This is a genomic window from Streptomyces sp. NPDC024687 (assembly GCF_055559055.1).
Window position 1 is genome coordinate 858794 of sequence record NZ_JBVHLJ010000001.1, and the last position, 113679, is coordinate 972472.

The window sequence follows — 113679 nt, forward strand, 5'->3', positions numbered from 1 at the left end:
CGCGGCCCTCGTCGCCGCACGGGACGCCGGATTCATCTCCGCGGACGACACCCAGGTCCTCGACGAGGCGTGGGTGCTGGCGACCCGGGTGCGCAACGCGGTGATGCTGGTGCGCGGGCGGGCCGGGGACACGTTCCCGGCCGAGGCGCGGGAACTCGCCGCCGTCGGCCGGTACCTGGGGTACGGGCCGGGGCACGCGGGGGACATGCTGGACGACTACCGGCGTACGGCCCGGCGGGCCCGGGGCGTGGTGGAAGAGCTGTTCTACGGGGCGTGAGGGGGCGTCCCGGCCGACGGCCGCCCAAGCCGCCCGGGCCGCCCAAACCGGCTCGCAGCGCCCCGCGGCCGAGCCGGCACGGCCTTCGGCAACGCGTACGGCAGCGCCCCGTACCAGAGCCGCGCCACCGTGAAGCCGAACAACAGGCACAGGATGCCGCCGACCGCGTCGAGCCAGAAGTGGTTGGCGGTGGCGACGATGACCAGCAGAGTCGCCGCCGGGTAGAGCAGGCCCAGGACACGCACCCAGGGCACCGACGCCAGCGCGAAGACCGTCAGGCCGCACCACAGGGACCAGCCGATGTGCATGGACGGCATCGCCGCGTACTGGTTGGACATCTGCTTCAGGTCGCCGGAGGCCATCGAGCCCCACGTCTGGTGGACCATGACCGTGTCGACGAAGTCGCCGCCGTCCATGAGCCGCGGGGGCGCGAGCGGATACAGGTAGTAACCGACCAGTGCCACACCCGTGGTCGCGAAGAGCACCAGACGGGTCGCCGCATAACGGCCGGGGTGGCTGCGGAAGAGCCAGACCAGGACGCCGAGCGTCACGATGAAGTGCAGTGTCGCGTAGTAGTAGTTCATCCCGACGACGAGCCAAGTCACCGAGTTCACCGCGTGGTTGACGGACTCCTCGACCGCGATGCCCAGGTGGTGCTCCATCCGCCAGATCCAGTCGGCATTGCGCAGTGCCTCCGCCTTCTGCTCCGGCACAGCGTTGCGGATCAGTGAGTACGTCCAGTAACTCACCGCGATCAGCAGGATCTCGAACCACAGACGCGGTCGGCCCGGGGTGCGCGTCCGACGCAGAAGACCGGGCTGGGAACCCGGCCGGTCCGCGGCCGTGAGGGAGTCCGGAGCGGCCGCATTCCCGCGGTCTTCCAGACTGGTCACGGTCGAGTCACCCATAGACGCAAAGTCTGCCAGAGACGGCTTGTCCCACCGATCATCCCGCGGTCGGGTTGGGGCCGCATGTCCTACGACGGGAAGAGTGTCCCGTTCTCCTACCGGCGCAGGGGTGAAAGCCCGGGGTCTCCGCCCTACGGACGAGTGCGATCCCCGGGTGCCGAGGCCGTCGAACCCCGCACCACCAGCTCCGGCATGAACACGAACTCGCTGTGCGGCGCGGGCGTTCCGCCGATCTCCTCCAGCAGGGTCCGCACCGCCGCCTGTCCCATGGCCGGTACCGGCTTGCGGACCGTCGTCAGCGGCGGGTCGGTGAAGGCGATCAGCGGGGAGTCGTCGAAACCCACGACCGACACGTCCCGCGGCACTTCCAGACCGCGCTGCCGGGCCGCCCGTATCGCGCCCAGCGCCATCATGTCGCTCGCGCACACCACCGCCGTGCAGTCACGGTCGATGAGCGCCGACGCCGCCGCCTGGCCACCCTCCAGGGTGTACAGCGAGTGCTGGACGAGGTCCGCCTCGACGGTCGCCGCGGCCAGCCCGAGCAGGTCGTGCATGGTGCGGACGAAGCCCTCGATCTTGCGCTGGACCGGCACGAAGCGCTTGGGGCCGAGCGCGAGCCCGATCCGCGTGTGCCCCAGCGACACCAGGTGCGTCACCGCCAGTGCCATCGCCGCGCGGTCGTCGGGGGAGATGAACGGCGCCTGCACCTTCGGCGAGAACCCGTCCACGAGCACGTACGGCACGCCCTGCGCCCGCAGCTGCTCGTAGCGCTGCATGTCCGCGGAGGTGTCCGCGTGCAGCCCGGAGACGAAGATGATGCCCGCCACGCCCCGGTCGACGAGCATCTCGGTGAGCTCGTCCTCCGTGGAGCCGCCCGGGGTCTGGGTGGCGAGGACGGGGGTGTAGCCCTGTCGGGTCAGCGCCTGGCCGATCACCTGGGCCAGGGCCGGGAAGATCGGGTTCTCCAGCTCCGGGGTGATCAGGCCCACCAGGCCCTCGCTGCGCTGCCGCAGTCGCACCGGGCGTTCGTAGCCCAGCACGTCGAGTGCGGCCAGCACGGTCTGGCGGGTGGTCGCGGCGACGCCCGGCTTCCCGTTGAGGACGCGGCTGACGGTCGCCTCGCTCACCCCGGCCTGAGCAGCGATGTCGGCTAGCCGTGTGGTCACGGCACCGGACTGTACCGGCCGTATCGTCATCGCGGTCCCTCTGTTCTGGTCGGCGCCCCTTGTCCCGCAAGGGGATGATTCCCGCAAGACAGGGGGATGGCAAGAGCTTGCAGAGTCTTGCACACCCGGTAATCGTCCCGCTCAGCCCCGTAAAACAAGGGTCTCGCGACGGTCGACAAGGGGTCACGACGGGGTAACTTCCGCAGCCTCTTGCACTTTTTTGCTGCAAGCTCTTTCGCAAGCCTTGCATCGCTGTTACGTTCCCACTCGCCCGGCGGCCGCAAAGGCGCAGCCGGTGGACGGGGAGGGCAGACGGGGCCTCTCCTCGCAGCACACGGGCTTTCACCCTCAAGGAGAACTCATGCGGCGTGGCATAGCGGCCACAGCGCTGGTGGCGTCTTTCGCTCTCGCGGCGACGGCGTGCGGCGGAAGCGACAGCGGCGACAAGGCCGACGGTCCGGTCACCATCACCTGGTGGGACACCTCCAACGCCACCAACGAGGCGCCGACGTACCAGGCCCTGATCAAGGACTTCGAGGCCGCCAACAAGGGCATCAAGGTCAAGTACGTCAACGTGCCCTTCGACCAGGCGCAGAACAAGTTCGACACCGCGGCCGGCGCGAGCGGCGCCCCCGACGTGCTGCGCTCCGACGTCGGCTGGACCCCCGCCTTCGCCAAGAAGGGCTACTTCCTGCCCCTCGACGGCACCGAGGCCCTCGCCGACCAGGCCAAGTTCAAGCCGAACCTGATCGAGCAGGCGAAGTACGACGGCAAGACCTACGGCGTCCCCTTCGTCACCGACACCCTCGCCCTGGTCTACAACAAGCAGCTCTTCGAGAAGGCCGGTGTCGAGGCCCCCAAGACCTGGGACGACCTGAAGGCCGCCGCCGCCACGATCAAGTCGAAGACCGGCGTCGACGGTTACTGGGGCTCCACCGCGGCCTATTACGCCCAGACCTTCCTCTACGGCGAGGGCACCGACACCGTCGACGCCGCCGCCAAGAAGATCACGGTGAACTCGGACGCCGCCAAGAAGGGCTACGGCACCTGGCTGAGCCTCTTCTCCGGCAAGGGCCTGCACAAGGCCGACACCACCGCAGACGCCTACGCCCACATCCAGGACGCGTTCGTCAACGGCAAGGTCGCCGCGATCATCCAGGGCCCGTGGGAGATCACCAACTTCTACAAGGGCTCGGCCTTCAAGGACAAGAACAACCTCGGCATCGCCACCGTCCCGGCCGGCTCCAGCGGCAAGGCGGGCGCCCCGACCGGCGGCCACAACCTGTCGGTCTACGCCGGCTCGGACTCCGCCCACCAGAAGGCGGCCGAGAAGTTCGTGGGCTTCATGACCTCCGCGAAGTCGCAGACGCAGATCGCGCTGAAGAACTCCACGCTGCCCACCCGCGACGACGCCTACACCGCCGAGGTCAAGGCCGACCCGGGCATCGCCGGATACCAGTCGGTCCTCTCCTCCGCCCAGCCGCGCCTGGCCCTGCCGGAGTACAGCTCCCTGCTGACCCCGCTGGACACCGAGCTGCTGAAGATCGCCGGCGGCAAGGAGTCCCTGGACAAGGGTCTGAGCAACGCCGAGGTCGCGATCGCCAAGCTGGTGCCGGACTTCAGCAAGTGAGCCCGGGTGGCCGCCGGATCTCCCGGTCATGGGGGAGAGATCCGGCGGCCACCGGCCTGCGCCCAGCCGTGCCCGGCGGGCCGCGTCGCCCAGCCACTTCTCAGAGCCGCAGAACTTTCAGAAGGTGTCGAACATGACAGTCGCCATCGACCGCGCCACCGGCAAGCGCCGCGGTGACCGCGCGCCGCGGCCCGGGCGGGGCCAACGCCTGAAGCTCAGCTACCAGAAGCACTGGTACGCCTACGCGATGATCGCCCCGGTGGCGGTCGTCCTCGGCGTCCTCGTGCTCTACCCCCTGGTCTACGGCGTCTACCTGACGCTCACCGACGCCAACAGCCTCAACACGGCCCGCACGATCGGCGTCAACCACATCGACGCCACCTACAAGTTCATCGGCCTGGACAACTACGCCGACATCCTGTGGGGCGACACGGCCTACGACCGCTTCTGGTCGCACTTCATCTGGACCGTCGTCTGGACGGCCCTGTGCGTGGCCCTGCACTACTGCATCGGGCTCGGCCTGGCCCTGCTGCTCAACCAGCAGCTGCGGGGCCGCACCCTGTACCGGCTGATCCTGGTGCTGCCCTGGGCCGTGCCGACCTTCGTCACCGTCTTCGGCTGGCGGTTCATGCTCGCCGACGGCGGCATCATCAACACCGCGCTGGACGCACTCCACCTGCCGTCACCGGCCTGGCTGGAGGACACCTTCTGGCAGCGGTTCGCCGCGATCATGGTCAACACCTGGTGCGGAGTGCCGTTCATGATGGTCTCGCTGCTCGGCGGACTCCAGTCCATCGACGGCTCGCTGTACGAGGCCGCCGAGATGGACGGCGCGAGCGCCTGGCAGCGGTTCCGGTACGTCACCCTCCCGGGCCTGCGCTCGGTCAGCTCCACCGTCGTCCTGCTCGGCATCATCTGGACGTTCAACCAGTTCGCCGTGATCTTCCTGCTGTTCGGCAACACCGCGCCGGACGCGCAGATCCTGGTCACCTGGGCCTACTACCTGGGCTTCGGACAGCAGCCGCGTGACTTCGCACAGTCGGCCGCGTACGGCATCCTGCTGCTGGCCATCCTGATCGTCTTCACCTCCTTCTACCGCCGCTGGCTGAACCGCAATGACCAGCAGCTCGCGATCTGAGGCAGGAGCTCCCATGAGTACGACCACAGTCGAGACCTCCGCCGCGGTGTCCGAGGCCGGCCCCGCACCGGCACCCGGCCGGATCCGCCGCCGCGGTGAGCAGAGCCTCGCCGGCTCCCTCGTCTCGCACGGCATCCTCGTCGTCGCGAGCCTCGTCGCACTGTTCCCGATCGCCTGGCTGGTGTTCCTGTCACTCGGCCCGGACAAGGACGACTACCTCCACCCGGGCGGCATCTGGAAGAAGATGACGTTCGACAACTACTCGTTCGTTCTTCAGCACACCGAGTTCTTCAGCTGGCTCAAGAGCTCGCTGATCGTCTCGCTCGGCACCACGGTGATCGGCGTGCTGATCGCCGCGACCACCGGGTACGCCGTGTCCCGGATGCGCTTTCCGGGCTACCGGAAGTTCATGTGGGTGCTCCTGGTCACCCAGATGTTCCCGGTGGCCGTCCTCATGGTGCCGATGTACCAGATGCTCTCGGACCTCCAGCTCATCGACAGCTACCTTGGACTCGTCCTCGTGTACTGCTCGACAGCGGTGCCGTACTGCGCCTGGCTGCTGAAGGGCTATTTCGACACCATCCCGTTCGAGATCGACGAGGCCGGACGCGTCGACGGGCTGACCCCCTTCGGCACGTTCGCGCGGCTGATCCTGCCGCTCGCCAAGCCGGGGCTCGCGGTCGCCGCGTTCTACAGCTTCCTCACCGCGTTCGGTGAGGTCGCGTTCGCCTCGACGTTCATGCTGTCCGACACGAAGTACACCTTCGCGGTGGGACTGCAGAGCTTCGTGAGCGAGCACGACGCCCAGCGGAACCTGATGGCCGCGACGGCGGTGCTGATCGCGATACCGGTGTCCGTGTTCTTCTACCTGGTGCAGAAGAACCTGGTGACCGGCCTCACCGCGGGCGGCACGAAGGGCTGAGGCCCACTCCGAGACCCGAGGCGGCCGCAGTGTCCATCCGACCCCGCTGTCACCGCGGCCGCCTCGCCACTTGACGACCCCATGACCCCCTTACGTTTCAAGGACGCCATGAGCCAGCAGCACTACGCCACCGCCCCGGCATCGACCCCCGCCAAAGCCCAGCGCAGCGACTGGTGGCGGGACGCGGTGATCTACCAGGTCTATCCGCGCAGCTTCGCCGACAGCAACGGTGACGGCATGGGCGACCTGGAAGGCGTCCGCACCCGACTGCCGTACCTGCGCGACCTCGGTGTGGACGCCGTGTGGCTCAGCCCCTTCTACGCCTCGCCGCAGGCCGACGCCGGCTACGACGTCGCCGACTACCGGGCCGTGGACCCGATGTTCGGCAACCTCCTGGACGCCGACGCGCTGATCCGCGACGCCCGCGCACTGGGACTCAGGACCATCGTCGACCTGGTGCCCAACCACTCCTCCGACCAGCACGAGTGGTTCAAGCGGGCCGTCGCCGAGGGCCCGGGATCGCCGCTGCGGGACCGCTACCACTTCCGGCCCGGCAAGGGCGTGAACGGCGAGCTCCCGCCCAACGACTGGGAGTCCATCTTCGGCGGCCCCGCCTGGACGCGTGTCGCGGACGGCGAGTGGTACCTCCACCTCTTCGCGCCCGAGCAGCCCGACTTCAACTGGGACCACCCGGCCGTCGGCGACGAGTTCCGCTCGATCCTGCGCTTCTGGCTCGACATGGGCGTGGACGGCTTCCGCATCGACGTGGCACACGGCCTGGTGAAGGCGGAGGGGCTGCCCGACCTGGGATCCCACGACCAGGTGAAGCTCCTGGGCAACGATGTCATGCCGTTCTTCGACCAGGACGGCGTCCACGAGATCTACCGCCAGTGGCGGCTCATCCTCGACGAGTACTCCGGGGAGCGGATCTTCGTCGCCGAGGCCTGGACCCCGACCATCGAGCGCACCGCCAACTACGTGCGGCCCGACGAGCTGCACCAGGCCTTCAACTTCCAGTACCTGAGCACTGCTTGGGACGCCGAGGAGCTGCGCGAGGTCATCGACCGCACGCTGGAGGCGATGCGTCCGGTCGGCGCCCCGGCCACCTGGGTGCTGTCCAACCACGACGTCACCCGCCACGCCACCCGCTTCGCCAACCCGCCCGGCCTCGGCACCCAGATCCGCACCGCGGGCGACAGGGAGCTGGGCCTGCGCCGCGCCCGCGCCGCCACGCTGCTCATGCTGGCGCTGCCCGGATCGGCGTACATCTACCAGGGCGAGGAGCTCGGCCTGCCGGACGTCGTCGACCTCGCCGACGAGGTCCGCCAGGACCCGGCGTACTTCCGCGGCGCCGGTCAGGACGGCTTCCGCGACGGCTGCCGGGTGCCGATCCCGTGGACGCGCGAGGGATCGTCGTACGGCTTCGGCGCGGGCGGCAGCTGGCTGCCCCAGCCGGCGGAGTGGGCGGAGCTGAGCGTCGAGGCGCAGACCGGCGACCCCGACTCCACCCTGGAGCTGTACCGCACGGCCCTCGCCGTCCGCCGCGCCCAGCCCGATCTCGGCGCCGGGGACGCGGTCGAGTGGCTCCGGGCACCCGAGGGCGTCCTCGCCTTCCGCCGCGGCGAGTTCGTCTGTGTCGCCAACACCGGTCGTGAGTCGGTGACGACTCCGGCGTACGGCCGCCTGCTGCTCGCCAGCGGGCAGGTCGCCGAGGTCGACGGGGACGCGAAGGTGCCGGCCGACACGACCGTGTGGTGGACGACGGCCTGAGCAGACGCGGGAATCACCGGGCCCTCACGGGGGCCCGGTGATTTTTCTGCCCGGCGTGTCGATCGGCGGGAGGTGCGTTCGACGCTTGGGGGAGAGGGCGAACCGCGCCCCGCGTCCGAGGAGAGACCATGCAGATCCGCGCCCGCCTGGGTATCAGTGCCGACGGCTATGTGACCACCCCGAACGGCTGGCCCGCGCAGACCGCCGACCCCGCCTTCGCCTCCGGCGAGAGCCACGGCATCCGGGAGTTCCTGGCCGACTGCGAGGCCGCGCTCATGGGCCGTACGACCTTCGAGCCGGCGCTCACCAACAGCCGCTGGCCCTGGCCGAACCTGGACGTGTTCGTCCTCGGCTCGCACCGCCCCGAGGGCACCCCGGACCACGTCACCACCGACAGCGACCCGGTACGCCTCCTGGAGAAGATCCGCGCCGCCAACCGGGGAGGCGACGTCCACCTCGTCGGCGGCCCCCGCACGATCGGCATCTTCCACGCCCTCGGCGCGCTCGGCCGCCTCGAACTGGTCGTCGTGCCCATGCTGTTCGGCGGCGGAATGCGGCTGACCCCCGCCCTCAGCCCCGATGCCGGCCTGACCTTCCTCAGCCAGCGGGCGCTGCCCGGCGGGTCGGTGGAGATCGTGTACTCCTGCACCGGGAGCCGCGAGGACCTTCCGGACAAGCCGGCCAGCCAGCGCTGAGCGGCCCCCTCACGAGAGCGCGTGAAACTTCTTGCCGTTGCTTTCACGGCCCTTGCTGTAAACATTTCAACAGCGGTACGTTCTCGCCGGCGCCAGGCAAAGACGCCTGGCCGTCGGGCAAGGAGAACCCCCACGTGATATCGAGATGGTCCACCGGCGCGACCGCCGCCGCCCTCGCCGCCACCGTCGCCGCCCTCACCCCCACCGCCGCCCAGGCCTCCCCGCCGGGCGGCAAGGACGTCACCGCGGTCCTCTTCGAGTGGAACTTCGCCTCCGTCGCCAAGGAGTGCACCAACACCCTCGGCCCCGCCGGATACGGCTACGTCCAGGTCTCCCCGCCCGCCGAGCACATCCAGGGCTCGCAGTGGTGGACCTCGTACCAGCCGGTCAGCTACCGGATCGCGGGGCGCCTCGGTGACGCCACCGCCTTCAAGAACATGGTGAACACCTGCCACGCGGCCGGAGTGAAGGTCGTCGTCGACACCGTCGTCAACCACATGTCCGCGGGCAGCGGCACCGGTACCGGCGGCTCGTCGTACACGAAGTACACCTACCCGGGCCTGTACTCCTCGTACGACATGGACGACTGCACCTCCACCATCACCGACTACACGAACCGCGCCAACGTCCAGAACTGCGAACTCGTCGGCCTAGCCGACCTGGACACCGGCGAGGAGTACGTCCGCGCCACCATCGCCGGCTATATGAACTCCCTGCTCGGCTACGGCGTCGACGGCTTCCGCGTCGACGCGGCCAAGCACATCCCGGCCACCGACCTCGCCAACATCAAGTCCCGGCTGAGCAACCCGTCGGTGTACTGGAAGCAGGAGGTCATCTACGGCAGCGGAGAGGCCGTCCAGCCCACCGAGTACACCGGCAACGGGGACGTCCAGGAGTTCCGTTACGCCTACGACCTCAAGCGCGTCTTCAACAACGAGAACCTCGCCTATCTGAAGAACTACGGCGAGGGCTGGGGCTACCTGAACAGCTCGGTGGCCGGTGTCTTCGTCGACAACCACGACACCGAGCGCAACGGCAGCACCTTGAACTACAAGGACGGCGCGAACTACACGCTGGCCAACGTGTTCATGCTCGCGTACCCGTACGGCGCCCCGGACATCAACTCCGGCTACGAGTGGTCCGACACGGACGCCGGGCCGCCCAACAACGGTTCCGTGAGCGCGTGTTGGCAGAACGGCTGGAAGTGCCAGCACGCCTGGCCGGAGATCCTGCGCATGGTCGCCTTCCGCAACGCGACCCGCGGTGAGCCGGTCACCAACTGGTGGGACAACGGCGGCGACTGGATCGCCTTCGGGCGGGGCGCCAAGGGCTATGTCGCCATCAACCACGAGTCGGGCAGCCTGAGTCGGACCTACCAGACCTCGCTGCCCGCCGGGACGTACTGCAACGTGCAGAACAACACGAGCGTGACGGTCGGCTCCAACGGCCAGTTCACCGCCACCCTCGGCGCCAACACGGCACTGGCGATCTACGCGGGCAAGTCCACCTGCTGAGCCACTCATGGGGAACGTGGGACTGACGCTCAAGGAGTGTCGTCCTACGTTCCCTGCTGTCTATGGGAGCGCTCCCATCCCTTTCCCGAAGGAGTGCGTCATGCAGCGCGGACTCAGCACGTGGGCCATGACCACGGCGGCGGCCCTGCTCGCCGTCGCCGGCGTCACGGCCGCCGACCTGCCCCACAAGGTCACCGCCACCACCGCCACCGTCAACGGCTCCACCACCTACCAGCCCATCGACGGCTTCGGCTTCTCCGAGCACTTCGGCCGGGCCGCCGTCATGAACGGCTCGCAGGGCCTGTCGGCCCAGCACCAGCGGGAGTTGCTCGATCTGCTGCTGAGTCGCACCACCGGCGCCGGCCTCAGCATCCTGCGCCTCGGCATCGACTCCGGCATCCAGCCCACCGACCCCGGCGGCCCGGACGCCGCCCCCCGGTACACCTGGGACGGCTACGACAAGGGCCAGGTGTGGCTCGCCAAGGAGGCCAAGGCGTACGGCGTGAACCGCTTCTACGCCGACGCCTGGACCGCGCCCGGCTACATGAAGACCAACGGCACGGACGCCGACGGCGGCACGCTGTGCGGGCTGAGCGGAGCCACCTGCGCGAGCGGGGACTGGCGCAAGGCGTACGCCGACTTCCTTGTGCAATGGGCGAAGTTCTACGGCCGGGAGGGCATCGGCATCACCGACATCGGCTTCACCAACGAACCCGACTGGACGGCGACGTACGACTCGATGCGGCTCACGCCCGCCCAGGCGACCGAGTACGTGAAGTTCTTCGGTCCGGTCGCGAAGGCGGCCGGATACAAGGTCGCCTGCTGCGACTCCTTCGGCTGGACCCAGCAGAAGGCCTACACGAGCGCGATCGAGGCCGACGCCACCGCCCGCGGTTACGTGACCACCCACACCGGCCACAACTACGCCAGCGCGGTCGACAGCCCGCTGCCCACCTCCAGGCGCACCTGGATGTCGGAGTGGTCGCCCAACGGCACCACCTGGAACGAGAACTGGGACGACGGCAGCGGCTACGACGGCTTCACGGTCGCCTCCGCGATCCACGACGCCCTCACCAAGGGGAACGTCAGCGGCTACGTCTACTGGTACGGCGCCTCCCTGGGCGCGACCCGGGGTCTGATCCAGCTGGACGGCGACAGCTACCACGTCTCCAAGCGGCTGTGGGCGATGGCCAACTACAGCCGCTTCATCCGCCCCGGCGCCACCCGCCTCGGTGCCACGACCCCCGACAGCGCTTTGAAGCTCTCGGCGTTCCGCAACACGGACGGCACGGTCACCGTCGTGGCGCTGAACACGGCCACCGAGGCGAACCAGGTCCGCTTCAGCCTGCGGAACACCGGAATCACCAGCGGGAGTGCGACGCCGTACCTCACCAACGGCTCGAACAGCACCTCCCGCCAGGCGTCGGTCCCCGTGACCGGAGGCTCTCTCACGGCCACCGTCCCGGCCCGCTCGCTCGTCACCTACACCATCCGGCGCTGAAAGTTCTTTCCATCTGTTTCAGGACTCTTGCTGTAATCCTTACGGCGGCGATACGGTCACGCGGGGTCGGACCCGCAGAGCCGTACATCGCAAGGAGTTCACGTCTGTGATACCGAGATGGCCGGTGCCGTCCAGGCGCCGCACCACGCATGCCGGACGGGTCGCCGCGGTCACCGTGACCGCGCTGGCCGCAGCGCTCGTCCAGCCGCTGTCCGCCCGGGCGGACACCCCGCCGCCACCGCCCTCCGACGCGAAGCTCGCCGCGCAGCCGGCCCGGCACGACGACACCCGCGAGCAGTTCTACTTCGTCCTGCCGGACCGTTTCGCCAACGGCGACACCTCCAACGACCGGGGCGGGCTCACCGGTTCACGGCTGAGCACCGGCTACGACCCCACCGACAAGGGCTTCTACCAGGGCGGCGACCTCAAGGGGCTGACCCGGAAGCTCGACTACATCAAGGGCCTGGGCACCACCTCCATCTGGATGGCCCCGATCTTCAAGAACCGGCCCGTGCAGGGGACGGGGGCCGACGCCTCCGCCGGTTACCACGGTTACTGGATCACCGACTTCACCCAGGTCGACCCGCACTTCGGCACCAACAAGGACCTGGAAACCCTCATCTCCAAGGCCCACGCCAAGGGCATGAAGGTCTTCTTCGACGTCATCACCAACCACACGGCCGACGTCGTCGACTACGAGGAGAAGTCCTACGACTACCTCTCCAAGGGCGCCTTCCCCTATCTGACGAAGGACGGGGAGCCCTTCGACGACGCGGACTACGCGTCCGGCGGCAAGAGGTTCCCCGCCGTGGACGCCGACTCCTTCCCGCGCACCCCGACGGTCACCGACACGGGCGCCAAGGTCCCCTCCTGGCTCAACGACCCGACGATGTACCACAATCGCGGCGACTCGACCTACGCCGGTGAGTCCACGACCTACGGCGACTTCTCCGGCCTCGACGACCTGTGGACCGAGCGTCCCGAGGTCGTCTCCGGCATGGAGCGGATCTACCGGCGCTGGGTCAGGGACTTCGACATCGACGGCTTCCGGATCGACACCGTGAAGCACGTGAACATGGAGTTCTGGACCCAGTGGGCCACCGCCCTGGACGCCTACGCGGCCGAGCAGGGCCGCAAGGACTTCTTCATGTTCGGCGAGGTCTACTCCGCCGACACGTCGATCACCTCGCCGTACGTCACCCAGGGCCGCCTCGACGCCACCCTCGACTTCCCCTTCCAGGAGGCCGCCCGCCAGTACGTCTCCCAGGGCGGCAGCGCGCAAAAGCTCGCGAGCGTCTTCGGCGACGACTACAAGTACACGACCGACAAGGCCAACGCCTACGAGCAGGTCACCTTCCTCGGCAACCACGACATGGGCCGCCTCGGGTACTTCCTGAACCAGGACAACCCGAAGGCCACCGACGCCGAACTCCTCGCCAAGGACCGGCTCGCCAACGAGCTGATGTTCCTCAGCCGCGGCAACCCCGTCGTCTACTACGGCGACGAACAGGGCTTCACCGGCGCCGGCGGCGACAAGGACGCCCGCCAGACGATGTTCGCGTCCAGGACGGCCGACTACCTGGACGACGACGAGATCGGCACCGACCGCACCCACGCGAGCGACGCGTACGACACGAGCGCACCGCTCTACCGGCAGATCGCCCGACTCGCCAAGCTCCGCAAGGCCGAACCGGCGCTGGCGGACGGCGTCCAGGAGGAGCGGTACGCGGCCGACGGGGCCGGGGTCTACGCCTTCTCCCGCACCGACGCCACGACCGGCACCGAGTACGTCGTCGCCTTCAACAACGTGAGCGAGGCCAAGTCGGCGACCTTCGCGACCGGTTCGGCGAACATGGCGTTCAAGGGAATCTACGGTGGTGCCGCCGGCGTCACCTCCGACGCGGACAAGAAGGTCACCGTCACCGTCCCCGCCGGCTCCGCGATCGTCCTCAAGGCGGCCGACTCGCTCGCCAAGCCCGCCACCAGGCCGACGATCACCCTCAAGGCCCCCGCCCCCGGCGCCACCGGCACCGTCGAGCTCACCGCCGACGTGGCCGGCGGACAGCTCAACCGGGTCGTCTTCGCCGCACAGGTCGGCGGCGGCGAGTGGCGGACCCTCGGCTCCGCCGACCACGCGCCGTACAAGGTCACGCAGGTCGTCGGCAAGGCCGTACCGGCCGGAACAGCCTTGCGTTACAAGGCCGTTGTCGTCGACGCGAGGGGACGCACCGCTTCGGCGACGGCGGAGTCCGTCACCGGCACCCCGCCCGCAGCCGAGACCCCCACCGCCTCCTCCCGCGACTACGCGGTCGTCCACTACAAGCGCGCCGACGGCGACTACGCCGACTGGGGCCTGTACGCCTGGGGCGACCTCGCCGACGGCGAGTCCACCACCTGGCCCGACAGCCACCCCTTCGTCGGCCGGGACGCGTACGGCGCCTTCGCCTACGTCAAGCTGAAGCCCGGCGCCTCGAACGTGGGCTTCCTCGTCATCGACAAGGACGGGAACAAGGACGTCTCCACCGACCGCACGATCGACGTCACCAGGACCGGTGAGATCTGGATCGAGCAGGGCAAGGACGCCGTACAGACACAGCGCCCCGACTACCCGGCGCAGGACAGGACCAAGGCGGTCGTCCACTACCACCGCGCGGACGGGAACTACGACGGCTGGGGTCTGCACGTCTGGACCGGCGCCGCGCACCCCACCGACTGGTCGAAGCCGCTGGAGCCGGTGCGGACCGACGCCTTCGGCGCGGTCTACGAGGTACCTCTCAACGACGGTGCCACCAGCCTGAGTTACATCATCCACAAGGGCGACGAGAAGGACCTGCCCACCGACCAGTCCCTCGACCTCACGGCGAACGGCCACGAGGTGTGGCTGCTGAACGGCCAGGAGAAGTACCTGCTCCCGCAGCCCGCCGGGTCGGCCGCCGCGCTCGACCTGACCACCTCCAAGGCGGTCTGGATCGACCGGAACACCCTCGCCTGGAACGGCTCCGAGGCCGCCGCCTCCACCCAGCTCCTGTACTCCCACGACGGCTCGATCACCGTCGACGGGGGAGCCCTGACCAGCGACGACGAGCGGTGGCTGCGGCTGGCCAGGACCACTCTCACCGACGCGCAGAAGACGAAGTTCCCGCACCTGAAGGACTACACGGCCTGGTCGGTCGACCCGCGTGACCGGGACCGCGTGCAGGAAGCCCTCGGCGGACAGCTCGTCGCCTCCCAACGTGCCGCCAACGGGGCCGTGTTGACGGCGACCGGCGTGCAGATCGCGGGCGTGCTCGACGACCTGTACCCGAAGGCGACGAAGGCCGACCTCGGGCCGACGTTCAGCAAGGGACGCCCGAGGCTCGCCGTCTGGGCGCCGACCGCGCAGTCGGTGCAGCTCGAACTGGACGGCTCCACGGTCGCCATGCGACGCGACGCCACTACCGGCGTCTGGTCCGTCACCGGCCCCGCGTCCTGGAAGGGCAAGCCCTACCGGTACGTCGTGAAGGTCTGGGCGCCCGGTGTCCGCAAGGTCGTCACCAACAAGGTCACCGACCCCTACTCGGTCGCCCTCACCACCGACTCCGAGCGCAGCCTCGTCGTCGACCTGGAGGACAGGTCCCTGGCCCCGCCCGGCTGGTCGACGTACACCAAGCCGAAGGCGGTGCCCCTCAGGGACGCCGAGATCCAGGAGCTGCACATCCGGGACTTCTCGGTGGCGGACAAGACCGTGCCGGCCGAGGACCGGGGCACCTACCTCGCCTTCGCCGACAGGAACAGCGACGGCTCCGAGCACCTGCGCCGGCTGGCGAAGTCGGGCACCTCGTACGTCCACCTCCTGCCCGCCTTCGACATCGCGACCATCCCCGAGAAGACGTCCGATCAGGCAACTCCCGACTGCGACCTCGCCTCCTACCCGGCCGACTCCGACCGACAGCAGGAGTGCGTGGCGAAGTCGGCCGCGAAGGACGCCTACAACTGGGGCTACGACCCGTACCACTACACGGTCCCCGAGGGCTCGTACGCGACCGACCCCGACGGCACCCGCCGCACGGTGGAGTTCCGGAGGATGGTCAAGTCCCTCAACGACGACGGCCTGAGGGTCGTCATGGACGTCGTCTACAACCACACCGCGGCGAGCGGACAGGCTCCCACGAGCGTCCTCGACCGGATCGTGCCCGGCTACTACCAGCGGCTCCTCGCCGACGGTTCGGTGGCCAACAGCACCTGCTGCGCGAACACGGCCACCGAGAACGCCATGATGGGCAAGCTGGTCGTCGACTCGATCGTCACCTGGGCCAGGGAGTACAAGGTCGACGGGTTCCGCTTCGACCTCATGGGCCACCACCCCAAGGCCAACATCCTGGCCGTGCGCAAGGCCCTCGACGCGCTGACCCTCAAGAAGGACGGCGTCGACGGCAAGAAGATCATCCTCTACGGCGAGGGCTGGAACTTCGGCGAGGTCGCCGACGACGCCCGCTTCGTGCAGGCCACCCAGAAGAACATGGCCGGCACCGGGATCGCCACCTTCTCCGACCGCGCCCGAGACGCCGTACGCGGCGGCGGACCCTTCGACGAGGACCCCGGCGTCCAGGGCTTCGCCTCCGGGCTGTACACCGACCCCAACGGATCGACGGCGAACGGGACGCCGGCGCAGCAGAAGGCCCGCCTGCTCCACTACCAGGACCTCATCAAGGTGGGCCTGTCCGGCAACCTCGCGACGTACCGCTTCACCGACAGCGACGGCAAGGAGGTCACCGGCGCCCAGGTCGATTACAACGGGCAGCCCGCCGGATACGCGGACGCGCCCGGTGACGCCCTCGCCTACGCCGACGCGCACGACAACGAGTCACTGTTCGACGCGCTGACGTACAAGCTGCCCGCGGGCACCAGCGCCTCCGAGCGGGCCCGGATGCAGGTCCTCGCCCTGGCCACGGCCGCCCTCTCCCAGGGCCCGGCGCTCTCCCAGGCGGGCACCGACCTGCTGCGCTCCAAGTCCCTGGACCGCAACTCCTTCGACAGCGGCGACTGGTTCAACGCGATCCACTGGGACTGCCGGGACGGCAACGGCTTCGGCCGCGGACTGCCCATGGCGGCCGACAACGCCTCCAAGTGGCCGTACGCCAAGCCGCTGTTGGGCTCGGTGAAGGTCGGCTGCGCGCAGATCGAGGGGGCGTCGGCCGCGTACCGGGACCTGCTGCGGATCCGTACGACGGAGCGGGCGTTCTCGCTCGGCACGGCGGACCAGGTGCAGTCGCGGCTGTCCTTCCCGCTGTCCGGCACTCAGGAGACGCCCGGGGTGATCACGATGGAACTCGGTGACCTGGTCGTCGTCTTCAACGCGACGCCGAAGGCCCAGAGCCAGCGGGTCGGCACCCTTGCCGGAAGCACCTACCGGCTGCACCCCGTGCAGGTGGCGGGGGCGGACTCTACCGTCAAGGAGGCGTCCTACGAGAAGGAATCCGGTACGTTCGCCGTTCCGGCGAGAACCGTGGCCGTTTTCCTCCGCCATCCTTAGTTGAACGCATTACCTTGGTGGAGCAGGCCCCGAACCGCGGTCTGCTCCACCGGTGTTGCCCGAGGGGTGACAGATGGACGTAAAAAGCAAGCTGACAGGCACGACCGTGCTGGTCGTGGACGACGTGGAGGCCAGCCGGTACGCCGTGGGCACCGTGCTGAGCCGCGCCGGGCACCGGGTCGTACCGGTCGCCACCGGCGGCGAGGCCCTCGCCGAACTCGACGCACGGCTGCTCAAAGGCACCCTGCCGGACGTGGCGCTCGTCGACGTCGGGCTGCCCGACATGAGCGGCTTCGACCTCTGCCGGCTGTTCAAGGAGCGCCCGCACACGGCCGGGATGCCCGTCGTGCACTTCTCCGCAGCGGCCTCGCCCCCCGCCGACTTCTGCCAGGGCCTGGACGCGGGCGTCGAGGCCTACCTGCGGGTGCCCGCCGAGCCCCTGGAGATCGAGGCGGTGGTCCGGGCCGCCGTACGCAACGCGCAACTGCGGGCCGGTGACCAGGCGCTCGTACGACGGCTCACCCTGCTCTCCGAGACGATCGTCACCATCCAGTCGGCACGCACCCTGCAGGAACTGTCCGACGCGGCCGCCGAGGGTGTCTCGCGGCTCACCGGCACCCCCGCCGCGGTCTTCGTCCTCGACCAGGACGACCAGCTCTACCGCGGTCTGTCCCGCGACCGCATCCGCGTCGCGTTGCCCGACGAGGCCGCCGACCAGGCCGTCGCCGGCCTGCTGCGCCGGCTCACCCGCGGGCAGGCCGGAGTACAGCTGACCACCGTGCCCGCGCCGCTGTGGCCCAGCGGGTTCTTCCGGCCCGGTGTCGAGCAGGACGCCCGCCTCGCGCTCGTCGTCACCCAGGACGGCCGGGCCCCGGTGTGCCTGGCCGCGCCCGCGCGCGGGATGCGCAGGGTGGGACTGGAGGGCGAGGCCCTGCTGGCCCAGCTGGCCCAGGCCACCGCGCTGGCCGCCGAGCCGCTGCTCATGTACAAGGTCGAGCGGCATGTCGCCCTCACCCTCCAGCACAGCTTCCTGCCCCAGCCGCACCGGCTGCCCGAGCTGCCGGGCATCGACGTCGTGGTCCGGTACGTCCCCGCCTCCCGGCAGACCGAGATCGGCGGCGACTTCTACGCCGCGCTCCGCGTGGACGAGGGCGTGCTGACCGCGGTCGGCGATGTCGTCGGGCACTCGCTGGACGCGGCGACCGTCATGGTCGAACTCCGGCACGCGCTGCGCGCCTACGCCGTCGACGAGAGCGATCCGGCCGTGCTCGCCGAGCGCCTCGACCGGACACTGCGGCGCTACCACCCCGACACCACGGCCACCGTCTGCCTGGCCCTGATCGACCCGGCCACCGGACGCACCCGGATCGCCAACGCCGGTCACATCCCGCCGCTGATCGTCCGCGACAACGGCACCGCCGACTACGCCGAGGCGGCCGGCCCACTGCTCGGGGTCGGACTGCCCCATCCGCCGGCCACCGAGCTGTTCCTCGAACCCACCGACCGGCTCCTCATGGTCACCGACGGCCTCATCGAGACCCGGGGCACCGACCTCACGGCCTCCCTGGAACACCTGCGCGCGGCCTCCTCCGGCGCCCTGCCGGGACTGGACGCTCTGTGCGACACCCTCCTGGAGACCTTCGGCCACGACCGGGAGGACGACATCGCCATGCTGGCGCTGCGGCTAGGGTGACCTGTGCCGTCGTAGAACAGGAGTCCTCATGCCGCAGATCACCGTCGAACACTCCCCGTATCTCGACCATGTCGACTGGGAGGAGTTCGCCCTGGCGCTGCACCCGGTCGTCGTCGAGACGGCGGCCGCGAAGCTCGAGGCGTGCAAGACCCGGGTACTGCGCACCGAGGACGAGGCGGTCGGCGGCGAGATCAGGAACCACGCGATCGTGAATGTCACGCTCGCCCTGCTCGCAGGACGGTCCGAGGAGACCAAGGCGAAGCTCACCGAGGCCGTCGTGGAACTGCTGCGCAAGCACGTCGGCCCCGCCGAGGGCCTCACCGTGCACCTCTCCGCCGAGGTGCGCGACCTGGACGCCTCCTACACCAAGGCCGTGCTCTAGGCCGACAGGGCTTAGGAGGCCAGCGCGATCAGCCGGGCGGCGAGGTCGGTGAAGGGGCCGTCGTTCGGCTCGTCCTTGAGCATGCGGCGCAGCAGCGCGGTCATCTCCTCGTCGTAGGCCGCGCTCACCGCGGCCAGCGCGGCGAAGTCGTGGACGAGCTGCCGCTCCAGTTCGGCGCGCGGGATGCGGCGGCCGTCCAGCCAGATCAGGGCCGTCGACTCGACGAGCGAGATCCAGGCGCGGATGAGCAGTTCCAGGCGTGCGGGCGGGTCCGTCACCCGCAGATGCGACAGGATCTGCTCGTAGGCGACCTGCCGTACGGAGTCGATGAGCGCGTTCGTCGCCGAGACGTGGCTCATTGAATGGGCTCCGCCCACGGACACGGCGGGCCCGCCCCGCATCAACGCCGAGAAACCCGGCCCGTGTTCGTCCACGAAGTCGAAGAAGCGGCGCATCACCCGCAGCAGCCGGCCGCCCAGCGACCCCGTGTGCGGTTCCTCGAACCGGCTCGCCAGATCCTGTGCCGCCCGCTTCAACGCGGCCTCGTACAGGCTGAGTTTGCCGGGGAAGTAGTGGTAGACCAGTGGCCGGGAGATTCCGGCCGCCGACGCTATCTCGTCGATGGAGACCTCGTCGGGCGAGCGGCGGGCGAACAGCTCGAGGGCGACGCCGATCAACTGCTGACGCCGTTCCTCGACTCCCATTCTTCGACGGACCCCGGTTGTCATACGAACACCTTACCGATCGAATCCGGCCTGGAACGGGCCGATCCGGTCGGTGGTGTCAGCGGAGCCCGCTGACCGCCCGCCCGTCGTCCAGGGTCCCCTTCAGCTCGGCCTGAGCCCCCTGATTCGCCTTGACGGCCAGCAGATTGCCCGGGGCGGACCCCTGCACCCCGCCCGTCGCGCTGATCGACGACGTCCTCCGGCTCCCCGCCGCCAGCAGGTACCAGGAGCCGGACCCCGACTTCCACAGCACCCCGGCCAGCACCTGCGGATCCTTCGCCCCGCACGCCGGCACGTTCTCGGCCTTCGCCGCGACCGCCCCATACGTCGAGCCCGGCGTGTGGAACTGGGCCAGCACCCGCTCCCCGCCGCCCTGCCAGGTCTCGGCCCGGGTGCACACCCAGTCGGCCGAACCGCCCGCCTCGGGCAGCGGCTGCGACGCGTACGTCCAGGCGTTCACCGCGCGCACGCCCGAGGAGCGCATCGCACCCAGCGAGCAGGCGTACGGCGCCCAGGCGCGCAGCGCCCCCGCTCCCGACGCGTCCTTCACGGAACCGGGGCGGCCGGTGGTGAGACGGGCCGGGACCAGCTCGCCGAGGTCGGTCAGCAGCCGGGTGCCGGAGGCGTCCGTCAGCTGGAGCACGTTCCAGGAGGTGCAGGCGCCGCTCTGCGCGGGTCCCGCCATCGGCGCGGTGGTGCCGCCGGTCAGCGTGAGCTCCATGGCACCGGCGCCCGGCTTCAGCAGGTCCCGCTCGGCGGCCCCCGTCACCCAAGGGGCCGTCAGATAGCGGATGTTGCCGTCGGCCCGGCCCAGCACGACCGCGCTCGCCCCGGCCCGGTCCGCGCCGTCGACCCGGGCGAAGTCGAGGGCGGCGCCCTGGGTGCCGTCGCGCGGCTCGGCGTAACGGACGATGCGCAGACCGTCGTGGAGGAGCACCACGTGCGCGTTGTCGACGGTCCCGGCGTACAGGAGCTGCGGCGGGCCGGCGGGGCCGCCCGAGGGGGTGCCGGGGGTCGCGGAGACCTGGACGCTCTCGCCGGGGCGGGCCCAGACGGCGAGGGCGCGGCGCAGCAGGGCCTTGTCGCCGGTGAGGTCGCCGCGCGCGGGCCACACGGAGAAGTCGGTGCGTGCCGAGGACTCCCATGCGGCGGCCGGGACCTTGAGCAGCAGGGCCGGGTTCAGGGCGGCCTGGGCGGCGGGGTTTCGCGCGTAAGGGGGCGCGGCGGCGCCGTCGGGACCCCAGCCGTCGCCGGGCATGCCGAGCAGCGCCCCGCACACAGCGACGGCCGCGGCGGCGGCGAGCGCGGCCTTCATGTGCTGCCTGCGCCGCATCAGGTCGGTGGGGCGGGCCTGGAGCGAACAGGGGTCGAACTCGGGGGAGTCGAGGAGGGCGTACGCACCCTCGGTACCGGCGGCCTCGTCGAGCGCCGCATCCGCGTCGGTCACGCCCGCCGCCGTCAGCAGCTCGCGTACGTCGCCGTCGGGGAGCTTCTCCAGGCCGCGCAGCACATAGGCGGCACGGGCCGGCCCTGACATGGCCGACAGGCGCTGGTCCAGGGCGAGTTCGTCGGCGCCGCCGGAGCGCGGGAAGAGCCTGAGCCCCCACACCTGGGGGAGCAGCGGCGGGAGCTGGGAGCGCTTGGGCCACGCCCTGCGCCTGAGCGGCAGGCCCGCCTCCAGGGCTGTACGCACCACCTGGAGGCGGACGAAGGCGTAGCCGCAGTCGCCCTCGCGGCCGGCCGACTGGGCCGGGATCACCGGCATCGCCTTCCGGCCCCGCGGCAGGGCACGCTGGGTGAGGGCGTGCGCGGTCAGGACCCGGCGGCCCCGGCCCAGGCCCGGCGGCAGTACCAGATAGGCGAGCCGGACCAGCCGGGGGTAGTGCTCGACGAGCGCGGCCTCGGCCTGCGCCACATCGACGACGGGGTCGGCGGTGGAGCCGGAAGCGGGTGCGGGGCGCGGGGCGACATCCTGTGACTGCACGTTCAGCAGAACGAGCGAATCGGCGGTTGGTCACCGGGTGGGACGCGGAGCATTCACGGGAACCCCGCGTGACCTGCGTGGCGACGGTCTCCGCGGCTCTGCGGCCACATCGCGGCACGAGATCATCGCCGCTCGGGCTAATTCAGTCGGCCGGGTCGACCAGGGCGCGCGCGTAGTTGGCCATCGACCGCTGGTAGCGCGGCAGATGGGGGGCGAGCGCGCCCAGGACCAGCGAGAGCCCCTCGCGGTCGCGGCCGAGGCTGGACAGGCACAGCGCGAGCGTGGCGCGGACGGCGTCGTCCAACTCGTCGGAGGAGGCGTCCAGTTCGGGGGTGAGCAGCTCGACGCCCTCCGCCGCCTGTCCGATGTTCCTGAGCGAACTGGACAGCTGGATCTTGGCGCGGCGGCCCTTGTAGCCGCTCTCCTCGCTGAGCCCCTTCGCGAGTGCCTCCCGGTACAGCGGGGCCGCCGTGTCGGAGTGCCCCGTGGAGTCCCAGGCACAGGCCCGCTCGAAGAGACCGAGCGCACTGCCGTCCGGCAGCTCGGCCACGAGCGCGTCGATCACGGCCCGGAACTCGGCCGCCCGCTCCTGCGGATACTCGTCGAAGGTCGCCCAGGCGGCGTCGACCCGCTTCTCCCAGTCGTCGTTCACCGGCACACTTTCGCACAGCCGTACCCCTGATGACACCAGGATTTGAGCGTCCCGCGCTCCACAGCCGTATGGGAGGAGACGGACCCCCGCCGGGGCCCGTCCGACGTGACCCCGTGACCGGAGGAACAGATGAGGTTGACCCGACCGATGCTCGCGCTGACCGGCGCGGCCGCGGTGCTGGCGCTGGCGGGCTGCGGATCCGGCGGTGACGCGAAGGCCGCTGCGGTGCCCTCCGCGGCCACCGGCAGCCTGGAGCACCTGGCCGCCGAGGTGAAGTGCACGCCCAACATCCAGATCGACGCCGACGAACTGCGCCAGGCGGTGTGCAAGAAGTCCAAGGACGCCGACGGCAAGTTCATCCTCGCCACCTTCGCCACCGACCGCGGCCAGCGCGAGTGGATCAACGGGGCCAAGGACTACGGCGGTCACTTCCTGGTCGGCCGCAAATGGGTCGCCGTCGGCGACACCACCAAGACGGTGACGGGGCTGCGCAAGACGCTCGGCGGGGACATCGAGGAGGGCACGGACCACTCGAAGATGGGTGCCACGCACTCGGCGCACTGAGGGCGGCGCACTGAGACAGCGCCCTGGGGGACCCGGACACGCGAAAGCCGGCGGTGAGAGATTCTCACCGCCGGCTTTCTCAGTGCGTCACTGGCAGTTCTTGCCGGTGTTGATGCAGTTGACCATCTTGTTCATCGTGTTCTGCGAGAAGAAGTTGATGAAGTCGTTGTGGTCGGTGATCGGCTTGTGCAGGTTCTCCGGGAAGGTGTCCACCGCGTAGGGGTTGACGACCGTGCCGTTCTGCAGCTTCGGGGCCGGGACGTTGTAGACGAGCCGGACCTGGAGCTGCGGGATCGCCTTGAAGCCGTTGGCGCAGGCGCCGTTCGCCTGGGCGAACGCCACGTGGGTGCGGTGGTTGGCGCTGTCGATGTTCTGACCGTCCCAGCAGCTCTGGAAGTTGGTCGTGCGCACCACCTGGCTGCCCTGCGGGCAGATCGGGTACTTGTCGTGCAGCTGCACCTTGTTCTCGAAGCCGGTGCAGCTCCAGTTCACGTTGGCGTTGCCGTTGCCGTTGACGAAGGCCTTCGCGTCACCGGTGATGATGCGCAGGGCGGTCGGCATCGCGACGACGTTGCCGGTCTTGTTGCCGACGAACTTCAGCTGGGCCTGGGCCGGCTGGAGGATCTTGCCGACGTTGCCCTCCTTGCCGCCGCCGTCGTTGTTCTGGTCGAAGTCCTTGGAACCGTCCTGGAGGCGCAGCACCGGCCAGAAGTACGACGACTTGTCGCCCTGGTTCTGGCAGGTGGTGGTGGCCCCGGCCAGCTCCTGGTCGCTCGCGAACGCGTCGTTGTTCTGGTTGCCGACGTAGTCGTGCAGGTGGTGCGCGCCGTTGGCGACGCCGGGGGCGACGATCACGTTGTCCGTGTTGTGGTTGTCGTTCCCGTTGGTGCCGCACTTCGTGGTGAAGGTGCCCTTGGAGCCCGAGTTGCCGTTGGCGGGGAGGCCGTTCTGGCCGACACCGAGCTGGGCGTTGCCCTGGACCTTGGTGATGTCCACGAAGTCGGCCGCGACCGGGCCGTTGCCGCCCTGTCCGCCGTTGCCCTGCTGCTGGCCGCCCTGCTGCTGGCCGCCTTGCTGCTGGCCACCCTGCTGCTGACCGCCATTCTGCTGCTGGCCGCCATTCTGCTGCTGGCCGCCGGCGTTGGTCTGCGGGGCCGCGTTCTGCGTCGTGCAGGCGGCCAACTGGCTGAGCGAAGTGTTGAACTGACCCCCGACCCGCTGGATGTCGATGCGGATCCGGTCGATCGTGGCCGCCCGCTTCTCCTTCAGGGGACCGACGATGGCGTTCTGGACGAAGCCCGAGTCACCTGCCTGGGCCTGTCGCGTCGAGGCGAGCCTGGCGTAGGCCTCGGTGATCTGCTTGTCCAGGTTGGCCAGCTCCGTGGCCACCCCCTGACGCGCGTTCTGAGGCACATTCGTCAGCTTCTGACCGACGTCGGGGCACGAGATGGTCGCGACCTGCGCGGCGGCGGCCTTGGTCTGGTTCTGCGACCATCCGTTGTTGTTCGACTCGTGCGCCGAAGCGTAGAAGTTCGCCCAGATCAGCCCGCCCCCACCGAGCGTTAGGGCCGCCGACGCGGCTATGACCTTCGTGGTCATCGACGAGCGGCGTTTACGTGCATTGCGTCCCATGGAACTCCTCTGACTTCCTTTTTCGGGGCTATCGAGGCGCCCGACAGGAGTGAAGCGGCGCCCTCCCATACGCATGGCGTCCCAAGGGTGTTCACCAGTCCCACAAACAAATCAGAGGTTTGCCGGGCCTCGGGGGGACAACAGGCCCCTGAGCAGCAGGAGTTACAGAGAATGAAGGTCTGCTCACCGGCCGCGGTCCAGATACGCGAGCACCGCCAGAACGCGGCGATTGTCGTCGTCCGACACCTCAAGGCCCAGTTTGGTGAAGATGTTGGCGGTGTGCTTGGCGATCGCCCGTTCCGTGACGACGAGCTTGCCGGCGATCGCCGCGTTCGACCGCCCCTGCGCCATCAGCTCGAGCACCTCCCGCTCCCGGGGCGTGATCCGGGCGAGCGGCTGGTCGTCGGCGGCCCGCCGGGTCAGCAGCTGCTGGATCACCTGCGGGTCCATCGCCGTACCGCCCGCCGCGACCCGCCGTACGGCGTCCACGAACTGCTCCGCGTCGAACACCCGGTCCTTGAGCAGATAGCCCACCCCGCCGGTGCCGTCGGCGAGCAGCTCGCGCGCGTACAGCTGCTCCACGTGCTGGGACAGCACCAGCACCGGCAGCCCGGGGCGGTCCCGCCGGGCGTTCAGCGCGCACTGCAGGCCCTCGTCGGTGTGCGTCGGCGGCAGCCGTACGTCCACCACGGCGACGTCCGGTTCCAGCTCCGCCAGCGCGCGGGCCAGCTCGGGCCCGCTCTCGACAGCCGCGGCGATCTCGAAGCCGTGCGCCTCCAGGAGCCGTACGAGGCCGTCGCGCAGCAGGAACAGGTCTTCGGCCAGGACTAAGCGCAAGGGATCTCCATGGTCACCATGGTGGGACCGCCCGCGGGTGAGCTGACGGCCAGGACGCCGTCGAATGTACCGAGCCGCCGCTCGACCCCGGCCAGGCCCGAACCGGCCGTGATGAGCGCGCCGCCCCGGCCGTTGTCGGTGACGCTGATCCGCAGCATCCCCGCCCCCTCCTTCAGGTGATGCAGGTCGATCCAGATCCGGTCGGCGCCCGAGTGCTTGACCGCGTTCGTGAGGACCTCGCTGACCGCGAAGTAGGCGGCCGACTCCACGGGCGCGTCCGGCCGGCCTTCGAGCTCCACGGTCACCTCCGTCGGGACCGGCAGCCGCAGCGCCAACGCCCGTACGGCGTCGCCCAGTCCGCGCTCCGCCAGCACCGGCGGATGGATCCCGCGCACCAGGTCGCGCAGTTCGGTGAGCGCGTCCGCCGAGGACTGGCGGGCCTGCGCGAGGAGCCGTTTCGCCTGTGCGGGGTCCTTGTCGAGGAGCATCTCGATGGTGCCGAGATCCATGCCCATGGCGACCAGGCGGGCCTGCGCCCCGTCGTGCAGGTCCCGCTCGATGCGCCGCAGTTCGGCCGCGGAGGTGTCCACGGCGTCCCGCCGGGTCTCGGTCAGGACCCGGACGCGTTCGGCCAACTCGCCGTGCCCGGCGCCGAGTACGGACCGGGTGAGCCGGAAGTGGACGGTCAGCAGACGCGGGGCAAGCGGGGCGAGGGACAGCAGGGCGACACCCAGGGCGCCGGCGGCGAACGCGGAGACCTGGTCGGTGACATGCACGAAGCCGTACCAGTAGCCGCCGCCCAGCTCCGCGAGCGGCCGCCACAGCCCGGCCGCGACCGCGAGCCCCTCCAGCGGGTAGAAGACGAGCACCGCGGGCAGCAGCGCGGTCACGAACCCCGCCGTCATGTCCACCAGCAGCCACCGCAGGTCCCGCCGGACCGCCGGGTCGAGCAGCATCCCGTAGGTGCGGGTCCAGGGCTTGGCGTCCTTCGGTGCCGGCCGGTACGCCGACGGGATCCGCACCCCGCTCCACTCGGCGGCCAGGACCCGCCGCCAGTCCGCGAAGGCCCGTACCCCCGTGAGCACCCAGGGGGTCGTGAACAGGCCGATCCCGACCGGCACCAGCGCGATCGACACCAGGGCGAGCGTGAAACCGAGCAGCGCTCCCGGCAGCGTCACCAGCGCCAGCGCGAACCCCCGTGCGGCCGCGAGACCGATGGCCCGCACCCTCATACCCCAGCTGCCGTTCCCCGTCTGCATGGTCATACGGTCAGTCTCGCCGAGGGGGCGACGCGGGTCACTGGGCCTGGCCGCCCCGTCCGGGAGTGGTGCCAGATACACCTCTGCCGCGCTCACACCGTGAATCGCGCCACAGCACCACCCGGTAACACGGGGTTCACATTCGAGCAATGACCGGGAAATCGCCTGTTGACAGGCTCGCGGGCACCAAGTGGCGGCGTTTCAGTGCCGCAGCGCCGCAGCACCCGCAGTGCGTAGACACATCCCCCGAAGGAAGTGGCCCGTGACCTTCAAGGCTGAGTACATCTGGATCGACGGCACCCAGCCGACGGCGAAGCTCCGCTCCAAGACCAAGATCCTCTCGGACGACGCCAAGGGCGCCGAGCTGGGGATCTGGGGCTTCGACGGGTCCTCCACGAACCAGGCCGAGGGCCACTCCTCGGACCGTGTCCTCAAGCCGGTCTTCTCCTGCCCCGACCCGATCCGCGGCGGCGACGACATCCTCGTCCTGTGCGAGGTCCTCAACATCGACATGACGCCGCACGAGTCCAACACCCGTGCCGCGCTCACCGAGGTCGCCGAGAAGTTCGCCGCCCAGGAGCCGATCTTCGGCATCGAGCAGGAGTACACGTTCTTCAAGGACGGCTACCCCCTCGGCTTCCCCAAGGGCGGCTTCCCGGCCCCGCAGGGCGGCTACTACTGCGGTGTCGGCGCCGACGAGATCTTCGGCCGTGACATCGTCGAGGCGCACCTCGACAACTGCCTCAAGGCCGGTCTCGCCATCTCCGGCATCAACGCCGAGGTCATGCCCGGCCAGTGGGAGTTCCAGGTCGGCCCGGTCTCCCCGCTGGAGGTCTCCGACCACCTGTGGGTGGCCCGCTGGCTGCTCTACCGCACCGCCGAGGACTTCGGCGTCGCCGCGACCCTGGACCCGAAGCCGGTCAAGGGCGACTGGAACGGCGCCGGCGCGCACACCAACTTCTCCACCAAGGCGATGCGCGAGACCTACGAGGCGATCATCACCGCCGCCGAGTCGCTGGGCGAGGGCTCCAAGCCGCTCGACCACGTCAAGAACTACGGCGCCGGCATCGACGACCGCCTGACCGGCCTGCACGAGACCGCCCCGTGGAACGAGTACTCCTACGGCGTCTCCAACCGCGGTGCCTCGGTCCGTATCCCGTGGCAGGTCGAGAAGGACGGCAAGGGTTACATCGAGGACCGCCGTCCGAACGCCAACGTCGACCCGTACGTCGTGACGCGGCTGATCGTCGACACCTGCTGCTCCGCGCTGGAGAAGGCCGGCCAGGTCTGACCCCCGCTGTTCCCCGAGGGGCGTCCACCGGCCACGGTGGGCGCCCCTCGCCGTGTCGCGCCGTACAGGTGCCACACCAATTTCACGCCAAGGAATTGTCCGAGCAGTGAGAGGAGGCTCCTGTTGTCGGCCGACGTCTGCTTCAATGAGCTCATGGCCAGCCACCGGAAGTGCAGCGCGACGGGTCGCCATGACCTCGAGCCCTTCTGGCCTTCCCGTCAGCACCATGACTTCGACCGGGTGTGTTGCCGCGCGATGAACGCGCCGGCCCTCTAAAGCCGTACCCCGGCCTTCGGCCAGCGCGCAAGCGTACGTCCCTCGACGACCCTCTCGCGCGAAAGAGCTGACCTCATGGCGACCACTCGTTCTCTCTCCACCGCCACCCTCCCCGCCCCTTCCGAGAACGGCGCACGGCATCGACTGCGAGCCGTCGGCCCGGACGAGGTCCTGAACGTGGCGGAGTTCCTCCCCCCGGGCGCGACCTGGCTGCCCGCTCCCCAGCACACCCTGCCCACCCTGCCGGGCCAGCCCCCGATGATCGGCTACCTGGTGCTCGTCCCGGCCGACCAGCACCCGCCCTTCCCGCAGGAACCGGCGATCACGGACGCTGCCGCCGACGCCGAGGCCCCCCTCGTGCGGATCGACACCGTGCAGCGCACCGCCGAGGTGAACGGCAGGGAACTCGACCTCACCTACCTGGAGTTCGAGCTCCTCGCCCACCTCGTCCAGCACCCCCACCGGGTGCACACCCGTGACCAGCTGGTCACCACGGTCTGGGGCTACGGCCACGTGGGCGACGGCCGTACCGTCGACGTCCACATCGCCCGGCTGCGCCGCAAGCTGGGCGCGGACTTCCGGGGCGCGATCCAGACCGTGCGGCGGGTCGGCTACAAGTACACCCCGCCGACCGGCGGCTGACCCTCTGCCCGCGGCTTCTGCCCACGGCTTCTGCCCACGGCAGACCTGGGTTCCCCCGCGCCGCCCCGGCGGGCACAGTCACCGGCATGAGACTTCTTCTGCTGGGCGGTACGCAGTTCGTCGGCCGGGCCCTCGCCGAGGGGGCCTTGGCGCACGGCTGGGACGTGACCGTCTTCCACCGGGGACGGCACGCACCCGTGGCCGGGGTGCGGTCGCTGCACGGCGACCGCACCGCGCCCGGCGGTCTCGCGGCCCTCGCCGAAGGGGGCCCCTGGGACCTGGTCGTGGACACCTGGTCGGCGGCGCCCCGCGCGGTCCGGGACACGGCACGGCTGCTGCGGGACCGCGCCGACCGTTACGCGTATGTGTCGAGCCGTTCGGTGTACGCCTGGCCGCAGCCGGCCGGATTCACCGAGGAGGCCCCGGTGGTCGAGGGCGCCTTCGCCGACGCGGACCATACGGACTACGCCCGGGACAAGCGGGGCGGTGAACTGGCCGCCGTCGAGGCCTTCGGCGCGGACCGTTCCCTTCTCGTACGGGCCGGCCTGATCCTCGGCCCGTACGAGAACATCGGCCGGCTCCCGTGGTGGCTGGGCCGGATCGCCCGCGGCGGCCCGGTCCTCGCGCCCGGGCCCCGTGACCTCCCCCTCCAGTACGTCGACGTCCGCGACCTGGCGCGGTGGGTGCTGGAGGCGTCCGCGGCGGGGCGGCACGGACCGTACAACCTGGTGAGTCCACCGGGCCACACCACGACGGGCGAACTCCTCGACGCCTGCGTGGCGGTGACCGGCGGCGACGCCGAACTGCGCTGGACCGCCCCGGACATCCTCCTGGACGCGGGCATCGCCCCCTGGACCGGCCTGCCGGTCTGGGTCCCGCCGGACACCGACCTGCACACCACCCTCCACGGCGCGGACACCTCCCGGGCCGCCGCCGCGGGCCTGCGCTGCCGTCCGGTCACCGAGACGGTGGCCGACACCTGGAAGTGGCTGCTGGAGATCGGCGGGGTGGCGCCGCAGCGCCCGGACCGGCCGGTGGTGGGTATCGACGAGGAGACGGAGGCGAAGGCACTCGCGGCCGGGGAACGCGACTGAGAAGAGCGCTCGGCCGCGCCTGCCGAGGCGCGCAGGTGCGCGACGCCGGGCGCGTCGGGCGAGGTCAGGCCCCCTCGGCTGCCGTGTCCCGCACTCTCGGTCGAGGTCAGGTCTCCTCGGCTGCCGTGTCCCGCGTCCTTCGGTCGAGGTCAGGTCCCGTCGGCCGCCGCGTCGCGCACCCCCGCCAAGAACCCCCGGATCGCCGCCCGTTCCCCCTCGTCGTACCCCCGGAGCAGCTCCACCGCCCGCCCGATCAGCGGCCCGAAGAACGCCTGCCCCAGCTCCACGGCCCGTTCGTCCACCTCCACGACCACCTTGCGCCGGTCCTCGCGGCCCCGCACCCGCCGCACATGACCGGCCCGCTCCAGCCGGTCGAGCAGTGAGGTCGTCCCGGCCGAGTTGAGCCCGAGTTCCGCGCCGAGCCGCCCCGCCGTCATCTCCTCGCCCGCGCGGGAGGCGTCCATGAGGGCGATCAGGGCGCGTACGTCCGTCGGGTGCATGGCGTTGCGCTGCGCGAACCGGGCGCTGTGCAGGCCGAGTTCGACGGTCACCGCACGCAGCAGATGGACGATCTCCATCTCGGGTCCCTCGGACGGCATGGGCACTCTCCCGCTATTATCTCGCTCATCGAGTATCTCGCTGAACGAGATAATAGGGGAGGGGTCGATGGGCCGATACGACGGTGCCGCGTTCGAGGCCGCATACGAAAAGGTGTGGGACAAGTGGCCCGCCGACCGGGAGGCGCTCCGGGTGCCCACCCCGTTCGGCACGACGTACGTGAACGCCTGCGGCCCGGCCGACGCACCCCCGCTCGTCCTGCTGCCGGGCGGCGGGGGAGCGACCTCCACGTCCTGGTACGCCCAGGCCGCCCACCTCGCCCGCACCCGCCGGGTCCTCGCCGTCGACCTGATCGGTGCCCCGGGTCGCAGCGAACCGGCCGCCGACCGTCACCCCCGCACGGTCGCCGACCTCGCCGCCTGGCTGGACGCCGTCCTCGACGGACTCGGCGTCGAGCGGGCGGACTTCGGCGGGCACTCCTACGGCGCCTGGACCGCCCTGCACTACGCCCTGCGCGCCCCCGACCGGATGCGCCGCCTGTTCCTCCTGGACCCGACCCAGTGCTTCGCCGGGTTCAAGGCGGCGTATCTGCTGCACGCCCTGCCGATGCTGCTGCGTCCGACGCCGGCCCGTGTCCGCGCCTTCCTGGAGTGGGAGACCGGGGGAGCCGTGCTGGACCCCGACTGGCTCCGCCTCCAGGAGGCCGCCGCCGGTTTCCCCGCCGCCCGGCCTGTCACCGGCCCCCGACCCGCCCCGGACGCACTGCGCGCCCTGAAGGCGCCGGTCCTGCTGCTCGTGGCCGCGAACAGCAGGACCCATGACACGTACCAGGTGACGAGCCAGGCCGGCGAACTGCTGCCGCGGGCGGAGATCGACGTCGTCCCCGGCGTCTCCCACCACGCGCTGCCGCAGTCCGCACCTCCCGAACTGGCCCGCCGCCTCAGCGAGTTCCTAGGTGCACGCCCCGAATAGCCTCACCCCACCTTCTCGATCAGGGCCCGGCGGATGAGGAACTTGCCGGGCTCCCGTACCTGTTCGAAAGCCGCGTTGTTGAGCAGCGCACAGCTGCCGGAGACCGAAGTGACCTCCACCGTCGTGGACTTGTTGTTGTCCAGGTTGGTGACCTTCAACTTCGTACCGGTCGGGAACTGGTTGCTGGACGCGGCGGGCGCGCCGGCCTCGCCGGACAGGGTGACGGTCGAGCCGTTGCACACCTGCTGCCCGGAGGCGGCGTTCCCGGTGGAGGGGGCCTGGGAAGCGGCGGGCGCCGACGGGGACGCGGCCTGCGAGGGCTGCGAGGGCTGCCCCGCGGTGGCCTGGGAGCCCTGAGCCGACTCCCCGACCACGCAACCGGACGCCTCCTGCTGCACCTTGATCTGCGCGATCACCGCTTCCCGGTTGGCGATCCGGGCCGCCGACTGTGCGTCGGGAGCGGCCTGTTGATCCGCGATGAACCGCTGGTTGTTGCCGAGCGCGGTGGCGAGCCCCTGGCAGACCGTCGACTCTGCGGCCGTCTGGGGACTCGCGGCGTTCGAGGTGCTGGCCATCACGAAGGCCCCACCACCCGCCGCCACCGCCGCGCTCACCAGCAGCGCGACCTTCTTCTTCGTACCGAGCGTTCTCCTGCGCGACATCCGCGACTCCTGAGAGCTAGGGGAGCGTACGCGGCTATGTACGAGATACCGAACGAGGTTGCTCAGCGCTCGCGGGAGACATCCGACGTAACGTGCGTCACATCCGGTTACTTCCTGGCCATGGCATCCCGTACGGCGTCCTCGGTGCGGCCGACCACCGCCGAGCCGTCGTCCGCCGTGATGAGGGGCCGCTGGATGAGCTTGGGGTGCTCGGCGAGCGCGGTGATCCAGCGGTCGCGCGAACTGTCGTCCCGGGCCCACTCCTTGAGGCCGAGCTCCTTGGCGGCGGCCTCCTGGGTACGGGTGATGTCCCACGGTTCGAGGCCCAGCCGGTCGAGCACCTCGCGGATCTCGTCCTCGCTCGGGACGTCCTCCAGATAGCGGCGGACGGTGTACTCGGCCCCCTCCGCGTCGAGCAGGCTGATCGCGCTGCGGCACTTCGAACAGGCCGGATTGATCCAGATCTCCATGGCCCCACGGTACTGCGAAAACCCGTTGTCCACCTGCGTCACAGCACCCCCGAAAGCCCTTGTGGCCAGGGGCTTTTGTCAGTGGCGGGCGGTAGAATAAAACCAGTGTTCGAGGGCGTCGCCGGGGTCCCGGTGGCCGTCCTTACCGCGACAGGAGGATGCCTGTGCCCGCTGCCGCACTGAAGCAGAAGCCGTTCCCGACCCAGTCCACCGCGAAGCATCCCGTGCTGCTCGATCTGCCGTACACCCCCGTGGAGAAGCGCCCGTTGCCGCCGGGCCGTCCTCGCGAGTGGTATGTCACCCACAACCGCCGCCTCAAGGCGATGCGGCTCGCGATCGCCCTGCTCGACTCGGGCGTCTACGTACCGAACCAGGCCCGCAACGAGACGATCCGGGAGGCGGCGGAGATGATCGGCGTCCACCCGCCGTCGGACACGACGTGTCACATGGTGCGGGCGCTGATGCGGTACGCCCGGTAGGCCGCGACGCCGGGTGCCCCTGATCCCTCGGGGTGCCCGGCGTTCGTCCGGATCGGCGACGGCTACCAGAACCCTCGGCGACCGGCTCACCCTCCATGCCGGGATCAGGAGGGCCCCCTTCCTGGTCGACCCGGCCAGTGACCTGGCCGCCGAGCACCCGGCGTTCCGGTCAGCCCGCGGGTTCGGCCAGTTCCTTCTCCAGCGGCGTCCGGAACCGCGGCCGCACTCGAGCCACCCCCACCCAGTCCCGCAAGCGGGCGGCCTCCATCGCGACGGCCGCCTCCGCCTCGCGTCCCACCCCGCCCGTGTCCAGCAACCGCCAGACGATCTCGCCGTCCGGCCGCTGGCCCCACCCGCCGATCACCCGCCCGTTCCACCACACCGTCGGCCCCACGTTGCCGCTCCGGTCGAACAGCGCGGGCCGCAGGGACGGCGCCAGATACCAGTCCCGCTGCTGCCAGCCCATCGCCGTCGGATCGAGGCCGGGCAGCAGCGCGGCCCAGGGCTCCACGGGCTCGACGACCGGGCCGGCGTCGCCTTCGACGACGTACGCGGGGCCCTCGTCCACGGTCACCCGCACCGCGCGGATCGCCGTGAGGGCGCGGCGCACGTCGGTCACCTTCCAGCCCGTCCACCACTTCAGGTCGGCCTCGGTGGCGGGACCGCACACGGCGAGCCAGCGCCGCAGCAACTCCGCCTGGGCCCCGGCGACTTCGAGTTCGGGGTGCGGCGGCGCCACCGCCCAGCGGAACTGCGAGGACATCCAGGTGCCGAGCGGCCGCCCGCGGACCACCTTGCCCTCCACACCGAGCACCCTCAGCAGGCGGCTCACGACGGTGTGGACGCCCTCGTAGCTCTTCCCGGCCGCGTACACGAACTGCTCCCGCAGCCGCGGCTCGTCCTCGCAGAGCTCCGTCGCCGTCGCCTCTCCGCGCCGGGCGAGCGCGGCCAGCGCCGACTCCTCGACCTCCTTCAGCCAGGCCGCGTCCGGGGCACCCGCCTTCGCCATGTCCTTGAGGAGCGCGGCCCGTTCCCGCGCGGCGACCGTGAGACCGGTCGAGGCGTGCACGACCGCGGTGAGCTCGGCCGGGAACGCGAACACGGTGTGCCGCATCCCGTGCATCCGCACCAGGGACCGGTCCTCGTACAACGCCCGCTCGGTCTCGGCGACGGTCCCGGCGGGATCCGTGAGCCGCGCGCCGACGGCCAGATACACGGTCGCGGGATCGGACCCGTGCAGCGCGACCAGAGCACCGGCCACCTCCTCGGGACTCCCCACCCGAGCCCGCACGGCCAACTGTTGCCGCAACCCGAGCCGAGCCCGCCGCTCGCCCACCCCGATGTACCGCTCCCCGCCATCCGTAGCCATACGGACCATCTTGGCGCAGGCCACTGACAACACGCGCGCCACAGGGGCTCGGTGCTGTATCCGGGTGTGGCCACGCGGCGAAAGAGCTTCGCACAGGGCAGGCATCACCCCGCCGCTCCGGGGCTAGTCTTCTACACCACACCCACGCACACGGAGGCCCGTCATGGGCACCATCATCCTTTCCGGGACCGTCGTCCTGGTCATCCTGGGCTTCGGGAACCACGCCTGGTGGCTCGTCGCCGTCGCCCTGCTCTTCGTGTACATGCAGTACGGCCGGGGCGGGGCCTCGGCGTCCTCGTCGGGCGGTTCGTCCGGCGGCGGCTCGGGGGCCGTGCCCGGCGACTACCGGGCGTACCGCGACCGCCGGGACAAGCAGGCCAAGTGGGACCGCCGTTACCGCCGCGAGCGTCCCCTGGAGTCCCGTCGGCAGGCGCGTGAGAGAAAGAGCCCGTGAGGGAAGGGCCAGGGCTCAGAGGCCGGGGGCTCCCCACAGGGGGAACCAGCGGTTCAGGTCCTGCTCGATCCGCAGATCGTCCGTGAGTGCGGCCTTCACCCGCAGTTCCAGCGGGTTGTCGCGGCGCTGTCCCTCACCGGGCAGCGGCGCGAAGGGATAGAAGGTGCCGCGCTTGTAGAGGTAGACCAGCGCGAGGGAACGGCCCTCGGTGTCCAGGAACCCGGTCAGCGAGCACAGCAGTTGCGGCCCGAAGCCGTTGACCTCCATCGAACTGTTCACCGCGTGCAGGTCGTTCACCAGCTGCGGCAACTGGTCCGGGGTGCGCTCGGAGACCAGCCAGGAGTAGCCGAACTCGTCCCGCCGCAGTTCCACCGGCGGGCCGTCGCGGTCGGCGTCCGCGTCCAGCAGGGCCTGGACCTCCCGGTGTGTCTGCTCGAAGGCCGCGCCCTCCACCGTGGCGAAGCACACCGCCCCGCGTCCGGTCGGCGTGAAGGAGGCGGCCGCCTCCAGCGTGACGGCCGCCGACGGCAGCGCGAAGAGCCGGTCGAGATCGGGCGCGACGGGCTTCGTACGCCCGAGCAGGATGTCCAGCAGCCCCATACTCAGTCCGCCCTGCCGTTCCCGGGCGTCGCCGCCTCACCCAACTCCGCCGAGATCCGCCCCAGTTGCTCCAGCCGCTGCTCCAGGGACGGATGGGTCGAGAAGATCCGCTCGATGCCGGGCTCCTTGCCGGTGGCGGGAGTGAAGTAGAAGGCGTTGAAGGCCTGGGCGGTACGCAGATCCTTGGTGGGGATACGGGCGAGCTCCCCGGAGACCTTGGTGAGCGCGGACGCCAGGGCCGAGGGCCGGCCGGTGAGGTGGGCCGCGGCCCGGTCCGCCGCCAGCTCCCGGTACCGGGACAGCGCCCTGATCAGCAGGAAGCTCAGTGCGTACACGGCCGCCGAGACACCCATCACGGCAGCGAAGATCACGGCGGTGTTCTGGTCCTTCCGCCCGCCGAACAGCTGGCTGTAGAAGGCGAACCGCACGATCAGACCGGCGATCACACCCAGGAACGAGGCGATGGTGATCACGGCGACGTCCTTGTGCGCCACGTGCGACAGCTCGTGCGCGAGCACACCCTCCAGTTCGGCGGGATCCAGCCGCCGCAGCAGTCCGGTGGTCACACACACCACGGCGTTGTCCGGGTTCCGCCCGGTGGCGAACGCGTTGGGCATGTCCATCGTGGACACCGCGATCACGGGCTTGGGCATGTCCGCGATCGCACACAGCCGGTCGACCACGGCATGCAGTTCGGGATACTCCTCCCGCCCCACGACCCGCCCGCGCATCGCGAACATCGCGATCCTGTCGGAGAACCAGAACTGCGCCACGAACATCACGGCGATCAGGGCCACGACCAGCAGCCACGACTTCAGCAACACGATCAACGCGGCGAAGAACGCCACGTACAGCAGTCCGAGCAGGAACATCGTGACCGTCATCCGCACGGTCAGCCGCCGGTCGCTCCGGAAACGACTCCGCATCTGCACCACCCCGCAGTCAGGCACTCGTCCCACCCTTCAGTGTGCACCTGGCCCGGCCCATGAAGCGGTCGCGATCAGCCCTGGGGCAAGCAAAGGCTCAGCCCCTGAGCCCGGCCTCCCACCTGAGCCGGTGCAACGTGTGCGCGTCGAACAGCCGCGCCCGGTCCAGCAGCTCACCCACCTCCGCCGACCCGGGCGGCACATCCGCCGTCGGACGCCAGCGCCGCACGCACTGCCGGGCCCAGAGCCGCAGCTTGTCGTCCGGATCGTCGAGCAGTTCGACGGCGGCCCGCAGCCGTACGAGCCCGCCGTGCGCGTTGAGCAGCCGGAACGCGGAGACCCGCGTCTCCCGGCCCCGCTCCACCGCCAGCCGCTCCGACAGCCACCCGGCGTCCAGCAGCCGCGCGGACGGCACCAGCGCCAGGGTCGCCTCCCGCACCACACCGGGCGCGGGATCGTCGAGCAGCGCTCGCAGCCGCCGTACGTCCAGCACGTCCAGCAGCCGCAACCCGCCCACCGCGCGCGCCCTGACCACCGGATCCGGATGCCCGGTCAACGCCCACAGCGTCTCGGCGTCACTCCGGTTCCCGCACTCCGCGAGCCCGCTCACCACCCCCGCCGACAGCGCGGGGTCACCGGCGTCGGCACACCGCCGCCGGTACCACTCCACCGGATCGCCCCCCGACTGCCGTACGACATACCGGGCGCAGGCCCGCACCACCCCGGCCCGGTCGCCGAGAAACCCGACAGCCCGCTCCCCGCGCCCGGCCCGCCGCAACGCGGTCACCCCGGCCGACCGCGCCCGCGGATTGCGGGCGACGAGCAGCGGTTCGAGCACGTCGTCGTCCGCGTCGCCCTCCACCACGGCGGCCAGGGCGGCCTCCGCACAGAGGCTCTGGACGACCGTGTCCTCGTCCCGGGCGGCGGCGCGAGCCAGCTCGACGGGGGAGAGGAAGCCCTGCTCCACGGCGAGCCGGTGGGTGAAGCGGCGCACGGTGCGGTCGGCGTGGGTGAGGAGCGGAAGCAGCGCCTCGCGGTCCGCCGAACGCAGCACCGCGTCGATCAGGCCGACGGCGAAGTCACCCCGGTGCCGGACGCCGATTCGCAGGGCGAGCGGGGCCAGCGCGACCGCCGTCTCCACGGTGAGCGCCTCGGCCCACCGCGTCCGGGCCTGGTCCCGCACCGGTCCGGCCCAGTCCGCGCACCGGATCACGACCAAGGGCAACAACTCCGGCCGCCCCGCGACCTTCCCCAGCGCCCGCTCGCGGATCCTCCCGTCCCGGTGGCACAGGGCGAGCGCGAGCTCCGCGTCGGTCGGCGTCTGCCAGGTCGGCAGCCAGGTGCCGTCGGCCGAGGACCCGACGCTGTGCCGCACCGCGTCGTCAAGCGCGATCCAGACAGCCGGGTCGGCCACGTCGAACATGACCTCTCGCAGTACGGCCCCCTTCGCGAGGCGTACCGCCGCCTGCGTCCCGTTCCAGATACTGCTGCGCACGTGCGCCCCTTACTCGCTCTGCGCGCTAGAACGGACGGAAGTCCGCATACCCCAGCACCAGGATGATCACTGCCACGGTCCCGAGGACGATGGCCGTCGACCTCCAGGACGAGCGGCTCGGTGCCCTCGGCTCCGGGTCGGCGCGGAACGGCTGGGGCTTCGGCGGGTTCTCCTTCCAGCGGGCGGCGAGCATCCGGGCCCGCGCGGAGGGCTCCTTGAGCTCGGCCCCGTCGGCCCACTTGATGTCGAACTCCCGCTCCGTGTCGTCCTGTTCGGACATCCCAACCCCCGTACGTCTTCTCGAACAGCCGTGCCAGAAACCATACGACGGCGCCCCCGTCCCGAGAAACCGGGACGGGGGCGCCGTGAAGCCGCCGTAGGACTGGCCTACGAGCCGATCACACGTCGAAGTACAGCTCGAACTCGTGCGGGTGCGGACGCAGCTGCAGCGGGGCGATCTCGTTCGTGCGCTTGAAGTCGATCCACGTCTCGATCAGGTCCGGCGTGAAGACGTCGCCCTGGAGGAGGAACTCGTGGTCGGCCTCGAGGGAGTTGAGGACCGCCGGGAGGGAGGTCGGGACCTGGGCGACGTTCGCGTGCTCCTCGGGAGCCAGCTCGTACAGGTCCTTGTCGATCGGCTCGGCCGGCTCGATCTTGTTCTTGATGCCGTCCAGGCCCGCGAGCAGCAGCGCGGAGAAGGCCAGGTACGGGTTGCCGGAGGAGTCGGGCGCGCGGAACTCGACGCGCTTGGCCTTCGGGTTGGAGCCCGTGATCGGGATACGCATGGCCGCGGAGCGGTTGCGCTGCGAGTACACCAGGTTGATCGGCGCCTCGAAGCCCGGCACCAGACGGTGGTAGGAGTTCACCGTCGGGTTGGTGAAGGCCAGCAGCGACGGGGCGTGCTTGAGGATGCCGCCGATGTAGAAGCGGGCGGTGTCCGACAGGCCCGCGTAACCGGCCTCGTCGTAGAAGAGCGGGGAGCCGCCCTGCCACAGCGACGAGTGGATGTGCATGCCCGAGCCGTTGTCACCGAAGATCGGCTTCGGCATGAAGGTCGCCGTCTTGCCGTTGCGCCAGGCGACGTTCTTCACGATGTACTTGAAGAGCTGGAGGTCGTCGGCCGCGGCGAGCAGCGTGTTGAACTTGTAGTTGATCTCCGCCTGGCCGGCGGTGCCCACCTCGTGGTGCTGGCGCTCGACCTGGAGGCCGGACTTGGCCAGCTCCAGGGAGATCTCGGCACGCAGGTCGGCGAAGTGGTCGACCGGCGGGGTCGGGAAGTAACCGCCCTTGTAACGGACCTTGTAGCCGCGGTTGTTGTCGACCGCACCGGTGTTCCAGGCGCCGGCCTCGGAGTCGATGTGGTAGAAGGACTCGTTCGACGAGGTGGCGAAGCGCACGCTGTCGAACACGTAGAACTCGGCCTCGGGGCCGAAGTACGCGGTGTCGGCGATACCGGTGGAGGCGAGGTAGGCCTCGGCCTTCTTCGCCACGTTGCGCGGGTCACGGCTGTACTGCTCGCCGGTGATCGGGTCGTGGATGAAGAAGTTGATGTTCAGCGTCTTGTCGCGGCGGAAGGAGTCGACCCGGGCGGTCGACAGGTCCGCGCGCAGCGCCATGTCGGACTCGTGGATGGCCTGGAAGCCACGGATCGACGAACCGTCGAACGCGAGCTCCTCGTCCGGGTCGAACGCCTCGACGGGCAGCGTGAAGTGCTGCATCACGCCCGGCAGGTCGCAGAACCGGACGTCGACGAACTTGACGTCCTCGTCCGCGATGAACTTCTTGGCCTCGTCGGCGTTCTGGAACATCCAGCTCCTCCTACTCCCGACCGTTCCTGGACCGGGGTGGTAGTTCGTTCGTGCGGCCAGTGCGGTGGCACACGCTGTCCTCGACCCTAGGGACGGGTGGTTTCTCGGGCGTGACCCATTTGTTTCGCACAAGTTAACCGGACATCGTCGGCCCGGCCCCACCTGTCCGTATCCCGAAACGGTCGCAGTACCGTGGACCCGTGGACAAGAGGGAAGCAATCGGATCATGGCTCTCCGGGCCCCGCGCGGCCGCCGAGGACGCCGGTGTCGACTTCGGATACCGCGGACAGCAGCTCGGCCTGCCGGAGGAGGGGCCCGGATCCATCGCCCGCCCCGGGCGACGGCTCGGCGCACTCGCCGTGGACTGGGCGATGAGCGTCCTGATTGCATCCCGGTTGATCACTCAGAGCTACGGCGACCCGTCGACCTCGAACTGGTCGCTGCTGGTCTTCTTCGTGATGGGCGTCCTCACGGTCGGCACCATCGGCTTCACCCCGGGCAAGCGCCTCTTCGGCCTGCGTGTGGTCGCTCTCGACACCGGACGCGTGCACCCGGCGCGCGCCCTCCTGCGCACGGTCCTGCTCTGCCTCGCCCTCCCGGCCCTGATCTGGGACCGCGACGGCCGGGGCCTGCACGACCGGCTCGCGAAGACCGTGGAAGTGCGGATCTGAGGAGGTCCGTCGCCCTCGTCGTGTCGCGGATCTGAGGAAATCCCTCGTCCTCGTTGTGTCGCGGATCCGAAGAGGTCCCCCGTCCTCGTCGTGTCCCGACGGCTTTGTCGTGTCCTGACAGCCGCCGCCGCGAACTCGCGCGGCGGCTGACTATGGGTCAACCGGTCCGGCTCCTAGCGTCGAGCACCCAAGCAACCTCCCCCCGTTGCGAAGGGACACGCCGGACCGATGAAGAGATCCGCCCTGGTCACCGCCCTCACCACCGCCGCCCTGCTGGGCGGCGCCCTCGTATCCCAGGCGGCCGTCGACGCCCCCGCCGCCGCTGACGGCACCGAGGCCGCCGCCTGCACGGCCGCCGACGCCGAGGTCTACACACCCCCCGCCTCCGTCCCCGCTACCCCGGGCACCGTGCTGGCCTGCCGCTCGGTCACGCTGAGTCAGGTGCCGGGCACCATCGCCATGTCCGCGTGGAAGGTCCTCTACAGCTCCACCGACAACCAGGACCGGCCCGTCGCCGTCTCCGGCACCCTCGCCGTCCCCACGGCGCCCTGGACCGGCCCCGGCGCCCGTCCCGTCGTCGCCTTCCACCCCGGTACCCTCGGTCTCGGCCCCCAGTGCGCGTTCTCCAAGCAGCTCGCCGGTGCCTACCAGGACGAGTACGAGGGCGACAACATCGCGGCCCTGCTCAGGGCCGGGTACGCCGTCGCCGCGACCGACGGTCCCGGCTACCTCGACGGGCAGACGCACCGCTATGTCGCCGGCACCGACTCCGGCCACGCCCTGCTCGACATCGCCCGCGCCGCCCCCGCCGTACCGGGCAGCGGTCTGTCCCGGCAGACCCGTATCGGCCTGTGGGGCTACTCCGAGGGCGGGCCAGCCTGTGGGCGGCCCAGCTGGCGGCGGGCTACGCACCCGAGCTCAACGTGGTCGGGGATGCCTCCGGAGGCGTCCCCGGTGATCTGAAGGAGGTGGCGGCCGGGCTGGACGGCAGCGCCTTCTCCGGCTTCCTCGCCGACGCGGCCATCGGCATCCAGGCCGCTTATCCCACGCTGCCCCTCGACGCGCTCCTCAACGACCAGGGCCGGGAGGCGGTGAAGACCGCCAAGTCCGTCTGCGTGGCCGGCACGGTCACGGCGCTCGCGGGCAAGAGCATCAAGGACTTCACCACGGCCGGGCTCACCCTCGACCAGCTCTACCGGCAGCGCGGCAGCGACGGCCGCACCTGGGGCCAGGTCCTGGACGCCCAGAAACTCGGCGTGAACCTGGGGACCTACAAGATCGCCTTCCCCGTCCTCCAGTACCGCGGCGCCCTCGACGAGGTCATCCCCACCGCCACGGAGGACGCGGTCCGTGCCGCCTACTGCGCCGCGGGCGTGAAGACCGGCTGGAAGATCTATCCCGGCGACCATCTCCTCACCGACAACCAGGCCGTCGGCGACGTCGTCTCCTGGCTCGGCGACCGCTTCGCGGGCAGATCCGCCCGCAACGACTGCTGATCCGCTACGACGATGGGGGCGCCCGGTGTCACACCGGGCGCCCCCATCGTCGTACGAGAGGATTCAGCGGGTCTTGCCGCCGCCCTTCGGCAGCTTCATGCCCTTCGGCATCGGGCCCTTGGGGAGCGGCATGTTGCTCATCAGGTCGCCCAGCGCCCGCAGTCGGTCGTTGGTGGCGGTCACCTGGGGGCCGGTCAGCACGCGCGGCAGCTTGAGCATCGTGGTCCGCACCTTCTTGAGCGGGACCTGGCCCTCGCCCGTGCCGACGAGGATGTCGTGGACCGGCACGTCCGCGACGATACGGTTCATCTTCCGCTTCTCGGCGGCCAGCAGGCCCTTGACCCGGTTCGGGTTGCCCTCGGCGACCAGGACGATGCCGGCCTTGCCGACGGCCCGGTGCACCACGTCCTGGCTGCGGTTCATCGCCACGGCGGGGGTGGTCGTCCAGCCCCGGCCGATGTTGTCCAGTACGGCCGCGGCGGCACCCGGCTGGCCTTCCATCTGCCCGAACGCGGCCCGCTCGGCCCGGCGCCCGAACACGATCGCCGTCCCGAGGAAGGCGAGCAGGACGCCCAGGATGCCGAGGTAGACCGGGTGGCCGATCAGGAAGCCGATGGCGAGAAAGACGCCGAGGATGAGGAGGAAGACACCCGCGAGTACCAGGCCGATCTTCTTGTCGGCCTTGCGGGTCATCTTGTACGTCAGGGCGATCTGCTTCAGTCGCCCGCTGTTCGCGGCATCCGCCGCACTGTCACTTCTCGCCATGCCCCGAAGTCTACGTGGCCCCGCAGACGCCGACGACGGCAGTGTCCGCCCCTCGGAAGGGGAGACTCAGGAGCTGACGGTGAAGGTCTGGTCCAGCACGCGCTGCACCTCGACCCGGTCCTTGGCGCGACGGCGGTCCTCCAGGACGGAGGTCCAGGCGTTGCGGCGGGCGGTGCGCTGACCGCTGCTCAGGAGCAGCGACTCGACGGCACGCAGTGCAGTGGTGAACGACGGGATGGCGGTGGCGCGAACCGGCGCGGCCTGCATTGAGGTCCCCCCTCGGGATGGCGGCTCGGGTGAGTGATGCACGGGGTGTACAACGAGCGTCACTGATTGGTGTTACCAGGGCGTGACCGGCCGGTCAAACGCCCATGAAACCTTGATGCTCCGCCCGAAAACGCGGACGCGGCCCCGATGACCCCCCTATCTGCGGGGATGTCCGGGACCGCGTCAATCGGCCACTACCGGGTGGTAGTTGCTTGTGCTTGGATTCACACGTTTGGAGTGGCACTCCGTGCCATCCGAGGGTGCTCAGATCATGCTCAGGCGGGTGCTCAGACGGCCTGCGAAGCGACGTACGAACCGCGCTTCTCGACCGCCATCTGGTAGAGCCGGCCCGCCCGGTAGGAGGACCGGACGAGGGGTCCGGACATCACACCGGAGAAGCCGATCTGCTCGGCCTCCTCCTTCAGCTCCACGAACTCCTGCGGCTTGACCCAGCGCTCCACGGGGTGGTGACGCACCGACGGGCGCAGGTACTGCGTGATGGTGATCAGCTCACAGCCCGCCTCGTGCAGCTGCCGGAGCGCCTCGCTGACCTCCTCGCGGGTCTCGCCCATGCCGAGGATCAGGTTGGACTTGGTCACCAGGCCGAAGTCGCGGGCGTCGGTGATGACCTTCAGGGAGCGCTCGTAGCGGAAGCCGGGGCGGATGCGCTTGAAGATCCGGGGGACCGTCTCGACGTTGTGCGCGAAGACCTCGGGGCGGGACTCGAAGACCTGCTGGAGCAGCTCCGGCACGGCGTTGAAGTCGGGGGCGAGCAGCTCGACCTTGGTGCGGCCGGCCTCACGGCCCGCGGTCTGCTCGTGGATCTGCCGGACCGTCTCGGCGTACAGCCAGGCGCCGCCGTCCTCCAGGTCGTCGCGGGCGACGCCGGTGATGGTGGCGTAGTTCAGGTCCATGGTGACCACGGACTCGCCGACGCGGCGCGGCTCGTCACGGTCCAGGGCCTCGGGCTTGCCGGTGTCGATCTGGCAGAAGTCGCAACGCCGGGTGCACTGGTCGCCGCCGATGAGGAAGGTCGCCTCGCGGTCCTCCCAGCACTCGTAGATGTTGGGACAGCCGGCTTCCTGGCAGACCGTGTGCAGGCCCTCGCTTTTCACGAGCTTCTGCATGGCGGTGTACTCGGGACCCATTTTCGCCCGGGTCTTGATCCACTCGGGCTTGCGCTCGATGGGGGTCTGGGCGTTACGGACCTCCAGGCGCAGCATCTTGCGTCCGTCGGGGGCGACTGCGGACACGACCGGCTCCCTAGCGATTGATTCTTCGGCGTGCTCAAGGGTACGCCCGTGGATTTGAAAGCCTGCGGCCTGTCTCAGGCCGCAGGTGTCTTCTCGATCACCCTCGGCTTCAGCTCCGCGTTCTCCAGTACGTCCCTCAGGTGCCGCTCGACGACCGGCAGGACCTCGTCGATGGTCACGTCCCGGCCGAGCTCGCTCGCGAGGGAGGCGACGCCCGCGTCCCGGATGCCGCACGGGATGATCCGGTCGAACCACTTGTTGTCCGGGTTCACGTTCAGCGAGAAGCCGTGCATGGTGACGCCCTTGGCGACGCGGATGCCGATCGCCGCGATCTTGCGGTCCTCCCGGCGCTGGCCGGCGTTGGAGGGGGCGTACTCCGGGCCGTTCAGGCGGGGGTCGAACTCCTCGTCCGTGAGCCGGGGGTCGAAGTCCAGGGAGAGCCCACCGAGCGCCGGCCGCTGCTCGACCGGGTCGCCGAGCACCCATACGCCGCTGCGGCCCTCGACCCGGGTGGTCTCGAGGCCGAACTCCGCGCAGGTGCGGATCAGGGCCTCCTCCAGGCGCCGTACGTGCGCCACCACGTCCACCGGACGCGGGAGCTTCTGGATCGGGTAGCCCACCAGCTGGCCCGGACCGTGCCAGGTGATCTTGCCACCGCGGTCGACGTCGATGACCGGGGTGCCGTCCAGGGGGCGCTCGTTGTCCGCGGTGCGCCGGCCCGCCGTATACACAGGGGGGTGTTCGAGCAGGAGGACCGTGTCGGGGATCTCGTCCTCGAAGCGCGCCGCGTGCACCCGGCGCTGCTCGTCCCACGCCTCCTGGTACTCGACCGCGTCCGCACCGAAGCCCATACGGACGAACCGCAACCCACTCACGGCAAGCGCCTCCCTAGAAGGTCGTAAGGCACGAAGGGTGCCCACGCCACTGTACGTCCGGCCCGCGGGCGTCAGCCCCGGGGGCAATCCTCACACGATCGGATGAACGAACGTCGAAGTGTGCGACCGTCTGCTCACTCTCCGCTACATTCGCCGTTCGCGCAGGCCATAAGGGCTGCTCACAGGCAATCCGGGCACCACGTGACCACGTGACGGCCCGAAAGGCAGGAGACCGCACCGCAGATGACGGAACGACCCGCGCAGCGCACTCCCAACCGACAGCTCGCCGCGCTCATCGCAGAAGCGGGGTTCTCCAACGCGGGTCTCGCCCGACGCGTGGACCAGCTCGGTCTCGAACACGGGCTGGATCTCAGATACGACAAGACCTCCGTGACCCGCTGGCTGCGCGGACAGCAGCCCCGGGGCACCACACCCGCCCTCATCGCCGAGGTCTTCACCCGCCGGCTCGGACGCCGGCTCTCCGCGCAGGACCTCGGCCTCGACGCCTGCGCACCCGTCTACGCCGGGCTGGAGTTCGCCGCCGGACCCGAAGAGGCCGTCGACATCGTCAGCGGGCTGTGGCGCAAGGACTCCGGCAGCCACGCCGAACTCCGCAAGATCGCCTTCACGCCGGCCGGCCTGGTCGTCCCCAGCCGCGACTGGCTGATCGGCCGCCCCGACGACCGGGTCGCCCGCGGCGAGCCTCCCATCCGGGTCCCTCCCCAGGGGCGCCCGGTGGTGCCCCGGCAGCGCGGCCAGGCCGAACGCGGACCCGGCCAGAAGGTCACCGGGGGCGACATCGCGGCGCTCACCTCGGTCGGCGACCTCTTCCGCACCCTCGACGACCAGTACGGCGGCGGCCACGCCCGGCAGGCCCTGGTCCGTTACCTGGAGCACGAGTGCGAGCCGATGCTGCGCGGCACCTACGGCGAGACCACCGGGCGCAGGCTGTTCGCCGCGGCGGCGGACCTGACCCGGCTCGCGGGCTGGACCTCGTACGACATCGCCGCGCACGGACTCGCGCAGCGGTACTTCGTGCAGGCACTGCGGCTCGCGCAGGCCGCGGGGGACCGGGCGTACGGGGCGTATGTGCTGGTCACGATGAGCCGGCAGGCCGTGTACCTGGGGCACGGCCGGGAGGCGATCCAGCTGGCGCGGGTGGCCCAGCAGGGCGTCGGTACGGCGGCTCCGCCGGTCGTGCAGGCACTGCTGCACTCGGCCGAGGCGCGCGGGCACGGGGTGCTGGGGGAGGTGCGGGCGTGCACGGCCTCGCTGGTCCGCGCGGAACGGGCCCTGGAGGCGGCGCGGCCCGGCGACGAGGTCCCGCACTGGGCGCGGTTCTTCGACGAGGCGCAATTGGCGGACGAGTTCGGGCACTGCCACCGGGACCTGCAGCAGTTCCGGGCGGCGGCGCAACACGCCGAGCGCTCCCTGCAGTTGCGTGCGCCGGCGTATGCGCGGAGTCGGCTGTTCTGCCGGGTGGTGCTGGCCTCTGCGAGGCTGGGGCTGGGGGAGTTGGACCAGGCCTGTTCGCTGGCCGCGGAGGCCGCCGGGCAGGCGGCGGAGATGCGGTCGGTGCGGGCGGTGGAGTATGTGCGGGACTTCGAGCGGCGGTTGGAGCCGTACAAGGATGCGGCGCCGGTTAGGAGTTATCGGGACAAGGTCGCTGCGCTGGGGTAGGAACCGCCTCGCCGTAACTTCGTGCCGATGTATGACGAGTTCCGGTGCGTTGTGGCTGGTCGCGCAGTTCCCCGCGCCCCTAAAAGGGGCGCGGGTGAACCGTCACGCTGCCTGAGCCGTGGGAGCCGGATCCGCTCGGTGCATCGAACCCGCCGTGCCCAGGTCCTTCAGGATTGCCGTCGTTGCTCGGTGGGCTGAATGCAGCGCCCCCTGGACCGTGCTGGTGTCGCGGTGGTCGCCGCAGACGTACAGGCCGGCCAGGAGGCGGACCGGGCGGCGCAGGTCGTGGGGGGCGGGCATGGCCGGGACCGCGTCCCGGGTGTGGTGCACCGCGAGGGTCTCCCAGCGGTGGGTGGGGGTGCCGTACAGACGGGCCAGATGGGTGCGGACGGCCGTTTCCAGATCCGCCGGAGGGGTGCCCAGGACCGTCGAGGAGATCAGGGCCCGGCCCGAAGGGGCCCGGCTCGGGTCGACCTCGCTGATCACCGCCGTGTGGGCCACCGGACCGCCCCGGTCGGCGTCGAGGAGCAGCGCGGAACCCGTGCGGGGCGGGTCGTCCGTCGTGTGGTGGACGACCGTCACCGGGTGGAAGTCCGGCACCCGCAACCCCGGCAACAGCTCCGCCGCGGTGCGCGCGTCTGTCGCCAGCAGCACCGCCCGGCACCGGATCTCACCGTGCTCGGCCGTGGTCACCGAGGTCGTCGCGACGGACGTGACCCGCACGCCCGTGTGCACGGTCCCCGCCGGCAGGGTCTGCGCGAGCAGCTCCGGAAGCGTCTCCGCGCCCCCTTCCGGCACACACAGCCGCCCGCCCGCGAAGGCCCGCAGCGCCAGGTCGGCGCACCGGCTGGACGTCGTCAGCGCGGGGTCGCACAGCAGCGCGGCGAGCAGCGGACGCAGGAACCCGTCGATGGTGCGCGCGGGCAGTCCCCGGGCCGCGAGCGCCTGCCCGGCGGGCAGTTCGGGACGGGCCAGGAGACGTTCGACCGGCACGTTGGCGAACCGGGTGAGGGCGGCACCGAGCCGGGCCTGATCGACGGCACCGCCGAGCGGCGCGACTCCTCGGGCGACCCGGGACACCGTCCCCTGACCGGCACCCGGCAGCACCCGGAACGCGGCCCGCCGGGACACGGCCACCAGTCCCAGTCCCGGCACCCCGCGAGGGGCGCTCGCCAGGGCGCGCACCGCACGCAGTGCGCCCCTCGCGCTCCGGGCGCCCGCCGGAGCGTCCACCCGGTGGTGGCGCCCGTCTCCGTGCAGCAGGACCCCCGGCGCGAACGGGCGCAGGACCAGCCCGTCGAGCCCGGGGGTCAGACGTAGTTCGGGATACGCCGTGGACAGCAACTGTCCGATCCTGTCGAGCCGGAAGCCGTCGACCTTCTCGGTCGACATGCGGCCGCCCACGCAAGGGGCGGCCTCCACCACCGCGACGGTCACTCCTTGGCTGGTCAGCCGATGCGCCGCGGAGAGTCCGGCGACCCCGGCTCCCACGATCACGACGTCCGCCTGGTACGCGGGCTCAAGCACGTGCCCCTCCTCGAGGTTGCGCGGCCGGTGGGGACGTCATGCCCCCAACAGGCTCCGGGGATACCCGAGTTCGGGTCGAGGGTAGGGCTGTTACCGGTCAGGAACAGTCGCGCATCAACAGGGCACGGTCGCACACCGGTCGCATGTCGTCACGGACGGTCGTCGAGGATGTCGTACGCCCGCACGGGAGCCCGGCGCGTTCCTCAGGCCGCCCGGATCGCGCCCTCGATGTCCGGGAACGCGAACGTGAACCCCGACTCCAGCAGTCGCCTCGGCCGCACCCGTGCGCTGCCCAGCACGTCCCCGGCCATCTCGCCGAGCGCGGCCCGCAGGACCGGCGCGGGGACGGTGAAGAGCGCCGGCCGGTGCAGCACGCGGCCCATGGCCTCGGTGATCTCACGGTTCGTCAGGGGCTCCGGGGCGGTGAGGTTGAAGGGACCGGACAGCCCGTCGGTCTCCAGGAGGTGGCGGATCGCGGCGACCTCGTCGTGCAGCGCGATGAACGACCAGTACTGACCGCCGTCGCCCATCCGCCCGCCGAGCCCCGCCTTGAACAGCGGGAACAGCCTGCCCCAGGCCCCGCCGCCGCGGCCCACCACCAGGCCGGTGCGGGTGAACGCAGTCCGTACGCCCGCCTGTTGCGCGGGTGCGGCGGCCGCCTCCCACTCCACGCACAGCTCGGGCAGGAAACCCCGGCCGGCCGGTGAGTCCTCGTCGACGATCCGGTCGCCGGTCTCGCCGTAGTACCCCATCGCGCTGCCGTTCACGAAGACCCGCGGCGGCTCGTCCAGGGCGGCGACAGCCCGGGCGAGGGCGGTCGTGCCGTTCACCCGGCTGTCGCGGATCCGCTTCTTGTACTCCTCGGTCCAGCGCCGCGAACCGACCCCCGCCCCGGCGAGGTTGACCACGGCGTCACACCCGGCGAGCCCGGCCGTGTCGACCCGCCCGGCCTCGGGGTCCCAGCGGACCTCGCTGCCGTCCCGGGGCTCCCGGCGCACCAGCCGCACTACCTCGTGCCCGTCCGTGGTGAGGGAACCCACCAGGGCCGAGCCGATCAGTCCGGACGCCCCGGCCACCGCGATTCTTGAATGTTCCATGATCTCATCCTGCCTGGTGGGTGCGTAAAGCGATGTCTGGTTCCGGTTGTCCCGCCGTAGTGTGGCGGTCATGCCCCAGCTGTCCATACGCCGCGCCCTCCCCGACGACGAAGAGGAACTGGCCCGTCTCGACCGTGCGGCCTGGTCGTCCCTGCACGCGGTCTCGCCGCAGCAGCGGCCTCCCTACCGGCCGTTCTTCGGGGAGCACCACGGCCCCGACGACTGCCTGGTCGCCGAGGCCGACCGCCGCATCCTGGGATACGTCCTTCTCGGTTTCCCGACGCCGGTCGAAGCGAACGCCCACGTACGCCAGATCCAGGGCCTGGCCGTCAGCGAGGAGGCCCGGGGCCGGGGCGTCGGCCGCGCCCTGATCCGCGCGGTCACGGACGAGGCCCGCCGCCGGGGCGCCCGCCGCCTCACCCTGCGCGTCCTCGGCCACAACACCCCGGCCCGCAGGCTCTACGAGTCCGAGGGCTTCACGGTCGAGGGCGTGCTGCCCGAGGAGTTCCTGCTGGCGGGGGAGTACGTCGACGACGTACTCATGGGGCGCCGACTCTGAGGACCTGGTCGGCCGGCGCGGTCGTAGGAGATCGGGAAGATCGGGAAGAGGACGGGCACGGGTGCCTCCGGAGTGCCGTGCGGGACCGTGGTCCCATCATCCGGGAGCCGACCGCGCTACGACGTGACCAGATCGCCCGTGTCCACCGGTGACGTGGCGTCCGCCGCCTTCTGGGCGTCGCCCGCGACCTCGTCGGCCGTCAGGACGTAGCCCGTCTCGTTGTCGGAGGTGGAGCGGGCGAACACCACGCCGTAGACCTTGCCGGTGGTGGTCAGCAGGGGGCCGCCGGAGTTGCCGGGGCGGACGGTCGAGCGGATCGAGTAGATCTCGCGGGTCACGGTGGCGTCGCTGTAGATGTTCTGCCCGGTCGCCTTCACCCGGTTGGCGACCGTGGCCGCCTGCAGGTTCAGGTCGCCGTCCTGCGGATAGCCCGCGACCACCGCGGAGTCGCCCCGCGCGGCGCCCTGGTGGAAGCGCAGCACCGGTGCGCGCAGATCCGGGACGTACAGCACGGCCACGTCCCGGTCCGGGTCGAACAGCACCACCCGTGCCTCGTACACCTGTCCGACCCCGCCGATCCGGACGCTGGGGGCGTCGATGCCGGCCACCACGTGGGCGTTGGTCATCACGTGCTGCGGCGCGTACACGAAGCCGCTGCCCTCGCGGCCCTGGGTGCCGGAGGCGCCCTCGATCTTGACGGTGCTGAGCTTGGCGGCGTTGGTGGCGGCCGCCGTGACGCTGTCGCCGGTGGGCCTCGCGACCTCGGCCGTCGACTCGTTCTCGAACGGGTTGAAGACCTGCGGGAAGCCCGCCTCGGTGAGAGCGGAGGTGGCCCGGGAGAACCAGTTCGGCGTGGTCTCCGGCATGGAGTCCTGGACGGCGCCGAGCAGGGCGGAGTCCCGGATGGCCGTGGTGACCAGCGGGGACGAGGACGCGCCCAGGACGCTCGCGGCGACCCAGGCGACGATGAGCACGGCCACGGAGTTGGCGGCGGCCCCGCCGACGCCGTCGGCGATTCTCAGCGGGCCCTGGTCCAGCTCCCGGCGCAGCCTGAGCGCCAGGCGTCCGGCCAGTTCGTGCCCCACGGCGGCCGGGACCAGCACGGTCGCCACCGCGGTCACCGTCGCGGCCGTGCTCCCCGGTGTCACCAGGTCCATCATCCACGGCAGCACCCACACGCCCACGACCGCGCCGCCCACGAAACCGGCGAACGACACACAGCCGGCCACCAGGCCGCGGCGGTAGCCGGAGGCCGCATAGGCGGCGATCACCAGCAACAGCAGGATGTCCAGCACGTCCACGGAGCCGCCCTTCTCTCTCGGAACCTTCAGTACGCAGGCGAGGCGTCCAGTGATCAGCTACACGCACGCGTGGCCGGTTCCCGGCGGTACGCGTGCGTGCACCTGGAAAAACGTCGCGGACCCGGACGATGGTTCCACCGCGTGGCACAGCACACATCGCGGGCGGGGCGAATACGTCCGACAGTGGGAGCATGCGTGTCCGAAGATCGCGGGGACCGCGAAGACGGCGGGCGCCCCGAATACGCCACGCGAGCCGAATAGGTCTCGCGATCCGAAAAGCCCTGCCCACCGGCCGCGCCCCGGCCGCGCCCTCCTCCGTGACTCCCACGCCTGTGGCCCGTTCCGCGACGCCGACTGCCGGCCCCGCCGAGCAGCCGGCCCCGCCCTCGGACGCACCCCGCCCGGCGAGCCCATGGCCTGGCTCCCAGCCGACGGCCTCCGATCGACATACGGCCCCGCCGACCCGGCCCCCGTCGCCTGCCGGCCCCGCGGAGCGGGCGGCCGCGCAGGGGCCTGCGTCCTCGGGCGCCCCGCCCTTCACGGGCTCCGGGGCCGGCCCCCAGCCGACGGCCTTCGGCCGACGCACGGCGGCCCCGCCGGTCCGGCCGCTCCCGGGTGAGCCGGTCCGGCCCTCGTCGCCTGCCGGTCCTGCGGAGCGGGCGGCCTCCTCGGGCGCCCCACTCTCCACGGGCCCCGGGGCCGGCACCCAGACGCCGGGATCCGGCCGACGTACGGCCCCGCCGGTCCGGCCGCTCCCGGGCGGGCCGGTCCGGCCCTCGTCGCCTGCCGGTCCTGCGGAGCGGGCGGCCTCCTCGGGCGCCCCACCCTCCGCGGGCCCCAGGTCCGGCACCAAGGCGGCGGGATCCGGCCGACGTACGGTCCCGCCGGCCCTCCCGCCCTCGGAGGGATCACCCTCCGTACAGCCCGCGAACCCCGACTCCGTCGACCGGCCCTCTCCCTCCGCTGCGCCCTTCCCCCACCCCCTCCTCGCCTGTCTTCCCGGCCTCGCCGTCGTCCTCGTTCTGGTGCTGTGTGTCACCGGTATCGAGGACGCGGTCTCCGTCCGGTCCGCGCGGAGTGGGGCGGTGGCCCGGCAGAAGACCGTGCCGCACGCCGCGAGCAGACCGCACATCGTGCCGAGGTCGGTGTGGGCCGTCGACGGGGAGGCGAACACCGCCGCCCGTACCCCGCCGCCCCCGGACTACGACGACAAGGTGCTCGCGGTCTTCGTGCACCACACCGACTCGCCCAACGACTACGACTGCGCCGACGCGCCCCGCATCATCCGCTACCTGGCCGCCGGCCAGACCGGCGCCCGGGACTGGGACGACATCGGCTACAACTTCCTCGTCGACCGCTGCGGCACCATCTACGAGGGCCGTGCCGGCGGCGTCGACCGCCCCGTCACCGGCGCCCACACCCTCGGCTTCAACCACCGCACGGCCGGCATCGCCGCCCTCGGGACCTTCACCGCGGGCGTCACCGTCCCGCGGGCGATGACCGACGCGATCGCCGCCCTGGTCGCCTGGAAGCTCGGCCTCGCCGGCATCGACCCGCGCAGCACCGTCCGTCTCACCTCCAGCAACAGCGCCAGCCGCTACACCGCCGGCACCACCGCGGCGCTGCCCGCCCTCGCGGGCCACGGCGCCGCCTACATGACGACGTGTCCCGGCGCCGCGCTGAGAGCCCTGCTGCCCGAGATCAGACAGCGGGCGGCCCGTCTCCAGGGCAGGACATGACCCGTCGGGTCGGCGAGCTCTCACAGGGTTCTCGTAGGCCACTCAAGGATCACGCCGAAACAGCCGCCCTATGGTCATGCACACGCACTGACGGAGGTGGGGAAGAAATGAACAGCAGTCACATGAGCACCCTGAGCAACAGGACCCGCGGCCCCTGGGCGGTCGTCTGCGCCGTCGTCGCCGTGGTCCTCGGCCCGGCCGCCGTCACCGCGTCCGCGCTCGACCAGGCCAACGCGGCCCCGCTGCACCACGCGGTGAAGGCCGACCAGACGCAGGCGTACATCCCGACGGACACGACCCGGCGCAGGGCCGGCACGGCGGCCTGAACGCACCGCGAGCGGCGTGACGGGGACTCAGCCCCTGAACCGCTCCCAGAGCTTGGGATACCGCTCCGCCAGCACCCGGTCGCTCTCCAGGTCGATCGGCGCGCCGATCGGCTCGGAGGCCGCGGGCGGGATGCCGAGGTCGGGAGCGACGGTACCGGTGAGCTGCTCATAGGCCTCGTCGGCCGCGTAGCCCAGTTCCTCGCCGTCGCCGTCGATCTCCTCGTCGAAGTCGGCCAGCAGGTCGGCGAGCGCGTCGGGGTCGTGCACCGCGCCCTCGTACACCTCACGGCCCTGGCCGATCAGCCAGCACCGGAAGAAGTCGAAGGCGTCGTCGCTCGCCCCGTCCAGCAGGATCCAGGCGGCGCCCCACAGGTCCCAGGTGTACGCGCGGTTGAAGCGGGCCTCGAAGTGACGGGCGAAGTCGAGGACCATGTCCGGGTCCAGCGCCAGCAGCCGCTCCACGAGCAGGTCGGCCTGTTCCTCGGGGTCGCCCTCGGCGGCCTCGCGGGTGGCGTCCACCAGCTCCCAGAACTCCGTCTCGTCCATCACGGGTCCAGCATCGGGCCTGGAAGGGTGCGGCGCACGTGGAGTGCGGCGGATTGTTATGTCCCGAACAGGGTCTTCACGTCCTGTACAGCCTCCCCAGACGTACGGCGTCCCCCGCGAACCGCGCCCGCAGGCTCTCCGGGGCCAGCACCTCCACCTCCGGCCCCAGCGACGCGAGCTGCGCGTGGGCGACCTCCTCGGATTCCACCGGGAGGGTCACCGTCACCCATCCGTCGCCGTCCGGCGGCCCGGCAGCCGCCAGCACCTCCCGGGCCGTGGCGGGATCGACGGCGTACGGCAGTCCGCGCGCCCCCGCCCCGGACAGCCGTACGACGACCTCGGCCCGCAGGATCGAGCGCGCGAACTGTTCGGCGCGCTCCGCCCAGAAGCCGGGCAGGTCGAACTCCCCGTCGCGCTCGAAGCGGGCCTCGCCGGCCGTCACCGCCGTGAAACGGTCGATCCGGTACACCCGGAAGGAACCGCCGTCCGGGATCCGTGCGCACAGGTACCAGACGCCCGCCTTGAGCACGAGCCCGTACGGCTCGAGGTCCCGCTCCACCTCGCCCTCCCGGCCGCGGTAGCGCGCGCCGACCTGTCTGTCGTCCCACACCGCGTCGGCGACGGCGGGCAGCAGCTCGGGGGGCTTCGGCTCGGTGAACCAGTTGGGCGCGTCGAGGTGGAAGCGCTGAGCGGCCGTACGGGAGGCGTCGCTGAGGGAGGGGAGCAGTGCGGCGGAGACCTTCAGCCGGGCGGCGGAGGCGGCGTCCTCCAGGCCCATCTCGCGCAGCGCGCCCGGCAAGCCGGACAGGAACAGCGCCTCGGCCTCGCTGCGCGCCAGGCCGGTCAGCCGGGTCCGGTACCCGCCGATCAGCCGGTACCCGCCAGCCCGCCCCCGGTCGGCGTAGACCGGAACCCCGGCCTCCGACAACGCCTGCGCGTCCCGCGTCACCGTCCGCTCCGACACCTCCAGCTCGCGCGCCAGCTCGGCGGCGGTCATGGAGGACCGGGACTGGAGCAACAGCACCATCTTGATGAGCCGGGCAGCACGCATACGGCCATGATGCCGGGGCCCACTGACAGCGAAGGGGCACGGCGGCAGCCGTACCCCTTCACCGGAAGCATCGAAGCGAAAGCATCGAAGCCCAGGCGCTTACAGCCCGTACTTCTCCCGCGCTTCCTTCACCGCCGTCGCCTTGACCTCGCCGCGCCGGGCCAGCTGGGCCAGGGCCGCGACGACGACCGACTCGGCGTCGACGCCGAAGTGGCGGCGGGCGCCCTCGCGGGTGTCGGAGAGGCCGAAGCCGTCCGCGCCCAGCGAGGACCAGTCCTGCTCGACCCACTGCGCGATCTGGTCCGGGACCTGGCGCATGTAGTCGGAGACCGCGAGCACCGGACCCTCGGCACCGTGCAGCACCTGACGGACGTACGGGATCCGCTCCTCGCCGCGCAGCAGGCCGGCGTCGGCCTCCAGCGCGTCGCGGCGCAGCTCCGTCCAGGAGGTCGCGGACCACACGTCGGCCGCCACGCCCCACTCCTCCGCCAGCATTCGCTGCGCCTTGAGGACCCAGTGGATCGCAGTGCCGGAGCCGAGCAGCTGGATGCGGGGGGCGTTCGCGGCCGGGGAAACCCCTGCGGACTCCGCCGTGTTGAAGCGGTACAGGCCCTTGACGATGCCCTCGTCGATACCGAGGCCGGACGGCTTGGCGGGCTGCGGGAGCGGCTCGTTGTAGACCGTCAGGTAGTAGAAGACGTTCGGGTCCTCGCCGGGAGCCGCCTCGCCGTACATGCGGCGGATGCCGTCACGCACGATCGTGGCGACCTCGTAGGCGAACGCCGGGTCGTACGTCAGCGCCGCCGGGTTCGTCGCCGCGATCACCGGCGAGTGCCCGTCCGCGTGCTGCAGTCCCTCGCCCGTCAGCGTCGTACGGCCCGCCGTGGCGCCGACGAGGAAGCCGCGGCCGAGCTGGTCGCCGAGCTGCCACATCTGGTCGGCCGTGCGCTGCCAGCCGAACATCGAGTAGAAGATGTAGAACGGGATCATCGCCTCGCCGTGCGTCGCGTACGACGTCGAAGCGGCGATGAAGTCGGCCATCGAACCGGCCTCGGTGATCCCCTCGTTGAGGATCTGGCCGTTGGTGGCCTCCTTGTAGTACATCAACTGGTCGCGGTCGACCGGCTCGTACGTCTGGCCCTTGGGGGAGTAGATCCCGAGCGACGGGAACAGCGACTCCATGCCGAAGGTGCGCGCCTCGTCGGGGACGATCGGCACCCATCGCTTGCCGGTCTCCTTGTCGCGGACCAGGTCCTTGATGAGCCGTACGAAGGCCATCGTCGTCGCGACGTTCTGCGTCCCCGAGCCCTTGTCGAAGGAGGCGAACGTCTTCTCCGCCGGGGCCGGCAGCGGGGCCACGGGGTGCACTCGGCGGGCCGGGGCGGGACCACCGAGAGCGGCCCGGCGCTCCTGGAGGTAGCGCACCTCGGGGGAGTCGGCGCCCGGGTGGCCGTAGGGCACCACGCCGTCGACGAAGTCGCTGTCCTTGATGGGCAGTTCGAGCAGGTCGCGCATGGTCTTGAACTCGTCCACCGTCAGCTTCTTCATCTGGTGGTTGGCGTTCTTCGACGCGAAGCCCTCGCCGAGGGTGTGGCCCTTGACCGTCTGGGCCAGGATCACGGTCGGCGCGCCCTTGAACTCGACGGCGGCCTTGTAGGCGGCGTAGACCTTGCTTGCCTCGTGGCCACCGCGGGAGAGGTGGAAGCACTCGAGGATCTTGTCGTCGGACAGCAGCTTCGCCATCTCGACGAGCGCCGGGTCCTTGCCGAAGAAGTCCTGGCGGATGTAGGCGGCGTCGCGCGTCTGGTACGTCTGCACCTGGGCGTCGGGTACCTCGCGGAGCCGTCGTACGAGCGCGCCCGTGGTGTCGAGTTGGAAGAGCTCGTCCCAGGCGTTGCCCCACAGCGACTTGACGACGTTCCAGCCGGCGCCGCGGAACTGGGCCTCCAGCTCCTGCACGATCTTGAAGTTCGCGCGGACCGGGCCGTCGAGACGCTGCAGGTTGCAGTTGATGACGAAGGTGAGGTTGTCGAGGCCCTCACGGGAGGCCAGTGCGAGTGCCGCCGTGGACTCGGGCTCGTCCATCTCGCCGTCGCCGAGGAAGGCCCAGACGTGGGACTGCGAGACGTCCTTGATGCCGCGGGCGGTGAGGTAGCGGTTGAAGCGCGCCTGGTAGATCGCGGAGAGCGGGCCGAGGCCCATCGACACCGTCGGGAACTCCCACAGCCAGGGCAGGCGGCGGGGGTGCGGGTACGACGGGAGGCCGTCGCCGCCCGACTCGCGGCGGAAGTTGTCGAGGTGGTGCTCGGTCAGCCGGCCGTCGAGGAAGGCGCGGGCGTAGATGCCGGGGGAGGCGTGGCCCTGGATGTAGAGCTGGTCGCCGGACCCGTCGGCCTCCTTGCCCTTGAAGAAGTGGTTGAAGCCGGTCTCGTAGAGCCAGGCCGCGGAGGCGAAGGTGGCGATGTGGCCGCCGACGCCGTATTTGGAGCCGCGGGTGACCATCGCGGCCGCGTTCCAGCGGTTCCACGCGGTGATGCGGGCCTCCATCGCCGGGTCACCGGGCTGGCCCGGCTCGGCGGCGGTGGGGATGGTGTTGACGTAGTCGGTCTCGAGGAGCTTCGGCAGCGCGATGCCGTTGCCCTCCGCCCTCTCCAGCGTGCGGCGCATCAGGTACGCGGCACGGTGCGGGCCGGCCGCCTTGGCGACCGCGTCCAGGGAGGCCTGCCATTCGGCGGTCTCCTCGGGGTCCCGGTCGGGGAGCTGGTCGAGCTCGCTGGCCTGGATGGCGTTGGGGTCGGTCATGTCGCCGCCTTCCTCAGTCGAAGGGGGTTCCCTCATCGGTAAGGGTTCGGGGGTGCCCTTTGTCTTTGGCAGGACAGGGCGGAGGGCCCCGGTAAGGGCCCGTCGGCGACTCTAACTCGCTGATCGATGATCGATCAAAGGGTTGAGGGGCAAAACTTCTCGATGACGAGAAAGTAGGCACGGGGTGCCTCCGGCGGTGGCACCGGGTGACTGAGGAGCCCCGGGTTTTTGCAGGTCGGAGGCCGTTTGAGCGGAGGCGCGCTCGGGTGCGGCAACGTCTTGGGGCAGGGGTCCTGTGTTCTCGGGCGCGGTGGTGCGGGGTGTTCGGTTTGGTGGTGCTTGGAAGTGTTCGGCCTGGTGGTGCTGGGGCGGGGCGGTGGTCGGCCGGGACGGTGCTCGGGGCTGGTGGTGCTCGGGTCCGGCGGTTTGGCCGCGACGGTGCTTGGCTTGGCGGTGCTGGGGCCGGTGGTGCTTGGCTTGGCGGTGCTGGGGCCGGTGGTGCTCGCGGTGACCATGCTTGGGCCTGGGCGGTGTTCGCCAGGGTGGTGCTCGGGTCTGGTGGTGCTTGGCGCGGCGGTGCTGGGCGGCCGGGTGGTGCTCGCCGTGACCATGTTTGGGGCTGGGCGGTGTTCGTCATGGTGGTGCTTGGCCGGGATGGCGCTCGGGGCTGGTGGTGTTCGGCGGGGGTGGTGCTTGGCGTGGCGGTGCTGGGGCCGATTGGGCTCGCCGTGACGCTGCTTGGGCCGGGTGGTGCTCCGGCCCGGCGGTGTTCACCACGGTGGTGCTTGGCCAGGATGGTGCTCGGGGCTGGTGGTGCTCGGCGGGGGCGGTGCTTGGCGCGGCGGTGCTGGGGCCGATTGGGCTCGCCGTGACGCTGCTTGGGCCGGGTGGTGCTCGGCCGTGACCGTGCTCGGGTGCGGCGGTGTTCGGCCAGGGTGGTCTTCACTCGCGACGGTGCTCGGGCCGGGCGGTGTTCGCCACTGTGGTGCTTGGCCGGGACGGTGCTCGGCGGCGTGGTGCTTGGCTGGGCGGTGCTGGGGCCGATTGGGCTCGCCGTGACGCTGCTTGGGGCGGGCGGTGTTCACCACGGTGGTGCTTGGCCAGGATGGTGCTCGGCGGGGGTGGTGCTTGGCGCGGCGGTGCTGGGGCCGATTGGGCTCGCCGGGACGCTGCTCGGGCCAGGTGGTGTTCGCTGCGGTGGTGTTCGGCCGTGAGCGTGGTCGGGTCCATCGTGTTCGGCCACCCTGGTGTTCAGTCGCGACGGTGCTCGCCCCGGCTGTCGTGCTCAGTTGCGGCGGTGCAGGCGCCGCAGCGCGTGTTCGGTGGTGCCGAACCGGCCGTCAGGCCCTTGGGGCGCAGCCCAGGACGTGGGACTTCACGATGTCGGCGATCCGAGGGTCCCGCCTCCGGAACGCGGCCACCAGCTCCTCGTGCTCCTCCGCGTACGACTGCTGGACCGTTCCCAGCCAGCGGATCGACAGGGCGGTGAACACCTCGATGCCCAGGCCTTCCCAGGTGTGCAGCAGCACCGAGTTGCCGGCCGCCCGCACCAGCTCCCGGTGGAAACCCACCGTGTGCCGCACCTGGCCGGTGCCGTCGGAGTCCCGGTCCGCCTCGTACAGCGCGGCGACATGCGGCTCCAGGGCCGAGCAGTCCCGCGCCAGCCGCTCCGCCGCCAGCTCCGCCGCGATCGCCTCCAGACCGGCCCGGACCGGGTAGCTCTCCTCCAGGTCGGCCGCCGAAAGGTTCCGCACCCGTACGCCCTTGTTCGGCGCGGACTCGATCAGTCGCAGCGACTCCAGCTCGCGCAGCGCCTCCCGCACCGGCGTCTGGCTGACCTCCAGTTCGGTGGCGATACGGCGCTCCACGATCCGCTCGCCCGGCTGCCAGCGCCCGCTGACGATCCCCTCCACGATGTGCTCGCGGATCTGTTCGCGCAGCGAGTGGACGACGGGCGCGGTCATGAGAGCTCCTTAAGGGCGTTTGACGTTAAGACAATAAGGCCGAGGGCTCGTCCGGGAGGGGCGCACGGGGGCGCTTTCATGCAGGTGAGACGAGGCTTACACGCTCCCAGTCGCACGGCTTCTGTCAAGCACGGACCCCCACGGCACCGAGAAGTGTCGCGTCCGTCAGGGCGCCGCCTGCGTCTTCGTCAAGCCGGACGGGGCACTGACACCCCGGTGATCAAACACCGGTGCCCCCGACCGGAAACCGGACGGGGGCACCGTAGGAGCGAAGAGGCTTACAGGCCGAGCTCGACCTCGAACTCGCCCGCCTCCAGGATCGCCTTGACCGCGGTCAGGTAACGGGCCGCGTCGGCGCCGTCCACCAGACGGTGGTCGTAGGAGAGGGTCAGGTAGGTCATGTCGCGGATGCCGATGACCGTGCCCTCCTCGGTCTCGATGACCGCCGGGCGCTTGACCGTGGCACCGATGCCGAGGATCGCGACCTGGCCCGGCGGCACGATGATCGTGTCGAAGAGCGCACCGCGCGAACCGGTGTTGGAGATGGTGAAGGTCGCGCCGGACAGCTCGTCGGGCGTGATCTTGTTCGCGCGGACCTTGCCCGCGAGCTCCGCCGTGGCCTTGGCGATGCCGGCGAGGTTGAGGTCGCCCGCGTGCTTGATGACCGGGGTCATCAGGCCCTTCTCGGAGTCCACCGCGATACCGATGTTCTCGGTGTCGAAGTAGGTGATCGTGCCTTCGCCCTCGTTGATCTTGGCGTTGACCGGTGCGTGCGCCTTCAGCGCCTGGGCCGCGGCCTTGACGAAGAACGGCATCGGGGAGAGCTTGACGCCCTCACGGGCCGCGAACGCGTCCTTGGCACGGGCGCGCAGCTTCATCAGGCGGGTGACGTCGACCTCGACGACCGAGGACAACTGCGCCTGCTCGTGCAGCGCCTTGACCATGTTGTCGCCGATGACCTTGCGGATGCGCGGCATCTTGACGGTCTGGCCACGGAGGGGAGAGGCATCCAGGGACGGCGCCTTCTTGGCGGCGGCCGGGGCGGCGGCAGCGGCCGGAGCCGGAGCGGCGGCGGCCTTGGCGGCCTCGGCGGCGGCGACGACGTCCTGCTTGCGGATACGGCCACCGACGCCGGTGCCCTTGACGGACGCCAGGTCGACACCGTGCTCGGCGGCGAGCTTGCGCACCAGCGGGGTCACGTAGGCGCCGTCGTCACCGGAGGTCGCGGCGGGCGCCGGGGCCGGGGTGACCGGGGCGGGAGCCGGAGCCGGAGCGGCGGGTGCCGGGTCGGGCGCCGGAGCCGCCTGCTGCTGCGGGGCCGGGGCCGGGGCCGGGGCCGGAGCCGGGGCGGGCGCCGCGGGGACGGGAGCCGGAGCCGGGGCGGGGGCCTCGGCAGCCGGGGCCGGGGCGGGAGCGGCGGGGGCCGGGGCAGCGGCCGGAGCCGCACCCGGGGCGCCGATGACGGCGAGCTTGGCGCCGACCTCGGCGGTCTCGTCCTCGCCGACCACGATCTCCAGCAGCACACCGGAGGTGGGCGCCGGGATCTCGGTGTCGACCTTGTCCGTGGAGACCTCGAGCAGCGGCTCGTCGGCCTCGACGGAGTCGCCGACCTCCTTCAGCCACCGGGTGACGGTGCCCTCGGTGACGGACTCGCCGAGCGCGGGCAGGACGACGTCCGTGCCCTCGGCGGAGCCGCCGCCGGAAGCGGCCTCGGCGGTGGGAGCGGGCGCCGGGGCGGCCTGCTCGGTGGAGGGAGCGGCCTGGGCCGGCTCGGGGGCGGGCTCGGCCACCGGCTCGGCGGCCGGGGCCGGCTCGGCGGCCGGGGCGGGCTCGGCGGCGGGGGCGCCGGTGCCGTCGTCGATCACGGCCAGCTCGGCGCCGACCTCGACCGTCTCGTCCTCGGCGACCTTGATGGAGGCCAGGACACCGGCGGCGGGGGAGGGGATCTCGGTGTCGACCTTGTCGGTCGACACCTCGAGCAGCGGCTCGTCGGCCTCTACACGCTCACCCTCGGCCTTCAGCCAGCGGGTGACGGTGCCCTCGGTGACGCTCTCGCCGAGCGCCGGAAGGGTTACGGAAACCGCCATGGTTTCGGTTGCTCCTTACGAATTGCGGAAGTCTGTGTCGTCGCGGAGTCGCGGAGTCGCGTTCGTGGACCGAGGGATCAGTCGTGCGAATGCAGCGGCTTGCCCGCCAGGGCCAGGTGGGCCTCGCCGAGCGCCTCGCTCTGCGTCGGGTGGGCGTGGATGAGCTGGGCGACCTCGGCCGGCAGCGCCTCCCAGTTGTAGATCAGCTGGGCCTCGCCGACCTGCTCGCCCATGCGGTCGCCGACCATGTGGACGCCGACCACGGCACCGTCCTTCACCTGGACGAGCTTGATCTCGCCGGAGGTGTTCAGGATCTTGCTCTTGCCGTTGCCCGCCAGGTTGTACTTCAGAGCGACGACCTTGTCCGCACCGTAGATCTCCTTGGCCTTGGCCTCGGTGATGCCCACGGAGGCGACCTCGGGGTGGCAGTACGTCACCCGCGGGACACCGTCGTAGTCGATCGGAACGGTCTTCAGACCGGCCAGACGCTCCGCCACCAGGATGCCCTCGGCGAAGCCGACGTGCGCGAGCTGGAGCGTGGGGACCAGGTCACCGACGGCGGAGATGGTCGGGACGTTGGTGCGCATGTACTCGTCGACCAGGACGTAGCCGCGGTCCATCGCGACGCCCTGCTCCTCGTAGCCGAGACCGGCGGAGACGGGCCCGCGGCCGACGGCCACCAGCAGCACCTCGGCCTCGAACTCCTTGCCGTCGGCGAGGGTGACCTTGACGCCGTCCTGGGTGTACTCGGCCTTCTGGAAGAAGGTGCCCAGGTTGAACTTGATGCCGCGCTTGCGGAACGCGCGCTCAAGAAGCTTGGAGGAGTTCTCGTCCTCGAGAGGAGCGAGGTGCTTGAGACCCTCGATGATCGTGATGTCCGAGCCGAAGGACTTCCACGCGGAGGCGAACTCCACGCCGATGACACCGCCGCCCAGGATGATCGCGGACTTCGGCACGCGGTCCAGGACGAGGGCGTGGTCCGAGGAGATGATCCGGTCGCCGTCGATCTCCAGGCCCGGCAGCGACTTCGGCACGGAGCCGGTCGCGAGCAGCACGTGGCGGCCCTGGACGCGCTGACCGTTGACATCGACGGAGGTGGGCGACGACAGCCGGCCCTCACCCTCGATGTACGTCACCTTGCGGGAGGCGACGAGCCCCTGCAGGCCCTTGTACAGACCGGCGATCACGCCGTCCTTGTACTTGTGCACCCCGGCGATGTCGATGCCCTCGAAGGTGGCCTTCACACCGAACTGCTCGCTCTCGCGGGCCTGGTCGGCGATCTCGCCCGCGTGCAGCAGGGCCTTGGTGGGGATGCATCCCCGGTGCAGGCAGGTACCGCCGACCTTGTCCTTCTCGATCAGGGCGACGTCAAGCCCCAGCTGCGCCCCGCGCAGGGCCGCGGCGTAACCGCCACTACCACCGCCGAGGATCACTAGGTCGAAAACGGTGCTGGCGTCGTTCGCCACGTCACGTCCTCCATGCATGTGCGCCGTACGCCGGTCTCCAGTGACCGGGCGGCGGCTGGTGTCCGGCCGCTCTTTCTTCGGCCCTGTGTGGGGGCCCTGTCCTGCCGAGCCCCATCTTCGCACTTGTCAGCACTGAACGAGACGCCGGGCCGGGGTGTGAGACACCACACGCTCACATGAGAAGAAGGGTTCAGGTGAGACACGCAAGGGGCGCGGGGCTGTAGCCATATGCGGCTCCGCCGCGTGGGCGCGACCAGCCCCACGCCCCTTTAGACGCCGTACAACCGATGGCACCGAGCTCTTAGGCGACCATCACCCCAGGTCACCCGAGCCGACAAGCTCCGCCAGCCGCACCAACGTACGCACCGCGGATCCCGTCCCGCCCTTCGGCGTGTACCCGAAGGGCCCACCGTCGTTGAACGCCGGCCCCGCGATGTCGAGGTGCGCCCACGGGATGCCCTCGCCCACGAACTCCCGCAGGAAGAGTCCGGCGACCAGGCCACCGCCCATCCGCTCGCCCATGTTCGCGATGTCGGCGGTGGGGGAGTCCATCCCCTTGCGCAGGTGCTCCGGCAGCGGCATGGGCCACGCCGGCTCCCCGACCTCCTCCGCGGCCTCGTGCACCGCCGTACGGAAGGAGTCGTCGTTGGCCATGATCCCGAACGTCCGGCTGCCCAGCGCGAGCATCATCGCCCCGGTCAGCGTCGCCACGTCCACGATCGCGTCCGGCTTCTCCGCCGACGCCGCCCACAGGGCGTCCGCGAGCACCAGCCGGCCCTCGGCGTCGGTGTTGAGCACCTCCACCGTCTTGCCGCTGTACATGCGCAGCACGTCACCGGGGCGCGTCGCGGACCCCGACGGCATGTTCTCGGCGAGCGCCAGCCATCCGGTCACGTTGACCTCGAGGCCCAGCCGCGCGGCCGAGACCACGGCCGCGAACACCGCCGCCGCCCCGCTCATGTCGCACTTCATCGTCTCGTTGTGGCCCGCCGGCTTCAGCGAGATGCCGCCCGAGTCGTAGGTGATCCCCTTGCCGACCAGCGCGAGGTGCTTCTTCGCCTTGGACGAGGTGTACGACAGCTTCACCAGCCGCGGCCCCGACGCCGAGCCCGCGCCGACGCCGAGGATGCCGCCGTAGCCGCCCTTCTCCAGGGCCTTCTCGTCGAGCACCTGCACCTTGAGGCCGTGCTCCTTGCCCGCGGCCTGCACGATCGCGGCGAAGGCGGCGGGGTCCAGGTCGTTCGGCGGCATGTTGATCAAATCGCGCGCGCGGTTGAGCTCCTCGGAGACCGCGACGGCCCGGGCGAGCGCGGCCTTGTACGCGGCGTCGCGCGGCTTGCCGCCCAGCAGCGCGGCCTCGGCCAGCGGCGCCTTGCCGTTCCTGGCCTTGGGGTCCTTGGCGTTCTCCTTGTAGGCGTCGAAGGTGTACGCCCCGAGCAGCACGCCCTCGGCGACCGCGCCGAGGTCGGCGGCGTCAGCGAGCGGCAGCGCGAACGCGGCCTTCTTCGCGCCGGTCAGCGTGCGGGCGGCGACACCGGCGGCCTTGCGCAGCGTCTCCGCGGCGAACGAGGAGTCCTTCTCGGGCTCGGCGCCCAGGCCGACCGCCACCACGAGAGGGGCCTTGAGGCCGGCGGGAGAGGGCAGCTTCGTCACCTCGCCCTCGGCGCCGGAGGCACCGAGGGTCTCCAGGACACCGGCGAGCCTGCCGTCGTAGGCCTTGTCCACGGATTCGGCGCCCGGCGCCACGACCGGGCCCTTCACGCCCTTGGCGACACCGATCACGATCGCGTCGGCCCGCAGGCCGGGCGCCGCGGAGGTGCTGAGAGTCAGAGCAGTCACGGTGGTGAATTCTCGCTTCCGATGTGAGGTTGTCTGGGTCGAGCGGGTGGGTCGACCGGGCCCGACGGCCGACCCTATTTCGTGTCCGAACACGGATCCCGATCGGGGCCTTCACCCCTGTCGGCGACCACCCGGGAAGAGCCTACGCTCGGGTCGGCCGCCGATCGTTCGCCGCACGCCCTGGAGCCCCCCTCTTGATACGCCGCCTCCTGCTCGTGACCCTGCTCCTCCTGGCGACGGGATGCTCGACCACCCCTCGCTCCACCCCTCACTCCACCCCCGACTCCGGGTCAGGGGACTCCCGTTGGCGGCCCCGCCCCGGCATCGCCTGGCAGTGGCAGCTGACCGGCCGCGTCGACACCTCCGTGCTCGTGCCGGTGTACGACATCGACGGCTTCGACCAGTCGAAGGCGGTGGTCTCGTCGCTCCACCGTGAAGGCCGCAAGGTCATCTGCTACCTCTCCACGGGCGCGTGGGAGGACTGGCGCCCCGACGCCGGTGACTTCCCCAAGTCGGTGATCGGGCGCGGCAACGGCTGGAAAGGGGAGCGCTGGCTCGACATCCGCGCCACGGACGTCCTGGAACCGCTGATGGCGGACCGCCTCGACATGTGCCGCGAGAAGGGCTTCGACGCGGTGGAGCCGGACAACATGGACGGCTACCGGAACCGCACGGGCTTCCCGCTGACGGCGGCGGACCAGCTCCGCTACAACCGCCTGATCGCCGAACTGGCCCACGAGCGCGGCATGTCGGTCGGCCTGAAGAACGACCTCGACCAGATCCCGGCGCTGGTGGGGGACTTCGACTTCGCGGTCAACGAGCAGTGCGCGCAGTACGGCGAGTGCGGGGACATGGAGCCGTTCATCAAGGCCGGCAAGGCCGTCTTCCACGTCGAGTACGAACTCCCCACCAGCCGCTTCTGCGCCGAGTCCCGGCGGCTGAAGCTGAGTTCGATGCTGAAGAAGTACGAGCTCGGGGTGTGGCGGAAGGCCTGTTAGAACGTCATCGACAGGACTACCAGCGCCGTCGTGGCCGCCGTCTCGGCCAGCCCGCCGAACACGTCCCCGGTCACTCCGCCGAAGCGGCGCGTGCAGTGCCGCAGCACGAGCTCGGCGACTCCTACGGAGGCGGCCACCGCGAGAACCGCGCGGACGACGTCGTACAACCCGAAGAGCGCCCCCGCCGCGGCTGCCCCCAGGGTCACCGCGGCGGCCGTGAGCACCGCCCCCCGCACCGGGACGACCCCCGCCACCGCGGCCCCCAGCCCCTCCGGCCGGGCCGGCGGGACTCCGGCGCGCGCCGCGAGGGTCAGGGCCAGACGCGCGGCCGTCGCCGAGACCACCGCGGCTGTCGCACCCCGCGCCCAGGAATCGCCGTACATCTGTGAGAGCGCGGCCACCTGGGCGAGGAGCACGAGGACGAGGGCGATCACCCCGAACGGGCCGATGTCCGACTGCTTCATGATCCGCAGGGCGTCCTCGGCGGGCTTGCCGCTGCCCAGGCCGTCGGCGGTGTCCGCGAGGCCGTCGAGGTGCAGGCCCCGGGTGAGGACGGCGGGTACGGCCACCGTGGCGACCGCGGCGAGCGGCGCGGAGACACCGAGCAACAGGAGCACGAGCCCCACCGCGGCCGACCCGCAGCCCAGCACCAGCCCCACCAGGGGCGCGCACAGCATTCCGGCGCGCGCCGCCTCCCGGTCCCAGCGGGTCACCTTCACGGGGAGCACGCTGAGCGTGCCGAAGGCGAAGCGGAGGCCGTCGAGCGGGGGCAGGGTCATGGACACGTCGGCAGAGTAGCCCGGACGCCCCGGTCGCCGGGCGGCCCGCCCCCGCCGACCGGAGACTGGTTCCATGGGCCACTGGCTGCACCGCAACATCGTGGAACCCGGCAAGCTGCCGCTGCTCCTCGCCCTGACCGCGTTCGTGCTGACCTTCCTGATCACACGGGTCATCACCCGGCTCATCCGGGCGGGCAAGGGTCCCTTCGGCAACGTCAGCACCGGAGGGATGCACATCCACCACGTGGTGCCCGGAGTCGTCCTCACCATCGTCGGCGGCTTCGGCGCGGTCACGAGCGGGCGGCACGGTTTCGTGGCGGGGCTGTGCGCGGTCGTCTTCGGAATGGGCGCGGGTCTGGTGCTGGACGAGTTCGCGCTGATCCTGCACCTCGACGACGTGTACTGGAGCGAGGAGGGCCGCAAGAGCGTCGAGGTCGTCGTCCTCACCGCGGCGCTGGTCGGCCTGATGCTCGCGGGATTCTCGCCGTTCGGTGTCAACGACGTGACGCAGGAGGAGGCCCAGGACCGCGGCGGTGTCATCACCAGCGTGGTGGTCAACTTCCTCTTCGCGATACTCGTCCTGTTCAAGGGCAAGACCCGGATGGCGATCTTCAGCGTGATCGTCCCGCTCGTCGGCCTGATCGGCGTCCTCCGCCTGGCCCGCCCCGGCTCACCCTGGGCCCGCCGCTTCTACCGCCGCCGCCCGCGCGCCCGCGCCCGGGCCACCCTGCGCGCCTACCGCCGGGACAGACGCTGGTCGGGCCCCCGCCGGAAGTTCCAGGACCTGATCGGCGGCAAACCGGACCCGACCCCGTCACTGGAACGCCGCTGACGCACCGCGAGGGCTGTGTGAAACGGCTGCCTTCGGCAGTCCCGACCGTCCCCTCACGGTCCTGACGGCGGCAGGTCCCCCCGGACCCTTTCCCGCGCCCGCCGCCGACGCTCCGCCGGGATCGCGCACAGCACCAGCATCGCCGCGATCGCCGCCATGTGTTCCTTGCCGGCGAGGTTCTCCTTCACCAGTACCTCGACCACCATCGCCGCGATCACGGCACCCGCGGTGACCCGGGCGCCGTAGCGCAGGCCGAGGAAGACGGCGAGGCCCACCACGGCCGCCGACGGCCCGGTGTCGACGACGTGGGCGTCCGAGGCGGGCAGGCCGAGCGGGATGTCGGGGCCCAGCCAGATGCCCACGCGCGCGTACAGCGTCCCGGCGAGCGTGGCCGCGTAGGCCAGAGCGAGAGTCCGCCACCGGCCCAGACAGATCTCGGCGATCCCGAACACGAACAGGAGCTGCGCCAGCGCACCCCACACCGGCAGGTCCAGGGCCGGCACGAACAGGGAGAGCGGAGTGCGGAGCAGGGCGAGCCAGAGGGGATCCGCGGCGCGTACCGCACCGACGTCCTGGACGAAGCCGTAGCCCCACGACTGGTTGTGCACGAAGTGCAGGGCCGCCGTCAGACACACGGCCGCCAGGGCCAGGGGGACCGCCCGCCACCCCCGCCGGAGCAACGGCCCGCGCACGGTGACGTACAACGGCCCCCACTCCGCGCGGGCCCAGCGGGCGACCCTCTTCATCCCATGGTCCTCATCTGTGCGTACTGAGGTGCTCCCGGCGCCGCAGCCACCCCGGCAGCCCCGGCACCTCCAGGAACCCCTCGGCGCGGGCCGAGGCGATGCCGATGCGCGGCAGGTCCGCGCTCTTCTCGAAGAGCAGGAACCGCGGCTCCCAGATCGGCCGGTACTTGGCGTTGGCCCGGTACAGGGACTCGATCTGCCACCAGCGGGAGAAGAAGCTGAGCAGCGACCGCCACAGCCGCAGCACCGGCCCGGCGCCAAGACGTGCACCACGTTCGAAGACCGAACGGAACATCGCGAAGTTGAGCGAGACCTGGGTGATCTGGATCTCCTGGGCCCGGTTCAGCAGCTCGATGACCATGAACTCCATGAGGCCGTTCTCCGCGTCGCGGTCCCGGCGCATGAGGTCGAGGGACAGCCCGCGCGGCCCCCATGGCACGAAGGAGAGCACCGCCTTCAGCTCACCCTCGGCATCGCTGCACTCCAGCGCCACGCACCGGCCGTCCTCGGGATCCCCGAGCCGCCCCAGCGCCATGCTGAACCCGCGCTCGGTGGCCCCGTCCCGCCAGTCGTCCGCCCGCTGGACGAGGGCCGCCATCTCCTCGGCGGGGATGTCCTCGTGACGCCGGATCCGTACCGTGTACCCGGCCCGTCCGACCCGGTTGTAGGCCTGCCGGACGGTCCGCATCGCCCGCCCCTCCAGCGTGAACTCGGCGACCTCGACGATCGCCTCGTCACCCAGCTCCAGCGCGTTCAGGCCGTGCCGCGCGTACACGGTCCCCGCGTCCTCGCCGGCCCCCATCACCGCCGGCAGCCACCCGTGCGCCCGTGCCTCGGCGAGCCACGGCTCGATCGCCCCCGGCCAGGCCTCCGGGTCGCCGATCGGATCGCCGGAGGCCAGCGAGACCCCGCTGACGACCCGGTAGGTCACGGCCGCCTTCCCGGTCGGCGACCAGACGACGCTCTTCTCCCTGCGCAGCGCGAAGTACCCGAGCGAGTCCCGCTCGCCGTGCCGCTTCAGTAGTTCCCGCAGGCGCCGCTCGTCGTCCTCGGTGAGCGGGTCGACCGCGCGCCGGGAGCGGAAGGCGGCGTAGAGGACGGCCAGGACGAGGACCGTGCTGAGCACGTTGATGGCGACGTTGACCCAGTTCGGCGTCAGGATCCCGTCGAAGCGGGAGTCGTCGGCGGCCACCGAGACCAGCCGCAGCGTGCCGTACCACCACCGTTCCCCGAAGGACGAGGACCTGGACGCCTTGTTGGTGGCGGTCACCAGCAGCGCGGCCAGCAGCGAGGACACGAGCAGCCCGCCCACGGCCACGGCGGCGGCGAGCCGCGGATTGGACCGGTCGCCCTTGGCGTAGAACTCCCGCCGGCCGACGAGCAGGGCCACCACGAAGGCGGCCGTGAGGACCAGCGAGATCCAGTTCTGCGCGTACCGCCGGATCTCCGGGAACGCCATCGCGAGGACGAACAGCGCGAGGAACGCCCCCGACAGCACCAGGTTCAGGATCCACGCCGCCCGCTTGCGCCGGCGCATGGTGATCGCGAGGAAGGCCGTGAACACCCCGGAGGCGAAGCCCGCCGTCAGCAGATACGGCGTGAAGAAGTCCTCCTGGTTGTGCCGCCGCACGTCCTGCCCCAGCGAGACCCACACCGCGCTGAGGAAGTTGACGAACGCGACGACCCGCAGGTACCAGACGGCGAACCCGGCGGCCCGCCGCGAGGCACCGGTGGACCGGCGGACATTCCGAACAGGTGCAACCCGGACATCTCCCATGAAGGGCGATCATGCCCCTTGTGCGGGCCATTCCGCCGCAAGGGCACTCACCTGTCCGCGGCTGCTCCTTCGCGGCTACTCCTCCTCGGACACCTTCTCCGGTTCCGCCTGCTCCGGCTCCTCCTCGGAAACCGCGGGCTTCTCCGGCAGCTCGGCCGCCAGCGCCGCCGCGGCCTGCACCAGCGGCAGCGCCAGCAGTCCGCCCGCACCCTCCCCGACCGTCACGCCATGGTCGAGCAGCGGTTCCAGAGCCATCCGGTCCAACGCCTTCGTCTGCCCCGGCTCCCCGCTGTTCTGCCCGGCCAGCCACCAGTCCGGCGCCCGGAACGCGATCCGCTGGCCCACCAGGGCACAGGCGGCCACGACCACCCCGTCCAGCACGACGGGCAGCTTGCGCACCGCGCTCTGGAGCAGGAACCCGGTGATCGCCGCGAGGTCGGCTCCGCCCACCGTCGCCAGCAACTGCAACTGGTCCCCGAGCACCGGCCGCGCCCGCCGCAGCGCGTCCCGGATCGCCGCGCACTTGCGCATCCACGCCAGATCGTCGATCCCGGTCCCGCCCCGCCCGGTCACCACCGACGCGTCGGTCCCGCACAGCGCGGCGACCAGCACTCCGGCCGCCGTGGTCCCGCCCACGCTCACATCACCGAGCACCACGAGATCGGTACCGGAGTCGGCCTCCTCGTCGGCCACCGCGATCCCGGCCCGGAAGGCGGCCTCCGCCTCCTCCAGGGTCAACGCGTCCTCGACATCGATACGACCGCTCCCGCGCCGCACCCGATGACGTACGACCGCCTCCGGCAGCTCCTCCGGATCGCAGTCCAGCGCCATGTCGACGATCCGCACCGGCACGCCGAAGCGCCGTGCGAGGACCGACACCGGACGGCCGCCCTCCAGGACCTCCCGCACCAACTCCGACGCGCTGCCCGCGGCCCGCCCCGAGACACCCAGTTCGGCGATCCCGTGGTCACCGGCGAACAGCACGACCCGCGGCCGTTCGACCGGCCGTACTGGTACGGCCGACTGCGCCGCGGCCAGCCACTCACCCAGGTCGTCGAGGCGGCCCAGCGCCCCGGGCGGCACGACCTGACGCTCCCGGCGCGCCTCGGCGTCGCGACGCATCCCGCCGTCGGGGCGCTCGATCAGATCGGTGAAGTCGTCGAGATTAAGCGAGCTCATTCGCCGAACAGTACCGGCCCTGATCGAACACGGGGGCGCCACGTGGCCATGACGTCATTGCACCCGGGAACGGGATCCCATACGTTCCGCTTTGTACGAATTGCCGTGCACCCCCGGGAGGCCCCATGCCCGCACCGACCGCCCCTTCCGTACGGCGACTTCGCTCCACCGCCCGCGCGATACTGCCGTTCCCCGAACCCGAGAGCTGGCTGGACGTGGACACCGGGGACGCGGACTTCCCGGAGGCGGCGCGAACGTACTTCCCCTACACGGCCTTCGACGGCCTGGACCCCACCCCCCGCGTCCTGCACGCCCAGGCGGTCGAGCGTCTGGAGGAGGGCTACCTGGGCCGTCTGACGGACCCGCCGATCACCGCCCACCTGCGGGCCCGCTACGACGTGGTGAGCCTGCTGAACCCACACGCGGACCCCGGGGAACTCGCGGCGGCCCTCGCCGTGCTGCGCCCCGGCGGCCACCTCCTGGTGGAATCCCGGCACGACCCCCGCGCCGAATTGGAGGCCCGGGGCTGCGCCATCGTCGCCACGGCCCGCAGATCCGCGCACATCCCGGGCCGCGTGACGACCCGCCTGCCGCCGAGGGCGACCGGACCGACGGCCTTTGCCGCGAGAGCACTGGACCACGCCCTGGCCCTCCTCCTCGCCGGCACCCGCTTCGCCAGGACCTACCGGGTCATCGCCCGCAAGGAGCCGTCAGCCCCGTAGGACCATCGCCTGCCCCGCCACCACCAGCAGCACCTGCTCGCACTCAGCCGCGAACGCCGCGTTCAGCCGCCCCAGTTCGTCCCGGTAGCGGCGGCCCGACGCGGTGGCCGGCACGATTCCCGACCCCACCTCGTTCGACACGGCCACCACCGTCCGCCGCGTGTCTCGCACCGCGTCCGTCAACTCCCTTACCCGCGCCCGCAGTTCCCGCTCCCCGCCGCCGGCCCACTCCGCGTCGTCCCACGCCCCCACGGCGTCCATCGCGTCCGTCAGCCACAGCGACAGACAGTCGATCAGCAGCGGCGCCCCGTCGTCCTTCAGCAGCGGCACCAGGTCGCAGGTCTCCGCCGTACGCCACGACCCCGGCCGCCGCTCCCGATGGGCGAAGACCCGGGAAGCCCACTCGGTGTCCCCGTTCCGCGAGCCGCCGGTCGCCACGTACAGCACGTCGGGGAACGCCTCCAGCCGCCGCTCGGCCTCCACCGACTTCCCGGACCGCGCCCCGCCCAGCACCAGCGTCCGCCGCGGCACATCGGGTACGTCCTCGTAGACCCCGACGACCAGAGTCGTCCCGTCGGGCACGACTCGCACCCCGGCGGCGGCCAGCCTCCGCCGTACCTCCGTGCCGGGCGGCACGTCGTGATCGACATGCACGGCGACCACGTCGGTCGTGGGCCCCACGGCCCCCACGGCCCGCAGCCGGGCGAGCGCGTCCGGCCGCCGTACGACATCGGCGAGCACCATGTCGTACGACTCCACGGGGCCCTTCTCCAGCCCGGCGGGCGCACCCCCCGGCGGCAGATACAGCACCCGCTGCCCCGCGGGCCCGGTGACGGCGTACCCGGTCCCCGGCGCGTCCAGCGCCACGGCCCGCACCCGATGCCCCGTCAGCAACGCCAACTCCCGCCCGTCCGGCACCCGCCCCGGCTGTGGAAGCCCGGCGGGCACCTCGACGGGGGGCCCGTCATGGGGGTGCGACAGCAGCACCTGCCGTACGCCGGCCAGCGAGTGCCCGGCCCGGGCGGCGGCGAAGGCGGCACCGGGGGTGAGATCGAGCAGCAGCGTCTCGTCGATGAGTACGGAGGTGGCGGCCCGGGCGTCCTCATCGAGCGCGACGGCACAGGCGGCACAGGAGCAGGAGGGGCGGGGGAGGCCGGCGGGAGCGCCGGTGCCGAGCAATGTCAGTTCCACGGGACGATTCTCGCCGGTGCCCGGTGATCCAGCGCGCGCAGCGGCGCATTCAAGGGGCGCGGGGCCGTGTCGATACGCGGCCGCGTCGCAGGGGGTGCGCCCCCACCGGCCCGCAGCCCACGACGCACCGCTTAGGGTGCTCTTCGTAACGGATCAAACACGGGAGGCTCACATGGCGACATGGACCTGGCGATTCGAGAAGGCCGACGGCGCGGAGACCCAGCCCGCCGTAGAGCCGGAGGAGTTCACCACCCAGGGCGACGCCGAGTCCTGGCTCGGCGAGTACTGGAAGCCCCTGCTCGCCGGCGGCGCCGAACAGGTGCGGCTGTTCGAGGACGCCACGGAGATCTACGGCCCGATGAGCCTGAAGGCGGCAGAGGAAGCGTGACGGGGCTGGGCGAGGGACACAGCGGCACCACCCTCGCCCAGCACCGCGCTACTGCTCACGCAGCGTCACCGAACGCTCAGCCCCGCACCCCGCACAGGTGCAGCAGTGCGGCGACCCCGCGATAGGGGTCCGTGCGACCGGCCCGTTCCTCGCAGGCCAGTAGCGTCTCCACGTCGGCCGGTGCCTCGGTGTCGTCCGCTGCCGTGTCGGTGAAGACCCGCACCCCGTACCAGGCCTGGAGCGGCGCCCCGATGCCGGCGAGGGTGGCGGTCAGCGTGCTCAGCCGGTCGGCCCGCACGTCGAGCCCCAGCCGGTTGCGGTAGGCGGTGGAGTCGAAGGCACCCAGGGCGTCGGCCCAGTCCCCGGCCAGCCCCGGCCGCATCGCCAGCGCGTCGGCGTTGCGCACGAGCAGCGACAGCAGCCCGCCCGGTGCCAGCATCCGCGCCAGCCCGGCGAGCAGCGGGTCCGGCTCCTCGACGTACATGAGCACGCCGTGGCACAGCACCACGTCGAAGCTGCCCGGCAGGAAGTGCACCCCGGTGTCCCGGCCGTCGCCCTCGATGATCCGCATCCGCTCCCGGATGCCCTCGGGCTCGGCGGACAGGGCCTCCCGGGCCGCCGCGACCATCGTGGAGTCCCGCTCGAGGCCGGTCACCTGATGCCCGGCCCGGGCCAGCCGCAGCGACTGCGTGCCCTGGCCCATCCCCACGTCGAGCACCCGCAGCCGCTGTCCGACCGGGTACCGCCCCACTATCTGCTCATCGAGCTGCCGGGCCACCAGCTCCTGTCGTACGACATTTCGCAGCCCGCCCAGCTTGTCCAGCCAGGCATCGGCCGCGCCCCCGGAGAAAGATGTCGTACTCAGGGCCGCTCTCCGCGCTTGACCTGCGGCTTCGGCAGCCGGAGGCGACGCATCTGGAGGGAGCGCATCAGGGCGTAGGCGACCGCGCCCTTGCGGTTGTGGTCCGGGAAGCGCTCGGCGAGCCGCTTCTTCAGACGGAAAGCGGTGAGGACCGAGTCCAGCAGGATGAGCACGATCACGACGAGCCACAGCATCAGCGCGATGCTCTGCAGCGCGCCCACCCGCACCACGCTCAGCACCAGGATGACCACGGCCATCGGCAGGAAGAACTCCGCCACGTTGAACCGCGCGTCGATGGTGTCGCGGGCGAACTTGCGCACCGGGCCCTTGTCCCGCGCGGGCAGATACCGCTCGTCACCGCCGGCCAGCGCCTGGCGCTGCCTCTCCAGCGCGCTGCGGCGCTCCTCGCGCTGGCGCTTGGCGGCGTCCTTGCGGGTGAGCGACGTGTTGGCGACGCTGCGGCGCTGGGACTGGGCCTCACTGCGCTTGGGCGTGGGCCGGCCCTTGGGGGCCTGCGGGTCGCGGGGCTGCTTGGAGTCGGTCAGCTGCGCCTTGTCGGCGACGGCGGCCTTCTCTTCCTTGGTGGCACGGCTACGGAACACAAAACCCAAGGGTAAGGGGTGTCCGGGGTTGGACCCCAGCCCGGTGGGGAACGATCCGGCAACACCGGTCGTCATGCAGGGGGACAGAGGGGACGTCCGGTGCCGGGTTGCTCACCCTGAAGGTCACCTACTCCTTACGCCGGAGCAGGGGATCGGTCAGTCGTCCTTGGGGATGAGCGCATCCGTCCCGGAACAGTGCGTCAATGGATGCAGGGCCCGTACTGTGGGTCTTGTCGCAGAGCTGAGCTGGAAGTCCGTCAGAAGGGGGCGCGCGAAGCCCATGAGCGGTGTCATGAAGCGTATGGGGATGATCTTCCGCGCGAAGGCGAACAAGGCCCTTGACCGGGCCGAGGACCCGCGCGAAACCCTCGATTACTCGTACCAGAAACAGCTGGAGCTGCTCCAGAAGGTGCGCCGGGGCGTGGCCGACGTGGCCACCTCCCGCAAGCGCCTGGAACTCCAGCTGAACCAGCTGCAGTCGCAGTCCTCCAAGTTGGAGGACCAGGGCCGCAAGGCGCTCGCGCTCGGCCGTGAGGACCTCGCCCGTGAGGCGCTGTCCCGCCGTGCCGCGCTCCAGCAGCAGGTGACCGACCTGGAGACCCAGCACTCGACGCTCCAGGGCGAGGAGGAGAAGCTCACCCTTGCGGCCCAGCGCCTCCAGGCCAAGGTGGACGCCTTCCGCACGAAGAAGGAGACCATCAAGGCGACGTACACCGCGGCCCAGGCACAGACCCGGATCGGCGAGGCCTTCTCCGGCATCTCCGAGGAGATGGGCGACGTCGGCCTGGCGATTCAGCGCGCCGAGGACAAGACGGCACAGCTCCAGGCCCGGGCGGGTGCCATCGACGAACTCCTCGCCTCGGGTGTCCTGGACGACCAGTCCGGCATGCACAAGGACGACATCCAGGCCGAGCTGGACCGGCTCTCCGGTGGTACGGATGTAGAGCTGGAACTGCAGCGCATGAAGGCGGAGCTGGCGGGAGGCTCGTCGTCGCAGCAGGCCATCGAGGGCGGCACCGGCCAGTCGCAGTCCCAGCAGCCGCAGGACACTCCACGCTTCGACAAGCAGTAGGTCCCACGCCGAGGAGGGCGACATGATCGTACGGATCATGGGGGAGGGGCAGGTGAGGCTGGCCGAGAGCCACCTCGCCGACCTGAACAAGCTGGACGACGAGCTGTTGGCCGAGATGGAGAACGGCGACGGCCCGGGCTTCCGCCGCACTCTCCAAGCCCTCCTCACCAGGGTCCGGGACCTGGGCGATCCGCTCCCCGACGACTCCCTGGAACCCTCGGATCTGATCCTCCCGTCCCCGGACGCGACCCTGGAGGAAGTCCGGGACCTGCTCAGCGACGACGGCCTGATCCCGGGCTGAGACCACCCCGCCGAACACCGGCCAGTACGACCGACTCCGCCCCGTGCAGCCCCGCGCCGACCGCTTCCTCACGAAGCGCGAGGCGTGACGCCCCGAGGCTCGACGCCTCGAGCCGCCGGCGAGACGTGTCTACTCGATACGGGCCGGGCCCCTTCAGCCGCCGCACTTCACACGTCGACGTGCCCCAGCCACCGAGCCACCGACGTCCGCTCGTGCCTTCGCCCCTGCCGCACCCCTGGCTCTACCGGCGTCAAGGACGCCCCGGCCGTGCCCAGGTACCCCCGCTTCAGCCCGGCGTCTGGTGACCGGCGCTCCGAGGACGGTCACCGCACGCCGCGCCCGCGGTGCCGAAAAGGCACTGGTGCCCCCCGGTTTCGCCCCCGGCACGGCCGCTTGCACGTTCGCCCGTGCCCGCACCACTGGCTCTTCCGGCGTCAAGGGCGCCCCCGCCGCGCCCCAGGCACCCCCCGCTCCAGCCCTGCGTCTGGCTGACCAGCACACCGCCCGCCCGCGGAGCCGGAAACGCACTGCTAGCCCCCGTTCCGCCCCCGGCAGGGTCCCCGTACTGTTCAGGAGTGAGCCGCACCGTCGATCGCGCCCGGCACCACCTCAAGGCGCACCCCCTGGCCCTGGACGCCGTCCTCGCGGCGGGCGTCCTCGCCTGCATGGTGGCCGGTTCCTTCGTCGAGCCCCATGACAGGGACGCCGTCAGCTGGAGCATCCGCGCCCCCGAGCCGCTCAGCCTCGTCCTCATGGCTCTCGGTGCCCTCGCTCTGGTCTTCCGCCGCCGCGCCCCCCTCACCGTCCTCGCCCTCACCGGCAGCGCCTCCATCATCGAGTGCGTCACCGGCGACCCCCGCGCCCCCGTCGCCATGGCCGCCGTCATCGCCCTGTTCACGGTCGCCTCCACCACCGACCGCCCCACCACCTTGCGGGCCGGCCTGCTCACCATGACCGTGCTCACCGGCGCCGCGATGCTCGCCGGACCCCTGCCCTGGTACGCCCAGGAGAACCTCGGCATCTTCGCCTGGACCGGCATCGGAGCCACCGCCGGCGACGCCGTCCGCAGCCGCCGTGCCTTCGTCCAGGCCATCAGGGAGCGCGCCGAGAAGGCCGAACGCACCCGTGAGGAAGAGGCCCGCCGAAGGGTCGCCGAGGAGCGCCTGCGCATCGCCCGCGACCTGCACGACGTCGTCGCCCACCACATCGCCCTGGTCAACGTCCAGGCCGGAGTCGCCGCGCATGTCATGGACAAGCGCCCCGACCAGGCGAAGGAAGCCCTCGCCCACGTCCGCGAGGCCAGCCGCTCCGCCCTCAACGAACTCCGCGCCACCGTCGGCCTGCTGAGGCAGTCCGGCGACCCCGAGGCCCCCACCGAACCCGCCCCCGGCCTCGCCCGCCTCGACGAACTCGTCGGCACCTTCCGCAGCGCCGGCCTCCACGTCGAGGTCGCCCGCGCCGACCACGGCACCACCCTCCCCGCCGCCGTCGACCTGGCCGCCTACCGGGTCATCCAGGAAGCCCTCACCAACGTCCAGAAGCACGCCGGCACACAGGCCAAGGCCGAGGTCAGCGTCGTACGCGTCGGACCCAACGTGGAGATCACCGTCCTCGACAACGGCGCCGGCGAGGACGACGATCCCGACAACGGCGGCGGCCACGGCCTGCTGGGCATGCGCGAGCGCGTCACCGCCCTGCGCGGCACCCTCACCACCGGTCCCCGCTACGGAGGCGGCTTCCGCGTCCATGCGATCCTGCCGGTCAGGACCCGCGCCGCGGCGAGGGACGAACCAGGGGAGCCCGTATGACGATCCGTGTCCTGCTCGCCGACGACCAGGCACTGCTGCGCAGCGCGTTCCGTGTGCTCGTCGACTCGGAGCCGGACATGGAGGTGGTCGGCGAGGCGTCCGACGGCGCCGAGGCGGTCCGGCTGACCCGGCAGGAGCGCGCCGACGTCGTCCTCATGGACATCCGGATGCCCGGCACGGACGGCCTCGCCGCCACCCGCATGATCAGCGAGGATCCCTCCCTCGCCCACGTCCGCGTGGTCATCCTGACCACCTTCGAGGTCGACGACTACGTCGTGCAGTCCCTGCGCGCGGGTGCCTCCGGCTTCCTCGGCAAGGGCAGCGAACCCGAGGAACTCCTCAGCGCCATCCGGGTCGCCGCCGGCGGCGAGGCCCTGCTGTCCCCGGCCGCCACCAAGGGCCTGATCGCCCGCTTCCTCGCCCAGGGCGACGCGGACGACGACGACCCGGTGCGCTCCGAACGCCTCGCCGCCCTCACCGTCCGCGAGCGCGAGGTCCTCGTCCAGGTCGCCGGCGGCCACTCCAACGACGAGATCGCCGAGCGCCTGGAGGTCAGCCCGCTCACCGTCAAGACCCACGTCAACCGGGCCATGGCCAAACTGGGCGCTCGGGACCGGGCCCAGCTCGTGGTGATCGCCTACGAGTCGGGACTGGTACGGCCGAGGGTGGAATAGCCTCGGTCCACTCACCTGAACACGGGGGCCGGAAAAAGAATTCTCGCGGGGATGTCGAGAACCCGCGCCCCGCTCCGTCCCCGTGATGAGAGCGACCAGAATGGGTCGCATCGGGACCGAGGAGAGACACCATGGCCAAGTACCTGCTGCTGAAGCACTACCGTGGCGCTCCGGCTCCGGCCAACGACGTGCCCATGGAGCAGTGGACGCCCGAGGAGATCTCGGCGCACGTGCAGTACATGCGGGACTTCGCGGACGGGCTGGTCAAGACCGGGGAGTACGTCGACGGGCAGGCGCTCGCTCCCGAGGGGACCTGGGTGCGGTACGACGGCGAGGGGCGCCCGCCCGTCACCGACGGGCCGTTCGCCGAGACCAAGGACCTCATCGCCGGCTGGATGGTGATCGACGTCGACAGCTACGAGCGGGCCCTCGAACTGGCCGGGGAACTGTCGGCCGCCCCCGGCGCCGGCGGGAAGCCGATCCACGAGTGGCTGGAGCTGCGCCCGTTCTACGCGGCATCACCCACCGACCCGGAGTGCCACCCCGGTGGATGAGGCGCTGCTCAGAAGCCTCACACCGAGCGTGCTCACCGTCCTCGTCCGCCGCGGAGCCGACTTCGCGGCGGCCGAGGATGCCGTCCAGGACGCGCTGGTCGAGGCCGTCCGGGTCTGGCCGGCCGATCCGCCCAGGGACGCGAAGGGCTGGCTGGTCACCGTGGCCTGGCGCAAGTTCCTCGACGCGACCCGCTCGGACACCGCTCGTCGCCGGCGTGAGGACCGTATCGAGGAGGAACCGGCGCCCGGACCGGCGCCCGCCGTGGACGACACGCTCCAGCTGTACTTCCTGTGCGCCCACCCCTCGCTCACCCCGTCCTCCGCCGCCGCCCTCACCCTGCGGGCCGTCGGCGGACTCACCACCCGTCAGATCGCCCAGGCCTATCTCGTGCCCGAGGAGACCATGGCGCAGCGCATCAGCCGGGCCAAGCGGACCGTGTCCGGGGTGCGCTTCGACCAGCCCGGCGACGTCGCCACCGTGCTGCGCGTCCTCTACCTGGTCTTCAACGAGGGCTACTCCGGCGATGTCGACCTCGCCGCCGAAGCCATCCGGCTCACCCGGCAGCTCGCCGCCGCCATCGACCACCCCGAGGTCGCGGGGCTGCTCGCCCTCATGCTGCTCCACCACGCCCGCCGCGCCTCCCGCACCGCCCCCGACGGCAGCCTGGTGCCGCTCGCCGAGCAGGACCGCGCCCGCTGGGACACGGCGGCGATCACCGAGGGCGTCCGGATCCTCCAGACCGCCCTCGCCCGCGACCGCCTCGGCGAGTTCCAGGCCCAGGCCGCCATCGCCGCCCTGCACGCCGACGCGCCCACCGCCGAGGAGACCGACTGGGTGCAGATCGTCGAGTGGTACGACGAGCTCGCCCGCCTCACCGACAGCCCCGTCGTCCGCCTCAACCGGGCGGTCGCCGTGGGCGAGGCGGACGGCCCCCGCGCGGGCCTGGCCGCCCTGGCGGCGGTCGAGGACTCACTGCCCCGCCACACCGCGGCCGCGGCCTATCTCCACGAACGCGCCGGCGACCTGCCGACCGCGGCCCGCCTGTACGCAGAGGCCGCCCACAAGGCTCCCAACCTCGCCGAACGCGACTACCTGACCCGCCGGGCGGCCCGGCTCAACTCCCATACGCGCAACTGACGGGGAAAGCAGCCGCGTCGCTGAAGGCTGACCTCCACACCGGGGCGAACAGAGGGCTCCGTGACACTGGCGCACAGCCCGCCGCAGACCTGGACGGGCCTGGATCATCTACCCGCCCTGTTCCTCGCCACCGCTACCGCAAAAAATCAGCAGCGGGTATCCGTCCACCCCTTGTACTTGGAACCATTCCATTGCAGTTCGCCATAGGCCTGGGTGCAGACATCCAGGGTGTTAGCCCCGTCCGACCAAACCTCGTTCCCCGTCGATGCCCTCAAACCCAGCAGCTGCGACGACGTCTGGATAGCGGCGCCTATCCGCCATGAACTGTGGGTGTCGCGGAAGCTCTGCCAGACGTAGACATACGCCCAGTTCTTGCCACAGCCCTTGAACTGCTTCACCGAGAGGGCAGTCTGTCCGTCAGCATTGACGTACTCCGTGTCCCCGATCTGCGCAACAGTGCCGCAGCCCGGGGCGGACTCGGCTGCAGCGGGGCTTGAAGTGCTGATGACCAGGCCGCCGGCAAGCGCAACGGTGGCAAGGGTTGTGGAAAGAAGTCGTCTCATGGATCCCCCGTATGAGGCGCAGCTGTAAGGATGAAGATCGCATATTGCTGTGCGTAAATTAGCGGACACAAGATCCACGGACAAGGCGTTATCCCCGCAGCCTCGACCCCGCCCACCCCGAGCGGACCTCCGCATCGGGGTGAGCGCTTCTGGCGACGGTGCTACGGCAGCGCCAGCATCCGCTCCAGGGCCAGCTTCGCGAACGCCTCGGTCTCCTTGTCGACCTCGATCCGGTTGACGAGCTTGCCCTCGGCCAGGGACTCCAGGGTCCAGACGAGGTGGGGCAGGTCGATGCGGTTCATGGTCGAGCAGAAGCAGACCGTCTTGTCGAGGAAGACGATCTCCTTGCCCTCGGGGGCGAAACGGTTCGCGAGGCGTCGTACGAGATTGAGCTCCGTGCCGATGGCCCACTTCGAGCCGGCCGGGGCCGCCTCCAGCGCCTTGATGATGTACTCCGTCGAGCCGACGTAGTCCGCCGCGGCCACGACCTCGTGCCTGCACTCGGGGTGGACGAGGACGTTCACCCCGGGGATGCGGGCGCGGACGTCCTTCACGGACTCCAGCGAGAAGCGGCCGTGGACCGAGCAGTGGCCGCGCCACAGGATCATCTTCGCGTCCCGCAGCTGCTCGGCGGTCAGGCCGCCGTTCGGCTTGTGCGGGTTGTAGAGGACGCAGTCCTCCAGGGTCATCCCCATGTCCCGCACGGCGGTGTTGCGGCCGAGGTGCTGGTCGGGCAGGAACAGCACCTTCTCGCCCTGCTCGAAGGCCCACTCGAGAGCCTTCTTGGCGTTGGACGAGGTGCAGATGGTGCCGCCGTGCTTGCCCGTGAACGCCTTGATGTCCGCGGAGGAGTTCATGTACGACACCGGCACGACCTGCTCGGCTATGCCGGCGTCGGTGAGGACGTCCCAGCACTCGGCGACCTGCTCGGCCGTCGCCATGTCGGCCATGGAGCAGCCGGCGGCGAGGTCGGGCAGGACCACCTTCTGGTCGTCGGACGTGAGGATGTCCGCGGACTCGGCCATGAAGTGCACACCGCAGAACACGATGTACTCGGCCTCCGGGCGGGCGGCCGCGTCGCGGGCCAGCTTGAAGGAGTCGCCCGTGACGTCGGCGAACTGGATGACCTCGTCACGCTGGTAGTGGTGGCCGAGCACGAACACCTTGTCGCCGAGCTTCTCCTTGGCCGCGCGGGCGCGCTCGACCAGGTCGGGATCGGAGGGCGAGGGCAGATCGCCGGGACACTCGACGCCCCGCTCGCTCCTCGGGTCGGCCTCGCGGCCGAGCAGCAACAGGGCGAGCGGAGTCGGCTGTACGTCGAGCTCCGTGGTCTGGGCGGTGGTCACGACACGCACCCTTTCTACTTTTCGTCGAACTGACGTTATCTATCATAACCCGGTTCACGTCACTTTGACGACGGTCATTGCGTCGATGTGACGTGAATCCCGAAGAGACGTTTTCCGCCCGGCACGGCATGTGCGAGCATGAAGGAGGCGCCGGAAAAACCGGCGTCCGGCCCGGAATGAATCCGCGGCCTTGCCGGTTGCACCAGTCGGCAAGCAGTCTCCGTACAACCCGGGAGAGATGTAGATGTCCGTATCGGACGAGACCGGCACCGTCACCGACGGCATCATCCTGTCCGACGCCGCCGCGGCGAAGGTCAAGGCCCTGCTCGACCAGGAAGGCCGTGACGACCTGGCCCTGCGCGTCGCCGTTCAGCCCGGCGGCTGCTCCGGCCTGCGTTACCAGCTCTTCTTCGACGAGCGTTCGCTCGACGGCGATGTCGTCAAGGACTTCGGCGGCGTCAAGGTCGTCACCGACCGCATGAGCGCCCCGTACCTGGGCGGCGCGTCCATCGACTTCGTGGACACCATCGAGAAGCAGGGCTTCACGATCGACAACCCGAACGCAACCGGCTCCTGCGCCTGCGGCGACTCCTTCAGCTGACCCGCGGTTCGCACCGGCCCAGAGCGACAGAAGGCGGCGACCCCCTCCGACGGGGCCGCCGCCTTCGCGCATCCGCGCCACCGGCGTCCCGTCGACCCCGAGCAACTCGTCTGCCTCCGGGCCCGCTCGACGCCCCGAACGCGACCGGCTCCTGCGCCTGCGGAGGCAAGGCGTGGCGGCCCCCTCCGCGGGGCGGCCGCCGCCTTCGTGCATCGGCGCCCCCCGCGTCCCGTCGACCCCGAGCGGCCTCGGCGGGCCGCGCCACGTCGTCCTCGGCGATCCGCCCTGGTCCCGATCGACAACCGGACGCGACCGGCTCCTGCGCCTGCGGCGACAGAAGGCGGCGGCCCCCTCCGACGGGGCCGCCGCCTTCGCGCATCCGCAGGTCTACCGGGCCGCCCCGGAGGTCTCCGGCAGTCGTGCGCCCGCCTTCTTCAGCGGGATCTCCTTGCCGTCCGAGCCCACGACCTTGCGGGCACCGAGCGGCTCGTCGAGCGGCACGGTCTTCTGGATCTCCTTGGCGATCATGATGCAGACCTTGTCCGGCCACGGCGTGTAGGTCACCGTGACCTTCGCCTCGTCCGCGCTCTCGCTCGCCGACGCCGTGTAGTCCCCGCACACCCCGCCCGTGAAGCTCACGGTCAGCTCATTGCCCTCGGCGGTGTAGCCGTCCACCTGGACGTCCCGCGTCTTCGGCGAGGAGGTGGGCCGGTCGGAGGGACCGGTGGGAGAGGCGGGCGTGGTCGGCGTGGCCGTCGCCGGGGCGGTGATGTGCGCCGGGTCGACCGCCGGATACGTCACCGTGAAGGCGTCCTTCGCCCCCGGCGCCCGCACCTCGAACAGCCAGGACGGCACCAGCGCCTGCCGGCCGCCCACGAAGTGCGACGCCAGCCCGAACACCGCCTTCTCGACGCTGAGCGAGCTGTTCGCGGGGCTTGCCGTCGGCTCCCCGCAGGGCGCCTCCTGCCGGTCCTTGAGCGGTACGGGACTGGCGCAGCCGCCGATGCCCATGCGGTGGCCGGACACGGGCACCTTGTTCAGCAGCCCCAGCGTCTTCTCGGCGCTCAGCACGGGGTACGTGTCGCTCTTGACCGGCGCCTTCAACTGGCCGGTGCCGCCGACCACTTCACCCTGCCCGTTCACGGTGACGCCGGTCGCCCAGCCGTACGTGGGCAGCCCGCCGACGACCGGGTCGGCGTTCACGGTCCGCTGGGCGCCCATCACCTGGCTCGCGTCCAGCTTCGCGGTGCCCTGGCCCACCGCCTTCAGCACCGGCGCGGCGGCCTTCTCCGCGACCGCCTCGCTCACCGGACGGCCGGTGGGCGCCCCGCACACGGTGGCGCTCCGGCAGTCGTCGATGACGGGGGAGTAGCGCTGGAAGGTCCACGCGCCCGGCGCCTGCCGGTTCACCTGGAGACTCGGCCCCGAACCGTCCTTGACCCCGATCCGCCAGACCTGCCCCTGCGCCACCGGCGTCCCGTCGACCCCGAGCGCCTCGGCGAGCCGGGTCACGTCGTCCTCGGTGACCTGCCCCTGGACCCGGTAGACGGGCGCCGAGCCGGGCCCCTGAGGGAGGCTGCCGTCGACGCGATAGGTCACGCCGTACGGATTCGGCTCCCCGGGAGCGATCCCGCTCCCCGTCCCACCGCCCGCGCTGTAGCCGTCGAGCGCGAGAGGCGGCGGAGTGCCGTCACCGGCCGCACCGGAGGCCGCGCCACCGCCGGACCCCCCAGAGGTACCGGCGGCGAGGTACGCCCCACCGCCCCCGACCAGCAACACCGCAGCGGCTACGGCGGCAATGGCGACGGGCGACCGATGCCGGGCCACCCGAGGCACCCCGGCATCCCCGTCCCGGGGGATCTCGGAGTCGGGGAGAGCGGCGGGGGAGGCAGCGCCGGTGACGTCGGAATCGGCGCCGGTGCCGAGGGAGGAGCGGGCACCTACGGAGCCCTCCGGCTCGGTGGCAGCGGCAGCGGCAGCGGTGGCTTCGGCGTCGGAGCCCGGGGAGTCGTCCGTGTCGGCGTCGGCGACATCCTCGGCGTCCTCGTCCTCCGGCGTGTCCGCGGCGGCGCCTCCGGCGTTCTCCGTGCCTTCGCTCCCACCACCGCGACCGGCCTCGGGGCCGCTCGTCCCCTCGTCACCGGGAGCCTCGGAACCCCGCTCCTCCGCAGCGCCGCTCGTCTCGCCGCCGCCCTGCGCTTCGGTGTCGGAGCCCGGGGGGTCGTCCGTGTCGGCGTCGGCGACGCCCTCGGCGTGCTCGTCCTCCGGCGTGTCCGCGGCGGCACCTCCGGCGTTCTCCGTGCCCTCGGTTTCACCACTGTGACCGGCCTCGGAGCCGCTCGTCCCCTCATCACCGGGAGCCTTGGAACCCCGCTCCTCCGCAGCGCCACTCGCCTCGCCGCCGCCCTGCGCTTCGGTACCGCTCGCCCCACCGGCACCCCGCGCTTCCGCAGCGCTCTCGTCCCCGGCGTCGGAGGTCTCGCCGGGGTCGTTGTTGTCGGGTCGCTCGGTGTTCACCGCATCGCTCCTTCTGCTGCGCAACTGTCCCTCGACCCTGACCCGGCCCTGTCAAAAAGGTCGGCAAACGGGTCGTATCCCGCATCCCCTTTCCGGGGGACAGCGATGGGACGCAGCGGGGGAGCGCGCGGTTCCCTCGAACGCGCCGACGCACGCCCTGCCTCGGCGCCGTGACTCAGTCGCGGTACTCCGACATGGCCTCCAGCACCCGGGCGGACCCCTCGGGAACCGTCACACCGTGGATGAGCGAGGGAGAGACCGGAAGCGCCACGATCCGGTCGGGAGCCGCCCAGTGCGGAGCCATCCGGGCGCAGTCACCGCGCAGCGAGGCGAGGTCACCGTCCAGGTCGGCCGGGGCGGAGGTGTACAGCTCAAGGTTCGTCATGTGGGAACCGTAGGCACGCCGGAGCTCGCGAAGAAAGATCTACTATCGGGTAGTTTTACCTGCTTCACCGCGCCGTCGGCCTGCTCGCAGTACTCCATACGGACCCGATAGCGTGAAGTGTCAATACACCCTTCTTCTGGAGAGCCTCGCCGTGCGTATCGCAGTCACCGGCTCCATCGCCACCGACCACCTCATGACGTTCCCCGGCCGCTTCGCCGACCAGCTCGTCGCGGACCAGCTGCACACGGTCTCGCTCTCCTTCCTGGTCGACAACCTCGACGTACGCCGGGGAGGTGTCGGCGCGAACATCGCCTTCGGCATGGGCCAGCTCGGCACGAAGCCGATCCTCGTCGGCGCCGCGGGCTTCGACTTCGACGAGTACCGCGCCTGGCTGGACCGCCACGGCGTCGACACCGCGTCCGTCCGGATCTCCGAGACGCTGCACACCGCCCGCTTCGTGTGCACCACGGACTCCGACCACAACCAGATCGGCTCCTTCTACACGGGCGCGATGAGCGAGGCCCGCCAGATCGAGCTCAAGACGGTCGCCGACCGCGTGGACGGCCTCGACCTCGTCCTCATCGGCGCCGACGACCCCGAGGCGATGCTCCGCCACACCGAGGAGTGCCGCTCCCGCGGCATCCCGTTCGCCGCGGACTTCTCCCAGCAGATCGCCCGGATGAACGGCGACGAGATCCGGATCCTGCTGGAAGGCGCCACGTACCTCTTCTCCAACGAGTACGAGAAGGGGCTCATCGAGTCCAAGACGGGCTGGTCCGACGAGGAGATCCTCGCGAAGGTCGGCCACCGGGTCACGACGCTCGGCGCGCAGGGGGTGCGGATCGACCGGGCCGGCGCGGAGCCGATCGTCGTCGGCTGCGCGGAGGAGGAGCGCAAGGCCGACCCGACGGGCGTCGGCGACGCGTTCCGCGCCGGATTCCTGTCGGGGCTCGCCTGGGGCGTCTCCCTGGAGCGCGCGGCCCAGGTGGGCTGCATGCTGGCCACGCTCGTCATCGAGACGGTGGGCACGCAGGAGTACCGCCTGCGACGGGGCAACTTCATGGAGCGCTTCACCAAGGCGTACGGCGACGAGGCGGCCGACGAGGTCCGCACCCACCTCGGCTGACCCACCTCGGATGACCGGCTAGGAGATCCGGCGGACCACGTACACCGAACCCTGGTCCGCCGGTTCTTCCCCCACGTACGCCTGCTCCCGCATCTCGCACCACGCCGGGATGTCCAGCCGGGCCGCCTCGTCGTCCGACAGGACCCGGACCGTCCCGCCCGCCGGCACGTCCCCGATTACCTTCGCCAGTTCGATGACCGGGATGGGGCACCGCTTGCCCAGGGCGTCCACGACCAGGGCGTCCGCACGGACGACAGCCGAAGGCGTCGGCGCCCCCAGCTTCTCCCGGACCGCGGTCACCGCCCCCGGCAACACCTCCAGAAAGCGGTCGACCTCCTCGGACGTCGTCCCCGGCGGCAACGAAACCCGCACGTTTCCCTCACTCAGCACCCCCATCGCCTTCAGCACATGGCTGGGCGTCAGCGTGCTGCTGGTGCAGGACGATCCGGAGGAAACGGAGAAACCCGCCCGGTCCAGCTCGTGCAGCAGGGTCTCTCCATCGACATAGAGACAGGAGAAGGTGACGATCCCGGGCAGCCGCCGCTCGGCATCCCCCACCACGTCCACATCCGGCACCAGCAGCGGCACCCGCGAACGGATCCGCGCCGTCAACTCCCGCAGCCGCACGGCCTCCTGGGCCGCCTCGGCCCGCACCGCCCGCAGCGAGGCCGCCGCCGCGACGATCGCCGGCAGGTTCTCGAACCCGGGCGCCCGCCCCGACTCCCGCTCGTCGGCCGGTCCCCGGGGCGAGAACCGGACACCTTTCCGTACGGCGAGGAGGCCCACCCCCGACGGGCCGCCCCACTTGTGCGCGCTGGCCGTCAACAGGGACCAGGAACCTTCCACCGGTTCCCACCCGAGTGACTGCGCCGCGTCCACCAGCAACGGCACCCCGGCCCCCCGGCACACGTCGGCCACCTCGGCCACCGGCTGAATGGTCCCCACCTCGTGGTTGGCCGACTGAAGGCAGGCCAGCGCGGTGTCCGGGCGCAGGGCATCGGCGTACGACCGCGGACTCACGGCTCCCGTGCGGTCCACCGGCACCTCGGTCACGTCGAACGGCTCCGCCGAATGGAGCACCGAGGAGTGTTCGACAGCTGACACGATCAGGTGACGTCCGATCCGCCGCCGCCCGGCCAGCGCCCCCGCGATCCCGTCGTGCACGGCCCGCGTCCCCGAAGAGGTGAACGTCAGCTCATCGGGCCGACACCCCACAGCCTCGGCAGCGGCCTCCCGAGCAGCATCCAGCAACAACCGAGCCCGCCGCCCTTCCCGATAGAGCCGGGACGGATCGGCCCACCCTTCATCCAGAGAGGCCAACAGGGCCTGACGGGCAACGGGGTGAAGGGGCGCACTGGATGCAGCGTCGAAATATGACACACAGCCACGCTAACCCCCCAGGGGCGCGGGGAACTGCGCGATCAGCCACAAACAACCCGCAGCCGCCAATCCAGCGAACCAACCCACCCACTAGGCACCCCTCCCGCTGAACCCCCGGAGGGCGTCGGCTAGGGTTTGGTCCGCATAAACATCCAAACCCCTGCCCGACGCAGGCCGGCGACCGACCACCGAGTAAGGCCAGGCCGCAGCCACTCCGCGCGGGCGAGACTCTCGGGAAGGCGCTACGTGAGTCCCAACGGCTCCGACCGCTCGCCGCGGCGCCCGATGCGGCGGAAGCTGCTGCAGGCAATGACCGCGGGCCTGGTCCTGGCGACCGCCACCGGTTGCACATACAAGGACTTCCCCCGCCTTGGTATGCCCACCCCGACCACGGAAGAGGCTCCGCGGATCCTCTCCCTGTGGCAGGGCTCCTGGGCTGCCGCGCTCGCCGTTGGCGTGCTGGTGTGGGGTCTGATCATCTGGAGCGCCATCTTCCACCGGCGCAGCCGCACCAAGGTCGAGGTTCCTCCGCAGACCCGGTACAACATGCCCATCGAGGCGCTGTACACCGTGGTTCCGCTGGTGATCGTCTCGGTCCTCTTCTACTTCACGGCCCGTGACGAGTCGAAGCTCCTCAGCCTCAAGAAGGAGCCCGACGTCACCATCAACGTCGTCGGCTACCAGTGGAGCTGGGCCTTCAACTACGTCACGCCCGTCGCGGGCTCCACGGGCGACGCGAAGACGGACAAGAACCTGGACGCGATTCCGACCCGGTTCAAGGACGACTTCCCGGCGAACGCCGGTGGTGTCTACGACTTCGGGACGCCCGCCACGCGGAACCCGCAGACCGGCAACCCGGGCCCGACCCTCTGGCTCCCCAAGGGCAAGACGGTCCGCTTCGTCCTCACCTCGCGTGACGTCATCCACTCCTTCTGGGTGGTGCCGTTCCTGATGAAGCAGGACGTCATCCCGGGTCACACCAACGCCTTCGAGGTGACTCCGAACAAGGAGGGCACCTTCATGGGCAAGTGCGCCGAGCTCTGCGGCGTCGACCACTCCCGGATGCTGTTCAACGTGAAGGTCGTTTCCCCGGAGCGCTACGAGCAGCACCTCAAGGACCTCGCGAAGAAGGGGCAGACCGGTTACGTTCCCGCGGGCATCGAGCAGACCGCCCACGAGAAGGACCGGGAGACGACGAACCTGTGAGCATCCTCAACGAACCCCAGGGTGCCGCGGCGGCAGGGTCCCACTACACGGACGAGCTGCCGGTCCGGCGCCAGAACCGCGGCAGCGTGGTCATCAAGTGGCTCACCACCACTGACCACAAGACGATCGGCACGCTGTACCTGGTCACGTCGTTCGCGTTCTTCCTCATCGGCGGCGTGATGGCGCTCTTCATGCGCGCCGAGCTGGCCCGGCCGGGTCTGCAGATCATGTCGAACGAGCAGTTCAACCAGGCGTTCACGATGCACGGCACGATCATGCTGCTGATGTTCGCGACGCCGCTGTTCGCCGGCTTCACCAACTGGATCATGCCGCTGCAGATCGGCGCGCCCGACGTGGCGTTCCCGCGGCTGAACATGTTCGCCTACTGGCTCTACCTGTTCGGCTCGACGATCGCGGTGGGCGGCTTCCTGACCCCGCAGGGCGCGGCCGACTTCGGCTGGTTCGCCTACTCCCCGCTGTCGGACGCGGTCCGCTCGCCGGGCATCGGCGCCGACCTGTGGATCATGGGTCTGGCCTTCTCCGGCTTCGGCACGATCCTCGGCGCGGTCAACTTCATCACCACGATCATCTGCATGCGCGCGCCCGGCATGACCATGTTCCGCATGCCGATCTTCGTGTGGAACGTGCTGCTGACCGCGGTGCTGGTCCTGCTCGCCTTCCCCGTTCTCGCCGCCGCGCTGTTCGCGCTGGAGGCGGATCGGAAATTCGGGGCACACGTCTTCGACGCCGCGAACGGCGGAGCGTTGCTCTGGCAGCACCTCTTCTGGTTCTTCGGCCATCCAGAGGTGTACATCATCGCCCTGCCGTTCTTCGGCATCATCTCCGAGGTCATCCCGGTCTTCTCCCGCAAGCCGATGTTCGGCTACATGGGTCTGATCGCGGCGACCATCGCGATCGCGGGTCTGTCCGTGACGGTGTGGGCCCACCACATGTACGTCACCGGCGGTGTGCTCCTGCCGTTCTTCTCCTTCATGACGTTCCTCATCGCCGTACCGACCGGCGTGAAGTTCTTCAACTGGATCGGAACGATGTGGAAGGGGTCCCTGAGTTTCGAGACCCCGATGCTCTGGGCCACCGGCTTCCTGATCACCTTCACCTTCGGTGGTCTGACGGGTGTCATCCTGGCCTCGCCCCCGATGGACTTCCACGTCTCGGACTCGTACTTCGTGGTGGCGCACTTCCACTACGTCGTCTTCGGCACCGTCGTCTTCGCGATGTTCTCCGGCTTCCACTTCTGGTGGCCGAAGTTCACCGGCAAGATGCTCGACGAGCGCCTCGGCAAGATCACGTTCTGGACGCTGTTCATCGGCTTCCACGGCACCTTCCTGGTCCAGCACTGGCTGGGGGCCGAGGGCATGCCCCGCCGGTACGCCGACTACCTGGCGGCCGACGGCTTCACCGCCCTGAACACGATCTCGACGATCAGCTCCTTCGTGCTCGGCCTGTCGATCCTGCCGTTCCTCTACAACGTGTGGAAGACGGCCAAGTACGGCAAGCCGGTCGGCGTCGACGACCCGTGGGGCTACGGCCGCTCGCTCGAGTGGGCGACCTCCTGCCCGCCGCCGCGCCACAACTTCCTCACCCTGCCGAGGATCCGCAGCGAATCCCCGGCGTTCGACCTGCACCACCCGGAGATCGCCGCTCTCGACCAGCTCGAGAACGCCGGTCACGGTGAGAAGGCTCTGGCCGGCAACGGCGGCAAGGAGGCCGGCAAGTGAAGATCCAGGGACGGATGTTCTTCTGGCTGAGCATCTTCATCCTCGCCATGGCGATCGTCTATGGCGTGTGGTCGAAGGAGCCGGCCGGTACCACCGCGCTCTTCCTGGCCTTCGGCCTGTCCATCATGATCGGCTTCTACCTGGGCTTCACGGCCAAGCGGGTGGACGCCGGCGCGCAGGACAACAAGGAGGCCGACGTCGCGGACGACGCCGGCGAGGTCGGGTTCTTCAGCCCGCACAGCTGGCAGCCGCTCGCCCTCGGCTTCGGCGGCGCCCTCGCCTTCCTGTCGGTCGCGATCGGCTGGTGGCTGCTGTACTTCTCGGTGCCGGTCATCATGATCGGTCTGTACGGCTGGGTCTTCGAGTACTACCGCGGTGAGAACCGCACGCAGTAGCACGAGCTGAGCTCGACAGAGCCCGGACACTCCGCGAGGAGCGTCCGGGCTCCTGCTTTTGCCGCAATCCGTATCCCTCGTACGAGTCACCCGGCGTGCCGTTCTTGACGGGGCTTCCTAGCGTGAAGTCATGAACCACGCACCGCGTACCCGCACCGTCGTGAGCTGCACGCTGCTGGTGATCGCCCTCGGCGTGAGCGCCGCCGCCTGTGGGTCCGACGGGAACCCGCTGGCGGCCACGCCCTACGACGCGGCGGACCAGATCGCCTTCAACGCGCCCACGGGCGACGGCAAGAAGGCCGACCCGGACAAGCCGCTCGAGGTGACCGCCGAGGACGATGACGGCCGCATCACCGACGTCACGGCCACGGACGCCACAGGCCGCTATCTGGCGGGCGAACTCTCCGCCGACGGCACCCGCTGGCGCAGCACCTCCCCACTGGCCGCAAACGCCCATTACGTGGTCCGGGTGAGCACCGAGGACGACGACGGGGCACCCGGCCGCAAGGTCCTCGACTTCGACACCAGCAAGCCCGTGGGCAAGAAGCGCCTGAACGTCACCTTCGGCCCCAAGTCGGGCACGTACGGCGTCGGCCAGCCCGTCACCGCCAAGCTGGACAAGCCGGTCAAGGACAAGGCCCAGCGGGCCGTCGTCGAGCGCGCCCTCAGGGTCGACTCCGCACCCGCCGTACCGGGCGCCTGGCACTGGGTGGACGACAAGGAACTCCACTACCGGCCCAAGGAGTACTGGCCCGCCCACGCCACGATCCAGGTCCGCAGCGACCTGGAGGGCATCAAGATCGGCGACCGGCTCTGGGGCGGCAAGGGCAAGGCCCTCAAGCTGACCACCGGCGACCGCGTCATCGCTGTGACGGACGCCTCGTCACACTCGATGAAGGTCTACAAGAACGAGGAGGTCATCAAGGAGCTCCCGGTCACCACGGGCAAGCCCGGCTTCGAGACCCGCAACGGCGTCAAGGTCGTACTCGGCAAGGAGTACTTCGTACGTATGCGCGGCACCAGCATCGGCATCGCCGAGGGCTCCTCGGAGTCGTACGACCTACCGGTCTACTACGCCACCCGCCTCACCTGGAGCGGCGAGTACGTCCACGCCGCCCCCTGGTCGGTCGGCTCCCAGGGCTACGCCAACGTCAGCCACGGCTGCACCGGCATGAGCACGTCCAACGCCGAGTGGTTCTTCGACACGGTCCACGAGGGCGACGTGGTGCAGGTCGTCAACTCGGACGGCAACACCATGGAGCCCTTCGGCAACGGCTTCGGCGACTGGAACGTGGACTGGAAGAAGTGGCGCGACGGCAGCGCCCTGGTGGCGGGAACCCCGGACGCCCCGAGCGCGGAGCAGGTGGCGAGGCTGAGGCCACAGAGCGTCTAGACAGGGGCCCGCTGGACCTACCAGGGGAGCGGCGAACTGCGCGACCAGCCACAGACGGCCCGCAGTCGCCCGACCATGGAAGCCCCCCGTGCTCCTAGGCGCTCAGGGCTTTCCGATCCCGCAACAGAGAAGCCAGCGCGGAAGCGAACTCCACCGGGTCCACCGGATGCGTCACCGCACCCTCCGCCCGGCTCCATGTCGCCAGCCACGCGTCCTGCGGCCGCCCGATCAGCAACAGCACCGGCGGGCAGTTGAACACCTCGTCCTTGATCTGCCGGCACAGGCCCATGCCGCCCATCGGCACGGCCTCCCCGTCCAGCACACAGACGTCGATCCCGCCCTTGTCCAGCTCCTTGACCACCGCCGCGGGCGTGGCGCACTCCACGAACTCCACCAACGGGACGTCCGGAGCCGGTCGCCGGCCGGAGGCGAGCCGCACCTGCTCGCGGGTGTTGGAATCGTCGCTGTAGACCAGCACCGTGGCGGTCGGCTGCATTGTTCCTCCGTGACGTCAGCGTCGTAAGGACAGGCCCGTTGGGCCGGATGCTACTCCCTTGAACACCACGTCAACACCGGTATGAAGGAGCAAGACACTCCGAACGGCACCCCCCGGGGTGAGGGCGGGATAAGCGACCGACATAATGTCGGTCGTGGCGACAGCAACGACAGAGACAACCGGGCACGCGCACCCATCGGTCAACCGGCCGAACCTCACCAGCGTCGGAACCATCATCTGGCTGAGTTCCGAGCTGATGTTCTTCGCGGCCCTCTTCGCGATGTACTTCACCCTGCGATCGGTGACGGGTCCCGACCACTGGAAGGAAATGGCGTCCAGCCTGAACTTCCCGTTCTCGGCGACGAACACCACGATCCTGGTGCTCTCCTCCCTCACCTGCCAGCTCGGCGTCTTCGCAGCCGAGCGCGGTGATGTGAAGAAGCTCCGGGGCTGGTTCATCATCACCTTCATCATGGGCGCGATCTTCATCGGCGGTCAGATCTACGAGTACACGGAGCTGGTGAAGAAGGACGGGCTCTCGCTCTCCTCCGATCCGTACGGCTCGGTGTTCTACCTGACCACCGGCTTCCACGGCATGCACGTGACGGGCGGCCTCATCGCGTTCCTGTTCGTTCTCGGGCGTACCTACGCGGCCAAGAGGTTCACCCACGAGCAGGCGACCGCGGCCATCGTCGTGTCCTACTACTGGCACTTCGTCGACGTCGTCTGGATCGGCCTCTTCGCCACGATCTACATGATCAAGTAGCCGGGCCCGCTCCCGACATCGCAAGCATCGACGCAGAAGATCCTGACACCGGGGTAATCCGTGAAAAAGCTCTCCGCACGACGACGCCACCCGCTGGCGGCGCTCGTCGTCCTACTCCTCGCGCTGGCATGCACCGGGGGGCTGTACGCCGTGTTCGCCCCCGCGGGCCAGGCGAAGGCAGATGAAACCGCCCAGTCCCTGGCCATCGACGAGGGCAAGAAGCTCTTCGCCGTAGGCTGCGCCAGCTGCCACGGCACCGGCGGTCAGGGGTCCTCCGACGGTCCGAGCCTGGTGGGCGTGGGCGCCGCGGCCGTCGACTTCCAGGTCGGCACCGGCCGTATGCCGGCCCAGCAGCCGGGCGCGCAGGTTCCGCGCAAGAAGGTCATCTACACGCAGGCCGAGATCGACCAGCTGGCCGCGTACGTCGCCTCGCTGGGTTCGGGTCCGTCCGTCCCGACGAAGGCGGACTACGGCCCGGACGGAGCCGACATCGCCAAGGGCGGCGAGCTGTTCCGCACCAACTGCGCGCAGTGCCACAACTTCACCGGCAAGGGTGGCGCGCTGACGCACGGCAAGTTCGCACCGGACCTCGAGGGTGTCTCCCCGAAGCACATCTACGAGGCCATGCAGACCGGCCCGCAGAACATGCCGTCGTTCCCCGACACCACGCTGTCGGAGCAGAACAAGAAGGACATCATCGCGTACCTGAACGCGGTCAACGGCGACGACACCGTGAGCCCCGGCGGCCTTGAGCTGGGCGGTCTCGGCCCGGTCTCCGAAGGCCTGTTCGCCTGGATCTTCGGCCTCGGCGCGCTGATCGCGGTCGCCGTCTGGGTCGCCGCTCGGACCGCAAAGGCCAAGAAGTCATGAGTAGCCAAGACATTCCAGAAGAGAACCTGCCCGCAGAGCAGGACGCGCACGGCGCGGTAGGCGTCGCGGACGAGAAGCACCCCTTCGCGGACCCCGGCCTCCCGCCCCACGAGCACCGGGTGCAGGACATCGACGAGCGGGCCGCCAGGCGGTCCGAGCGCGTGGTGGCCATGCTGTTCACGGTGTCGATGCTGGCCACCGTCGGGTTCATCGCCTCGTACGTGGGCATCCCCCACGACGAGTCGATCTACGTCTTCCCGATCGGGCACATCAACGCGCTGAACTTCGCGTTGGGCCTGACCCTCGGTCTCGCCCTCTTCTCGATCGGCGCGGGCGCGGTCCACTGGGCCCGCACCCTGATGTCCGACGAGGAGATCGCCGACGAGCGTCACGCGATCGAGGCGCCCCCCGAGGTCCGCGCGAAGGTCCACGCGGACTTCAAGCAGGGCGCCAAGGAGTCGGCGCTCGGCCGTCGCAAGCTGATCCGCAACACGATGTTCGGTGCGCTGGCCCTGTTCCCGCTGTCCGGCGTCATGCTGCTGCGCGACCTCGGTCCGCTGCCCGGCACCAAGCTCCGCCACACCATGTGGCGCAAGGGTCTCCAGCTCGTCAACATGAACACCAACGAGCCGCTGCGCCCCTCCGACGTCGCGGTCGGCTCGCTGACCTTTGCCAAGCCCGAGGGCCTGGAGGAGCACGACGAGGAGTTCCAGACCGAGATCGCCAAGGCCGCCCTGATGATCGTCCGCATCCAGCCGGACAACATCAAGGACAAGCGCGAGCTCGAGTGGTCGTACGAGGGAATCGTCGCGTACTCGAAGATCTGCACCCACGTCGGTTGCCCGATCTCCCTGTACGAGCAGCAGACGCACCACGTGCTCTGCCCCTGCCACCAGTCCACCTTCGACCTCTCCGACGGTGCCCGGGTGATCTTCGGCCCCGCCGGTCACGCCCTGCCGCAGCTGCGCATCGGCGTGAACGACCAGGGTTACCTCGAAGCGCTCGGCGACTTCGAGGAGCCCGTCGGTCCTGCTTTCTGGGAGCGCGGATGAGTACTACAGAGTCCTCCGAGGCCCGCGCACGCGGGAAGGCACCGGCCGGCGAGCGCGTCGCCGACTGGGCCGACGGCCGGCTGGGGATCTACTCCCTGGCCAAGGCCAACATGCGCAAGATCTTCCCCGACCACTGGTCGTTCATGCTGGGCGAGGTCTGCCTCTACAGCTTCATCATCATCATCCTCACGGGTGTGTATCTGACGCTGTTCTTCCACCCGTCGATGAACGAGGTGGAGTACCACGGCAGCTACGTCCCGCTGCAGGGCCAGCTGATGTCCGAGGCGTTCAACTCGACCATGCACATCTCCTTCGATGTGCGCGGTGGTCTGCTGATCCGGCAGATCCACCACTGGGCGGCGCTGATCTTCCTCGCCGGCATGTTCGTGCACATGATGCGCGTGTTCTTCACGGGCGCGTTCCGCAAGCCGCGTGAGGTCAACTGGCTGTTCGGCTTCCTGCTGTTCGTCCTGGGCATGTTCACCGGCTTCACCGGTTACTCGCTCCCGGACGACCTGCTCTCCGGCACCGGTGTCCGCTTCATGGAGGGCGCGATCCTGTCCGTGCCGATCGTCGGCACGTACCTGTCGTTCTTCCTGTTCGGCGGCGAGTTCCCGGGCGGCGACTTCGTGGCCCGCTTCTACTCGATCCACGTGCTGCTGCTGCCGGGCATCATGCTCGGCCTGGTCGTCGGCCACCTGATCCTGGTCTTCTACCACAAGCACACGCAGTTCGCGGGCCCCGGAAAGACCAACAACAACGTCGTCGGCATGCCGCTGCTGCCGGTCTACATGGCCAAGGCCGGAGGCTTCTTCTTCCTGGTCTTCGGTGCCATCGCGGCCATCGCGGCGATCGCCTCGATCAACCCGATCTGGGCGATGGGTCCCTACCGTCCCGACCAGGTGTCCACGGGCGCCCAGCCGGACTGGTACATGGGCTTCTCCGAGGGCCTGATCCGTGTCATGCCGGGCTGGGAGATCAACTTCTGGGGTCACACGCTCGTCCTGGGCGTGTTCATCCCGCTGATCATCTTCCCGCTGGTCCTGGTCGCCATCGCGGTCTACCCGTTCATCGAGTCCTGGGTCACCGGCGACAAGCGCGAGCACCACATCCTGGACCGCCCGCGCAACGCGCCGACGCGTACCGCGTTCGGTGTCGCGTGGATCACCTGGTACATGGTGCTGCTGATCGGTGGTGGCAACGACCTGTTCGCCACGCACTTCCACCTGTCGATCAACTCGATCACCTGGTTCGTGCGGGTCGCGTTCTTCGTCGCCCCGGTCGTGGCGTTCATCATCACCAAGCGGATCTGCCTCGGCCTGCAGCGCCGCGACAAGGACAAGGTGCTGCACGGGCGCGAGTCCGGCATCATCAAGCGCCTGCCGCACGGTGAGTTCATCGAGGTGCACGAGCCGCTCAGCCAGGAGCAGCTGCACACGCTCACGGCGCACGAGCAGTACAAGCCGGCCGAGATCGGCCCCACGGTCGACGAGAACGGCGTCGAGCGCAAGATCAAGGGCTCCGAGAAGCTGCGCGCCAAGCTGAGCGAGGCGTACTACGGCGACGAGTCCCAGATCGCCAAGCCGACCGTCGAGGAGTACAAGGAGATCACGAGCGGCCACGGCCACCACTGATCGCTGCGCTCGCCACGCGCGGTAGAAGGGCCCGTCCGACACCCCGGACGGGCCCTTCGCCGTGCCACGAGGGGCCGAGGGGAAGGGGTTCGTCCGAAGGCCGGACGGGGCCCTTTGCGCTGCCCCGCGCTGGATAGGGTGTGGGCACACTTTTCTACGACATCTGGAGCGGCCCCATGAGCGCTGTGACCCCCGCTGGAGGCGACACCGCGGCGGGCCGTTCCTGGCCCGAGGTACTGAACGCCCTGCTGTACGGCCGCGACCAGAGCGCCGACGCGACGGCGTGGGCGATGGACCGGATCATGCAGGGCGAGGCGACCGACGCGCAGATCGCCGGCTTCGTGGTCGCCCTCCGGGCCAAGGGCGAGACGGTCGAGGAGATCAACGGGCTCGTCCGGACGATGTACGCGCACGCCAACGTGATCGAGGTCCCCGGGCGGACGGTGGACATCGTCGGCACCGGCGGCGACGGCGCCAAGACCGTCAACATCTCCACCATGTCGGCGATCGTCGTGGCCGGAACCGGCGCCACGGTCGTCAAGCACGGCAACCGGGCCGCCTCTTCCGCGTCCGGCGCCTCGGACGTCCTGGAGAAGCTCGGCGTCAACCTGGAGCTGACCCCGCAGCGGGTCGCCGAGGTGGCCGGAGAGGCCGGGATCACGTTCTGCTTCGCGATCAAGTTCCACCCGGCGCTGCGTCACGCGGGCGCTGCGCGCGGCCAGTTGGGCATCCGCACGGTGTTCAACATCCTCGGCCCGCTGACCAACCCCGCCCGCGTGCGGTCCCAGGCGGTCGGGGTCGCGGATCCCCGCATGGCGCCGGTCGTCGCGGGCGTCTTCGCCGAGCGCGGCCACTCCTCCCTCGTCTTCCGCGGTGACGACGGCCTCGACGAGCTGACGACCACGTCGACCTCCCGCGTCTGGGTCGTCCGCGACGGCAAGGTCACCGAGGAGAGCTTCGACCCCCGGGACGCCGGCCTCGACCTGGTGCCGGTGGAGGCCCTGCGGGGCGGTGACCCGGCGTACAACGCGGAGGTCGCCCGCCGCCTGCTGGACGGCGAGAAGGGCCCGGTCCGGGACGCCGTACTCCTGAACTCGGCGGCCGCGCTGGTGGCCCTGGACCCGGGTTCGGGGACGTTGGCCGAGCAGCTGAGGGCCGGGATGGACAAGGCCGCCGAGGCGATCGACTCGGGGTCGGCGAAGCGGACGCTGGAGCGCTGGGTGGCCGCGAGCAACGCATAGCGCTCACCAGGGTGTCGTCCCGCGATCCGGACACGGGTTGCGGGACGACGATCATTTCACGTACGTTCTTCGACCAGGTCATGAGTGACAGTCATGAGGCCCCGGCCGACTGTCCGGCAACCCTCCGTCCGTGGCGGGGTGCCCCGGGTGAAGACCAGGCCGTAGGCAGCGAGGTCTACGGCAAGCGCGGATCCCTCACGAGCCAGGGATCCTGGTCGTTCGAGGAGTCTTCCGTGAGCAACCGAATGCGATAGGGCGCAGAGCCCCGCCTCCGCACGTCCTCTCACCTTTCACCTTTCACGGGAGTCCCCCATGTCTGTCTCCACCGCTGCCGCCGTCCAGACCATTTGTGCCCCCCTGCCCGTTCTGGGGCGGGATGTCACCGTCCCGCTGGTCACCGGTGGCGAAGTCACCTACGCCGCCCTCGACTACGCGGCCAGCGCACCGGCCCTCCAGCGGGTCTGGGACGACGTGGCGGCGTACGCGCCCTACTACGGCAGCGTGCACCGCGGGGCCGGCTACCTCTCCCAGCTGTCGACCGACCTGTTCGAGAACGCCCGCAGGACCGTCACCGAGTTCCTCGACTGCCGCGACGACGACCAGCTCATCTTCACCCGCTCGACCACCGACTCGCTCAACCTCCTCGCCGCGGCGCTCCCCGCCCACTGCCAGGTCTTCGTCTTCGAGACCGAGCACCACGCGAGCCTGCTGCCCTGGAAGGACGCCCGGGTCAGCTACCTGGACGCCCCGCGCACCCCGCGCCAGGCCGTCCAGACCCTGGAGAAGGCCCTCGCCGACCGGGACCCCCGGGGTCCGGCCCTGGTGTGCGTCACCGGCGCCTCCAACGTCACCGGTGAGCTGTGGCCCGTACGGGAACTCGCGGCGGCCGCGCACGCCCACGGCGCCCGGATCGTGCTCGACGCGGCCCAGCTCGCCCCGCACCACCCGGTGAGCGTCCGTGACCTCGACGTCGACTGGGTCGCCTTCTCCGGCCACAAGCTCTACGCCCCCTTCGGCTCCGGCGTCCTGGCCGGCCGCGCCGACTGGCTCCGGGCCGCCGACCCCTACCTCGCCGGCGGCGGCGCCAGCCGCAAGGTCACCCGGCGCGAGGACGGCGGAGTGGACGTGGAGTGGCACGACAGCGCCGCCCGCCACGAGGCCGGCTCCCCGAACGTCATCGGCGCCTACTCCATCGCGTCGGCCTGCAAGGCGCTGACCGAGGCCGGCTTCGACACCCTGGTCGCCCGCGAGCAGCACCTGATCGAGAAGGTGAAGGCCGGCCTCGCCGAGGTCCCCGAGGTCCGCGTCCTGTCCCTCTTCGGCGACGACGCCCCCCGCGTCGGCGTGATCTCCTTCGTCGTCGAGGGCTGGAACAGCTCCCACTTCGCCGCCGCCCTCTCCGCCGAGTACGGCATCGGCGTCCGCGACGGCCTCTTCTGCGCCCACCCCCTCGTGCGCACCCTCCTCGGCAGCGACCCGCAGTCCCAGGGCGAGTGCGGCGCCCCCGAGGCCGCGCCCGGCGAGAAGTCCCTCAACGCGATCCGGGTGAGCTTCGGTGCCGGCACCCCGGACGAGCACGTCGAGCGGTTCGTGCAGGCCGTGAAGGAACTGGTCGAGGACGGTGCGAAGTGGACGTACCGCACCGAGGACGGCCGCTGCGTCCCCGCCGTCTGACGGACCGGAGTCCACCGCGCGTATACGCTCCCCTCAGCAACCGTACGGAAAGCAGGGGGAGCACGGGGTGCAGGAGCTGCGCGAGACGGACCCGCCGGCCATCGGGCCCTACGCGGTCCTGGGCAGACTCGGGTCCGGCGGCATGGGCGAGGTGTATCTCGCCGAGGCGCGGGGCGGGCTGCGGCTGGCCGTGAAGGTCGTACGGGCCGAACACGCCGAGGACCGCACCTTCCGTGCCCGGTTCCGGCACGAGGTACGGGCCGCGCAGACCGTCGGCGGGGCGGGCACCTACACCGCGCGGGTCGTGGACGCAGACACCGAGGCGGCCCGTCCCTGGATGGCGACCGAGTTCGTGGCGGGACCCAACCTGCGGGACGCCGTGCTCGACCGGGGACCGCTGCCCGCGGACGCGGTACGGCTGCTGGCGGCCGCGCTCGCCGAGGCGCTCGCCGCGATCCACGCCAAGGGCCTGGTGCACCGGGACCTCAAGCCCTCCAACATCCTGCTCGCGCCGGACGGCCCCCGGGTCATCGACTTCGGGATCGTCCGGGCCCTGGAAGGCACGGCCCTGACCCGGACCGGAGTGGTCGTCGGGTCGGTCGGCTATCTCTCGCCCGAGCAGATCCGCAACGGCGCCCAGGTCGTGCCGGCCAGTGACGTCTTCTCCCTGGGCGCGGTCCTCGCCTACGCGTCCGGCGGCAAGGAACCCTTCGGCGAGGGGCAGGATTCGGTCGTTCTGCTGCGGATCCTGACCGGTGACGTGGACCTGTCCGCCGTACCGGAGGAGCAGCTGCCACTGGTGGAGGCGTGTCTGCGGGACGACCCCGGGGCCCGGCCGACCCCCGCGGAGCTGGTCGCGGCCGCGGGGCACACCACGGCCTCGCTGCGCGAGAGCCTGCGGCCGGGGTGGTACGGACCCGGTGCCGTGAAGGAGCCCGAGACCGTGCGGAGCGGGGCGCGCTGGGTTCCCGGGCACGACTCGGGGGAGCGGGAGAGCCGCGTCGAGTACGTGGCCCCGCCGACCGCCACGGACATCCCCGCGGTCACCGATGTGACACCGGCCCCTGTCCCGCCGTCGCGGCGCCGGCTGTTGCGGGTCGTGGCGGGCGGCGCCGGGGTCGTGGCGGCCGGCGGACTGGGCGGGTGGCTGTGGCTGCGGGACGCGCCGGACGGCTCCGTACAGGCAGGGGCCCCGGGCGCGCCGGCGACGGGCTGGCAGTACAAGGTCCAGGGCCTCGGCGGGCGGCGCGGCCCCTGTGCGGCCGTCTCGCCCGACGGCACGCGGGTGTACGTCGGCGGCACGGACCGCGCGCTGCACGCGCTGGACCTGGACGGGCGGACCGTATGGCGGACCTCGCTCGGCGCGGAGGCCATGTCCCCGCTCGCCACCGCCGACGGCGTGTACTGCCTGCTGGAGGACGGCCAGGAGGGTTCCTCCAAGCTGTGCGCGCTCGGCCGGGGCGGCACGGTCCGCTGGGCCAGGCGGTTCGCCGGAAACGGTCAGTTCCCGGTCGCCGCCGGCCGACTGGTCCTGGTGTCCTACGGCGACGGCTCGGACGCGGGCGGGGTGCGGGCCTACGCCCCCGACGGCAGTGTGCGCTGGTCCACGCCGACCGGACCGGCACCCACCGGTGAGCCCCTGGTGGCGGACGGCGTGGTGTACGTCGGCACCTTCGGGGACCAGGTCCAGGCCCTGGACGCGACCAGCGGCAAGCGGCTCTGGGCGACGAAGGCCGGCCTCGACACCGGCCGTCCCGTGCTGGTCGGCGACACGCTGATGGTCGGATCGGGCGGCGAGGACATGCTGCACGGCCTGAGCCGCACCGGCAAACCGCTGTGGGACTGCACCAACGACAAGGTGTACGGCAGCCGCTACTTCGCCTGTGTGCCCTTCGGCGACGTGGGCGTCACCGCGTCCGACTACGAACTGGTCGCCCTGGATCCCGCCGACGGATCGACGGCGTGGTCCTTCCGGTTCACCGACGACGGACGCCAGTACGGCGACCCCACCGTCCAGGGCGACACCGTCTACGTACGCCACGGATCGACCCTCTACGGCATCAACCGCAAGGGAAAGCAGACCTGGCACCGGCGCGTCGAGGGCGGCGCCTCCGTCGGAACCCAGAGTCCGGTCGTCCGGGACGGCCGCGTGTACGCCGCGACCGCCGACGGCATCACGGTGCTCGCGCTCGGCTCCTAGGGGCAGGCCCTAGCTGTCGAGGCCGATCGCGAACGCGGCCTCCAGGTCGTGCTGGGAGTAGGTGCGGAAGGCCACGTGGGTGTCCGTCGCCTCGACGCCCGGGATCTTGCTGATGCTGCCGGGGATGACCTCGGCGAGGTCCTCGTGCCGCTTGACCCGGACCATGGCGATCAGGTCGTACGTGCCCGTGACCGAGAAGACCTCGCTCACGGACTCCAGCGCGGCGATCCGCTCCGCGATCTCGGGGATCCGGTCCACGCTGGTCTTGATGAGGACGATCGCGGTGATCACGGCTGGTTCTCTCCCTCGGAGGCGGTGGCAGGGCTCTTACCCTACTCGCGGTCCAGTCGGCCCGGTTTTTCTGCCGGGGGTCCGGGCGTCGTCCCCCGGGAAGGCACAGCAGTGGTACGGCCGAAACGCGCCCAGGCGAAGACCAGGCCCAGGCCGAAGCCCACCAGGTGGGCCAGGTAGGCCACCCCGGGGCCGTCGGAGGCCCGGCCCGCGGCGAGCCACTGCAGCGCCGCCCAGAAGGGGAGGACGACCCAGGCGGGGAAGCGCAGCGGCAGGAAGAAGAGGAACGGCAGGAGACTGGTCACCCGGGCCCCGGGGAACAGGAAGAGCAGCGCGCCGAGAACCGCCGAGATCGCCCCGGAGGCACCGACCAGGGACTGCTCGGAGTCGGCGTTGGCAGCCGCGTAGCCCAGCAGGGCGAGGTAGCCGCTGCCCACGTAGAAGAGGAGGAACTGCACCCGGCCCATCCGTTCCTCGGTCATCACCCCGAAGACGTAGAGGAAGAGCATGTTGCCCAGCAGGTGCACCCAGCTGCCGTGCACGAACAGCGCGGTGGCCGGGGTGAGGGCGGCAGCGGGCGAGCCCTCGAAGAGCTCGGCGGGGACCACGCCCCAGCGGTGGAAGTAGGCCCGCTGGGCGGCCAGGGCCGCGTCCCCGGAGCCGTAGGCCGGATCGAGGCCCGAGGCGGGGCCGATCACGAAGACCAGACAGCACAGGGCGATCAGGCCGTAGGTGACCGGAGCCGGCCCCCACAGCCGCCCGTTCGCTGCACCGACCGTCACCCTCCAGTTGCGGATCATGAACACAGAGCATGGCGTAACGGGACGCAACCGCACAGAGCGCCTCGCCGCCGGACAGGTCCTGTGGACGCCCGAGCGGCGAGTACCCGCCAGGCCTTAGGGTTACGAGCCACATGCACCGGGCCGCCGGTGTGTCACGGACAATGGCTAGTAGGAAAGAGCACAGCCACGATGACGGTTCCCCTCCCGACCGCCTCGACGCGGTGGCGCTGCACCCTCTGCGGCAACCTCACGCGCTTCGACGTGACCCGCTCGTCGAAGGTCGTCGAGTACGTCCACCTCGACCTGGCGGGAGAGCCGAAGGTCGAGGAGCGCGAGGTGGTCAGTGAGACCATCGAGTCGGTGCGGTGCCGCTGGTGCAACGCCGTGGACCAGGTGGAACTCGTGGACAGGCCGGGCGCCGGCTCCTGACAGGGCCGGCCCCGCACAGTGATGGGGTGTGACGGATGGTGGAGACACAAGGCGGGGAGCCGGGCGACGGCGCCGCCGCCGAGGTCCTCGACCGTCCGCTGCCCGACGGTGTGCGGCGCCGGGTCGTGCACATCGTCTCGGAGGGGTTCGGCGGGCTGACCGTCGGTGAACTGCCCGCCCAGCTCAGGCAGTACGCGCGCTTCGCGCCGAACCGGCGGGCCAAGTTCGCGGGCAACGCGATGGCGGCCGCGCTGGAGACCGATCCGCTGTTCCGCCAGCGCATCGGGGAGAAGTTCAGAGAGGTCCAGCCGGAGCTGGCCGGCGCCCTCGACTCCGGTTCCCCGCCCCCGGCCGCGGACCCGCTCGATGTGGCGGCCGCGGCCTATGTGCTGCGCCCCACCGGCTGGGTCAAGCTGGTCACCGCGGCCGGCGAGGAGGCCCAGCGGGCGGACGCCGAGCGGGCCGACGAGGAGAGCCGCGCCGAGCTGGAGCGGCTGCGCGAGCAGCTCACAGCCGCCCGCGACCAGACGCGCGCCGACACCGAGCGGCTGCGCACCGAGCTGGAGTCCGCCAAGAAGGAAGCCGAATCGCTTCACCGCAAGCTGCGCGCGGCACTCAGTGACGTCAAGCGCGGCGAGGCGGCCCTGCGCAAGCTGCAGGCCGAGATGGACGCCGTACGCGCCGAGAGCCAGGCCCAGGTGTCCGCCGCCGAGAGCGAGTCCCGGCGGCTGAAGGCACGCCTGGGGGAGGCGGAGGCCGCTCTGGAGGCCACGCGCAGAGCGGCACGGGAGGGGCGCAGTGTCGAGGACATGCGCGTGCGTCTGCTTCTGGACACCGTTCTGGACGCGGCCCAGGGACTGCGCCGGGAACTGGCCCTGCCGCCGGTCTCCGTCCGGCCCGCCGAGACCGTCGATGCGGTGGAACCGGGCCGCATGACCCCGAAGGACATCGCCGCGCGGGCGCTGTCCGAGAACGACCCCGCGATCCTGGACCAGCTTCTCGCCCTGCCCCAGGCGCACTTGGTGGTCGACGGCTACAACGTCACCAAGACCGGCTATCCCCAGATGCCGCTGGAGAAGCAGCGTCTGAGGCTCCTCGGGCAGCTCTCGCAGCTCGCCGCGCAGACCGGGGCGGAGGTTACCTGTGTCTTCGACGGGGCCGAGCTCGCCGCGCCGGTGCTGCTCGCGCCGCCGCGCGGGGTGCGGGTGCTGTTCTCCAAGGCGGGCGTCACCGCCGACGAGTTGATCCGCCAGCTGGTGCGCGCCGAGCCGCCCGGGCGGCCGGTGATCGTCGCCTCCACCGACCGCGAGGTCGCCGACGGCATCGCCAAGGCGGGGGCCCGGCCGGTCGCTTCCGCGGTGCTCCTGAAGCGCCTGTCCTAAACATCAAAGTCCAGGCTGAATGACCGAATTGGCCGTATCGTCACGCAACGTAGTGTCAAGGCCGCCTCACTGCATGTGAGTTCTGTGCAAAGAATGCATGGCGTGACGAGATTTTGCTGCTGAGGATTTGAACTGATCACAGTAAGGTCACTAGGGTCTGCTCTCGAACCTCCGAGCGGGTGATCACTCAAAAGAAGGAGTTCACCTCCGTGGCGTCCCACCGTCGACCCAAGCAGCCGAGCCGTACGCGCGTGACCGTGCTCACGACCGCAGCCGCTGCCGCCGTGGCCCTCAGTGCCAATGCCGCCAACGCCGCGCCGAGCGAGAAGCCGAGCAAGGACGAGGTCAAGGCGAAGGTCGACGCCCTGTACGAGCAGGCCGAGCAGGCCACGGAAAAGCTCAACGGCGCCAAGGAGAAGCAGGAGAAGCTCCAGAAGGAGATCTCCACCATCCAGGACAACGTGGCCCGCGGCCAGGGCGACCTGAACGAACTGCGCGACTCCATAGGCCTCGCGGCCGCCGCGCAGTACCGCACCGGCACCATCGACTCCTCGCTCCAGCTCTTCCTGTCGTCGAACCCGGACGACTACCTGGACAAGGCGTCCACCGCGGACCAGCTCAGCTCCCAGCAGGTCGAGGCGCTGAAGAAGATCCAGGAGAAGCAGCGCGAGCTGGCCCAGGACCGCGCCGAGGCCTCCGAGAAGCTCAAGGACCTCGCGAGCACCCGCACCGAACTGGCCAAGCAGAAGAAGTCCGTTCAGGGCAAGCTCGCCGAGGCGCAGAAGCTCCTCAACTCGCTGACGGCCGCCGAGAAGGCCGCCCTCGCCGCCGCCGACGCCCGCGCCAGCCGCTCCGCGAGCGAGCGCGTGGACCTCGGAGACGCCCCCGCCTCCTCCGCCCGGGCCCAGGCGGCCTTCAACGCCGCCCAGACCCAGCTCGGCAAGCCGTACGTCTACGGCGCCACCGGCACCGCCTCCTACGACTGCTCTGGCCTGACCTCCTGGGCCTACGCGCAGGCCGGTATCACCATCCCGCGCACCTCGCAGGCCCAGGCCAACGCCGGCACGCGCATCTACAGCATGAGCGACCTCAAGGTCGGCGACCTGGTGATCTTCTACGGCGACCTGCACCACGTCGGCCTGTACGCGGGCAACGGACAGGTCATCCACGCCCCGCGCACCGGCACGGTCGTGCGCTACGAGTCGATCAACAACATGCCGTTCCAGTTCGGCGTGCGGATCTGAGCCCCGTACCTGCTCAAGATCACGACGACTCGCCGCCCGTTCGGGCGAATCACGATCACCACAACTGACTCCGCGCCCCGCCCATGACCTGCGTCTTGGGCGGGGCGTCACGTTGTGTGCCCGCGGAGGTCGTTGGATACGCCCCTGCCGCAGGGCTACTGTCGGCCGCGCTTCCCCTCATCGGGGAACGTCTGTGTCCGCCAGTGGAAGGAGCGCGGCTTCCCGTGGGGTTCCATCGCCGCCTTGTCCAGACGTCCGGGTTCAACCGGGGCGCCGGTGCCGCTCTGTGTGTGCTGTCCGCGGCGGCCGCCGCGCTCGGCGCCGTACCGGCCGCCGCCGCACCTTCCGAAGGCACCCGGGCCGAGGTGGACCGCCTCTACGAGCAGGCCGAGCAGGCCACCGAGGCCTACAACAAGGCCGACGAGCGTGCCGACGCGCTGCGCGAGGAGGTCAGCACCGCACAGGACGGGATCGCCCGCCAGCAGGAGCGCATCAACTCCATGCGGGAGGCGCTCGGTTCACTGGCCGGCGCCCAGTACCGCTCCGGCGGCCTGGACCCGTCCCTCGCGCTGTTGTTCTCCGACGACCCGGACGACTACCTCGACAAGGCGGCCGTCCTCGACCGGATCAACGCGCGCCAGGCGGGCGAACTCAAGGACCTCCAGGACGCCATGCGCGAACTCGCCCAGGAGCGCGGCGAGGCGGCCCGCAAGCTCGGCGAACTGGAGAAGAGCCGCAAGGCCGTCGCCTCCCACAAGCGGACCGTCGAGAGAAAGCTCGCCAGAGCGCGCGCGCTGCTGAACTCCCTGCCGTCCGACGAGCGCGCCGCCTACGACCGGGCCTCGCGCTCCGGCCGCTCCGGGATGCCCGACCTCTCGGGTGCCGCCGCGCCCTCGGGCCGGGCGGCCGCCGCCGTGGCCGCCGCGCAGTCCGCGATCGGCAAGCCGTACGTGTGGGGCGCCAACGGGCCGGGCGCCTTCGACTGTTCGGGCCTGATGCAGTGGTCGTACGCCCAGGCCGGGGTCTCCCTCCCGCGCACCTCGCAGGCCCAGCGCTACGCCGGCCGCCAGGTGCCGCTCTCCCAGGCGCAACCCGGCGATCTGGTCACCTACCGGGGCGATGCCAGCCATGTCGGCATGTACGTCGGCAACGGCCAGGTCGTCCACGCCCCGTACCCCGGCGCCCCGGTGCGCTACGACCCGGTGGGCATGATGCCGGGGGCGACGGTCACGCGCCCCTGACCGACGGCCGCCCTGCCCGTACGATCGGGAGACATGGCTGGTCGAAGGCGGGTGCCGAAACACGGTGTGGTGGTGCTGTGCCTGCTGCTCACCTCGCTGGTGGCCTGCGGCGGGCGGCCGACGGCCGGCGACACCGCCAGGGCCGACGTGCAGCGCGTCCTCGACCGGCGGGCGGCGGCCGTCCTCGACCGCGACAAGGCGGCGGTAGCCGAGACGGGTACCGCGAGTTGGTTCGAGGACGTCAGCGCCGTGCCCCTCGCCTCCTGGGCCTACAAGGTCACCGGCGTCCACCGCACCGGCGCCACGGCCACCGCCGACGCCGAACTCCGCTACCAGGTGCAGGGGTACGACCAGGCCCCCGTCACCGTCGCCCGCACCCTGGGCCTCTCCCTGGACGCGGCCGGCCAGTGGTACGTGAAGGACGAGAAGCCGGCGAGGAAGGCTCCGCAGCAGTTGTGGGACCAGGGCGAGGTGACCGTCGTCCGCGGACGGCACAGCATCGTCCTAGGCGTCGGCCAGTCCGGCGAGCGACTGCACTCCTTCGCGGACCTCGCCGACCACGCCGTACCCGCCGTGTCGGACGCCTGGGGCACCACGTGGTCCCGGCACGTCGTCGTGCTCGTACCGCGCTCCCTGCAGGGGATGGCGGGGCTGCTCGGCTCGCCGGCCTCCTCGTACCGCGGGATCGCGGCGGTCACCACCGGTGAGACGGGCGCCCCGGCGCAGGCGCCCGCGGACCGGATCATCGTCAACCCCGACGCGTACGGCCTGCTGGGCACCCTGGGCCGGCAGGTCGTGCTCACCCACGAGACCACTCATGTCGCCACCCGCGCCGACACCACCGCCGCGACACCGCTGTGGCTGTCGGAGGGGTATGCCGACTGGGTCGGCTACCGGGGCACCGGGAGCACCCCGGCCGAGGCCGCGCCGGAGCTGGAGGAGGCCGTGTCCGCGGGCCGGGTGCCCACGGCCCTGCCCTCCGACGCGGACTTCGGCTTCGACGGCAGCGCGTCCGGGCTCGCGATGTCCTACGAGGGCGGCTGGATGGCCTGCCGGATGATCGCGGACCGGTGGGGCGAGGCGAAGCTGGGCGAGTTCTACCGGGCCGTGGGCACGCACGAGAAGCGGCCGGGGGCGGTGGAGGAGGCCATGACGAAGGTGCTCGACACCGACCTGAAGACCTTCACCGCGGCGTGGCAGGAGTACCTGCGGGATCAGCTCGACTGACCCAACAACTCGACGGCCTCCGCCGGCCTTCAGGACGAGGTCGAGGTCTCGCGGGCCGGAGTCGTGGGCTGATCCGGTACCGGGGGTGGCGGGGTCCGTTTCGGGACCGTCGAGCGCCACAGGTCGCGCATTCCGATGACCGTGGCGAGGACCAGCAGGCCGTTGCGCACGAGCAGGAGGATGATGCCGCGCGGGGTGCTTCCCACGACGTCCGCGAACCAGATCGGGAACTCCAGGACCGTCACGAAGCACGCCGCCAGCACCAGGACGGCCGGCAGGCCCATCCGGCTCGCCCGGAAGCACAGACAGGCCGCCGCGAGGCCGACCAGCCACACCATGTACTGCGGGCTGATCACCCGGCTCGTGGTGGTGAACATCAGCACCGCCACCAGCGCCGCGTCGGCCGCCGTGTGCGCCTCGAACCGGGTGGCCGTCAGCCGCCACAGCAGCAGCAGCCCGAAGGCCATGCCGGTCAGCGCGAGCGCGGCCGTGCTGACGGCGGTCACCCAGGGGCCGAGGAACTCGACCGAGCCGTAGTTGAGCAGGACCGAGCCGTCCCAGCCGTGCCGGCGGGCGATGTGGAAGACCAGGGAGCCCAGCGACTCCACCTCGGTGCCGCGCTCCCGCTGGAAGGTCAGGAAGGCGAAGGCCCCGGGCATCGCCACGGCGAACAGCCCGGCCACCACGACCACCGTCCCCACCGCCGAGGCCCAGACACTGCGCCTGCGGATCCCGACGAGGATCAGCGCCGGCCACACCTTCAGCAGCGCCCCGAAGCCCACCAGCGCCCCCGCCACCTTCGGATGCCGGGCGGCCGCGAGGACCGCCGCGATGGCCACCGCGGTCACCATCACGTCGTAGCGGGAGTAGACGGTCGGGCCGAGCAGAGGTACGCCCGCCACCCACACCCAGGCTCCCCGCAGCTGCCGCCCGGGACGCCGGCCCGCGTACAGCAGCAGGAGGAGGGCGGCCAGGTCGGCGACGAAGGCGAGGACGAAGAAGGCCTGGGTGTACTCCAGGAAGGGCAGCAGCGCGGGGGAGAGGATCGCGAGGGCCGCGGCCGGCGGATACTGCCAGGTCACGTCGGACCGCGGGAACGTTCCGGTGCGCAGGACGTCGTACCAGCCCTGGTAGATGACCGACACGTCACTGGTGACGTCCGGGCCCGGGAAGACGTACACCTTGAAGACCCACAGCAGGAGCAGCAGCCTGGTCACGCCCCAGGTCAGCAGCAGCCACGTCAGGGACCGCCGTCCGGCCTTCGTCTCCACGTGATCCCCTGCCGTTCGCTCGCGCTCTTGAGGGGAACATGATGTCCCGCCCTCCTGTGAGGGTGCCATAAACGTGGCCGCGCCCGGCTGTGAGCAGCCGGTTCGGTAGTCTCGGCCGCGATGCACAAGACCCTGATCGTGACGAACGACTTCCCGCCCCGCCCCGGTGGCATCCAGGCGTTCCTGCACAACATGGCGCTGCGCCTCGACCCCGAGCGGCTGGTCGTCTACGCCTCCACCTGGAAGCGGAGCCGGGAGGGCGTCGAGGCGACCGCCGCCTTCGACGCCGAGCAGCCCTTCACCGTCGTACGGGATTCCACGACCATGCTGCTGCCGACGCCCGGGGCGACCCGGAAGGCGGTCGCGCTGCTGCGTGAGCACGGCTGTACGTCGGTGTGGTTCGGGGCGGCAGCGCCGCTCGGGCTGATGGCGCCGGCGCTCAGGAGGGCGGGGGCCCGGCGGCTGGTGGCCACGACCCACGGGCACGAGGCCGGGTGGGCCCAACTGCCCGCCGCGCGGCAGCTGCTCGGCCGTATCGGGGAGTCGACCGACACGATCACCTACCTCGGCGAGTACACGCGGTCCAGAATCGCCGCCGCGCTGACCCCGGCGGCCGCCGCACGGATGGTGCAGCTGCCGCCCGGGGTCGACGAGAAGACCTTCCACCCCGGGTCGGGCGGCGACGCCGTGCGGGCGCGGCTGGGGCTGACGGACCGGCCGGTGGTGGTGTGCGTGTCCCGGCTCGTGCCGCGCAAGGGGCAGGACACGCTGATCCTCGCCATGCCGCGGATCCTCGCGAAGGAGCCCGACGCCGTGCTGCTGATCGTCGGCGGCGGGCCGTACGAGAAGGACCTGCGCAGGCTCGCACACGAGACGGGGGTCGCCGCCTCCGTCCGCTTCACCGGAGCCGTGCCCTGGGCCGAGCTGCCCGCGCACTACGGCGCCGGGGACGTCTTCGCGATGCCCTGCCGGACCCGCCGGGGCGGACTCGACGTCGAGGGGCTCGGGATCGTCTACCTGGAGGCCTCCGCGACCGGCCTGCCCGTCGTCGCCGGGGACTCGGGCGGCGCCCCGGACGCCGTGCTCGACGGCGAGACCGGGTGGGTCGTGCGGGGCGGGTCGGCCGAGGAGACCGCCGAGCGGATCGTCGTCCTCCTCGGCGACGCGGAACTGCGGAGCCGCATGGGGGAGCGGGGACGGGAGTGGGTCGAGGAGAAGTGGCGGTGGGATTTGTTGGCGGAAAAGTTGAAGACGTTGGTATAGCCGGAGGCCGATAATCCGCCGATGCTGCGCGCATGACAGCAAAACTGATGCAGCGTCAGCTGACTAGACGTCAGATCCTTGGTATGGCCGCCCTCCAGACGGCGGCCACTCTCGGCTTCACCCGAGTCGGGCTCCAGTCGGCCCGTGCGGACGAGCCCGCCGCGGTCGAGTCCGCGCCCGCCATCGTCGTCGGCTCCGGCTACGGCGCCTCCGTCGCCGCCCTGCGCCTCGGCCAGGCCGGTATCCGCACCCTCGTCCTCGAGATGGGCCGGCTCTGGAACACCGCCGGCCCCGACGGCAACATCTTCTGCAACACCGCCAGTCCCGACCAGCGCTCCATGTGGTTCCGCTCCCGCACCGAGGCGCCGCTGGCCACCTTCCTGTGGCTGGACGTCGTCAACAAGGACGTCAACCCCTACCCCGGCGTCCTGGACCGGGTGCACTTCCCCAACATGTCCGTCTTCGTGGGCCGCGGGGTCGGCGGCGGCTCCCTGGTCAATGGCTCGATGGCGGTCACCCCGCTCCAGTCCTACTTCGCCGAGCAGTTCCCGGGCGTCGACACCGCCGAGATGTACGGCACGTACTTCCCGCGCGCCCGCGCCATGCTCGGCGTCAACACGATCGACCCGGCCTGGTTCGAGTCGACCGAGTGGTACCGGTTCAGCCGGGTCTCCCGCAAGCACGCCGGCAACACCGGCCTGAAGACCACCTTCGTGCCCAGCGTCTACGACTTCGGCTACATGCAGCGCGAGGCCGCCGGCACCGCCACCAAGTCGGCCCTCGGCCAGGAGGTCATCTACGGCAACAACCACGGCAAGAAGAGCCTCGACAAGACGTATCTGGCGTCCGCGCTCGGCACCGGCAACGTCACCATCCACACCATGGAGAAGGTCACCGGCATCAGCCGGGCGGGCGACGGCAGTTGGGTGCTGACCGCCGACCGGATCGACTACACCGGCGCGGTCGTCGAGACCAAGCAGTACGGCTGCACCTATCTGTTCCTCGGCGGCGGCAGCCTCGGCACGAGTGAACTCCTGCTCAGGTCACGGCAGTCGGGGACCCTCCCGGCGCTGGACGCGAGCGTCGGGGCCGGCTGGGGGCCCAACGGCAACACGATGCTCGGACGGGCCAACCACCTGTGGGACACCGTCGGCGCCAACCAGTCGACCATGCC

Annotated in this window: 100 protein-coding genes, 1 pseudogene and 1 riboswitch (2 of these 102 only partly in view); of the genes and pseudogenes, 54 read left to right on the top strand and 47 right to left on the bottom strand. The window is 70.8% G+C overall.

The window, feature by feature from the left end; translation table 11 throughout:
- Positions 1-277, top strand: the end of a protein-coding gene (locus ACZ39I_RS03810; protein WP_467242610.1) for a bifunctional [glutamine synthetase] adenylyltransferase/[glutamine synthetase]-adenylyl-L-tyrosine phosphorylase. The gene continues 2711 nt to the left of window position 1, outside the view; only the last 277 of its 2988 coding nucleotides appear in the window; its start codon lies off the left edge, out of view; its stop codon occupies positions 275-277.
- Here ACZ39I_RS03810 and ACZ39I_RS03815 read toward each other — a convergent pair.
- Both ACZ39I_RS03815 and ACZ39I_RS03820 read right to left on the bottom strand, forming a co-directional pair.
- Complete coding sequence (locus ACZ39I_RS03815) at positions 265-1185, bottom strand: phosphatase PAP2 family protein (protein WP_467242612.1); 921 nt, start codon at positions 1183-1185, stop codon at positions 265-267. The genes ACZ39I_RS03810 and ACZ39I_RS03815 overlap by 13 nt on opposite strands.
- Before the next feature lie 131 nt (positions 1186-1316).
- The gene (locus ACZ39I_RS03820; protein WP_467242615.1) at positions 1317-2351 is read right to left on the bottom strand and encodes a LacI family DNA-binding transcriptional regulator; all 1035 of its coding nucleotides are present in this window, start codon (positions 2349-2351) and stop codon (positions 1317-1319) included.
- 361 nt (positions 2352-2712) lie between these two features.
- Between ACZ39I_RS03820 and ACZ39I_RS03825 the strand changes: the two genes are divergently transcribed.
- From ACZ39I_RS03825 to ACZ39I_RS03870, 10 genes are all read left to right on the top strand, one after another.
- Positions 2713-3981, top strand: coding sequence for an extracellular solute-binding protein (locus ACZ39I_RS03825; protein WP_467242617.1), 1269 nt, complete (start codon positions 2713-2715; stop codon positions 3979-3981).
- A 133-nt stretch (positions 3982-4114) separates the two neighbouring features.
- A complete protein-coding gene (locus ACZ39I_RS03830; RefSeq protein ID WP_467242619.1) occupies positions 4115-5119 on the top strand; it encodes a carbohydrate ABC transporter permease in 1005 nt (334 codons plus the stop codon).
- 13 nt (positions 5120-5132) lie between these two features.
- Positions 5133-6041, top strand: coding sequence for a sugar ABC transporter permease (locus ACZ39I_RS03835; RefSeq protein ID WP_467242621.1), 909 nt, complete (start codon positions 5133-5135; stop codon positions 6039-6041).
- Between the two features lie 108 nt (positions 6042-6149).
- On the top strand, positions 6150-7811 hold the full coding sequence (locus ACZ39I_RS03840) for a glycoside hydrolase family 13 protein (RefSeq protein ID WP_467243313.1): 1662 nt from the start codon (positions 6150-6152) through the stop codon (positions 7809-7811).
- Between the two features lie 128 nt (positions 7812-7939).
- Positions 7940-8506, top strand: a complete 567-nt coding sequence (locus tag ACZ39I_RS03845; RefSeq protein WP_467242624.1) for a dihydrofolate reductase family protein — start codon at positions 7940-7942, stop codon at positions 8504-8506.
- A gap of 134 nt (positions 8507-8640) precedes the next feature.
- A complete protein-coding gene (locus tag ACZ39I_RS03850; RefSeq protein WP_467242628.1) occupies positions 8641-10020 on the top strand; it encodes an alpha-amylase in 1380 nt (459 codons plus the stop codon).
- A 100-nt stretch (positions 10021-10120) separates the two neighbouring features.
- Positions 10121-11521 carry a glycoside hydrolase family 30 protein gene (locus ACZ39I_RS03855; RefSeq protein ID WP_467242632.1) on the top strand — a complete coding sequence of 467 codons (1401 nt, stop codon included), beginning with the start codon at positions 10121-10123 and terminating at the stop codon, positions 11519-11521.
- A 106-nt stretch (positions 11522-11627) separates the two neighbouring features.
- Positions 11628-17033: a pullulanase-type alpha-1,6-glucosidase gene (pulA, locus tag ACZ39I_RS03860; protein WP_467242636.1), complete on the top strand. Its 5406-nt coding sequence runs from the start codon at positions 11628-11630 to the stop codon at positions 17031-17033.
- A gap of 73 nt (positions 17034-17106) precedes the next feature.
- On the top strand, positions 17107-18726 hold the full coding sequence (locus ACZ39I_RS03865; RefSeq protein ID WP_467242638.1) for a SpoIIE family protein phosphatase: 1620 nt from the start codon (positions 17107-17109) through the stop codon (positions 18724-18726).
- A gap of 28 nt (positions 18727-18754) precedes the next feature.
- A complete protein-coding gene (locus ACZ39I_RS03870; protein ID WP_352383121.1) occupies positions 18755-19108 on the top strand; it encodes a 5-carboxymethyl-2-hydroxymuconate Delta-isomerase in 354 nt (117 codons plus the stop codon).
- A gap of 11 nt (positions 19109-19119) precedes the next feature.
- Here the strand turns inward: ACZ39I_RS03870 and ACZ39I_RS03875 are convergent, their stop codons facing one another.
- From ACZ39I_RS03875 to ACZ39I_RS03885, 3 genes are all read right to left on the bottom strand, one after another.
- The gene (locus ACZ39I_RS03875) at positions 19120-19836 is read right to left on the bottom strand and encodes a TetR/AcrR family transcriptional regulator (protein WP_467242640.1); all 717 of its coding nucleotides are present in this window, start codon (positions 19834-19836) and stop codon (positions 19120-19122) included.
- A gap of 55 nt (positions 19837-19891) precedes the next feature.
- A complete protein-coding gene (locus ACZ39I_RS03880) occupies positions 19892-21817 on the bottom strand; it encodes a hypothetical protein (RefSeq protein WP_467242643.1) in 1926 nt (641 codons plus the stop codon).
- A 142-nt stretch (positions 21818-21959) separates the two neighbouring features.
- A complete protein-coding gene (locus tag ACZ39I_RS03885; protein WP_467242646.1) occupies positions 21960-22469 on the bottom strand; it encodes a tetratricopeptide repeat protein in 510 nt (169 codons plus the stop codon).
- Positions 22470-22598: 129 nt separating this feature from the next.
- On the opposite strand from ACZ39I_RS03885, the gene ACZ39I_RS03890 reads away from it, so the two are divergent.
- On the top strand, positions 22599-23033 hold the full coding sequence (locus ACZ39I_RS03890) for a hypothetical protein (RefSeq protein ID WP_467242649.1): 435 nt from the start codon (positions 22599-22601) through the stop codon (positions 23031-23033).
- A gap of 87 nt (positions 23034-23120) precedes the next feature.
- Here ACZ39I_RS03890 and ACZ39I_RS03895 read toward each other — a convergent pair whose 3' ends face one another.
- The 3 genes from ACZ39I_RS03895 to ACZ39I_RS03905 all read right to left on the bottom strand — a co-directional run bounded on the left by ACZ39I_RS03895 (position 23121) and on the right by ACZ39I_RS03905 (position 26767).
- Positions 23121-24665: a DUF1996 domain-containing protein gene (locus tag ACZ39I_RS03895; protein WP_467242652.1), complete on the bottom strand. Its 1545-nt coding sequence runs from the start codon at positions 24663-24665 to the stop codon at positions 23121-23123.
- 183 nt (positions 24666-24848) lie between these two features.
- Positions 24849-25502 (bottom strand): LuxR C-terminal-related transcriptional regulator, encoded by a 654-nt coding sequence (locus tag ACZ39I_RS03900; RefSeq protein ID WP_467242655.1) that lies wholly within the window; start codon positions 25500-25502, stop codon positions 24849-24851.
- Positions 25493-26767, bottom strand: a complete 1275-nt coding sequence (locus tag ACZ39I_RS03905) for a sensor histidine kinase (RefSeq protein WP_467242659.1) — start codon at positions 26765-26767, stop codon at positions 25493-25495. Before ACZ39I_RS03905 ends, ACZ39I_RS03900 begins: the two co-directional genes overlap by 10 nt.
- Positions 26768-27023: 256 nt before the next feature.
- On the opposite strand from ACZ39I_RS03905, the gene glnII reads away from it, so the two are divergent.
- The 3 genes from glnII to ACZ39I_RS03920 all read left to right on the top strand — a co-directional run bounded on the left by glnII (position 27024) and on the right by ACZ39I_RS03920 (position 30064).
- Positions 27024-28052 carry a glutamine synthetase gene (gene glnII / locus ACZ39I_RS03910; RefSeq protein WP_451474328.1) on the top strand — a complete coding sequence of 343 codons (1029 nt, stop codon included), beginning with the start codon at positions 27024-27026 and terminating at the stop codon, positions 28050-28052.
- Between the two features lie 351 nt (positions 28053-28403).
- A complete protein-coding gene (locus ACZ39I_RS03915) occupies positions 28404-28970 on the top strand; it encodes a winged helix-turn-helix domain-containing protein (RefSeq protein WP_467242664.1) in 567 nt (188 codons plus the stop codon).
- A gap of 86 nt (positions 28971-29056) precedes the next feature.
- A complete protein-coding gene (locus ACZ39I_RS03920; protein WP_467242667.1) occupies positions 29057-30064 on the top strand; it encodes an NAD-dependent epimerase/dehydratase family protein in 1008 nt (335 codons plus the stop codon).
- 149 nt (positions 30065-30213) lie between these two features.
- On the opposite strand, the gene ACZ39I_RS03925 is transcribed toward ACZ39I_RS03920, so the two are convergent.
- Positions 30214-30663, bottom strand: a complete 450-nt coding sequence (locus ACZ39I_RS03925) for a MarR family winged helix-turn-helix transcriptional regulator (RefSeq protein WP_467242669.1) — start codon at positions 30661-30663, stop codon at positions 30214-30216.
- A gap of 67 nt (positions 30664-30730) precedes the next feature.
- On the opposite strand from ACZ39I_RS03925, the gene ACZ39I_RS03930 reads away from it, so the two are divergent.
- Positions 30731-31594 carry an alpha/beta fold hydrolase gene (locus tag ACZ39I_RS03930; RefSeq protein WP_467242672.1) on the top strand — a complete coding sequence of 288 codons (864 nt, stop codon included), beginning with the start codon at positions 30731-30733 and terminating at the stop codon, positions 31592-31594.
- 2 nt (positions 31595-31596) lie between these two features.
- On the opposite strand, the gene ACZ39I_RS03935 is transcribed toward ACZ39I_RS03930, so the two are convergent.
- The gene (locus ACZ39I_RS03935) at positions 31597-32256 is read right to left on the bottom strand and encodes an RlpA-like double-psi beta-barrel domain-containing protein (protein WP_467242676.1); all 660 of its coding nucleotides are present in this window, start codon (positions 32254-32256) and stop codon (positions 31597-31599) included.
- A gap of 107 nt (positions 32257-32363) precedes the next feature.
- Positions 32364-32726, bottom strand: a complete 363-nt coding sequence (locus ACZ39I_RS03940) for an arsenate reductase family protein (protein WP_393599280.1) — start codon at positions 32724-32726, stop codon at positions 32364-32366.
- 164 nt (positions 32727-32890) lie between these two features.
- Here ACZ39I_RS03940 and ACZ39I_RS03945 point away from each other — a divergent pair, with 164 nt between their 5' ends.
- Complete coding sequence (locus ACZ39I_RS03945; RefSeq protein ID WP_451474322.1) at positions 32891-33205, top strand: hypothetical protein; 315 nt, start codon at positions 32891-32893, stop codon at positions 33203-33205.
- A gap of 169 nt (positions 33206-33374) precedes the next feature.
- On the opposite strand, the gene ACZ39I_RS03950 is transcribed toward ACZ39I_RS03945, so the two are convergent.
- Positions 33375-34574, bottom strand: a complete 1200-nt coding sequence (locus ACZ39I_RS03950) for a winged helix DNA-binding domain-containing protein (RefSeq protein ID WP_467242682.1) — start codon at positions 34572-34574, stop codon at positions 33375-33377.
- Between the two features lie 163 nt (positions 34575-34737).
- On the opposite strand from ACZ39I_RS03950, the gene ACZ39I_RS03955 reads away from it, so the two are divergent.
- Entirely contained in the window at positions 34738-35028 is a 291-nt protein-coding gene (locus tag ACZ39I_RS03955) for a hypothetical protein (RefSeq protein WP_467242685.1), read from the top strand.
- A 15-nt stretch (positions 35029-35043) separates the two neighbouring features.
- Here the strand turns inward: ACZ39I_RS03955 and pspAB are convergent, their stop codons facing one another.
- From pspAB to glnA, 5 genes are all read right to left on the bottom strand, one after another.
- Positions 35044-35628: a PspA-associated protein PspAB gene (gene pspAB / locus ACZ39I_RS03960; protein WP_467242687.1), complete on the bottom strand. Its 585-nt coding sequence runs from the start codon at positions 35626-35628 to the stop codon at positions 35044-35046.
- A 2-nt stretch (positions 35629-35630) separates the two neighbouring features.
- Positions 35631-36554 carry a zinc metalloprotease HtpX gene (htpX, locus tag ACZ39I_RS03965; protein WP_352383083.1) on the bottom strand — a complete coding sequence of 308 codons (924 nt, stop codon included), beginning with the start codon at positions 36552-36554 and terminating at the stop codon, positions 35631-35633.
- Positions 36555-36651: 97 nt separating this feature from the next.
- The gene (locus ACZ39I_RS03970) at positions 36652-38049 is read right to left on the bottom strand and encodes a hypothetical protein (RefSeq protein WP_467242691.1); all 1398 of its coding nucleotides are present in this window, start codon (positions 38047-38049) and stop codon (positions 36652-36654) included.
- Between the two features lie 25 nt (positions 38050-38074).
- Complete coding sequence (locus ACZ39I_RS03975; RefSeq protein ID WP_467242694.1) at positions 38075-38329, bottom strand: SCO2583/SCO2584 N-terminal domain-containing protein; 255 nt, start codon at positions 38327-38329, stop codon at positions 38075-38077.
- Between the two features lie 118 nt (positions 38330-38447).
- Complete coding sequence (gene glnA / locus ACZ39I_RS03980) at positions 38448-39857, bottom strand: type I glutamate--ammonia ligase (protein ID WP_467242697.1); 1410 nt, start codon at positions 39855-39857, stop codon at positions 38448-38450.
- Between the two features lie 200 nt (positions 39858-40057).
- Between glnA and ACZ39I_RS03985 the strand changes: the two genes are divergently transcribed.
- Both ACZ39I_RS03985 and ACZ39I_RS03990 read left to right on the top strand, forming a co-directional pair.
- Entirely contained in the window at positions 40058-40528 is a 471-nt protein-coding gene (locus ACZ39I_RS03985; RefSeq protein WP_352383075.1) for an RDD family protein, read from the top strand.
- 228 nt (positions 40529-40756) lie between these two features.
- Positions 40757-42024, top strand: a pseudogene (locus ACZ39I_RS03990) (lipase family protein).
- A gap of 63 nt (positions 42025-42087) precedes the next feature.
- Here ACZ39I_RS03990 and ACZ39I_RS03995 read toward each other — a convergent pair.
- The 4 genes from ACZ39I_RS03995 to lipB form a co-directional block, all read right to left on the bottom strand.
- A complete protein-coding gene (locus tag ACZ39I_RS03995) occupies positions 42088-42789 on the bottom strand; it encodes a DUF4191 domain-containing protein (RefSeq protein ID WP_467242701.1) in 702 nt (233 codons plus the stop codon).
- Between the two features lie 66 nt (positions 42790-42855).
- Positions 42856-43056 (bottom strand): SCO2195 family GlnR-regulated protein, encoded by a 201-nt coding sequence (locus tag ACZ39I_RS04000; protein ID WP_352383069.1) that lies wholly within the window; start codon positions 43054-43056, stop codon positions 42856-42858.
- 287 nt (positions 43057-43343) lie between these two features.
- Positions 43344-44309: a lipoyl synthase gene (gene lipA, locus ACZ39I_RS04005; RefSeq protein ID WP_352383067.1), complete on the bottom strand. Its 966-nt coding sequence runs from the start codon at positions 44307-44309 to the stop codon at positions 43344-43346.
- Positions 44310-44383: 74 nt separating this feature from the next.
- Positions 44384-45184: a lipoyl(octanoyl) transferase LipB gene (gene lipB, locus ACZ39I_RS04010; RefSeq protein ID WP_467242707.1), complete on the bottom strand. Its 801-nt coding sequence runs from the start codon at positions 45182-45184 to the stop codon at positions 44384-44386.
- A 243-nt stretch (positions 45185-45427) separates the two neighbouring features.
- Here lipB and ACZ39I_RS04015 point away from each other — a divergent pair, with 243 nt between their 5' ends.
- Positions 45428-46864: a regulator gene (locus tag ACZ39I_RS04015; protein ID WP_467242710.1), complete on the top strand. Its 1437-nt coding sequence runs from the start codon at positions 45428-45430 to the stop codon at positions 46862-46864.
- Positions 46865-46966: 102 nt separating this feature from the next.
- Here ACZ39I_RS04015 and ACZ39I_RS04020 read toward each other — a convergent pair whose 3' ends face one another.
- Together ACZ39I_RS04020 and ACZ39I_RS04025 are read right to left on the bottom strand one after the other, a co-directional pair.
- A complete protein-coding gene (locus ACZ39I_RS04020; RefSeq protein WP_467242712.1) occupies positions 46967-48391 on the bottom strand; it encodes an NAD(P)/FAD-dependent oxidoreductase in 1425 nt (474 codons plus the stop codon).
- Between the two features lie 203 nt (positions 48392-48594).
- The gene (locus ACZ39I_RS04025) at positions 48595-49488 is read right to left on the bottom strand and encodes a TIGR01777 family oxidoreductase (protein ID WP_467242714.1); all 894 of its coding nucleotides are present in this window, start codon (positions 49486-49488) and stop codon (positions 48595-48597) included.
- A gap of 70 nt (positions 49489-49558) precedes the next feature.
- Between ACZ39I_RS04025 and ACZ39I_RS04030 the strand changes: the two genes are divergently transcribed.
- Positions 49559-50047 carry a GNAT family N-acetyltransferase gene (locus ACZ39I_RS04030; protein ID WP_467242717.1) on the top strand — a complete coding sequence of 163 codons (489 nt, stop codon included), beginning with the start codon at positions 49559-49561 and terminating at the stop codon, positions 50045-50047.
- A 116-nt stretch (positions 50048-50163) separates the two neighbouring features.
- Here the strand turns inward: ACZ39I_RS04030 and ACZ39I_RS04035 are convergent, their stop codons facing one another.
- Positions 50164-51348, bottom strand: a complete 1185-nt coding sequence (locus tag ACZ39I_RS04035; protein ID WP_467242720.1) for a MarP family serine protease — start codon at positions 51346-51348, stop codon at positions 50164-50166.
- Positions 51349-52373: 1025 nt separating this feature from the next.
- Between ACZ39I_RS04035 and ACZ39I_RS04040 the strand changes: the two genes are divergently transcribed.
- Both ACZ39I_RS04040 and ACZ39I_RS04045 read left to right on the top strand, forming a co-directional pair.
- Positions 52374-53087, top strand: coding sequence for a peptidoglycan recognition protein family protein (locus ACZ39I_RS04040; RefSeq protein WP_467242723.1), 714 nt, complete (start codon positions 52374-52376; stop codon positions 53085-53087).
- Positions 53088-53194: 107 nt separating this feature from the next.
- Positions 53195-53413, top strand: coding sequence for a hypothetical protein (locus tag ACZ39I_RS04045; protein ID WP_467242724.1), 219 nt, complete (start codon positions 53195-53197; stop codon positions 53411-53413).
- A gap of 27 nt (positions 53414-53440) precedes the next feature.
- Here ACZ39I_RS04045 and ACZ39I_RS04050 read toward each other — a convergent pair whose 3' ends face one another.
- From ACZ39I_RS04050 to ACZ39I_RS04080, 7 genes are all read right to left on the bottom strand, one after another.
- On the bottom strand, positions 53441-53959 hold the full coding sequence (locus ACZ39I_RS04050) for a DUF4240 domain-containing protein (protein ID WP_467243314.1): 519 nt from the start codon (positions 53957-53959) through the stop codon (positions 53441-53443).
- A gap of 76 nt (positions 53960-54035) precedes the next feature.
- Positions 54036-55010 (bottom strand): helix-turn-helix transcriptional regulator, encoded by a 975-nt coding sequence (locus tag ACZ39I_RS04055; protein WP_467242725.1) that lies wholly within the window; start codon positions 55008-55010, stop codon positions 54036-54038.
- A gap of 99 nt (positions 55011-55109) precedes the next feature.
- On the bottom strand, positions 55110-57812 hold the full coding sequence (gene aceE / locus ACZ39I_RS04060; protein ID WP_467242726.1) for a pyruvate dehydrogenase (acetyl-transferring), homodimeric type: 2703 nt from the start codon (positions 57810-57812) through the stop codon (positions 55110-55112).
- Positions 57813-59152: 1340 nt separating this feature from the next.
- Positions 59153-59776, bottom strand: coding sequence for a GntR family transcriptional regulator (locus tag ACZ39I_RS04065; protein ID WP_467242727.1), 624 nt, complete (start codon positions 59774-59776; stop codon positions 59153-59155).
- Between the two features lie 278 nt (positions 59777-60054).
- Positions 60055-61863 (bottom strand): 2-oxoglutarate dehydrogenase, E2 component, dihydrolipoamide succinyltransferase, encoded by a 1809-nt coding sequence (sucB, locus tag ACZ39I_RS04070; RefSeq protein ID WP_467242728.1) that lies wholly within the window; start codon positions 61861-61863, stop codon positions 60055-60057.
- 77 nt (positions 61864-61940) lie between these two features.
- On the bottom strand, positions 61941-63329 hold the full coding sequence (gene lpdA / locus ACZ39I_RS04075; RefSeq protein ID WP_467242729.1) for a dihydrolipoyl dehydrogenase: 1389 nt from the start codon (positions 63327-63329) through the stop codon (positions 61941-61943).
- Positions 63330-63641: 312 nt separating this feature from the next.
- On the bottom strand, positions 63642-65168 hold the full coding sequence (locus tag ACZ39I_RS04080; protein WP_467242730.1) for a leucyl aminopeptidase: 1527 nt from the start codon (positions 65166-65168) through the stop codon (positions 63642-63644).
- 194 nt (positions 65169-65362) lie between these two features.
- On the opposite strand from ACZ39I_RS04080, the gene ACZ39I_RS04085 reads away from it, so the two are divergent.
- Positions 65363-66166, top strand: coding sequence for an endo alpha-1,4 polygalactosaminidase (locus ACZ39I_RS04085; protein WP_467242731.1), 804 nt, complete (start codon positions 65363-65365; stop codon positions 66164-66166).
- On the opposite strand, the gene ACZ39I_RS04090 is transcribed toward ACZ39I_RS04085, so the two are convergent.
- Positions 66163-66945, bottom strand: coding sequence for an adenosylcobinamide-GDP ribazoletransferase (locus ACZ39I_RS04090; protein ID WP_467243315.1), 783 nt, complete (start codon positions 66943-66945; stop codon positions 66163-66165). The genes ACZ39I_RS04085 and ACZ39I_RS04090 overlap by 4 nt on opposite strands.
- Positions 66946-67018: 73 nt before the next feature.
- Here ACZ39I_RS04090 and ACZ39I_RS04095 point away from each other — a divergent pair, with 73 nt between their 5' ends.
- Positions 67019-67777, top strand: coding sequence for a hypothetical protein (locus tag ACZ39I_RS04095; RefSeq protein ID WP_467242732.1), 759 nt, complete (start codon positions 67019-67021; stop codon positions 67775-67777).
- A 53-nt stretch (positions 67778-67830) separates the two neighbouring features.
- Here the strand turns inward: ACZ39I_RS04095 and ACZ39I_RS04100 are convergent, their stop codons facing one another.
- The 3 genes from ACZ39I_RS04100 to cobT form a co-directional block, all read right to left on the bottom strand.
- A complete protein-coding gene (locus ACZ39I_RS04100) occupies positions 67831-68523 on the bottom strand; it encodes a hypothetical protein (protein ID WP_467242733.1) in 693 nt (230 codons plus the stop codon).
- Positions 68524-68533: 10 nt separating this feature from the next.
- On the bottom strand, positions 68534-70300 hold the full coding sequence (locus tag ACZ39I_RS04105; RefSeq protein WP_467242734.1) for a phosphatidylglycerol lysyltransferase domain-containing protein: 1767 nt from the start codon (positions 70298-70300) through the stop codon (positions 68534-68536).
- Positions 70301-70375: 75 nt separating this feature from the next.
- Positions 70376-71479, bottom strand: coding sequence for a nicotinate-nucleotide--dimethylbenzimidazole phosphoribosyltransferase (gene cobT, locus ACZ39I_RS04110; RefSeq protein ID WP_467242735.1), 1104 nt, complete (start codon positions 71477-71479; stop codon positions 70376-70378).
- Positions 71480-71604: 125 nt separating this feature from the next.
- Here cobT and ACZ39I_RS04115 point away from each other — a divergent pair, with 125 nt between their 5' ends.
- Positions 71605-72201, top strand: a complete 597-nt coding sequence (locus ACZ39I_RS04115; protein ID WP_403666682.1) for a class I SAM-dependent methyltransferase — start codon at positions 71605-71607, stop codon at positions 72199-72201.
- Here the strand turns inward: ACZ39I_RS04115 and ACZ39I_RS04120 are convergent.
- The gene (locus tag ACZ39I_RS04120; protein ID WP_467242736.1) at positions 72190-73392 is read right to left on the bottom strand and encodes a bifunctional adenosylcobinamide kinase/adenosylcobinamide-phosphate guanylyltransferase; all 1203 of its coding nucleotides are present in this window, start codon (positions 73390-73392) and stop codon (positions 72190-72192) included. The genes ACZ39I_RS04115 and ACZ39I_RS04120 overlap by 12 nt on opposite strands.
- A 172-nt stretch (positions 73393-73564) precedes the next feature.
- On the opposite strand from ACZ39I_RS04120, the gene ACZ39I_RS04125 reads away from it, so the two are divergent.
- On the top strand, positions 73565-73780 hold the full coding sequence (locus ACZ39I_RS04125; RefSeq protein WP_020115856.1) for a hypothetical protein: 216 nt from the start codon (positions 73565-73567) through the stop codon (positions 73778-73780).
- Between the two features lie 76 nt (positions 73781-73856).
- On the opposite strand, the gene ACZ39I_RS04130 is transcribed toward ACZ39I_RS04125, so the two are convergent.
- Positions 73857-74558 (bottom strand): methyltransferase domain-containing protein, encoded by a 702-nt coding sequence (locus tag ACZ39I_RS04130; RefSeq protein ID WP_467242737.1) that lies wholly within the window; start codon positions 74556-74558, stop codon positions 73857-73859.
- A gap of 83 nt (positions 74559-74641) precedes the next feature.
- Entirely contained in the window at positions 74642-75319 is a 678-nt protein-coding gene (locus ACZ39I_RS04135) for a DUF3043 domain-containing protein (RefSeq protein WP_467242738.1), read from the bottom strand.
- A gap of 217 nt (positions 75320-75536) precedes the next feature.
- Between ACZ39I_RS04135 and ACZ39I_RS04140 the strand changes: the two genes are divergently transcribed.
- From ACZ39I_RS04140 to ACZ39I_RS04165, 6 genes are all read left to right on the top strand, one after another.
- Complete coding sequence (locus ACZ39I_RS04140) at positions 75537-76316, top strand: PspA/IM30 family protein (RefSeq protein ID WP_234438850.1); 780 nt, start codon at positions 75537-75539, stop codon at positions 76314-76316.
- Between the two features lie 22 nt (positions 76317-76338).
- On the top strand, positions 76339-76617 hold the full coding sequence (gene pspAA / locus ACZ39I_RS04145) for a PspA-associated protein PspAA (protein ID WP_053848718.1): 279 nt from the start codon (positions 76339-76341) through the stop codon (positions 76615-76617).
- Positions 76618-77192: 575 nt separating this feature from the next.
- A complete protein-coding gene (locus tag ACZ39I_RS04150) occupies positions 77193-78425 on the top strand; it encodes a histidine kinase (RefSeq protein WP_467242739.1) in 1233 nt (410 codons plus the stop codon).
- Complete coding sequence (locus ACZ39I_RS04155) at positions 78422-79099, top strand: response regulator transcription factor (RefSeq protein ID WP_352383020.1); 678 nt, start codon at positions 78422-78424, stop codon at positions 79097-79099. Before ACZ39I_RS04150 ends, ACZ39I_RS04155 begins: the two co-directional genes overlap by 4 nt.
- Before the next feature lie 131 nt (positions 79100-79230).
- Entirely contained in the window at positions 79231-79653 is a 423-nt protein-coding gene (locus tag ACZ39I_RS04160) for a YciI family protein (RefSeq protein ID WP_352383018.1), read from the top strand.
- Entirely contained in the window at positions 79646-80791 is a 1146-nt protein-coding gene (locus ACZ39I_RS04165) for an RNA polymerase sigma factor (protein WP_467242740.1), read from the top strand. Before ACZ39I_RS04160 ends, ACZ39I_RS04165 begins: the two co-directional genes overlap by 8 nt.
- 146 nt (positions 80792-80937) lie before the next feature.
- Here the strand turns inward: ACZ39I_RS04165 and ACZ39I_RS04170 are convergent, their stop codons facing one another.
- Positions 80938-81354 carry a hypothetical protein gene (locus ACZ39I_RS04170; protein WP_467242741.1) on the bottom strand — a complete coding sequence of 139 codons (417 nt, stop codon included), beginning with the start codon at positions 81352-81354 and terminating at the stop codon, positions 80938-80940.
- 161 nt (positions 81355-81515) lie between these two features.
- On the bottom strand, positions 81516-82700 hold the full coding sequence (gene nadA / locus ACZ39I_RS04175; protein WP_467242742.1) for a quinolinate synthase NadA: 1185 nt from the start codon (positions 82698-82700) through the stop codon (positions 81516-81518).
- Between the two features lie 244 nt (positions 82701-82944).
- Here nadA and ACZ39I_RS04180 point away from each other — a divergent pair, with 244 nt between their 5' ends.
- A complete protein-coding gene (locus ACZ39I_RS04180; protein ID WP_020137379.1) occupies positions 82945-83301 on the top strand; it encodes an iron-sulfur cluster assembly accessory protein in 357 nt (118 codons plus the stop codon).
- A gap of 387 nt (positions 83302-83688) precedes the next feature.
- On the opposite strand, the gene ACZ39I_RS04185 is transcribed toward ACZ39I_RS04180, so the two are convergent.
- Both ACZ39I_RS04185 and ACZ39I_RS04190 read right to left on the bottom strand, forming a co-directional pair.
- On the bottom strand, positions 83689-85161 hold the full coding sequence (locus ACZ39I_RS04185) for a hypothetical protein (protein WP_467243316.1): 1473 nt from the start codon (positions 85159-85161) through the stop codon (positions 83689-83691).
- Positions 85162-85993: 832 nt separating this feature from the next.
- Positions 85994-86203, bottom strand: coding sequence for a hypothetical protein (locus ACZ39I_RS04190; RefSeq protein WP_467242743.1), 210 nt, complete (start codon positions 86201-86203; stop codon positions 85994-85996).
- 151 nt (positions 86204-86354) lie between these two features.
- Here ACZ39I_RS04190 and ACZ39I_RS04195 point away from each other — a divergent pair, with 151 nt between their 5' ends.
- Entirely contained in the window at positions 86355-87329 is a 975-nt protein-coding gene (locus ACZ39I_RS04195; protein WP_403666717.1) for a carbohydrate kinase family protein, read from the top strand.
- 18 nt (positions 87330-87347) lie between these two features.
- Here the strand turns inward: ACZ39I_RS04195 and ACZ39I_RS04200 are convergent, their stop codons facing one another.
- Complete coding sequence (locus ACZ39I_RS04200; protein ID WP_467242744.1) at positions 87348-88709, bottom strand: aminotransferase class V-fold PLP-dependent enzyme; 1362 nt, start codon at positions 88707-88709, stop codon at positions 87348-87350.
- A 246-nt stretch (positions 88710-88955) separates the two neighbouring features.
- Between ACZ39I_RS04200 and ctaC the strand changes: the two genes are divergently transcribed.
- From ctaC to ACZ39I_RS04220, 4 genes are all read left to right on the top strand, one after another.
- Positions 88956-89915 (top strand): aa3-type cytochrome oxidase subunit II, encoded by a 960-nt coding sequence (gene ctaC / locus ACZ39I_RS04205; protein ID WP_352383003.1) that lies wholly within the window; start codon positions 88956-88958, stop codon positions 89913-89915.
- Positions 89912-91654: an aa3-type cytochrome oxidase subunit I gene (gene ctaD / locus ACZ39I_RS04210; protein WP_467242745.1), complete on the top strand. Its 1743-nt coding sequence runs from the start codon at positions 89912-89914 to the stop codon at positions 91652-91654. The genes ctaC and ctaD overlap by 4 nt, the downstream gene beginning before the upstream one ends.
- Entirely contained in the window at positions 91651-92049 is a 399-nt protein-coding gene (locus ACZ39I_RS04215; protein ID WP_007381486.1) for a cytochrome c oxidase subunit 4, read from the top strand. Before ctaD ends, ACZ39I_RS04215 begins: the two co-directional genes overlap by 4 nt.
- A gap of 130 nt (positions 92050-92179) precedes the next feature.
- A complete protein-coding gene (locus ACZ39I_RS04220) occupies positions 92180-93442 on the top strand; it encodes a L,D-transpeptidase (protein ID WP_467242746.1) in 1263 nt (420 codons plus the stop codon).
- Positions 93443-93536: 94 nt separating this feature from the next.
- On the opposite strand, the gene ACZ39I_RS04225 is transcribed toward ACZ39I_RS04220, so the two are convergent.
- The gene (locus ACZ39I_RS04225) at positions 93537-93938 is read right to left on the bottom strand and encodes a response regulator (RefSeq protein WP_467242747.1); all 402 of its coding nucleotides are present in this window, start codon (positions 93936-93938) and stop codon (positions 93537-93539) included.
- A 145-nt stretch (positions 93939-94083) separates the two neighbouring features.
- Between ACZ39I_RS04225 and ctaE the strand changes: the two genes are divergently transcribed.
- From ctaE to ACZ39I_RS04260, 7 genes are all read left to right on the top strand, one after another.
- Positions 94084-94704, top strand: a complete 621-nt coding sequence (gene ctaE, locus ACZ39I_RS04230) for an aa3-type cytochrome oxidase subunit III (protein ID WP_007381483.1) — start codon at positions 94084-94086, stop codon at positions 94702-94704.
- A gap of 60 nt (positions 94705-94764) precedes the next feature.
- A complete protein-coding gene (qcrC, locus tag ACZ39I_RS04235; protein WP_467242748.1) occupies positions 94765-95574 on the top strand; it encodes a cytochrome bc1 complex diheme cytochrome c subunit in 810 nt (269 codons plus the stop codon).
- Positions 95571-96626: a cytochrome bc1 complex Rieske iron-sulfur subunit gene (gene qcrA, locus ACZ39I_RS04240; RefSeq protein WP_451474493.1), complete on the top strand. Its 1056-nt coding sequence runs from the start codon at positions 95571-95573 to the stop codon at positions 96624-96626. The genes qcrC and qcrA overlap by 4 nt, the downstream gene beginning before the upstream one ends.
- Positions 96623-98260 carry a cytochrome bc1 complex cytochrome b subunit gene (gene qcrB / locus ACZ39I_RS04245; protein WP_467242749.1) on the top strand — a complete coding sequence of 546 codons (1638 nt, stop codon included), beginning with the start codon at positions 96623-96625 and terminating at the stop codon, positions 98258-98260. Before qcrA ends, qcrB begins: the two co-directional genes overlap by 4 nt.
- A 176-nt stretch (positions 98261-98436) precedes the next feature.
- A complete protein-coding gene (trpD, locus tag ACZ39I_RS04250; protein ID WP_467242750.1) occupies positions 98437-99501 on the top strand; it encodes an anthranilate phosphoribosyltransferase in 1065 nt (354 codons plus the stop codon).
- A 76-nt stretch (positions 99502-99577) separates the two neighbouring features.
- Positions 99578-99694, top strand: a riboswitch (SAM riboswitch).
- Positions 99695-99813: 119 nt separating this feature from the next.
- The gene (locus ACZ39I_RS04255) at positions 99814-101175 is read left to right on the top strand and encodes an aminotransferase class V-fold PLP-dependent enzyme (protein WP_467242751.1); all 1362 of its coding nucleotides are present in this window, start codon (positions 99814-99816) and stop codon (positions 101173-101175) included.
- A 67-nt stretch (positions 101176-101242) separates the two neighbouring features.
- Positions 101243-103375 carry a protein kinase domain-containing protein gene (locus tag ACZ39I_RS04260; protein ID WP_467242752.1) on the top strand — a complete coding sequence of 711 codons (2133 nt, stop codon included), beginning with the start codon at positions 101243-101245 and terminating at the stop codon, positions 103373-103375.
- Positions 103376-103384: 9 nt separating this feature from the next.
- On the opposite strand, the gene ACZ39I_RS04265 is transcribed toward ACZ39I_RS04260, so the two are convergent.
- Positions 103385-103666 (bottom strand): Lrp/AsnC family transcriptional regulator, encoded by a 282-nt coding sequence (locus tag ACZ39I_RS04265; protein ID WP_007381475.1) that lies wholly within the window; start codon positions 103664-103666, stop codon positions 103385-103387.
- A gap of 41 nt (positions 103667-103707) precedes the next feature.
- Positions 103708-104466 carry a rhomboid family intramembrane serine protease gene (locus tag ACZ39I_RS04270; RefSeq protein WP_467242753.1) on the bottom strand — a complete coding sequence of 253 codons (759 nt, stop codon included), beginning with the start codon at positions 104464-104466 and terminating at the stop codon, positions 103708-103710.
- Positions 104467-104637: 171 nt separating this feature from the next.
- Between ACZ39I_RS04270 and ACZ39I_RS04275 the strand changes: the two genes are divergently transcribed.
- The 5 genes from ACZ39I_RS04275 (at position 104638) to ACZ39I_RS04295 (ending at position 109971) form a co-directional block, all read left to right on the top strand.
- A complete protein-coding gene (locus ACZ39I_RS04275; RefSeq protein ID WP_037719539.1) occupies positions 104638-104877 on the top strand; it encodes a hypothetical protein in 240 nt (79 codons plus the stop codon).
- Between the two features lie 35 nt (positions 104878-104912).
- Entirely contained in the window at positions 104913-106259 is a 1347-nt protein-coding gene (locus tag ACZ39I_RS04280) for an NYN domain-containing protein (protein WP_467242754.1), read from the top strand.
- 209 nt (positions 106260-106468) lie between these two features.
- Positions 106469-107503 carry a C40 family peptidase gene (locus ACZ39I_RS04285; protein WP_467242755.1) on the top strand — a complete coding sequence of 345 codons (1035 nt, stop codon included), beginning with the start codon at positions 106469-106471 and terminating at the stop codon, positions 107501-107503.
- A gap of 224 nt (positions 107504-107727) precedes the next feature.
- Positions 107728-108744 (top strand): C40 family peptidase, encoded by a 1017-nt coding sequence (locus tag ACZ39I_RS04290; protein ID WP_467242756.1) that lies wholly within the window; start codon positions 107728-107730, stop codon positions 108742-108744.
- 33 nt (positions 108745-108777) lie between these two features.
- Complete coding sequence (locus ACZ39I_RS04295; protein ID WP_467242757.1) at positions 108778-109971, top strand: hypothetical protein; 1194 nt, start codon at positions 108778-108780, stop codon at positions 109969-109971.
- A 29-nt stretch (positions 109972-110000) separates the two neighbouring features.
- Here the strand turns inward: ACZ39I_RS04295 and ACZ39I_RS04300 are convergent, their stop codons facing one another.
- Positions 110001-111242: a glycosyltransferase 87 family protein gene (locus ACZ39I_RS04300; RefSeq protein WP_467242758.1), complete on the bottom strand. Its 1242-nt coding sequence runs from the start codon at positions 111240-111242 to the stop codon at positions 110001-110003.
- A 120-nt stretch (positions 111243-111362) separates the two neighbouring features.
- Here ACZ39I_RS04300 and ACZ39I_RS04305 point away from each other — a divergent pair, with 120 nt between their 5' ends.
- Positions 111363-112505 carry a glycosyltransferase family 4 protein gene (locus ACZ39I_RS04305; RefSeq protein ID WP_467242759.1) on the top strand — a complete coding sequence of 381 codons (1143 nt, stop codon included), beginning with the start codon at positions 111363-111365 and terminating at the stop codon, positions 112503-112505.
- A gap of 47 nt (positions 112506-112552) precedes the next feature.
- A protein-coding gene (locus ACZ39I_RS04310) for a GMC oxidoreductase (protein ID WP_467243317.1) crosses the window boundary here: on the top strand, positions 112553-113679 show its 5' portion. It continues 490 nt past the right edge of the window; only the first 1127 of its 1617 coding nucleotides appear in the window; the start codon lies at positions 112553-112555; the stop codon falls past the right edge of the window.

Excerpts from the sequence above, each read along its gene's own strand:
- ACZ39I_RS03815 (WP_467242612.1), bottom strand. The coding sequence starts at position 1,185 with ATGGGTGACTCGACCGTGACCAGTCTGGAAGACCGCGGGAATGCGGCC.
- ACZ39I_RS03825 (WP_467242617.1), top strand. The coding sequence starts at position 2,713 with ATGCGGCGTGGCATAGCGGCCACAGCGCTGGTGGCGTCTTTCGCTCTC.
- ACZ39I_RS03830 (WP_467242619.1), top strand. The coding sequence starts at position 4,115 with ATGACAGTCGCCATCGACCGCGCCACCGGCAAGCGCCGCGGTGACCGC.
- ACZ39I_RS03835 (WP_467242621.1), top strand. The coding sequence starts at position 5,133 with ATGAGTACGACCACAGTCGAGACCTCCGCCGCGGTGTCCGAGGCCGGC.
- ACZ39I_RS03840 (WP_467243313.1), top strand. The coding sequence starts at position 6,150 with ATGAGCCAGCAGCACTACGCCACCGCCCCGGCATCGACCCCCGCCAAA.
- ACZ39I_RS03845 (WP_467242624.1), top strand. The coding sequence starts at position 7,940 with ATGCAGATCCGCGCCCGCCTGGGTATCAGTGCCGACGGCTATGTGACC.
- ACZ39I_RS03855 (WP_467242632.1), top strand. The coding sequence starts at position 10,121 with ATGCAGCGCGGACTCAGCACGTGGGCCATGACCACGGCGGCGGCCCTG.
- ACZ39I_RS03865 (WP_467242638.1), top strand. The coding sequence starts at position 17,107 with ATGGACGTAAAAAGCAAGCTGACAGGCACGACCGTGCTGGTCGTGGAC.
- ACZ39I_RS03870 (WP_352383121.1), top strand. The coding sequence starts at position 18,755 with ATGCCGCAGATCACCGTCGAACACTCCCCGTATCTCGACCATGTCGAC.
- ACZ39I_RS03875 (WP_467242640.1), bottom strand. The coding sequence starts at position 19,836 with ATGACAACCGGGGTCCGTCGAAGAATGGGAGTCGAGGAACGGCGTCAG.
- ACZ39I_RS03890 (WP_467242649.1), top strand. The coding sequence starts at position 22,599 with ATGAGGTTGACCCGACCGATGCTCGCGCTGACCGGCGCGGCCGCGGTG.
- ACZ39I_RS03895 (WP_467242652.1), bottom strand. The coding sequence starts at position 24,665 with ATGGGACGCAATGCACGTAAACGCCGCTCGTCGATGACCACGAAGGTC.
- ACZ39I_RS03905 (WP_467242659.1), bottom strand. The coding sequence starts at position 26,767 with ATGACCATGCAGACGGGGAACGGCAGCTGGGGTATGAGGGTGCGGGCC.
- ACZ39I_RS03915 (WP_467242664.1), top strand. The coding sequence starts at position 28,404 with ATGGCGACCACTCGTTCTCTCTCCACCGCCACCCTCCCCGCCCCTTCC.
- ACZ39I_RS03920 (WP_467242667.1), top strand. The coding sequence starts at position 29,057 with ATGAGACTTCTTCTGCTGGGCGGTACGCAGTTCGTCGGCCGGGCCCTC.
- ACZ39I_RS03925 (WP_467242669.1), bottom strand. The coding sequence starts at position 30,663 with ATGCCGTCCGAGGGACCCGAGATGGAGATCGTCCATCTGCTGCGTGCG.
- ACZ39I_RS03930 (WP_467242672.1), top strand. The coding sequence starts at position 30,731 with ATGGGCCGATACGACGGTGCCGCGTTCGAGGCCGCATACGAAAAGGTG.
- ACZ39I_RS03935 (WP_467242676.1), bottom strand. The coding sequence starts at position 32,256 with ATGTCGCGCAGGAGAACGCTCGGTACGAAGAAGAAGGTCGCGCTGCTG.
- ACZ39I_RS03940 (WP_393599280.1), bottom strand. The coding sequence starts at position 32,726 with ATGGAGATCTGGATCAATCCGGCCTGTTCGAAGTGCCGCAGCGCGATC.
- ACZ39I_RS03950 (WP_467242682.1), bottom strand. The coding sequence starts at position 34,574 with ATGGCTACGGATGGCGGGGAGCGGTACATCGGGGTGGGCGAGCGGCGG.
- ACZ39I_RS03955 (WP_467242685.1), top strand. The coding sequence starts at position 34,738 with ATGGGCACCATCATCCTTTCCGGGACCGTCGTCCTGGTCATCCTGGGC.
- pspAB (WP_467242687.1), bottom strand. The coding sequence starts at position 35,628 with ATGGGGCTGCTGGACATCCTGCTCGGGCGTACGAAGCCCGTCGCGCCC.
- htpX (WP_352383083.1), bottom strand. The coding sequence starts at position 36,554 with ATGCGGAGTCGTTTCCGGAGCGACCGGCGGCTGACCGTGCGGATGACG.
- ACZ39I_RS03975 (WP_467242694.1), bottom strand. The coding sequence starts at position 38,329 with ATGTCCGAACAGGACGACACGGAGCGGGAGTTCGACATCAAGTGGGCC.
- glnA (WP_467242697.1), bottom strand. The coding sequence starts at position 39,857 with ATGTTCCAGAACGCCGACGAGGCCAAGAAGTTCATCGCGGACGAGGAC.
- ACZ39I_RS03995 (WP_467242701.1), bottom strand. The coding sequence starts at position 42,789 with ATGGCGAGAAGTGACAGTGCGGCGGATGCCGCGAACAGCGGGCGACTG.
- ACZ39I_RS04000 (WP_352383069.1), bottom strand. The coding sequence starts at position 43,056 with ATGCAGGCCGCGCCGGTTCGCGCCACCGCCATCCCGTCGTTCACCACT.
- ACZ39I_RS04015 (WP_467242710.1), top strand. The coding sequence starts at position 45,428 with ATGACGGAACGACCCGCGCAGCGCACTCCCAACCGACAGCTCGCCGCG.
- ACZ39I_RS04025 (WP_467242714.1), bottom strand. The coding sequence starts at position 49,488 with ATGGAACATTCAAGAATCGCGGTGGCCGGGGCGTCCGGACTGATCGGC.
- ACZ39I_RS04030 (WP_467242717.1), top strand. The coding sequence starts at position 49,559 with ATGCCCCAGCTGTCCATACGCCGCGCCCTCCCCGACGACGAAGAGGAA.
- ACZ39I_RS04045 (WP_467242724.1), top strand. The coding sequence starts at position 53,195 with ATGAACAGCAGTCACATGAGCACCCTGAGCAACAGGACCCGCGGCCCC.
- ACZ39I_RS04050 (WP_467243314.1), bottom strand. The coding sequence starts at position 53,959 with ATGGACGAGACGGAGTTCTGGGAGCTGGTGGACGCCACCCGCGAGGCC.
- ACZ39I_RS04055 (WP_467242725.1), bottom strand. The coding sequence starts at position 55,010 with ATGCGTGCTGCCCGGCTCATCAAGATGGTGCTGTTGCTCCAGTCCCGG.
- aceE (WP_467242726.1), bottom strand. The coding sequence starts at position 57,812 with ATGACCGACCCCAACGCCATCCAGGCCAGCGAGCTCGACCAGCTCCCC.
- ACZ39I_RS04065 (WP_467242727.1), bottom strand. The coding sequence starts at position 59,776 with ATGACCGCGCCCGTCGTCCACTCGCTGCGCGAACAGATCCGCGAGCAC.
- sucB (WP_467242728.1), bottom strand. The coding sequence starts at position 61,863 with ATGGCGGTTTCCGTAACCCTTCCGGCGCTCGGCGAGAGCGTCACCGAG.
- ACZ39I_RS04090 (WP_467243315.1), bottom strand. The coding sequence starts at position 66,945 with ATGACCCTGCCCCCGCTCGACGGCCTCCGCTTCGCCTTCGGCACGCTC.
- ACZ39I_RS04095 (WP_467242732.1), top strand. The coding sequence starts at position 67,019 with ATGGGCCACTGGCTGCACCGCAACATCGTGGAACCCGGCAAGCTGCCG.
- ACZ39I_RS04100 (WP_467242733.1), bottom strand. The coding sequence starts at position 68,523 with ATGAAGAGGGTCGCCCGCTGGGCCCGCGCGGAGTGGGGGCCGTTGTAC.
- ACZ39I_RS04105 (WP_467242734.1), bottom strand. The coding sequence starts at position 70,300 with ATGGGAGATGTCCGGGTTGCACCTGTTCGGAATGTCCGCCGGTCCACC.
- cobT (WP_467242735.1), bottom strand. The coding sequence starts at position 71,479 with ATGAGCTCGCTTAATCTCGACGACTTCACCGATCTGATCGAGCGCCCC.
- ACZ39I_RS04115 (WP_403666682.1), top strand. The coding sequence starts at position 71,605 with ATGCCCGCACCGACCGCCCCTTCCGTACGGCGACTTCGCTCCACCGCC.
- ACZ39I_RS04125 (WP_020115856.1), top strand. The coding sequence starts at position 73,565 with ATGGCGACATGGACCTGGCGATTCGAGAAGGCCGACGGCGCGGAGACC.
- ACZ39I_RS04135 (WP_467242738.1), bottom strand. The coding sequence starts at position 75,319 with ATGACGACCGGTGTTGCCGGATCGTTCCCCACCGGGCTGGGGTCCAAC.
- ACZ39I_RS04140 (WP_234438850.1), top strand. The coding sequence starts at position 75,537 with ATGAAGCGTATGGGGATGATCTTCCGCGCGAAGGCGAACAAGGCCCTT.
- pspAA (WP_053848718.1), top strand. The coding sequence starts at position 76,339 with ATGATCGTACGGATCATGGGGGAGGGGCAGGTGAGGCTGGCCGAGAGC.
- ACZ39I_RS04155 (WP_352383020.1), top strand. The coding sequence starts at position 78,422 with ATGACGATCCGTGTCCTGCTCGCCGACGACCAGGCACTGCTGCGCAGC.
- ACZ39I_RS04160 (WP_352383018.1), top strand. The coding sequence starts at position 79,231 with ATGGCCAAGTACCTGCTGCTGAAGCACTACCGTGGCGCTCCGGCTCCG.
- ACZ39I_RS04170 (WP_467242741.1), bottom strand. The coding sequence starts at position 81,354 with ATGAGACGACTTCTTTCCACAACCCTTGCCACCGTTGCGCTTGCCGGC.
- ACZ39I_RS04180 (WP_020137379.1), top strand. The coding sequence starts at position 82,945 with ATGTCCGTATCGGACGAGACCGGCACCGTCACCGACGGCATCATCCTG.
- ACZ39I_RS04190 (WP_467242743.1), bottom strand. The coding sequence starts at position 86,203 with ATGACGAACCTTGAGCTGTACACCTCCGCCCCGGCCGACCTGGACGGT.
- ACZ39I_RS04220 (WP_467242746.1), top strand. The coding sequence starts at position 92,180 with ATGAACCACGCACCGCGTACCCGCACCGTCGTGAGCTGCACGCTGCTG.
- ACZ39I_RS04225 (WP_467242747.1), bottom strand. The coding sequence starts at position 93,938 with ATGCAGCCGACCGCCACGGTGCTGGTCTACAGCGACGATTCCAACACC.
- ctaE (WP_007381483.1), top strand. The coding sequence starts at position 94,084 with ATGTCGGTCGTGGCGACAGCAACGACAGAGACAACCGGGCACGCGCAC.
- qcrA (WP_451474493.1), top strand. The coding sequence starts at position 95,571 with ATGAGTAGCCAAGACATTCCAGAAGAGAACCTGCCCGCAGAGCAGGAC.
- qcrB (WP_467242749.1), top strand. The coding sequence starts at position 96,623 with ATGAGTACTACAGAGTCCTCCGAGGCCCGCGCACGCGGGAAGGCACCG.
- trpD (WP_467242750.1), top strand. The coding sequence starts at position 98,437 with ATGAGCGCTGTGACCCCCGCTGGAGGCGACACCGCGGCGGGCCGTTCC.
- ACZ39I_RS04255 (WP_467242751.1), top strand. The coding sequence starts at position 99,814 with ATGTCTGTCTCCACCGCTGCCGCCGTCCAGACCATTTGTGCCCCCCTG.
- ACZ39I_RS04270 (WP_467242753.1), bottom strand. The coding sequence starts at position 104,466 with ATGATCCGCAACTGGAGGGTGACGGTCGGTGCAGCGAACGGGCGGCTG.
- ACZ39I_RS04275 (WP_037719539.1), top strand. The coding sequence starts at position 104,638 with ATGACGGTTCCCCTCCCGACCGCCTCGACGCGGTGGCGCTGCACCCTC.
- ACZ39I_RS04280 (WP_467242754.1), top strand. The coding sequence starts at position 104,913 with ATGGTGGAGACACAAGGCGGGGAGCCGGGCGACGGCGCCGCCGCCGAG.
- ACZ39I_RS04295 (WP_467242757.1), top strand. The coding sequence starts at position 108,778 with ATGGCTGGTCGAAGGCGGGTGCCGAAACACGGTGTGGTGGTGCTGTGC.
- ACZ39I_RS04305 (WP_467242759.1), top strand. The coding sequence starts at position 111,363 with ATGCACAAGACCCTGATCGTGACGAACGACTTCCCGCCCCGCCCCGGT.